The 115,343-nt window shown below is 69.9% G+C and carries 73 protein-coding genes, 2 tRNA genes and 36 pseudogenes (2 of these 111 only partly in view); 27 read left to right on the top strand and 84 right to left on the bottom strand.

The features are described from left to right. Nucleotides 1-155: the end of a multidrug effflux MFS transporter gene (locus H3H54_RS09250; protein WP_262426348.1), read on the top strand. The gene continues 1,516 nt to the left of window position 1, outside the view; only the last 155 of its 1,671 coding nucleotides appear in the window; the start codon falls outside the window, past its left edge; its stop codon occupies nucleotides 153-155. Nucleotides 156-324: 169 nt separating this feature from the next. On the opposite strand, the pseudogene H3H54_RS09245 reads toward H3H54_RS09250, so the two are convergent. Next, nucleotides 325-893 (bottom strand): annotated as a pseudogene (locus tag H3H54_RS09245) (hypothetical protein). A 97-nt stretch (nucleotides 894-990) separates the two neighbouring features. On the opposite strand from H3H54_RS09245, the gene H3H54_RS09240 reads away from it, so the two are divergent. Then, nucleotides 991-1,764: a hypothetical protein gene (locus H3H54_RS09240; RefSeq protein WP_262426346.1), complete on the top strand. Its 774-nt coding sequence runs from the start codon at nucleotides 991-993 to the stop codon at nucleotides 1,762-1,764. On the opposite strand, the gene H3H54_RS09235 is transcribed toward H3H54_RS09240, so the two are convergent. Beyond that, nucleotides 1,748-2,374: an HAD-IA family hydrolase gene (locus H3H54_RS09235; RefSeq protein ID WP_262426345.1), complete on the bottom strand. Its 627-nt coding sequence runs from the start codon at nucleotides 2,372-2,374 to the stop codon at nucleotides 1,748-1,750. The two genes, H3H54_RS09240 and H3H54_RS09235, sit on opposite strands and share 17 nt — an antisense overlap. Before the next feature lie 137 nt (nucleotides 2,375-2,511). Between H3H54_RS09235 and H3H54_RS09230 the strand changes: the two genes are divergently transcribed. Then, nucleotides 2,512-3,735: a PAC2 family protein gene (locus H3H54_RS09230; RefSeq protein ID WP_262426344.1), complete on the top strand. Its 1,224-nt coding sequence runs from the start codon at nucleotides 2,512-2,514 to the stop codon at nucleotides 3,733-3,735. Here H3H54_RS09230 and H3H54_RS09225 read toward each other — a convergent pair. Further along, nucleotides 3,714-4,001, bottom strand: a pseudogene (locus H3H54_RS09225) (transglutaminase family protein); the annotation flags it as partial. The gene H3H54_RS09230 and the pseudogene H3H54_RS09225 sit on opposite strands and share 22 nt — an antisense overlap. Nucleotides 4,002-4,393: 392 nt before the next feature. Between H3H54_RS09225 and H3H54_RS09220 the strand changes: the two are divergent. The 5 genes and pseudogenes from H3H54_RS09220 to H3H54_RS09200 all read left to right on the top strand — a co-directional run bounded on the left by H3H54_RS09220 (nucleotide 4,394) and on the right by H3H54_RS09200 (nucleotide 8,012). After that, entirely contained in the window at nucleotides 4,394-4,969 is a 576-nt protein-coding gene (locus tag H3H54_RS09220; RefSeq protein ID WP_262426343.1) for a sugar phosphate isomerase/epimerase, read from the top strand. Then, complete coding sequence (locus H3H54_RS09215) at nucleotides 4,966-5,181, top strand: hypothetical protein (RefSeq protein ID WP_262426342.1); 216 nt, start codon at nucleotides 4,966-4,968, stop codon at nucleotides 5,179-5,181. The genes H3H54_RS09220 and H3H54_RS09215 overlap by 4 nt, the downstream gene beginning before the upstream one ends. An 80-nt stretch (nucleotides 5,182-5,261) precedes the next feature. Then, nucleotides 5,262-6,355 (top strand): annotated as a pseudogene (locus H3H54_RS09210) (Gfo/Idh/MocA family protein). A gap of 17 nt (nucleotides 6,356-6,372) precedes the next feature. Next, on the top strand, nucleotides 6,373-7,374 hold the full coding sequence (locus tag H3H54_RS09205; protein ID WP_262426341.1) for a sugar phosphate isomerase/epimerase: 1,002 nt from the start codon (nucleotides 6,373-6,375) through the stop codon (nucleotides 7,372-7,374). 416 nt (nucleotides 7,375-7,790) lie between these two features. After that, nucleotides 7,791-8,012: a hypothetical protein gene (locus H3H54_RS09200; protein ID WP_262426340.1), complete on the top strand. Its 222-nt coding sequence runs from the start codon at nucleotides 7,791-7,793 to the stop codon at nucleotides 8,010-8,012. A 9-nt stretch (nucleotides 8,013-8,021) separates the two neighbouring features. Here the strand turns inward: H3H54_RS09200 and H3H54_RS09195 are convergent, their stop codons facing one another. After that, on the bottom strand, nucleotides 8,022-9,041 hold the full coding sequence (locus H3H54_RS09195; RefSeq protein ID WP_262426339.1) for a methyltransferase: 1,020 nt from the start codon (nucleotides 9,039-9,041) through the stop codon (nucleotides 8,022-8,024). Nucleotides 9,042-9,135: 94 nt separating this feature from the next. Here H3H54_RS09195 and H3H54_RS09190 point away from each other — a divergent pair. Beyond that, nucleotides 9,136-9,925 (top strand): annotated as a pseudogene (locus tag H3H54_RS09190) (ParA family protein). Between the two features lie 99 nt (nucleotides 9,926-10,024). Here H3H54_RS09190 and H3H54_RS09185 read toward each other — a convergent pair. The 6 genes from H3H54_RS09185 to H3H54_RS09160 form a co-directional block, all read right to left on the bottom strand. After that, complete coding sequence (locus tag H3H54_RS09185; RefSeq protein WP_316249184.1) at nucleotides 10,025-10,609, bottom strand: MerR family transcriptional regulator; 585 nt, start codon at nucleotides 10,607-10,609, stop codon at nucleotides 10,025-10,027. Nucleotides 10,610-10,738: 129 nt separating this feature from the next. Next, nucleotides 10,739-11,242, bottom strand: coding sequence for a MerR family transcriptional regulator (locus tag H3H54_RS09180; protein ID WP_262426338.1), 504 nt, complete (start codon nucleotides 11,240-11,242; stop codon nucleotides 10,739-10,741). A gap of 192 nt (nucleotides 11,243-11,434) precedes the next feature. Next, nucleotides 11,435-11,878: an FHA domain-containing protein gene (locus H3H54_RS09175; protein ID WP_395963668.1), complete on the bottom strand. Its 444-nt coding sequence runs from the start codon at nucleotides 11,876-11,878 to the stop codon at nucleotides 11,435-11,437. Between the two features lie 126 nt (nucleotides 11,879-12,004). Next, nucleotides 12,005-12,652 carry a DUF881 domain-containing protein gene (locus tag H3H54_RS09170; RefSeq protein ID WP_262426337.1) on the bottom strand — a complete coding sequence of 216 codons (648 nt, stop codon included), beginning with the start codon at nucleotides 12,650-12,652 and terminating at the stop codon, nucleotides 12,005-12,007. 100 nt (nucleotides 12,653-12,752) lie between these two features. Continuing rightward, nucleotides 12,753-13,085, bottom strand: coding sequence for a small basic family protein (locus tag H3H54_RS09165; protein WP_262426336.1), 333 nt, complete (start codon nucleotides 13,083-13,085; stop codon nucleotides 12,753-12,755). Next, on the bottom strand, nucleotides 13,082-14,026 hold the full coding sequence (locus H3H54_RS09160; protein ID WP_262426335.1) for a DUF881 domain-containing protein: 945 nt from the start codon (nucleotides 14,024-14,026) through the stop codon (nucleotides 13,082-13,084). Before H3H54_RS09160 ends, H3H54_RS09165 begins: the two co-directional genes overlap by 4 nt. A 198-nt stretch (nucleotides 14,027-14,224) precedes the next feature. Here H3H54_RS09160 and H3H54_RS09155 point away from each other — a divergent pair. After that, nucleotides 14,225-14,298: transfer RNA gene (locus H3H54_RS09155), tRNA-Pro, on the top strand. Here H3H54_RS09155 and H3H54_RS09150 read toward each other — a convergent pair. The 5 genes and pseudogenes from H3H54_RS09150 to H3H54_RS09130 form a co-directional block, all read right to left on the bottom strand. After that, nucleotides 14,264-15,741, bottom strand: a pseudogene (locus H3H54_RS09150) (NAD-dependent succinate-semialdehyde dehydrogenase). The gene H3H54_RS09155 and the pseudogene H3H54_RS09150 overlap by 35 nt on opposite strands. 19 nt (nucleotides 15,742-15,760) lie before the next feature. Next, nucleotides 15,761-16,431 (bottom strand): annotated as a pseudogene (locus H3H54_RS09145) (M24 family metallopeptidase). After that, nucleotides 16,317-16,949, bottom strand: a complete 633-nt coding sequence (locus H3H54_RS09140) for an aminopeptidase P family N-terminal domain-containing protein (protein ID WP_262426333.1) — start codon at nucleotides 16,947-16,949, stop codon at nucleotides 16,317-16,319. The pseudogene H3H54_RS09145 and the gene H3H54_RS09140 overlap by 115 nt, the downstream one beginning before the upstream one ends. A gap of 17 nt (nucleotides 16,950-16,966) precedes the next feature. After that, nucleotides 16,967-18,226, bottom strand: coding sequence for an aspartate aminotransferase family protein (locus tag H3H54_RS09135; protein WP_262426332.1), 1,260 nt, complete (start codon nucleotides 18,224-18,226; stop codon nucleotides 16,967-16,969). A gap of 211 nt (nucleotides 18,227-18,437) precedes the next feature. Continuing rightward, nucleotides 18,438-18,833 carry a MarR family winged helix-turn-helix transcriptional regulator gene (locus tag H3H54_RS09130; RefSeq protein WP_262426331.1) on the bottom strand — a complete coding sequence of 132 codons (396 nt, stop codon included), beginning with the start codon at nucleotides 18,831-18,833 and terminating at the stop codon, nucleotides 18,438-18,440. Nucleotides 18,834-19,221: 388 nt separating this feature from the next. On the opposite strand from H3H54_RS09130, the pseudogene H3H54_RS09125 reads away from it, so the two are divergent. Continuing rightward, nucleotides 19,222-21,350 (top strand): annotated as a pseudogene (locus tag H3H54_RS09125) (MMPL family transporter). A gap of 56 nt (nucleotides 21,351-21,406) precedes the next feature. Continuing rightward, nucleotides 21,407-22,305 (top strand): annotated as a pseudogene (locus H3H54_RS09120) (formyltetrahydrofolate deformylase). A 24-nt stretch (nucleotides 22,306-22,329) separates the two neighbouring features. Here H3H54_RS09120 and H3H54_RS09115 read toward each other — a convergent pair. The 14 genes and pseudogenes from H3H54_RS09115 to H3H54_RS09050 form a co-directional block, all read right to left on the bottom strand. Continuing rightward, nucleotides 22,330-23,253: pseudogene (locus H3H54_RS09115) on the bottom strand (SDR family oxidoreductase); the annotation flags it as partial. 119 nt (nucleotides 23,254-23,372) lie between these two features. Then, nucleotides 23,373-24,235, bottom strand: a pseudogene (locus H3H54_RS09110) (carbohydrate ABC transporter permease). Then, nucleotides 24,232-25,170: a carbohydrate ABC transporter permease gene (locus tag H3H54_RS09105; protein WP_262426330.1), complete on the bottom strand. Its 939-nt coding sequence runs from the start codon at nucleotides 25,168-25,170 to the stop codon at nucleotides 24,232-24,234. The pseudogene H3H54_RS09110 and the gene H3H54_RS09105 overlap by 4 nt, the downstream one beginning before the upstream one ends. Continuing rightward, the gene (locus H3H54_RS09100; protein ID WP_262426329.1) at nucleotides 25,167-26,561 is read right to left on the bottom strand and encodes an extracellular solute-binding protein; all 1,395 of its coding nucleotides are present in this window, start codon (nucleotides 26,559-26,561) and stop codon (nucleotides 25,167-25,169) included. Before H3H54_RS09100 ends, H3H54_RS09105 begins: the two co-directional genes overlap by 4 nt. Before the next feature lie 265 nt (nucleotides 26,562-26,826). Next, entirely contained in the window at nucleotides 26,827-27,285 is a 459-nt protein-coding gene (locus tag H3H54_RS09095) for a hypothetical protein (RefSeq protein WP_262426328.1), read from the bottom strand. Beyond that, nucleotides 27,282-27,701 (bottom strand): NUDIX domain-containing protein, encoded by a 420-nt coding sequence (locus tag H3H54_RS09090; protein ID WP_316249182.1) that lies wholly within the window; start codon nucleotides 27,699-27,701, stop codon nucleotides 27,282-27,284. The genes H3H54_RS09095 and H3H54_RS09090 overlap by 4 nt, the downstream gene beginning before the upstream one ends. Nucleotides 27,702-27,793: 92 nt before the next feature. Further along, on the bottom strand, nucleotides 27,794-27,952 hold the full coding sequence (locus tag H3H54_RS09085; RefSeq protein WP_262426327.1) for a hypothetical protein: 159 nt from the start codon (nucleotides 27,950-27,952) through the stop codon (nucleotides 27,794-27,796). 169 nt (nucleotides 27,953-28,121) lie between these two features. Continuing rightward, nucleotides 28,122-28,721: a TM2 domain-containing protein gene (locus tag H3H54_RS09080; RefSeq protein WP_262426326.1), complete on the bottom strand. Its 600-nt coding sequence runs from the start codon at nucleotides 28,719-28,721 to the stop codon at nucleotides 28,122-28,124. A 54-nt stretch (nucleotides 28,722-28,775) separates the two neighbouring features. Continuing rightward, nucleotides 28,776-31,025, bottom strand: a complete 2,250-nt coding sequence (gene der / locus H3H54_RS09075) for a bifunctional cytidylate kinase/GTPase Der (RefSeq protein WP_262426325.1) — start codon at nucleotides 31,023-31,025, stop codon at nucleotides 28,776-28,778. A 20-nt stretch (nucleotides 31,026-31,045) separates the two neighbouring features. Further along, on the bottom strand, nucleotides 31,046-32,155 hold the full coding sequence (locus H3H54_RS09070) for a prephenate dehydrogenase (protein ID WP_262426324.1): 1,110 nt from the start codon (nucleotides 32,153-32,155) through the stop codon (nucleotides 31,046-31,048). Continuing rightward, entirely contained in the window at nucleotides 32,155-33,066 is a 912-nt protein-coding gene (locus H3H54_RS09065; protein ID WP_262426323.1) for a pseudouridine synthase, read from the bottom strand. Before H3H54_RS09065 ends, H3H54_RS09070 begins: the two co-directional genes overlap by 1 nt. Then, entirely contained in the window at nucleotides 33,066-33,938 is an 873-nt protein-coding gene (locus H3H54_RS09060; protein WP_262426322.1) for a ParA family protein, read from the bottom strand. Before H3H54_RS09060 ends, H3H54_RS09065 begins: the two co-directional genes overlap by 1 nt. A gap of 180 nt (nucleotides 33,939-34,118) precedes the next feature. Further along, nucleotides 34,119-35,106, bottom strand: a pseudogene (locus H3H54_RS09055) (site-specific tyrosine recombinase XerD). Next, nucleotides 35,103-36,053, bottom strand: a complete 951-nt coding sequence (locus H3H54_RS09050) for a heme o synthase (RefSeq protein WP_262426321.1) — start codon at nucleotides 36,051-36,053, stop codon at nucleotides 35,103-35,105. Before H3H54_RS09050 ends, H3H54_RS09055 begins: the two are co-directional and overlap by 4 nt. Before the next feature lie 337 nt (nucleotides 36,054-36,390). Between H3H54_RS09050 and tkt the strand changes: the two genes are divergently transcribed. The 5 genes and pseudogenes from tkt (at nucleotide 36,391) to pgl (ending at nucleotide 43,087) form a co-directional block, all read left to right on the top strand. Continuing rightward, entirely contained in the window at nucleotides 36,391-38,487 is a 2,097-nt protein-coding gene (gene tkt, locus H3H54_RS09045) for a transketolase (RefSeq protein WP_262426320.1), read from the top strand. Nucleotides 38,488-38,635: 148 nt separating this feature from the next. Next, nucleotides 38,636-39,751 carry a transaldolase gene (gene tal / locus H3H54_RS09040; protein ID WP_262426319.1) on the top strand — a complete coding sequence of 372 codons (1,116 nt, stop codon included), beginning with the start codon at nucleotides 38,636-38,638 and terminating at the stop codon, nucleotides 39,749-39,751. Nucleotides 39,752-39,870: 119 nt separating this feature from the next. Next, nucleotides 39,871-41,374: pseudogene (gene zwf, locus H3H54_RS09035) on the top strand (glucose-6-phosphate dehydrogenase). Next, nucleotides 41,371-41,835 (top strand): glucose-6-phosphate dehydrogenase assembly protein OpcA, encoded by a 465-nt coding sequence (locus tag H3H54_RS09030; protein ID WP_262426318.1) that lies wholly within the window; start codon nucleotides 41,371-41,373, stop codon nucleotides 41,833-41,835. The pseudogene zwf and the gene H3H54_RS09030 overlap by 4 nt, the downstream one beginning before the upstream one ends. Beyond that, nucleotides 41,778-43,087: pseudogene (gene pgl, locus H3H54_RS09025) on the top strand (6-phosphogluconolactonase). Before H3H54_RS09030 ends, pgl begins: the two are co-directional and overlap by 58 nt. A 98-nt stretch (nucleotides 43,088-43,185) precedes the next feature. On the opposite strand, the gene secG reads toward pgl, so the two are convergent. The 9 genes and pseudogenes from secG to uvrA all read right to left on the bottom strand — a co-directional run bounded on the left by secG (nucleotide 43,186) and on the right by uvrA (nucleotide 54,623). Then, nucleotides 43,186-43,428 carry a preprotein translocase subunit SecG gene (gene secG / locus H3H54_RS09015; protein WP_262426441.1) on the bottom strand — a complete coding sequence of 81 codons (243 nt, stop codon included), beginning with the start codon at nucleotides 43,426-43,428 and terminating at the stop codon, nucleotides 43,186-43,188. A gap of 114 nt (nucleotides 43,429-43,542) precedes the next feature. Beyond that, nucleotides 43,543-44,315, bottom strand: a pseudogene (gene tpiA / locus H3H54_RS09010) (triose-phosphate isomerase). Next, nucleotides 44,312-45,510: pseudogene (locus H3H54_RS09005) on the bottom strand (phosphoglycerate kinase). Before H3H54_RS09005 ends, tpiA begins: the two co-directional pseudogenes overlap by 4 nt. 146 nt (nucleotides 45,511-45,656) lie before the next feature. Continuing rightward, nucleotides 45,657-46,662 (bottom strand): annotated as a pseudogene (gap, locus tag H3H54_RS09000) (type I glyceraldehyde-3-phosphate dehydrogenase). Nucleotides 46,663-46,767: 105 nt separating this feature from the next. After that, nucleotides 46,768-47,766 (bottom strand): DNA-binding protein WhiA, encoded by a 999-nt coding sequence (gene whiA, locus H3H54_RS08995; RefSeq protein ID WP_262426316.1) that lies wholly within the window; start codon nucleotides 47,764-47,766, stop codon nucleotides 46,768-46,770. Continuing rightward, nucleotides 47,750-48,873: pseudogene (yvcK, locus tag H3H54_RS08990) on the bottom strand (uridine diphosphate-N-acetylglucosamine-binding protein YvcK). Before yvcK ends, whiA begins: the two are co-directional and overlap by 17 nt. After that, nucleotides 48,870-49,715 (bottom strand): RNase adapter RapZ, encoded by an 846-nt coding sequence (gene rapZ / locus H3H54_RS08985; protein WP_262426315.1) that lies wholly within the window; start codon nucleotides 49,713-49,715, stop codon nucleotides 48,870-48,872. Before rapZ ends, yvcK begins: the two are co-directional and overlap by 4 nt. 94 nt (nucleotides 49,716-49,809) lie before the next feature. Further along, nucleotides 49,810-51,740 (bottom strand): annotated as a pseudogene (gene uvrC, locus H3H54_RS08980) (excinuclease ABC subunit UvrC). Nucleotides 51,741-51,754: 14 nt separating this feature from the next. Beyond that, nucleotides 51,755-54,623, bottom strand: a pseudogene (uvrA, locus tag H3H54_RS08975) (excinuclease ABC subunit UvrA). 72 nt (nucleotides 54,624-54,695) lie between these two features. On the opposite strand from uvrA, the gene H3H54_RS08970 reads away from it, so the two are divergent. Together H3H54_RS08970 and H3H54_RS08965 are read left to right on the top strand one after the other, a co-directional pair. Further along, a complete protein-coding gene (locus tag H3H54_RS08970; RefSeq protein ID WP_262426314.1) occupies nucleotides 54,696-55,373 on the top strand; it encodes an MBL fold metallo-hydrolase in 678 nt (225 codons plus the stop codon). Beyond that, nucleotides 55,370-57,110: pseudogene (locus H3H54_RS08965) on the top strand (bifunctional 3'-5' exonuclease/DNA polymerase). Before H3H54_RS08970 ends, H3H54_RS08965 begins: the two are co-directional and overlap by 4 nt. On the opposite strand, the gene H3H54_RS08960 reads toward H3H54_RS08965, so the two are convergent. Further along, a complete protein-coding gene (locus tag H3H54_RS08960) occupies nucleotides 57,085-57,528 on the bottom strand; it encodes a hypothetical protein (RefSeq protein WP_262426313.1) in 444 nt (147 codons plus the stop codon). The pseudogene H3H54_RS08965 and the gene H3H54_RS08960 sit on opposite strands and share 26 nt — an antisense overlap. Before the next feature lie 510 nt (nucleotides 57,529-58,038). On the opposite strand from H3H54_RS08960, the gene H3H54_RS08955 reads away from it, so the two are divergent. Beyond that, nucleotides 58,039-58,485 carry a pyrimidine dimer DNA glycosylase/endonuclease V gene (locus H3H54_RS08955; RefSeq protein ID WP_262426312.1) on the top strand — a complete coding sequence of 149 codons (447 nt, stop codon included), beginning with the start codon at nucleotides 58,039-58,041 and terminating at the stop codon, nucleotides 58,483-58,485. Nucleotides 58,486-58,540: 55 nt separating this feature from the next. On the opposite strand, the pseudogene uvrB reads toward H3H54_RS08955, so the two are convergent. The 3 genes and pseudogenes from uvrB to H3H54_RS08935 all read right to left on the bottom strand — a co-directional run bounded on the left by uvrB (nucleotide 58,541) and on the right by H3H54_RS08935 (nucleotide 61,328). Then, a pseudogene (gene uvrB, locus H3H54_RS08945) lies at nucleotides 58,541-60,642 on the bottom strand (excinuclease ABC subunit UvrB). Between the two features lie 51 nt (nucleotides 60,643-60,693). Further along, nucleotides 60,694-60,960 (bottom strand): dephospho-CoA kinase, encoded by a 267-nt coding sequence (locus H3H54_RS08940; RefSeq protein ID WP_262426440.1) that lies wholly within the window; start codon nucleotides 60,958-60,960, stop codon nucleotides 60,694-60,696. Then, a complete protein-coding gene (locus H3H54_RS08935) occupies nucleotides 60,882-61,328 on the bottom strand; it encodes a dephospho-CoA kinase (RefSeq protein ID WP_262426310.1) in 447 nt (148 codons plus the stop codon). The genes H3H54_RS08940 and H3H54_RS08935 overlap by 79 nt, the downstream gene beginning before the upstream one ends. 74 nt (nucleotides 61,329-61,402) lie before the next feature. On the opposite strand from H3H54_RS08935, the gene H3H54_RS08930 reads away from it, so the two are divergent. Together H3H54_RS08930 and H3H54_RS08925 are read left to right on the top strand one after the other, a co-directional pair. After that, nucleotides 61,403-62,095, top strand: coding sequence for a trimeric intracellular cation channel family protein (locus H3H54_RS08930; protein WP_262426309.1), 693 nt, complete (start codon nucleotides 61,403-61,405; stop codon nucleotides 62,093-62,095). Next, nucleotides 62,046-62,294: a hypothetical protein gene (locus H3H54_RS08925; protein WP_262426308.1), complete on the top strand. Its 249-nt coding sequence runs from the start codon at nucleotides 62,046-62,048 to the stop codon at nucleotides 62,292-62,294. Before H3H54_RS08930 ends, H3H54_RS08925 begins: the two co-directional genes overlap by 50 nt. 7 nt (nucleotides 62,295-62,301) lie before the next feature. On the opposite strand, the gene aroD is transcribed toward H3H54_RS08925, so the two are convergent. The 7 genes and pseudogenes from aroD to polA all read right to left on the bottom strand — a co-directional run bounded on the left by aroD (nucleotide 62,302) and on the right by polA (nucleotide 71,508). Beyond that, nucleotides 62,302-63,171 carry a type I 3-dehydroquinate dehydratase gene (aroD, locus tag H3H54_RS08920; protein ID WP_262426307.1) on the bottom strand — a complete coding sequence of 290 codons (870 nt, stop codon included), beginning with the start codon at nucleotides 63,169-63,171 and terminating at the stop codon, nucleotides 62,302-62,304. Next, a pseudogene (gene aroB, locus H3H54_RS08915) lies at nucleotides 63,168-64,249 on the bottom strand (3-dehydroquinate synthase). Before aroB ends, aroD begins: the two are co-directional and overlap by 4 nt. Beyond that, complete coding sequence (locus H3H54_RS08910; protein ID WP_262426306.1) at nucleotides 64,246-64,788, bottom strand: shikimate kinase; 543 nt, start codon at nucleotides 64,786-64,788, stop codon at nucleotides 64,246-64,248. The pseudogene aroB and the gene H3H54_RS08910 overlap by 4 nt, the downstream one beginning before the upstream one ends. Continuing rightward, nucleotides 64,785-66,032: a chorismate synthase gene (gene aroC / locus H3H54_RS08905; protein WP_262426305.1), complete on the bottom strand. Its 1,248-nt coding sequence runs from the start codon at nucleotides 66,030-66,032 to the stop codon at nucleotides 64,785-64,787. Before aroC ends, H3H54_RS08910 begins: the two co-directional genes overlap by 4 nt. A gap of 79 nt (nucleotides 66,033-66,111) precedes the next feature. Then, nucleotides 66,112-66,940, bottom strand: a pseudogene (locus H3H54_RS08900) (HAD-IIA family hydrolase). Between the two features lie 101 nt (nucleotides 66,941-67,041). Further along, complete coding sequence (gene rpsA / locus H3H54_RS08895; RefSeq protein ID WP_262426304.1) at nucleotides 67,042-68,484, bottom strand: 30S ribosomal protein S1; 1,443 nt, start codon at nucleotides 68,482-68,484, stop codon at nucleotides 67,042-67,044. Nucleotides 68,485-68,790: 306 nt separating this feature from the next. Then, a complete protein-coding gene (gene polA / locus H3H54_RS08890; protein ID WP_262426303.1) occupies nucleotides 68,791-71,508 on the bottom strand; it encodes a DNA polymerase I in 2,718 nt (905 codons plus the stop codon). A 65-nt stretch (nucleotides 71,509-71,573) separates the two neighbouring features. Between polA and H3H54_RS08885 the strand changes: the two genes are divergently transcribed. Beyond that, the gene (locus tag H3H54_RS08885) at nucleotides 71,574-72,041 is read left to right on the top strand and encodes a PaaI family thioesterase (protein ID WP_262426302.1); all 468 of its coding nucleotides are present in this window, start codon (nucleotides 71,574-71,576) and stop codon (nucleotides 72,039-72,041) included. Between the two features lie 25 nt (nucleotides 72,042-72,066). Here the strand turns inward: H3H54_RS08885 and H3H54_RS08880 are convergent, their stop codons facing one another. Both H3H54_RS08880 and H3H54_RS08875 read right to left on the bottom strand, forming a co-directional pair. Further along, a complete protein-coding gene (locus tag H3H54_RS08880) occupies nucleotides 72,067-73,272 on the bottom strand; it encodes an ABC transporter substrate-binding protein (RefSeq protein WP_262426301.1) in 1,206 nt (401 codons plus the stop codon). A gap of 212 nt (nucleotides 73,273-73,484) precedes the next feature. Beyond that, nucleotides 73,485-74,135, bottom strand: a complete 651-nt coding sequence (locus H3H54_RS08875; RefSeq protein ID WP_262426439.1) for an ANTAR domain-containing response regulator — start codon at nucleotides 74,133-74,135, stop codon at nucleotides 73,485-73,487. A gap of 108 nt (nucleotides 74,136-74,243) precedes the next feature. Between H3H54_RS08875 and H3H54_RS08870 the strand changes: the two genes are divergently transcribed. Next, a tRNA-Leu gene (locus tag H3H54_RS08870) sits at nucleotides 74,244-74,329 on the top strand. Between the two features lie 352 nt (nucleotides 74,330-74,681). Here the strand turns inward: H3H54_RS08870 and pyk are convergent. The 27 genes and pseudogenes from pyk to H3H54_RS08735 all read right to left on the bottom strand — a co-directional run bounded on the left by pyk (nucleotide 74,682) and on the right by H3H54_RS08735 (nucleotide 106,539). Beyond that, nucleotides 74,682-76,151 carry a pyruvate kinase gene (gene pyk / locus H3H54_RS08865; protein WP_262426300.1) on the bottom strand — a complete coding sequence of 490 codons (1,470 nt, stop codon included), beginning with the start codon at nucleotides 76,149-76,151 and terminating at the stop codon, nucleotides 74,682-74,684. 104 nt (nucleotides 76,152-76,255) lie between these two features. Beyond that, nucleotides 76,256-77,733: pseudogene (locus H3H54_RS08860) on the bottom strand (glutamate synthase subunit beta). Continuing rightward, nucleotides 77,726-82,300 (bottom strand): annotated as a pseudogene (gene gltB, locus H3H54_RS08855) (glutamate synthase large subunit). The pseudogenes H3H54_RS08860 and gltB overlap by 8 nt, the downstream one beginning before the upstream one ends. A 115-nt stretch (nucleotides 82,301-82,415) precedes the next feature. Continuing rightward, entirely contained in the window at nucleotides 82,416-83,345 is a 930-nt protein-coding gene (gene lgt / locus H3H54_RS08850) for a prolipoprotein diacylglyceryl transferase (RefSeq protein WP_262426299.1), read from the bottom strand. A 30-nt stretch (nucleotides 83,346-83,375) separates the two neighbouring features. Beyond that, nucleotides 83,376-84,203, bottom strand: coding sequence for a tryptophan synthase subunit alpha (gene trpA, locus H3H54_RS08845; RefSeq protein ID WP_262426298.1), 828 nt, complete (start codon nucleotides 84,201-84,203; stop codon nucleotides 83,376-83,378). Next, a pseudogene (gene trpB / locus H3H54_RS08840) lies at nucleotides 84,200-85,531 on the bottom strand (tryptophan synthase subunit beta). The gene trpA and the pseudogene trpB overlap by 4 nt, the downstream one beginning before the upstream one ends. Continuing rightward, nucleotides 85,528-86,361 (bottom strand): indole-3-glycerol phosphate synthase TrpC, encoded by an 834-nt coding sequence (gene trpC / locus H3H54_RS08835; protein WP_262426297.1) that lies wholly within the window; start codon nucleotides 86,359-86,361, stop codon nucleotides 85,528-85,530. The pseudogene trpB and the gene trpC overlap by 4 nt, the downstream one beginning before the upstream one ends. A 67-nt stretch (nucleotides 86,362-86,428) precedes the next feature. Continuing rightward, a complete protein-coding gene (locus H3H54_RS08830; RefSeq protein WP_262426296.1) occupies nucleotides 86,429-86,860 on the bottom strand; it encodes a DUF2752 domain-containing protein in 432 nt (143 codons plus the stop codon). Nucleotides 86,861-86,892: 32 nt separating this feature from the next. Beyond that, nucleotides 86,893-87,993 (bottom strand): Trp biosynthesis-associated membrane protein, encoded by a 1,101-nt coding sequence (locus H3H54_RS08825; protein ID WP_262426295.1) that lies wholly within the window; start codon nucleotides 87,991-87,993, stop codon nucleotides 86,893-86,895. Beyond that, nucleotides 87,990-89,594 (bottom strand): annotated as a pseudogene (locus tag H3H54_RS08820) (anthranilate synthase component I). The gene H3H54_RS08825 and the pseudogene H3H54_RS08820 overlap by 4 nt, the downstream one beginning before the upstream one ends. Beyond that, a complete protein-coding gene (gene hisI, locus H3H54_RS08815; RefSeq protein ID WP_262426294.1) occupies nucleotides 89,591-89,992 on the bottom strand; it encodes a phosphoribosyl-AMP cyclohydrolase in 402 nt (133 codons plus the stop codon). Before hisI ends, H3H54_RS08820 begins: the two are co-directional and overlap by 4 nt. Then, a pseudogene (gene metK / locus H3H54_RS08810) lies at nucleotides 89,989-91,196 on the bottom strand (methionine adenosyltransferase). The gene hisI and the pseudogene metK overlap by 4 nt, the downstream one beginning before the upstream one ends. Nucleotides 91,197-91,201: 5 nt before the next feature. Further along, a pseudogene (coaBC, locus tag H3H54_RS08805) lies at nucleotides 91,202-92,466 on the bottom strand (bifunctional phosphopantothenoylcysteine decarboxylase/phosphopantothenate--cysteine ligase CoaBC). 25 nt (nucleotides 92,467-92,491) lie between these two features. Further along, a pseudogene (gene rpoZ, locus H3H54_RS08800) lies at nucleotides 92,492-92,853 on the bottom strand (DNA-directed RNA polymerase subunit omega). Nucleotides 92,854-92,936: 83 nt separating this feature from the next. Continuing rightward, the gene (gene gmk, locus H3H54_RS08795) at nucleotides 92,937-93,536 is read right to left on the bottom strand and encodes a guanylate kinase (RefSeq protein ID WP_262426293.1); all 600 of its coding nucleotides are present in this window, start codon (nucleotides 93,534-93,536) and stop codon (nucleotides 92,937-92,939) included. Then, a complete protein-coding gene (mihF, locus tag H3H54_RS08790; RefSeq protein ID WP_262426292.1) occupies nucleotides 93,533-93,859 on the bottom strand; it encodes an integration host factor, actinobacterial type in 327 nt (108 codons plus the stop codon). Before mihF ends, gmk begins: the two co-directional genes overlap by 4 nt. A gap of 183 nt (nucleotides 93,860-94,042) precedes the next feature. Continuing rightward, nucleotides 94,043-94,906 (bottom strand): orotidine-5'-phosphate decarboxylase, encoded by an 864-nt coding sequence (pyrF, locus tag H3H54_RS08785; protein WP_262426291.1) that lies wholly within the window; start codon nucleotides 94,904-94,906, stop codon nucleotides 94,043-94,045. Continuing rightward, nucleotides 94,903-98,255, bottom strand: a pseudogene (carB, locus tag H3H54_RS08780) (carbamoyl-phosphate synthase large subunit). Before carB ends, pyrF begins: the two are co-directional and overlap by 4 nt. Beyond that, nucleotides 98,255-99,453: pseudogene (carA, locus tag H3H54_RS08775) on the bottom strand (glutamine-hydrolyzing carbamoyl-phosphate synthase small subunit). The pseudogenes carB and carA overlap by 1 nt, the downstream one beginning before the upstream one ends. Continuing rightward, complete coding sequence (locus H3H54_RS08770; RefSeq protein ID WP_262426290.1) at nucleotides 99,450-99,944, bottom strand: hypothetical protein; 495 nt, start codon at nucleotides 99,942-99,944, stop codon at nucleotides 99,450-99,452. The pseudogene carA and the gene H3H54_RS08770 overlap by 4 nt, the downstream one beginning before the upstream one ends. Continuing rightward, nucleotides 99,941-101,263: a dihydroorotase gene (locus H3H54_RS08765; RefSeq protein ID WP_262426438.1), complete on the bottom strand. Its 1,323-nt coding sequence runs from the start codon at nucleotides 101,261-101,263 to the stop codon at nucleotides 99,941-99,943. The genes H3H54_RS08770 and H3H54_RS08765 overlap by 4 nt, the downstream gene beginning before the upstream one ends. A gap of 7 nt (nucleotides 101,264-101,270) precedes the next feature. Further along, complete coding sequence (locus H3H54_RS08760; RefSeq protein ID WP_262426289.1) at nucleotides 101,271-102,233, bottom strand: aspartate carbamoyltransferase catalytic subunit; 963 nt, start codon at nucleotides 102,231-102,233, stop codon at nucleotides 101,271-101,273. Nucleotides 102,234-102,258: 25 nt separating this feature from the next. Then, nucleotides 102,259-102,796 (bottom strand): annotated as a pseudogene (gene pyrR / locus H3H54_RS08755) (bifunctional pyr operon transcriptional regulator/uracil phosphoribosyltransferase PyrR); the annotation flags it as partial. 244 nt (nucleotides 102,797-103,040) lie between these two features. Continuing rightward, on the bottom strand, nucleotides 103,041-103,586 hold the full coding sequence (gene nusB / locus H3H54_RS08750; RefSeq protein WP_262426288.1) for a transcription antitermination factor NusB: 546 nt from the start codon (nucleotides 103,584-103,586) through the stop codon (nucleotides 103,041-103,043). Then, nucleotides 103,583-104,143 (bottom strand): elongation factor P, encoded by a 561-nt coding sequence (efp, locus tag H3H54_RS08745; protein ID WP_262426287.1) that lies wholly within the window; start codon nucleotides 104,141-104,143, stop codon nucleotides 103,583-103,585. Before efp ends, nusB begins: the two co-directional genes overlap by 4 nt. Nucleotides 104,144-104,218: 75 nt before the next feature. Beyond that, nucleotides 104,219-104,836, bottom strand: a complete 618-nt coding sequence (locus H3H54_RS08740) for a winged helix-turn-helix domain-containing protein (protein WP_262426286.1) — start codon at nucleotides 104,834-104,836, stop codon at nucleotides 104,219-104,221. 99 nt (nucleotides 104,837-104,935) lie between these two features. After that, nucleotides 104,936-106,539, bottom strand: a pseudogene (locus tag H3H54_RS08735) (ABC-F family ATP-binding cassette domain-containing protein). Between the two features lie 211 nt (nucleotides 106,540-106,750). On the opposite strand from H3H54_RS08735, the pseudogene ald reads away from it, so the two are divergent. Beyond that, nucleotides 106,751-107,865 (top strand): annotated as a pseudogene (gene ald, locus H3H54_RS08730) (alanine dehydrogenase). 116 nt (nucleotides 107,866-107,981) lie between these two features. Here ald and H3H54_RS08725 read toward each other — a convergent pair. The 6 genes and pseudogenes from H3H54_RS08725 to H3H54_RS08700 all read right to left on the bottom strand — a co-directional run bounded on the left by H3H54_RS08725 (nucleotide 107,982) and on the right by H3H54_RS08700 (nucleotide 113,066). After that, nucleotides 107,982-108,314: a metal-sulfur cluster assembly factor gene (locus H3H54_RS08725; RefSeq protein ID WP_262426285.1), complete on the bottom strand. Its 333-nt coding sequence runs from the start codon at nucleotides 108,312-108,314 to the stop codon at nucleotides 107,982-107,984. A 98-nt stretch (nucleotides 108,315-108,412) separates the two neighbouring features. Then, complete coding sequence (gene sufC, locus H3H54_RS08720; protein ID WP_262426284.1) at nucleotides 108,413-109,168, bottom strand: Fe-S cluster assembly ATPase SufC; 756 nt, start codon at nucleotides 109,166-109,168, stop codon at nucleotides 108,413-108,415. 75 nt (nucleotides 109,169-109,243) lie between these two features. Next, on the bottom strand, nucleotides 109,244-109,582 hold the full coding sequence (locus tag H3H54_RS08715; RefSeq protein WP_262426283.1) for a non-heme iron oxygenase ferredoxin subunit: 339 nt from the start codon (nucleotides 109,580-109,582) through the stop codon (nucleotides 109,244-109,246). Beyond that, nucleotides 109,582-110,905, bottom strand: a pseudogene (sufD, locus tag H3H54_RS08710) (Fe-S cluster assembly protein SufD). Before sufD ends, H3H54_RS08715 begins: the two are co-directional and overlap by 1 nt. Continuing rightward, complete coding sequence (sufB, locus tag H3H54_RS08705) at nucleotides 110,905-112,332, bottom strand: Fe-S cluster assembly protein SufB (RefSeq protein WP_316249181.1); 1,428 nt, start codon at nucleotides 112,330-112,332, stop codon at nucleotides 110,905-110,907. The pseudogene sufD and the gene sufB overlap by 1 nt, the downstream one beginning before the upstream one ends. Continuing rightward, a complete protein-coding gene (locus H3H54_RS08700; RefSeq protein WP_262426282.1) occupies nucleotides 112,329-113,066 on the bottom strand; it encodes a metalloregulator ArsR/SmtB family transcription factor in 738 nt (245 codons plus the stop codon). Before H3H54_RS08700 ends, sufB begins: the two co-directional genes overlap by 4 nt. Before the next feature lie 206 nt (nucleotides 113,067-113,272). On the opposite strand from H3H54_RS08700, the gene H3H54_RS08695 reads away from it, so the two are divergent. Both H3H54_RS08695 and H3H54_RS08690 read left to right on the top strand, forming a co-directional pair. Then, complete coding sequence (locus H3H54_RS08695; RefSeq protein ID WP_262426281.1) at nucleotides 113,273-114,340, top strand: glutathione S-transferase family protein; 1,068 nt, start codon at nucleotides 113,273-113,275, stop codon at nucleotides 114,338-114,340. Nucleotides 114,341-114,423: 83 nt separating this feature from the next. Then, nucleotides 114,424-115,343, top strand: partial view of an ABC transporter ATP-binding protein gene (locus tag H3H54_RS08690; RefSeq protein WP_262426280.1) — the 5' portion only. Its footprint extends 10 nt past the window's final position; the window shows 920 of its 930 coding nt (coding positions 1-920); it begins with the start codon at nucleotides 114,424-114,426; its stop codon lies off the right edge, out of view.

Genomic DNA, 115,343 nt, shown 5'->3' with positions numbered 1-115,343 from the left:
AGGCGGCTGCGGAGACGTCGTGTGAGGGCGTTGGTCGAGCTGGCCGACCTGGCCTACGCCCGTCACGTCCTGCCGCGGTGAGGGCGAGATCGTCGGGGCCGGCTTGTCGATGCCTGTGTTGCGGATGCCTGTGTGCGTCGTCTGGTCGCGTGTGAGAACGGCGCTGGGCTCTGTGCGGCGTGCTGGTGGGGCTCGACAGTCCCGACAGTGTCGATCAGGGCCCCAGCTGCGTCTGAACAGCCCTCTCGATACGCCGCCGATAATGTACGTTATGTAAAGTGGGACTGGAGGTCGGCAGGGACTGCTCTACGAGCTGTGCTCCCCTCAGAGTGCTGCCACGACCGCGCTGTCGCCGTCCCAGGTCGCGCGCAGGCGCACCACGCCGTCCAGATCGCCGAGCGTGCGCGCGATGGTGAACGGCGTGCCGTCCAGCAGCTCGTCGCCGGTGGGCGGCTCCTCACCCTCATCGACCTCGAGGCTCAGCGTCACGCTCTTCGGCAGCGTCTCGCTCAGTGCTCCATCCTCGTCATAGATCTCGAGCGCCGCCTGCTGCTGCTCCCCACAGATCGCGCGCCGGAAGCAGTCCAGCGCGGTCTCATCGGCCAGACCGTCGTACACGAAGCGATCGCCGAGCACCGAATGCTGCATGGTGGCCAGCAGATACGCCTCGGCATCCTCGACGGGAGCAGGACGATACGAGAGCGGCAGATGGTAGATCGTCTCCCCACGCGCACCAGATGGCACTCCACACCGACCTCGCCGGCAGGATCATCGAAGCGGTACGCGCCGAGCAGCTCGAGCTCACCGGACTCTCCCCAGGAACGCCCGGACAGGAAGTCACGCAGGATCTCGGTCTTGGAGGGGCTGAGCTCGGCTCGGTAGATGATCGCCATACCTCCCACGGTAGTGCCCTGCTCCCCCGCGACACGCATGAGAGCGTCCACATCGTGGATTCACCTCGATCTCACCGAGTGTTCATAGACTCCGGATATGTCCACCTCGTCGCCCGCACCCGCGGACTTCAGACCGTTGGCCCAGCACCGGGCAGCTCTCAGCCTGATCGTGGTCGCCGTGATGATCATCGTCATCTCGCTGGTGTTCCTGCTGGCGCATCAACGCACCACCGGGCTGCTATCGCAGAACCTGCATACCGTGTTCTGGTACTTCGACGTGGGTCGCGAGTACAACATGGCGACCTGGTACAACTCGGGGCTGTGGCTGCTGATGGGCGTGGTGGCGGCGGTCATCGCGTGCTCTCGTCCGGTCCGGCGCGGAGCATGGTGGCTGGTGGCGGCCATCGCCCTGTTCGCCTCTGTGGACGAATACCTCGAGGTGCATGAGCGGCTCGACCTCCCGGCGGACCGCCTGCTCGAGCACCTGCCCTTCGACCTCGGGTTCTCGTGGGTGCTGTTCGGGGCACCGATCGCACTGGTCATCGGGCTGCTGCTGCTCCGCCTCGTCCTCGACCTGCCGGCACGAGTCCGCAACGGGCTGATCTTCGGCGCGGCGCTCTTCCTGCTCGGCGCGATCGGCGTCGAAAGCGTGAACGGGATGGTCCTCGCCGGCAACGACCACATCGTGAACAACGCCTTCATCTACGGGACGATGCTCGAGGAGCTGCTGGAGATGAGCGGCGTCGCGATCGCCTTCGCTTCCATGCTCGGACTGTTCCAGCGTGACGCGCACCGTGGGGTGCTTCGCCTGGATCCTGCGGTGCTGTCGACTCCCACCGGAGGCTCCCGGCCAGTCACTCACGTCGGCTGAGCCGTGCGCCGAGCGCGGGCAGCGACGTCACCCGCTCTGCGTCCCCGGCTGCCAGTTCGACGCCAGCGGTCTCCAGCAGCACTCCAGGCACTCCGGCGGCGCGGGCTGCGGCGATGTCGGCGGGCCGGTCCCCCACCGCGAGGCAGTCCTCCGGCGCGAGCGAATGCCGCTCGAGGAGAGCCAGCACCATCGCCGGATCGGGTTTGCGCGCGAAGCCATCAGGCGCGCAGACCATGTCGTCGATCGGCAGCTCCAGAACTTCGAGCAGCGCAGCAGCGCTCCCCCGCTCTCGATGAGTCGCCACCAGGTTCAGCCCGCCGGCCCCGTGCACGGCCTCGAGCAGGTCCCGGGCTCCCTCCATCGCCGCCGGCGGATGCTCCTGCCAGTGCAGCTTCGTCGCCTCGTAAGCGGCGCGCAGACGGTGCTCTGCCACCTGGTGCCGCGCGGCAAGGGTGCTGATGGCGCGGGAGCTCGAGATCCGGGTCAGCTGCGCCACCTCGTGCAGCAGCTGCTCATCGGGCTGCGGATCGAGCGCCGAGGCGAGGGCCCGATCCACATCGGGATAGGTGTCGATCAGCGTTCCGCCGAGGTCCCAGATCACTGCGCGCATCGGACCAGTCTGCCAGCGCCGCATTCGTGGCGCTGCTCACGTGAGACCGACAGCCGGGCTGGAATAGGTCCGGGTCCCGCCACGTTGTAGGAGTCGTCACCCGCGCCGCTGTCCCGCGGCCCGTCGCCCTGGAGGTCATGATGGATCCGACGACCCTGTTCAGCTACGAGCGTCACGTCGATTCGCGCGCGTTGCGCGGCCGGACCCTGCTCGTCACCCTCGGCGCCTACAGCGATGCTGGCGATGCCCAGCGGCTGGTCGACGACCAGCTGCTGAACACGCTCGAGAGCCGCGTAGTGGGCCGCCTCGACATGGATCAGGTGTACGACTACGCCGGGCATCGCCCCGAGGTCACCCTGCAGCTGGACCACTTCACCGAGTACGCGAAGCCCGAGATCCTCCTGCACGAGGTGACCGCGCTCGACGGGGACACCTTCTTCCTCCTCACCGGCCCCGAGCCGTCCTTCCAGTGGGAGCGGGTCGCGAACGCCCTGCGGATCGTCGTCGAGCAGCTCGGGATCGAGCGGACCCTGCTGCTGCAGGGCTTCCCCGCACCGGTCCCCCACACCCGCGAGCTGCCGGTGACCCGCTTCGCCGGCGACCCGGAGTCGATCGCGGTGCGCCGCACCATGCCGGGCACCTTCCGGCTGCGCGCCCCCTTCACCGCGCTGCTGACGATGCGTCTGGCCGAGGGCGGGCACGAGGTGGTGGGGCTGACAGTGCACGTCCCCCAGTACCTCCACGAGATGTCCTATCCCGACGCGGCGATCGCCCTGCTCGGAGCGATCACCGAGGAGCGCGGCCCACAGGTGCCTCTCGAGGCCCTCGAGGCGCAGGCCGCGCCGGTGCGCGAAGCGGTCGCAGCGCAGATCGATGCCCAGCCCCAGCTCCAGGAGATGGTCGACGGGCTCGAGAACCGCTTCGACCGGATGATCACCTCCGGCGCAGGAGCGGAGGTCCCCACGGCCGACGCGATCGCCGCCGAGGTCCAGGAGTACCTCGCGAGCTTCGAAGAGGACACCGGGGACGCCGGCGGCTCCGAGGAGCCCCCACGCCGCAGGATCCCGAGGACCCAGAGACCCCGAGCCTCTGAGAGGCCTGCCTCAGCGCAGCGTGACCTGCTCCCCGTGCTCTCGCGGGGCAGCCCCGGATCGACCACTGCGGTGACCTGGATGCCGGTCAGGGTGACGTTCCCGGCCAGGGTGGTCATGAAGGCCGTGTCGGCCGCGTCCTGCCCGGTCGCGATCCGCACCATCGAGGCGCGCGGCGCCAGATGCGTCGCATCGAACACCCGCCAGGTCCCCTCGATCAGCGCCTCGACCACCAGGTGGAAGTCCATCGGGGTGAGCCCCGGCGCGTAGACCGAGGAGCATCGTGCGGGGATGCCGCTCGCCCTCAGCAGCGTCGCGGTGAGGTGCGCGTAGTCGCGGCACACCCCCTGCCGCGCGAGATAGGTGGAGCGGGCCGAGTCGGTGATCGTGCTCGAGCCGGGCACATAGTCCAGGTGACCATCCACCCAGCCGACGACGGCGTCCGCGGCCTCGGCGCCCTCGCGCCCGCCCACGATCTCCGCGGCGATCCTCCCGAACTCATCGACCTCGCAGTAGCGAGAGGGTCGCAGATGCATCACGGCGTCGGACTCCTCGCTGTCCGGAGCCTCGGCAGCGCTGACCCCGGATGCCTCGTAGACGATCTCGACAGGCCCCTCGGGAAGGCCGTGCAGCAGGTGCAGGCGATTGCCGAAGCGATCGCGGGTCTCGGTCACCGGCTGGATGGCACCGTCGGCGAGGACGCTCAGCTCCTCCTGCGCCGCGGGGGCGTCGGAAACCGCGACCAGCAGGGCGATGTCCGTCCCCTCGGCCACCTCGGCCCTCATCCACGCACGCACATGTCTCTCCATGCGTCCAGTCTCCTGCACTCGGCGCCTCATGGCACCTCCAGGCTTTGCTGGGACCTGATCGCCGACATAGGCTTGTGAACAAGCCGACATCAGCGACCCACCGGCCCGAGGAGCAGGCAGTGCAGATCTCCGTACAGCTCTACAGCGTGCGCGACAGCTTCTCCGCCGACCCAGCCGGCACCCTCCGCCGGCTCGCCGAGATCGGATTCACCGCGGTGGAGCCCTACCGCTTGCTGGAGAATGCGCAGATCCTGCGGACGCTGCTGGCCGAGAACGGCCTGGCCGCACCCTCGGCCCACGCCTCCCTGATGACGCAGGAGGATCCCGCCCGGGTCTTCGCCGCCGCCGCGGACCTGGGCGTGCGCACGGTCGTCGAACCCCGCTGGGACGCCGAGAAGTGGACTGACGAACGAGACATCGAGCGCACGGCCGAGCGGCTCGGCGAGCTGGCCTCCATCGCCGCCGAGCACGGGGTGCGCGTGGGCTATCACAACCATGATGTCGAGGCCCGGCCGGTGTTCGACGGCCGGTGCGGGCTCGAGGTGCTGGCCGATCACCTCGACCCCGGGTGGTGCTCGAGCTGGACACCTTCTGGTCGGCCGTCGGCGGCACCGACCCGGCCGCACTGCTGGACCGGCTCGGCCAGCGCGTCCAGCTCGTCCACCTCAAGGACGGCCCGCTGCAGGGTGAGGTGAAGTCCCAGCTCAGCCTCGGAGAAGGGGACATGGACCTGCCCTCGATCCTCGCGGCCGCCCCGTGGCTCGAGATCGGGGCGATCGAGTTCGACGACCACGACGGGGACATCTTCGACGCCGTCGGCCGTTCCTTCACCACCCTCGTCGAACTCCTGCGAGAGGCCCCCGGTACGACACCGGCGGGCGACGTCCACCCGACCACGCCCCTGTGACCACCCCTTCCACGAAGGAGCTCCCCGTGCCGGAACCCTCCCCCCGCCCGCTCGGCGTCGCCCTGATCGGCTACGCCTTCATGGGTCGCGCCCACTCGCAGGCCTGGCGCACCGTCTCCGCCGCGTTCGACGTCCCTGAGTTCGCCCGCCGGGTGATCGTGGGCCGTGATGAGGAGGAGGCCGTCGCCGACGCCGCCCAGCGCCTGGACTGGGAGGAGCACGCCACCGACTGGCGCGAGGTGATCGCGCGCGATGACATCGACATCGTCGACATCTGCACCCCGGGATTCCTGCACGCCGAGATCGCCATCGCCGCGCTCGAAGCGGGCAAGCACGTGCTGTGCGAGAAGCCCCTGGCCAACGACACCGCCGAGGCCGAGGCGATGGTCGAGGCCGCCCGCGCCGCCACCGCCAGGGGCCAGGTAGCGGCCCTCGGCTTCACCTACCGCCGCGTGCCGGCGCTGGCCCTGGCCAAACAGCTCGTCGACGCCGGGCGCCTGGGCAGCATCCGCCAGGCGAAGGCTGCGTATCTGCAGGACTGGCTGGTGGACGCAGAGGCGCCGATGAGCTGGCGACTACGGAAGGAGACGGCCGGCTCCGGAGCTCTGGGCGATATCGGCTCGCACGCGATCGACCAGATCCAGCACCTCACGGGAAAGCGCGTGACCGCAGTACGGGGCAGGCTGGCGACGATGGTCCCCGAGCGCCCCGGCGACGACGGCCCGGAGCCGGTGACCGTGGACGACGCGGCCTGGGCGAGCCTCGAGCTCGACGGCGGCGCGATCGCCTCCGTGGAGGTCTCCCGCATGGCCACCGGCGCGAAGAACAGCCTGAGGATCGAGCTGTTCGGCGCCGACGGAGCGCTGCGCTTCGATCTCGAGAGCCCCAACGAGCTCTGGTTCCTCGACGCCACCGTCCCGATCGCCGAGCAGGGCTACGCCCGGATCCTGGTCACCGAGCCCGAGCACCCCTACCTCGAGGCCTGGTGGCCCCAGGGACACGTGCTGGGCTGGGAGAACGCCTTCACGAACCAGGCACGCGACCTGCTGCTCGCCATCCACGACCGTGACCAGCCACGCTTCTCCCCGACTTCGCCGAGGGCCTCGCGCTGCAGCGTGTGCTCGACGCGATCATCGCCTCCGACGCCGCCGACGGCACGACCATCACCCTCTGAGAAGGAGCATCACCGATATGTCTCACCCGCACACCCTGTTCACCGGCCAGTGGGCCGACCTCACCCTGGACGAAGTCGCCGAACTCGCGGCCGGCTGGGGATACGACGGCCTCGAGATCGCCGTCGCCGGCGAGCACCTGGACGCATCCCGCTGGGACGATGACGAGTACATCGCCGAGCGGCTGGGGATCCTGGAGAAGCACGGTCTGAAGTGCTGGGCCATCTCCAACCACCTCAAGGGCCAGGCGATCTGCGACGACCCGATCGACTTCCGTCATGAGGCGATCGTGGGCTCCGCCGTCTGGGGCGACGGCGACCCGGAGGGTGTGCGCCAGCGCGCCGCGGAGGACATGAAGAACACCGCGCGGCTCGCCCAGAAGCTCGGGGTGAAGACCGTCATCGGCTTCACCGGCTCGAAGATCTGGAAGTACGTCGCGATGTTCCCGCCGGTCCCCCAGTCCGTCATCGACGAGGGCTACCAGGACTTCGCCGACCGCTGGAACCCGATCCTCGACGTCTTCGACGAGTGCGGGGTGCGCTTCGCCCACGAGGTCCATCCCTCGGAGATCGCCTACGACTACTGGACCACCCAGCGCACGCTCGAGGCGATCGGGCACCGCGAGGCCTTCGGCCTGAACTGGGACCCCTCGCACTTCATGTGGCAGGAGATCGATCCGGTCTCCTTCATCACCGACTTCGCCGACCGCATCTACCACGTGGACTGCAAGGACATCCGTGTGCGCGTGACCGGGCGGAACACGCGCCTCGGCTCCCACCTGCCGTGGGGCGACCCCCGCCGCGGCTGGGACTTCGTCTCCTTCGGCCGCGGGGACGTCCCGTGGGACGCGGCGTTCCGCGCACTGCGCTCGATCGGCTACGAGGGCCCGATCTCGATCGAGTGGGAGGACGCCGGCATGGACCGCCTCCACGGGGCGAAGGAGGCGCTGGCGCACCTGAAGACCCTCGACTACCCGATCTCCGAGGTGTCCTTCGACGCCGCGTTCTCCCAGCAGGGCTGAGATGACCGGCAGCCGGAACGAGCACGAAACCGAGCGCGAGGAGTTCGCTGCGACCTTCCTCGCGCTCGGCGCGGAGGCACCGACGATCCTGCCCGGATGGGATGCCGCCGCTCTCCTCGAGCATCTCCATCTGCGGGAGCGGGCCCCTCACCTGATGCTCGCCGCCCGGCTCCCCGGCCGCTGCGGACGCGGGCCCTGGAGGCGCTCGCGAGATACCGGGAGAGCTCCTGGCAGCAGCGGGTCGCCCGCTTCCGTGACGCTCCCGGCCCGCTCTCCCCATCGGCCGGCTCGATGCGCTGAGCGGGCAGGCGGAGCTGCTGATCCACCACGAGGATCTGCGACGCGCGCAGGATCACTGGGAGCCCCGACGGCTCTCGGCCGCGTCCACCGCGGGGGCCTGGCGCGCCGTCGGGCTGATGGCTCCGCTGGCGATGCAGGTGCAGGCCGACGTCACCCTCGTCTCACCGCTCGGCGGGCGCCAGGTGCGTGCCCGCCACTCCGCCGGGGGCCTGCGGGTGTACGGCGATCCGCTCGAGCTGCTGCTGTGGGTCAGCGGCCGTGACGAGGCGGCCAGGGTGAGGGTCCATGGAGAGCCCGCCGCGCTGCGCGCGCTGCAGGACGGCCGACGGGGGCTGTGAGCCCCGGGCTCAGCCGCGCTCGAGGAGGAAGAGCCGCGGGTGGTGGCCCTTCTGGAAGAACCGGTGCTCGCGGAGGAGTCGCCAGCCGGAGGCTGCCTCCTCGAGCACCCGGTGCATCCGGGTGATCTCGTGGGTGAGCACCCCCAGCCGGGCCTCGGGAGCGGCCAGTTCGGCGGCGCGACGGAGCAGATCGGCGAGCAGCTGTTCGTTCGAGTCGTGCTCGCCGTGGAGGGTTCCCCACGGCGGGTTGGTCAGCAGACGGGTGAAGCCCGGCTCGAGCGGTGCCTCGAGCACATCGGCGGCGACCCACTCCACCTGTCCTTTGCGACGGGCCGCACGCTGATGGGCTCGGGCGGCATCGATCGCGGACGGGTCCAGGTCCACTCCCACGGCGCGGGCAGGCGCTTCCACATGCAGCTGCTCCACCAGGAAGGTGCCAGATCCGCAGGTCATGTCGAGCACCGAGTCCTCGGGTCCCACTTCGAGCTGGTCGAGCACGGTCGCGGCGATGGTCGCGTTGACCGCTCCGGGGTAGTCGACCGTGCGCCATGCCCGGGTGGAGAGCGGGCGCGGGGTGGTCCGCAGCAGCACCTGCCAGGTGCCGGGTGGGGCGCCGCGACGCACCCGCACCACCAGGTCGCCCTCCTCATCGACCGGGACACCGGCGAGATCGGCCATGGCTGCGGCGAGCCGACGCATATCGGGGGTGTGGGCGCCTGCGGCCTCGAGGCGCAGCCCATGGAAGCGCAGCCGCGGCCTCTGACGCCGGATGTCCTCGAGCAGCTCGCCGAGGCGCTGCTGCACCGAGGTCTCCAGCAGCTCCCGGGGGCGCCGGGCAGGGACCGTGAGGCTGCTCGATGCCGCGACCACCCGTCGCAGGGAGCGCACTGCGTCGAGATCGGAGCTGTTCAATGTCAGCTCGGTGGGTCCCACCAGCCGGGCGAAGCCGAGCCGGCTCGCCTCCTGCAGAGCGCTCTGGCCGCAGCCGTCGAGCACCTCGAGAACGAGCTCATGCGTGATCTGGCCCATCGTCTCCCCCTTTTCCAGTGTCCTTCGGACGATTCACGCAGGTTACCGCCCGTCGTGCACTCGGAGTGCAGGGTCGGGTCGGTAGACTGTGGGTGTGTTCATCGTGAGTGTGTGTTCCCTGAAGGGCGGCGTCGGCAAGACGTCCGTGACCCTGGGCCTGGCTTCTGCCGCCCTCCATCAGGGGTGAACACCCTCGTGGTCGATCTGGACCCGCAGGGTGACTCGACCCTCGGACTGCTCGGGGAGCCGGCGAGCACCCTGGACATCGCCGAGGTGCTGTCCTCCCCGCGCACCGAGACCATCGATCGGGCGATCATCGAGACGCCCTGGTCGTCGGATGCCACCTCGCACCTCGACATCATCCCGGGCTCCAGCCGCTCCGCGATCATGGACTCCCCGCGCCCACATCCAAGGATGTGCGCCGCCTCCTGCAGGCTCTGGACAAGCGCACCCATCAGTACGACATCGTGCTCATCGACTGCCCGCCCTCGCTCAACGGCCTCACCCAGATGGCGCTGGCCGCCTCGGATCGGGCCCTGGTCGTGGCGGAGCCCGGCTTCTTCGCGGTGACCGCTGCGGACCGTGCGCTCAAGCTCGCCACCGAGATGCACGAGGACGGCATCGCGCCCCGCCTGCAGCCTCTCGGGCTCGTGGTCAACCGCTACCGCCCGCGCTCGGTCGAGCACCAGTACCGGCTCGCGGAGCTGCGCGAGCTCTTCGGCGAGGCTGTGCTCGCGCCCGTCATCGAGGAGCGGGTGGGCCTGCAGCAGGCGCAGGGCGGAGCCGTCCCGCTGCACCGGTACGAGGGAGCGTCCGGCAAGCGCCTCACCGAAGACTTCGACGCCCTGCTCGCGACCGTGATGGATTCGCGCCAGAACTCCTGAACGTCGGGGGCTGCGGCCCTCTCCGACCCTCGCGCTCATACACAAGAACGGCGAGCCCCTTCCCAGGGCTCGCCGTTCTTGGGTGTCTGTGGGTGCCGGTCAGCCGGCCTGGCGGGAGCGCCGGCGCGCGGCCAGCTCGTCCTGCAGCGCGAGGGCGGCGTCATCGGCGGGGTTCACGCCGGGCAGGCTCAGCAGATCGTTCTCGACCTCGCGCCAGACCCGGCCCACCGCGATGCCGAATACGCCCTGGCCGCCCTGGACCAGGTCGAACATGTCCTCGGCAGAGGTGCACTCGTAGACCGAGGCGCCATCGCTCATGAGGGTGATGCCCGCGAGGTCATCGATGCCTCGCTCACGGAGCGCGCTGACGGCGACACGGATCTGCTGGAGGGAGACTCCGGTGTCGAGCAGTCGCTTGACGACCTTCAGCACGAGGATGTCGCGGAATCCGTAGAGGCGCTGGCTGCCGGAGCCGTGCGCCGCGCGCACGCCGGGCTCGACGAGACCGGTGCGGGCCCAGTAGTCCAGCTGCCGGTAGGTGATGCCGGCGGCCTTGCAGGCTGCCGGGCCGCGGTATCCGAGCTCGCCGGGAGTGTCCACGACATCATCGAAGAGCACGCCCTGGGCGGGCTCTGCGGGGACGGTGGTCTGCTCAGTGCGATCATCGCCGCTCGTGGCGTTCACAACTACCTCCGGGTTCCGGCTCTCCGAGGGGAAGGATGAGAGCGCACGCTCAGACTAGCGCGAAGTACCCCTCGGCCGACAGCAACGCGCCGTCCGAAGATCACGGAGAGGTGACGGACGCGCTCCGGCTCAGTGCTCCCGCAGCGACATGCGGAGCACGGCCCCGTGGACGGTGATCATCGATTCGCCCAGGTCACGCGCGAAATCTTGGGCTTCTCCCTGTGCTGCGGAATCCCCGGCGCGGGAGCGCGGACGCGCGACCGAGCGGATCATGTGGGCCTGCCGCTCCGCAGCGGTGCGCAGCATCACCAGGTGGCGCGGGTGCAGGCCCTCCTCGGCGAGCTCGCGTGCGGCGCGGACGAGCTCGAGCTCGGTCGACCCGTAGAACAGGGCACCCTCCTCCAGCAGTCCGTACTGCTCGAGCTCGGCCAGGAAGTCCTCGTCGACGGAGGCCTCGCGGCCCAGGCCCCTGCGGTCCAGCCGGACCGCCTGCAGAGCGGAGCTGGGCCCGGGACGAGAGGCGATCGAGGTGACCTCGGAGTCGATGCCGTGCTCGAGCAGATGCTCCTTGATCACCTTGAGCGGCCAGAACCGATCCCGCTGCGCTCTGAGCACGAACCGGAGCCGGTCCACGTCCTCGCGGCTGTACTTGCGGTATCCCGCCGCGCTGCGCTCGGGGAGATCAGCCCCTCGGACTCGAGGTAGTGAAGCTTCGAATGCGCCAGATCGGGGAACTCGTCCCGCAGCATCTCGAGCACCTGACCGATGCTCAGCCTCGTGGCAACGGAGGAGCTCGGCCGGCGCGCAGCGGAGGCCGGCATCAGATCAGTCCTGCCCGTGGAACGGGTGATAGGTCAGGCGGTACTTGCCGATCTGGACGTCCTGGCCCGCCTGGAGGCGTGCCTCGTCCACCCGGTCCTTGCCGACGTACGTCCCGTTCAGCGAGCCGAGATCCCGGACGAGGAAGCCGTCCCCGTCGCGCACGAACGCGGCGTGCTTGCGGGAGACGGTCACGTCGTCGAGGAAGATCTCGCTCTTGGGGTGACGTCCCGCGACGGTGGTCTCGGAGTCGAGCAGGAAGCGCGCCCCCAGGTTCGGACCCTTCTGGACGATCAGCAGCGCACTGCGCGGAGGCAGGTTCTCGATCGCTCGGCGATCCTGGGACGAGAGACCGGACTCGGTCTCCTCCAGGGGATCGCTGGGCGAGATCGCGCTCAGCTTCGACGTGTGGTCGAGATTATCGTCGTTCCACTCGGTGTTCCCGGACACCGCGCACCCCTTCCTGGCCTGCGACGGACCCTGGGCGATGACCGCACAGGATTCGGCTCGCCCATCTTCGCATGCGATCAGCCCCTCAGGGGACCTTCAGGGCGATGCAGCGTCAAGAATTGACGATCACTTGACCACCCGGGAGTGTTCCGGGGCGGTGAGCTCGACCGTGGCCTCTATGAGGATCATGTCGTCGGCCGTCGCCGCGAGCGTCCCACCGTCCCCGGCGACCGAGTCCGCCGCGCCCCCGGGGATGCGCAGTGCCGGTTCCATCACGGAGGGATCGCCGATCGCCCGCACGACGTACGGCGCTTCGATGGGGGTGCCGTCCACCATGAGGCTCCCGCCGGGGCCGGTCGTGACGGAGGTTGATGCGATCACTCGCACCTGACCGATCTGGATCACCTCGGCGCCGGCGTTCCGCAGCTCCTGGACCACCCCGAGCAGCGTCGAGGCGCGCACCGTGGCCTCCGGATCGGCGATCGAGACCACCACGCCTCGCCCCTGGGCGGGCGCCGTACCAGCGAGGATCTCGAGATCCTCCAGCCGATCCTCGGCCGCATTCTGAGCGGCGACATCTCCCTCCCGCCCCGAGCGCAGCGCCTCGAGCGTGCGATCGAGCTCCGCGTTCTCCACCTCCAGAGCAGAGGCATGCCGCCCCGATTCGTCCAGCAGCCGCACCAGCTCTTGCTGGGTGGCGCCCTCGAGCGCGTCATCGCCCTGCCTGACCTGGGCCACGATCGACAGCCCCAGCAGCAGGCACAGCAGGCCCACGATCGCCTGCGAGAGGGTCGCCTGCGGGCGCAGGGTCTCGCGCAGCCGCCGCCAGACCTGCTTCTGCTGCTCGGGGAGCCGGCGATGCGGGTGCCGTCGCTCATGACCGGAAGAGCAGGCGCCTGATCGCCGCCGCGTTGGAGAAGATACGGATCCCGAGCACGACGATCACCGCGGTCGAGAGCTGGGAGCCCACCCCGAGCTGGTCGCCGAGGAACACCAGGAACGAGGCGATCAGCACGTTGAACAGGAACGAGGTGATGAAAACGTGGGAGTCGAAGGCACCGTTCAGGCTCGCCCGCAGGCCGCCGGCGAGGGTGTCGAGCGAGGCGACCACGGCGATCGGGAGATAGGGCTGCAGCACGGCGGGGACGTCGGGCTGGACGACGACGCCGAGCACGATGCCCAGCGCCAGTCCGATGATGGCGATCATGGGGTCTCCTCCTCGGCGCCGCGTCCGGCGGCCGACGGGTCGGTCGGGTTGATGGTCTGCGGGGTCTCCGGCGTGCTGGTGCTGCCGTCGTCGGGCACCGACGCCTCCCGGAGCGTTCCCACCGCGCGTGCGGGGACGGTGAGCTCCTCCTCGCTCTCCCAGGACATCCGGATGCCGTAGCGGCTCGAGATCTCGTCGAGGTACTCCCCCGCCTCGCCCTCGGACACCGCGGAACGCAGCTGCTCCGGCTCACCCAGCGCGGTGATGCTGTACGGCGGGGAGAGAGGCCGGAAATCGACCAGGATCGCGGAGCCCGCGGTGCGGATCGCGGTGGTGGCGCTGATGCGCTGGCCGTTGATGGAGACCGCCTCCGCCCCTGCGGCCCACAGCCCGTTGACGGCGATCTGCACATCTGCGTCGGTCACGCGGTTCACGCTCCCGGCACCGCCACCGGGGCTCGAGGGCAGCGGTGCGGAATCCTCGAGCACGAGCACCGCGCCCGGACCGCTCAGGGATACACCGCCCCCGGCCTGCTCGTAGGAGGTGAGTCGCTCGGGGGCCCCGTCGCCGGTCCCTTCGAGGACGACGCCCTGCGCCTGGGCGATCTCCCTCTCGAGCTCCTCCTGGCGCTGCGTGAGGAGCTCCGCTTCGCCGCGGGTGTCGAGCACCTCCTGCTCGAGCAGTGCGCGCGGGCTGTCCTCCGCTGCCGCTCCCTGTCGCAGGTCCAGGACGGAGACCGCGACGACGAAGCCGAGCAGCAGGGCCAGCAGCAGGGTGATCGCACGGGTCGCCCCGACATCGGGCGGTGCCGCCTCCGCCGCCGGATGCTCATGCTCACGCAGCGTGTCGACACCGTAGGGGTCGGCGGTGAGGGCGCGCAGCAGCGACGTCGGCGAGTACGGAGTCTCGCCGTGAGGTGTCGAATGGTCTGCCTTGCGCATGTCTGCAGTGTAGGAGCGTGGCTCTGGCCGGGGAGGCAGACCCGCCCGGCGAGGACGCCGCAGTGCTGCGGTCCCCTATCGCATCGTGCGCTCCGGGCCCCACGGCGACTCAGGTGCCGCAGGTCACGCCGGTTCCGGTTCGCCTCGAGGTCGAGGTCGGGGTAATGTGTTCCACGGTCCTCCGGTGACGGAGGGTTTCGGGCTGTGGCGCAGCTTGGTAGCGCACCTGACTGGGGGTCAGGGGGTCGCAGGTTCAAATCCTGTCAGCCCGACCGAAACGCCGAACGGGCGTCTTCCGAGAAGATCGGAAGGCGCCCGTTCGTCATTCCTGCAGTGTCGGACCGGTTCAGCTGCGCACCGGCCCCACCCAGATCTGCTGGGCATTGGTGAATTCGCGGATGCCGTGCGGTCCCAGCTCGCGGCCGTAGCCCGAGCGTTTGATCCCCCGGAGGGCAGCCGTGGATCCGACTTCACGATCCCGTTGACGGAGACCTGTCCCGCCTCGATGCGGCGGGCCATCTCGACCCCGCGCTCGGTCGTGGTCCAGATCGCCGCACCGAGCCCGTACGGGGTGTCGTTCGCGAGCGCCAGTGCATGTTCCGCGTCGTCCGCGGCGATCACCACGGCGATCGGACCGAAGGTCTCCTCCGTGCAGGCCGCCATCCCGGGCTCGACGCCGGTGAGCAGCGTCACCGGGTAGAAGAACCCCTCCCCTCCGGCATCTCGCCTCCCATCACCAGGGTGGCGCCGGCCTCGACGCTGGTGGTCACCTGGCGGTGGAGATTCTCGCGCAGCTCCTCCCGGGCGATCGGCCCGACCTTCGTGGCCTCATCTCGGGGGTCGCCGACCTTCAGGCCGCGCAGCTGCGCGGTGAGCAGCTCGACGAACTCGTCGTGCACGGAGCGCTCGACGATGACCCGCTTCGCCGCGATGCAGGACTGGCCGGCATTGATGATCCGCGACAGCGCCGAGACCTCCGCGGCCTTCTGCAGGTCCGCGTCGGCCAGCACGATGCAGGGATCCGAGCCGCCGAGCTCGAGCACCGCGGGCTTGATCTCGCTCGCCGCGATCGAGGCGACCTTCGCCCCGGCCCGGTCGGAACCGGTGAAGGAGACCGCCTGGATGCGCGGGTCACGGATCGCCTGCTCGACGTCCTCGGTGGCGGCCAGCAGGGTCTGGAAGATCCCCTCGGGGGCGCCGGCGGCCCGGAACACCTCCTCGAGCGCAGCAGCGCATCCCGGCACATGGGGGTCGTGCTTCATCACGCAGGTGTTCCCCGCCATCAGCGCCGGAGCGCAGAAGCGGAACGCGACCCAGAACGGTGCGTTCCCAGGGAGGATCCCCAGCACCGGGCCCAGCGGCAGGTACTGGACGTAGGAAGAGGTCGCATCGGAGTCCAGGTGCTCGTCGGCCAGGTACTTCGCAGCGTGCTCGGCGTAGTGTTCAGCGGCCCACGCGGATTTCGCGACTTCGCCGTGCGCCTCCCCGATGGGCTTGCCCATCTCCTCGGTCATCAGCGGCGCGAGCTCATCGGTGTGCTCGCGCAGATAGGCAGCGACACGGCGCAGCACCTCGGCGCGCTCGGCGACGGTGGTGTCCTTCCAGGTGGTGTAGGCGGCGTGGGAGCGGTCGATGATCGCGGTGATCTCTGCCGGGGTTGCAGCGGGCACCTCGCGGACGACGGCCCCGGTGGTGGGATCAGTGGCGGTCAGCATGGTCATGGTGCAGCTCCTCTCAGAAGCTCGGCGCGACGCCGGCGGCGGTCGGGAACGACCGGGCGGCGCTCGCGTGGATGGTGAAATCCTCGGGCAGCGTGAAGAACGACGCGCAGCCGTCCTCGGTGATGCGGACGGTGTCCGAGATGCCGACGGTCTTGTTCCCGTCCACACCCCACATCCACGGGAGCAGATGGAAGGTCATCCCCTCCTCGAGCGGGCGTTCATCGCCCTCGAGCAGGGACACGATGTAGCCCTCATCCCAGGACGGTGGGAAGGCGATGCCGATCGAGTAGCCCGCCCGGGTGACCAGCTGCGCCCCCACCTCGTTGCTCTCGATGCGGGAGCGGGTGAGGTGGGCGACCTCGGAGATGGTCACCCCGGCTTCATCAGGGTGCGCAGCTCCGCCAGGGTGTCCTTCATCCGCTCCTGCGCGGAGTGCATCGACGCCGACAGAGCGCCGTTGACCGCCGTGCGCATCATGGCGGTGTGGTACCTGCGGTAGCAGCCGCCGACCTCGAGGAACACATGCTCGCCGGGTCTGATCATCCGGCCCTCCCAGGTGGAGTGGCCGATCATCGAACGCGGCCCGGAGGCGACGTACGGCAGCACCGCAGGGAACTCCCCACCAGCACGGAACATCGCGGAGGTGATGGCGGCGGCGACGTCGTTCTCCGTGGCGCCGGCCATCGCCGCATGCAGTCCCGCGGCCATCCCGGCCTCCCCGCGTACGCGGCCAGCTGCATCACCCCGATCTCCTCGGCGGACTTGCGGATCCGTCCGGCTTCGACGATGCCGAAGCAGTCCACCAGCCCCTCGCCGAAAGCGTCGTGGAAGCGATCCTGCTGATAGGCGGGGAAGTAGTAGCTGTTGCGCTCGTACCCCACCCTCGAGTCCCCCAGTCGCAGATCGCGCAGGGTGCTGACCAGCTCGAGGATCGCATCCCCGTCATCGGGATAGGCCCGCGAATGCTCGAGCCAGGTCCGCGAGACCACGTTGGACTCCTCCAGCGCACGGGTGATCATCACCGAGTCCGCCTCGAGCGGGACGACCAGCGCCTGGAAGAAGGAGTACCCGGTGGTCTGGTAGTCGGTGAGATACATGAGGTTCTCGGGGTCGGTGATGATCACCGCATCGAGCTCGCGCTGCGCCATCCGCTCGCGCAGCTCCCTCAGCCGGCGCTCGTACTCCTCGGGAGGAAACGTCATGCTGGACCGGCGGCGCATCAGACGGCCCTCACCGCAGCGGCGATGGCCTGGTCGAGAAGGTCCAGCCCCTCGCTCAGCTCATCCTCGGGGATGGTCAGCGGCGGGATCAGCTTGATCACCCGGCCTCCGCTCCCGCAGGGGCCGATCAGCAGACCGCGCTCGAAGCACTCCTGCTGGACCTGCTTGGCGAAGGCGCCGTCCCCGGTGTCCAGAGCCTGCATCATGCCCTTGCCACGCACCTCCCAGTCACGGTCCGGATGCTTCGCCGCGATCGCCTCGAGCGCCTCGCGCATCGTCTCGCCCTTGGACAGCACGTCGGCGAGGAACGCCTCGTCGGTGAAGTAGTCCAGCGCGACGGTCCCGGCGACGAAGGAGAGCCCCTGCCCGCGGAAGGTGCCGGTGTGGGCGCCGGGCGACCAGTGGGCATCCACCTCGGGCTTGTTGAGGTTCATCGCGATCGGGGTGCCGAAGCCGCCGAGTCCCTTAGCGAGCGTGATGATGTCCGGATCCAGGTCCATGCCGTCGAAGGAGAAGTAGCCGCCGGTGCGGCCCACGCCAGCCTGGATGTCGTCGATGATGAACAGCGCGCCGACCTCCCGGGCCAGGTCCTGGATCTCGTGCAGCCATTCGCGGCTGGCGATGTTGACTCCGCCCTCGGCCTGGACCGGCTCGATGAGGAAGGCCGCGGGGGCGGTCACCCCGCTCGAGGGGTCCTGCAGCGCGGCGGCGTAGTCGGCGATCCCGGTCCGGCCGCCGGGGGCGGTCTCGAAGGGAAGACGCACGACGTCGGTCAGCGGCACCCCTGCCCACTGGCGGAAGGCATGGTTCGCCGTCGCGGCGAGCGACCCGAGGGTCATGCCGTGGAAGCCATGGCTGAAGGCGACGATCTCGCGCCGGCCGGTGACGAGACGGGCGAGCTTGAGCGCCGCCTCCACCGCGTTGGAGCCCGTCGGTCCCATGAACTGCATCCGGTGGTCCATGCCGCGCGGCGCGAGGATCACCTCGTGGAAGCGGGAGATGAAGTCGCGCTTGGTGGTGGTGTAGGTGTCCAGGCTGTGCGCCACGCCGTCCGCCTGGAGGAAGGCGATCATCGCCTCCTTCATCCGCGGGTTGTTGTGCCCGAAGTTCAGCACTCCCGCCCCGGCGAAGAAGTCGAGGTAGCTGGTGCCGTCCTCGGAGACCTGGCGGGCATTGGAAGCGGAGGCGAACACTGTCGGATAGGCACGGCAGTACCCGCGGATCTCGGACTCGTGCTGCTCGAAGATGGTGGTGTCCATGGGGGCCTCCCGTCACGGTGCAGGGCGGCCTCGCTCGTCACGCCCGGCCGCATAGCGAAGACCACCCCGTCTGGCAAGTAGGTGCCGGTGTGCTGACCCTCACCCGGGGTGCTCACCCCGTCAAGCACCCGCTCCCGGGGTCGCACCCCGATTCTCCCCGTGCAGGTCACCGGCCCGACCGCTTGGTAAGGCGTCACGCGAAGAAGCCCTCTCAGTGCAGGTCGTCGGGGGATTCCTCGTGGATCCAGTCCGCGTTCTCCACCGAGATCTCTGCCGCCATGTCGTCGAGGAACCCGATCACGATCTCCCGCCCGGCGGGCGTGAGCCGCTTGGCGGCGTCGACGCGACGAGCGTGCTGCGCCCCGACGGTGCGGATCGCCGAGGCGCGGGTCGCGGGCTCGATGCTGATCACCAGCGCGCGGCGGTCCGAGGGGTGCGGTGCGCGCCGGATATGACCTGCGCGCTCGAGACGGTCCAGCAGCTTCGTGGTCGAGGCGCTGGAGATCTCGAGTGCTTGAGCGATCGCGCCCGGGGTCGCGAGCGTCTCGGTGTTCTCGCAGACGATCAGGAAGTGCAGGGCGCGCATATCGGTCTCGCCGAGCCGCATGTAGCGCAGTGAGGCCTCCGAGAGAGCTCCTGCTCTGCGGCCCGCAGGCGCGAGAGCGCGGCCATCAAGGCATCGATCTGAGCGATGTCACGCGCATCCATGCCCGTGCGGTCGACCAGCTCGTGATGGCGGTCGCTCGAATCGATGGAGAAAAGAGGTGGCAGCGAGGAGGACTGCTCACGGCCGCCCTCGCCGGGGTGGGGCGAGCTCATGATCCCCATCATAGATCGCTCTGCTCGCCGGCAATGTATCTCGCCGAGCTAGCGACGTGTGCCAGACTGTGCTCGGCTCACCTCGACCACCGAAGGATCACCATGGCCTCACCGGCGGACGCCCCCGTCTCCACAGAGAACACGCACCGACGCAAGGTCCCCGGACCGTACGCCCGCTGCGGATCCTGCTCCCGGCCCTCCTGATCCTCGGCTGGGTGATCGCTGCGGCGATCGGGGGACCGTACTTCGGGCGCGTCGACGAGGTCTCCTCCAACGACCGCACCACGTACCTGCCTGATTCAGCGGACGCCACCCAGGTCGCCCAGCGCGCGGCCGACTTCACCGGCTCCGAATCCATCCCCGCGATCATCGTGATCACCTCATCGGATGAGCTGGATGAAGAGGCCGCCGCAGCAGTCGGCGAGACCACCGAGGCGCTCGCCGAGATCGACGCGGTCAACGGCGAGATCTCCCCGGCGATCCCCTCCGAGGACGGCCTCGCGGTCCAGGTGTTCGTCCCGATCGACTCCGACGCCGATCTGGCGCAGACGATCACACAGGTCGAGGAGGAGCTCGCCGCGGATCTCCCGGAGGGGCTCACCTCCTATGTCACCGGACCTGCCGGCTTCTCCGCCGACCTCGCCGCAGGCTTCACCGGCCTGGACGGGCTGCTGCTCGGTGTCGCGCTCGCCGCCGTCTTCGTCATCCTCATCATCGTGTACCGCTCTCTGCTGCTGCCGCTGATCGTGCTGTCCACCAGCGTGTTCGCGCTGTGCGCGGCGCTGCTGACGATCTGGCACCTGGCCGCCGCGGACGTCCTGCTGCTGTCCGGTCAGACCCAGGGCATCCTGTTCATCCTGGCGATCGGTGCGGCCACCGACTACTCCCTGCTGTATGTCGCCAGGTACCGCGACGAGCTGCGAGGCACGAAGGAGCGCTGGCCGGCCACGGTCCAGGCGCTGCGGGGCACCCTCGAGCCGGTGCTCGCCTCCGGCGGCACGGTCATCGCGGGCCTGCTGTGCCTGCTGCTGTCCGATCTGAAGTCCAACAGCACGCTCGGTCCGGTCGCTGCGATCGGGATCGTGTTCGCGATGGCGGGCGCCCTGACGTTCCTGCCTGCGGTGCTGTACGTCACCGGCCGGGTGGCCTTCTGGCCCCGTCGGCCCCACTACGCGCCCGAGGCACCCGATGCCGGTGCTGATCCCTCCGCGCACGGCATCTGGGGCCGGGTCGCAGACGCGGTGCGGCGTCGCCCGCGGCCGCTGTGGATCCTCACCGCGATCGTGCTCGCGGTGGTCTGCCTGGGCGCCACCCAGCTCAAGGCCGACGGCGTGCCGCAGTCCGACCTGGTGCTCGCGCAGTCCTCCGCCCGCGACGGCCAGGTCGCGCTCGGCGAACACTTCCCTGCCGGTGCCGGCTCCCCCGCGCAGGTGATCGTCGCGGAGTCCTCGCTGCAGGCGGCGACCGACCGCCTGCTCACCCAGGACGGCATCGACTCGGTGACCGTCACCGCCGAGGACTCCCCAGCGGCTCCGCGCCTGTGACCGAGGACGGCATCCAGCCCCAGGGCCCGCCCGGCACTCCCGCCGCCGAGCCCACAGTGGTGGACGGGGACGTGCTGCTGCAGGCGACGCTCTCCGACGCCCCGGACTCCTCCGCAGCGGAGCAGACGGTGCGCGACGTCCGCGCGGATTTCGCCTCCGAGGACGTCACCGCCCTGGTGGGCGGGCCCACCGCGACCTCGATCGACACCAACGACGCCTCCGCCCACGACCGGGCCCAGATCATCCCCGTGGTGCTGGTCGTGATCGTGCTGATCCTGATGCTGCTGCTGCGCTCGATCCTCGCCCCGGTGCTGCTGGTCGCCACCACGGTGCTGTCCTTCGGCACCGCGATGGGCGTGGCCGCGCTGGTGTTCAACCATCTGTTCGACTTCCCGGGCGCTGATCCGGCGGTCCCCCTGTACGGGTTCGTCTTCCTGGTGGCGCTCGGCATCGACTACAACATCTTCCTCATGACCCGGGTGCGGGAGGAGTCGCTCCAGCACGGGACCAGGGAAGGTGTGGTGCGCGGACTCGCGGTCACCGGTGGGGTGATCACCTCGGCGGGCCTGGTGCTCGCAGCGACCTTCGCGGCGCTCGGCGTGATCCCGATCCTGTTCCTGGCGCAGATCGCGTTCATCGTCGCCTTCGGCGTGCTGCTGGACACCTTCCTGGTCCGCACCGTGCTGGTGCCCGCGCTCGCGCTGGACCTCGGAAAGGTCATCTGGTGGCCCTCGAAGCTGTGGCGTGAGGGGCGGCCGTGAGCAACCCCGCCCGCCCGGATGCGGCCTCAGCGCGCCGCTCTTCCTAGAATGGCGTCATGAGCAGTGCTATCCCCCTCTCCCAGACCCCGCCCGAGTCGTCGTCGGCGCTGAACGAGTTCGTCCTCACCGTGGTGTGCGCGGACGCTCCCGGCATCGTCCACGCGGTGACCGGAGCGATCGTGGAGATCGGGGGAACATCAGCGAGAGCCGCCAGTTCGAGAGCGGCACGACGCACCGGTTCTACCTGCGGCTGCAGGTCCTCACCCCCGCCACGCTCGAGGAGTTCGAGACGGCGCTCGCCCCCGCGGTGGAGCAGTTCGGCCTCGAGCACAGCATCGATGTGGTGGGCCGCCCCCTGCGCACGCTGGTGCTCGGCTCGACCGCGAAGCACTGCGTGAACGATCTGCTGTTCCAGGTCGATTCGGGGAATCTGCCGATCGAGGTGCCGCTGATCCTCGCCAACCACCCCACCCTGGACCGGCTCGCCGACTTCTACGAGGTGCCCTTCTTCGAGCACCTGCCCACCAAGGGCGAGGGAGCGAAGGCCGCCTTCGAGGACCGGGTCCGGGAAGCTGTGGTCGAGCACGACATCGAGCTGGTGGTCCTGGCCCGCTACATGCAGATCCTCTCCCCAGAGCTGTGCGCCGAGCTCGCCGGGCGCTGCATCAACATCCACCACTCGTTCCTGCCGGGGTTCAAGGGCGCCAATCCCTACCGGCAGGCGTATGCGCGCGGCGTGAAGCAGATCGGCGCCACGGCCCACTTCGTCACCAGCGACCTCGATGAGGGACCCATCATCGAGCAGGACGTGATCCGTGTGGATCACACCCGCTCCCCGAGGGAGCTGATGGCGATCGGTCAGGACGCCGAGGCGCGCACGCTCCGCCAGGCGGTGACCTGGTTCGCGCAGTCGCGGGTGCTGCTGGACGGGACCCGCACCGTCATCTTCCGCTGAGCCGGCCCCACCGCGCTCAGAACACGGGCGCCCGCCTGTCACTCCCAGCACCGTCCCGGAGACGTAGCTCGCTTCCGAGGGGCTGGCGAGGAACACGAACGCCCCGGCCACCTCGGAGGGCTGCCCGGCGCGGCCCAGCGGCGTGTTCGCCCCGAACTCGACGTAGTCATCGCTCACCCGCGTCGCGACGTTCAGCGGGGTCCAGATCGGGCCCGGGGCCACGGCGTTCACGCGGATCCCGCGCGGGCCGAGATCGGCTGCCAGGTTGACTGTGACGTTGTTGATCGCAGCCTTCGTGGCGGCGTAGTCCATCAGCGGCACCGACGGGTCATAGCTCTGGATCGAGGAGCAGTTGATCACGCTGGATCCCTCGCCCAGATGCGGCGCGGCCTCCTGGGTGATCCAGAACAGCGCCTCCAGGTTCGTGGCCAGGGTGCGATGCAGGCGCGCGGACTCGATGCCCTCGAGGCCCTTGGGCTCCGCGCGCCCCCACTGGAAGGCCGCGTTGTTGACCAGGATGTCGAGCCTGCCCAGCTCGGCGACCGTGCGGGCCACCAGCGAGCGTGCCAGCTGCTCGTCGCGGATGTCCCCGGGGAGCAGCAGAGCGCGACGCCCGGCGTCCTGGATCCAGTGCCGGGTCTGTTCGGCGTCCTCCTGCTCCTCGGGCAGGTACGAGATCGCCACATCCGCGCCCTCTCGGGCGTACGCGATCGCGACGGCCCGCCCGATGCCGGAGTCCCCTCCCGTGATGAGAGCGGTGAGGCCCTCGAGGCGGCCGTGGCCCACGTAGGAGCTCTCACCGTGGTCGGGAATCGGCTGCATCGGCCCGGTCAGCCCGGGCGGATCCTGGTCCTGGGAGGGGAACGACGGCTGACCGTCCCGGGTGGAGAGTTCATGGGCGCGGGCGGCGACTTCGGGCGTGAGGGTCCGGTCGGCTTCCTCGGTCATCGTGGCTCCTTCGACAGTGGACGGGGATGATGAACCACGCTAGCTGTCGGTGGTGCCGAGGTCACGGCGCCGGGCGACCGATCGGACGGAGCGGTCCGAATGCCCGGCGCGCCGCGGGCTCAGCCCTTCACCCCGCCGGCGGCCGCGAAGCCCTGGCCGAGGGTCCGGCCGAGGAACAGGTAGAGCACCACCACCGGGATCGAGTAGAAGATCGAGAAGGCGGCGAGCTGGCCGTAGGCGACCTGCCCGTACTGGGAGGAGAAGGTGTACAGCGTCACCGCGGCCGGCAGGTTCTCCGGGCTCAGCAGCAGCATGAAGGGGACGAAGAAGTTCCCCACATGCTCACGAAGGTGAAGATCGTGGCGACCGCCAGTCCAGAGCGCATCAGCGGCAGCACCACGGACCACAGGGCCCGCAGCACCCCCGCGCCCTCGGTCCACGCCGATTCCTCGATCTCCACCGGGACCCCGTCCATGAACCCCTTGGTCAGGAAGATCGCGTAAGGCAACGAGCTGGCACCGAGGAACAGGATCGCTCCGCCCATCGAGTCGATGAGGTTGACCTGCACGAACAGTGAGTACACCGGGATCATGATCGCGGTGATCGGCAGACCGGTCGAGAAGATGATCGTCAGCAGCAGCGGGCGCTTGGCCCGGAAGCGGAAGCGCGACATGGGGTAGGCGCACAGCACCGCTGCCGTCATCGTGACCACTGTCGCCCCGCCGCAGAGGATGAGCGAGTTGGCGAGGGGCCGGAAGGTGGTCTCCGTGTTCCAGATCGCGGAGAAGTTGCCGAGGCTCCAGGAATCCGGCCATGCCACGGACAGCGATGCCTCGACATCGAACGAGGCGAGCACCACCCACAGCAGTGGGACCAGGAATGCCAGGCCGATCACGACCATCGCGGCACTGCTGGCGGTGGCCGCGCTGCGAGCCCTGGAGCTCCGCCTCGTGACCGGGATGTTCTGAGTGCTCGCGCTCATCGCTTGTCCTCCTCGGGCAGCAGACGCAGGTACACCAGCGAAGCAGCGGCACCGATCAGGAGCAGCAGCAGCGCCACGGCGGTGCCGTAGCCGAGCTGGCCGTAGGAGAAGGCCTGCTCGTACATGTACAGCGGCAGGGTCTGGCTCTGGCGAGCGGGACCGCCGCCGGTCATGATGAAGATCAGCCCGAAGACCGACAGGGTCTGCAAGGTGGTCAGCATCAGGTTGGTCGCGATCGCGGGCCGCAGCAGCGGCAGCGTCACGGAGCGGAAGCGGCGCACGGGCCCCGCACCGTCGAGGGCCGCGGATTCGTAGACATCGGCGGGCACAGAGCTCAGCGCCGCCGAGTACACGAGCATCGAGAAGGCCGTGCCGCGCCAGATGTTCGCGAAGGAGACCGCGAGGATCGGGGCGCTGAACAGCAGATCCTGCGCCGGCAGCCCGATCGCGCCGAGGAGCGTGTTCAGACTCCCCTCGTCGGCGAAGAAGGTGTAGAGCAGGTATCCCGCCACCACCTCCGGGAGGATCCAGGCGGCGATCACGAGCGAGGTCACCGCGAAGGAGAGGATCCGGTGGGCACGCTCCATCAGCAGCGCCAGCAGCATCCCCAGCACGTTCTGGCCGATCACCGCGGAGACGATCGTGAAGACCAGCGTCAGCGCCACCGAGTTCCAGAAGTCACTGTCGGTGAAGGCGTCCACGAAGTTGGACACGCCGACGAAGCTGGTGTCCGAGGCGCCGTCACCGCGGATCGCGCTGTCGGTGAAGGCCAGATAGAGGGAGTAGAGGATCGGGCCGAGCATGAAGCCGATCAGCAGCAGGCCGGCCGGGAGCATCGGCAGGGCCCGCGCGGTGGTGAGCCGGTCCCCGAGGTGACTGCGGCCGCGCCGGGGCGGCGCCGTCCGTTCAGGGGCGGTGGGTGCGTCGGTGCTCATACCGCGGCCTCCTGCACGTTCTCGGGTCCGACGATGTCGGTGATGGCGGAGTCGTATGCGGCGGCGGCGGCTTCCGGCGTAGCACCGGTCATCACGGCTTCCATGGCTTCCTGCAGTGCGGAGGAGACCTCCGGATAGGCGGGGAGGGCGGGACGGTAGTAGGCCGTCTCCAGGAGGTCCGTGAAGTACTCCACCGCCGGGGAGTAGGAGAGGTACTCCTCGTTCTCCGCCACATCGGCGCGCACGGTGATGTGGTTGTCAGCCTGCGCGTACCGCACCAGCGTCTCGGTGGAGACGAGCTTCTCCAGGAACTGGAAGGCGATCTCGCGATCGGTGACATGCGCGGGGATCGACAGCCCCCAGCCTCCCGCGAGGGTCACCGTGCCGGGGCCCTCGCCGTCCTGCGTGGGCATGTCGGCGAGCCCGATGACGTCGGGCCATTCCGGCCAGGGTCGGGCGGCGCTCTCGGTCCAGTTCTGCGAGATCCAGGATCCGTCGATGAGAATCCCGAGCTTCCCCTCGGGCAGCAGCGAGGTGTAGATGGTCTCCGAGATGTTCGGATCCAGGTGTTGACCCAGCGATGCGGTGAGCTCCTCTTCGAACAGGGTCTTGAGGAAGGCCAGGGACTCGACGAAGCCCGGGTTCCCGAGGATCCACTTCTCGTTGTCACGGTCGTAGAGGCCGGTGCCGTCCCCGGTGCCGTACAGGAGCATCTCGAAGCCCTGCATCGAGGCCTTCTCCCCCTGCGGGGTGCCGGCGAACATGAAGAAGGGGATCGCCTCGCTGCCGGAGTCGCGGATGGCCCGCGCAGCCTCGAGGATCTCCTCCCAGCTGCCCGGCTGCCAGTCCTCGGGCAGGCCCGCCTCGGCGAAGACTTCCCGGTGGAACCACAGTGCGCGGGTGTCCGTCGTGATCGGGACGCCGTAGATCTCGCCGTCCTCGCCGGTGACCGCTTCCTTCGACGCGTCGGCGATGTCGTCCCAGTGCGGGAATCCCTCGACCAGATCGGTGATCGGCTGGAGGTAGCCGGCGCCCACGTCGGAGAGCAGGATGAACGAATCCTCGTACACGAGGTCGGGACTGGTCCGGGGCGAGCTCATCAGGAGCTCGTTCTTCGTGAAGTAGTCGTTCTCCGAGGCGACGATCGGCACCAGCTCGACCACGAGCTCCGGGTGCTCACTGGAGAACTCCTGCGCAGCGGTGGTGATCCACTCCTGCTTGATGGTGCCGGAGCCGAACTGCTGGAAGGCGATCCGGATCGTGCTGGGATCGCGGGATCCTCCGCTGCACCCGGCGAGGGCGGTGAGCGGGAGCACCGCTGCAGCACCGGCGGTCAGGCGCAGGAAGCTGCGACGATCCGGTGGCCGCGGAAGGGGCGGGGATGGGGGCACGGTGACCTCCTCGTCAACGTTGACTGGCCCCCGAGCCTAGACCGTGTGGGAGGTGCGTCACATGAGATGACGCGGCGCGCCGCCGATCAGTCGGTCGGTCAGCTCCTCCGGGGGCGGGGCCGTGCACGTCCCACCGATTGGGCCCGCTCGGCCTCGGCGTATCGCATACCGGCCGGCACCTGTGCCAGGTCGAACCAGGCGGCGGCCCGCGGCAGCAGCCTCACGTCCTGCCAGGGGATCTCGAAGCCGGGGGCACGCCACAGCGTCAGCCCGACCTCGTCTCGACGCCCCGACGCGACCAGTGCCAGGCGCCGCAGGCGCGACAGCGGATGCGGATCCGCCCGGGCCGCCTCGGGGATCGTGACGGCTCCCCGAGATCCAGCGGCCAAACGGTCTCCCCCCAGTGCAGGGTCGCACGTTCCGGGACGCCGCAGATCACCGCCGGAGGGCGCAGGTCAGCGGCGGTCACCGGGGTGGGGGCGAGCGGCGTGCCGCGTTCGAGCACCTCAGGCTGCACCCAGGCGCCGGGGATCAGGATCCTCTCCCCCACGGACACATCGACCAGGAGCGCCTTTTCGAAGGGCTGCAGCGGTGCGCTGAGCACCCCGCCCCGGGCCATGTCCCGCTGGGGTGCGGCGATCACGCGCACGGTGGCGCTGTCGCCCGGGCGGTCGGTGAGGGCGATCTGCACTCGGGTGCCGGGGAGAGGGTCCAGACGCCTCATCGGCGGAACCGTGCTTCGGGACGATCCTCGCGGGCGAGTGCCAGCTGGGCCGTGAACCGCTCGTTCATCGGAGGTGGCGCGTCGATCGGGAACCAGCGCGCTTCGGAGTTCTCACCGTCTGCAGGGTACGGCTCGGCCTCGTCATCGGCCTCGCACAGGAAGCAGAGGTCCAGGTACTGGGCGTGATCACCGCTCGGGTGGATGACCGGCGGGAGGCTGCGCACCTCGAGCAGGCGCAGGGCCGTGCACCGGATCCCGGCCTCTTCGGCGACCTCACGGGTCGCCGCACGGGCAGGCTCCTCCCCGGATCGATGATCCCCGTGACCGGGGTCCAGGTGCCGTCGTCGGCACGCTTCACGGCGAGCATCCTGCGACGGTCCCGGTCCAGGACCACGGCAGAGACGCCCGGCATCCACAGCAGCTGGTGTCCTATGCGCTCACGGAGCGAGAGGACGAAGTCCGGGGTGGCGATCGGAGCTCCTCGTCGGTCGAACGGGTGGGTGGGACGTCAGCCGCCCATCAGGAACGGCAGGGTGGCCACGCCGAAGATGAGCACCAGGAAGACCACATACACGATGATGAACAGCACGCCCAGGCCGACCATCACCCAGAAGAGGACCCAGCCCACCTTGTTCATCTTCTGCGCCGTGTAGGGATCGGAATCCATCTGGACGAGAGCGATGATGCCGAAGATCCCCGGCAAACCCCGCCGCAGAGGAAGCCGATGACGATCAAGATGATCGCGCTGGTCTGGAGGGAGCCACGGTCCGGCAGAGGGCCCTGGGGGTGATAGCTCATCGCTCGCGGTGTCCTTGTCCCTGGTGCGCGGTGATCGGTCAGTCCTTCAGGGGGCGGCCGTGGGCGTCGTTGAGGAACGCCTCCGACTTCGCAAGAACCATGATCCCCTCGACCAGACCCCAGATCCCGGAGATGAAGCTCAGGAGACCGCAGCTGAGAACTGTGATCGCCACCTGGATGATGCCGATGGTGGTGTAACCCATCAGGAAGCGGTGCACGCCGAAAGCTCCGAGGAAGATCCCCAGCAGCCCGACCAGCACACGGCTCTGCGGCTCACCGGTCGGCGCCGGACCGCTTGCGGCGAACGGCGCCTGGCCGGCGCTGGGCTGCCCGTACGGGGCGCCGCCCTGGGAGTACGGATCGGAGGCCGACGGGCCGGAGCCCGGTGCCGGGGACCAGTTCTGCTGGCCCTGGCCGTACGGGTCCGAGGCGGAGTTCACGGAGGGCTGGCCGTAGGGGTCCTGCTGGCCGTACGGATCCTGCTGGCCGTACGCGTCCTGCGGCGCGGCGGGCTGCTCCGCAGGCGGCTGCGCCCAGGGATCCTGCTGCGGCTGTGCGTAGGGATCCTGTGCACCTTGCTGGGCGTCGAAGTCGTTGCCCTGGGGGTTCCAGGAGCCGTTGTCACCGGGGTTGCTCATGGCCCCCACGATACGTGGCCTCGTGGGGGCGCTGCACCTCTGCCGCTCCTGCGCTCAGCGGCTCCGCTTCTCGCGGATGCGCACGCCGATCACGATCGGCGAGCCGGGGAAGTCGAAATCCTCCCGCAGGCGGCGCTCGATGAACCGGCGGTAGCCGTGCTCGAGGAAGCCGCTGGCGAAGATCACGAAGCGCGGCGGCCGGGTGCGGGCCTGCGTCGCGAACAGGATGCGGGACTGCTTGCCGCCACGGACGGGGTGAGGATGGGAGGCGACCAGCTGGCCCAGGAAGGCGTTGAGCCGGCCCGTGGCGATGCGTCGGTCCCAGGACTCCAGCGCCGTCTCCAGCGCGGGAACCAGCCGGTCGGCATGACGGCCGGTCTCAGCAGAGATGTTCACGCGCGGAGCCCAGGCCACGTGCGAGAGATCACGCTCGATCTCGCGCTCGAGCGCCTTGTGGCGCTCCTCGTCCAGCAGATCCCACTTGTTGAAGGCCAGCACGAGCGCTCGCCCGGACTCGAGGACCATGTCGATGATCTTGAGGTCCTGCGTGGAGATCGGTTCGGAGGCCTCGAGCAGCACCACCGCGACCTCCGCCCGGTCGAGGGCGGCCCGGGTGCGCAGCGAGGCGTAGTAGTCGGCGCCCTGGGACTGGAGCACGCGGCGGCGGATGCCCGCGGTGTCGACGAACGTCCACTCGCGGCCTCCGAGCGTGATCTTCTCGTCGACGGGGTCACGGGTGGTGCCGGCGACGTCGTCCACCACCACGCGCTGTTCCCCGGCGAGCCGGTTGAGCAGCGAGGACTTGCCGACGTTCGGGCGGCCCACCAGAGCCACCCGGCGCGGGCCATGGTCGGCCGGGGTGCCCCGTCCCTCCTCGGGCATCGCCGCGAGCAGCGCGTCCAGGAGGTCGCCGGAACCGCGGCCGTGGAGGGCGGAGACCGCGTACGGCTCCCCCAGTCCGAGGTTCCACAGGGCTGCGGCCTCGAGCTCACCGCGCTGATCGTCCACCTTGTTCGCGACCAGCACGATTGGCACCTTCGACTTGCGCAGCACCTTGAGCAGCTGCTCATCGGTGGTGGTGATGCCCACGTTCGCATCCACCACGAACATGACCACGTCCGCGAGGGAGACGGCCACCTCGGCCTGCTCGGCCACGCGGTAGGCCATGCCCTGGACACGCTCCTCCCAGCCGCCGGTGTCGACCAGCCAGAAGTCCTTGCCGGTCCACTCGGCCTCGTAGAACACCCGGTCCCGGGTCACGCCGGGACGGTCCTCGACGACCGCCTCGCGGCGGCCCAGGATGCGGTTGACCAGAGTGGACTTGCCGACGTTCGGGCGGCCGACCACGGCGACGACGGGGAGATTGCGCTGATTCTCGGGCCGGAGCTGCTCTTCCTCCCCTCCGGTCAGGAGAGCGAGGTCCTCGTCATCGAGCTGATAGTCGGAAAGGCCCGCTCGCAGGGCGGACTCGATGTCCTCGTCGGTGGGGCCGTCGGCGGAGGCATCCGTCCCTGAGGCCGCCACGTGGCCCCTGTCGGTGGCCGGCTCGGCCCTGCCGTACAGCGACTCCTCCTGCGCGCTCTCCGCCGCGGCGACGAGCATCAGGATCTTCTCCACCACATCCTCGATCTCGAGGCCGGTGGTGTCGACGGTCTCGACCCCCTCGGCGGCGGTGAGGAACTCCGAGACGGTGGAATCGTCCCGGTCCCGGCGCAGCACCTGATCGGCCATGCGCTCGCGGGTCTCCTCGGTGTCCTCGAGCTGGAGCTCGACGGCACGGCGGCGCATCCGCTCCTCGTCGGAGGCGAGCAGCAGCACGCGCACCTGGGCGTCGGGAGCGACCACGGTGGTGATGTCGCGGCCCTCGGCCACGCAGAAGCCGCGCTCGGCGGCGGTGGCGTGCAGCAGCTCGCGCTGTCGGCCCTGGAGGATCGTGCGGACCATGGTGTTGGTGGCGACGGTCGAGACCTGCTCGGAGATCCGCTCGGTGCGGATCTCGGCGGTGATGTCCGTGCCTGCGACGGCGACCGTGGCACCGGCGGGGTCCGTGCCGAGGTCGAGATCGAGATCCTGGGCTGCCTGGGCGACCGCTTCACGGTCGGCGAGGTCGATGCCGCGATCCAGGCAGAACCAGGCCACAGCGCGGTACATCGCCCCGGTGTCGAGGATGCCGCCCTCGAGCGCATCGGCGAGCAGACGGGAGACGGTGGACTTGCCCGATCCTGCCGGTCCGTCGATCGCGATGGCGATCCCCGGGCCGGTGCTCGCAGGGGAGGAGGGGTCGTGCGGCGCGCTGGTGTGCATCTGGCAAGGATACGGGGCGTTCAGGCCTCCGCGACGGTCCAACCCCGCGCGGACAGCTCCCGGGTGAGCAGCTCCTCACGGGAGGCGTCCACCGCGAGGTGCCCGAGCCCCACCTGACGCCCGTAGTTGTGCTCGAGTCGGAAGTCTTCGAGGTTCACCCCGATCTCCCCATCTCGGTGAAGAGCCGGCCCAGCTCGCCCGGGCGGTCGGGCACCAGCACGGTGACCGTGGCGAAAGCGTCCGAGGTGCCGCCGTGCTTGCCCGGGATCCGGCGCACCCCGCGGTTGCCGTCGACGATCAGCTCCGCGAGCGCACGTCGCGAGCCGACGGCCGGGTCGGGGTCTCCCGGCATGGTCGCGAGAGCCTCCAGGACGTCGTCGATCCGGTCGCGCACCCCCTCGAGCGAGCACCCCGGTGACGGCCGCGGCGTTGGCACCGAGGATCTCGACCCATAGACGCGGATCCGAATCCGCGATGCGCGTGGTGTCGCGCAGCCCCTGACCGGACAGCGCGAGCGCACGCTCATCCGGATCCAGCAGCGTGGTCGCCAGCAGGCTCGAGAGCACCTGCGGCACGTGGGAGACGTGGGCGACGGCGGTGTCGTGCTCGGCAGCGGGCAGCACCACCGGCACGGCGCCGATCGCGGTGGCGATGCCCTGGAGCAGCCCGACCGCCTCGGGACGCGTCGTCGCATGGGGCACGACCACGAAGGGCCGGCCGCGGAACAGGTCGCCCCGCGCGGAGATCACCCCGGACACCTCACGGCCCGCCATCGGGTGGGCGCCGATGTAGCGCGTGAGCATCGCGGCATCGACGGCCCGGGCCACGCCCTCCAGCACGACCCCCCTCACGCTCGCCACATCGGTGACCAGGGTGCTGGGCCAGGTGCGCAGGGCTTCGGCAATCAGCTGGGCCGCCGCGTCCGGCGGTGCTGCGACGACGACCAGCTCCGGGTCCGGGTCCTCGGGAGTGGCGACGTGGCCCACGCCCAGCTCGACGGCGAGAGCGGTGGTCCCCGGGGAGACGTCCTGGACCTGCACGCTCGCTCCGGCAGCTCCGAGCGCCATCCCGAGCGAACCGCCGATCAGGCCCGTGCCGATGATCCGCACCGAGGAGGGGACCAGTGCCATCACAGACCGACCTCCGCCATCAGGGTGCCGAGCTCGCGGCCGGTGAGCTCGCGCGTGGCGCCCGGGTCGAGGTCTCCCAGCAGCACTGGTCCGATGCGGGTGCGGACCAGAGCCGTCAGCTCGAAGCCCTGGGAGGCGAACATGCGCCGCACGATGCGGTTGCGCCCCTCGTGCAGGGTCACCTCGACTACCGCCTCGCGACCGTCCTGGGCGAGCACCCGGGCACGGTCCGCGCGCGCCGGCCCGTCCTCGAGCTCGACGCCCTCCCGCAGGGTCTTCACCAGGCCGCGGGGCGGTCCGCCGGGCGCATCGAAGCGGCACACGTAGGTCTTCTCGACCTGGAAGCTGGGGTGGGTGAGACGGTGGGCGAGCTCGCCGTCGTTCGTCAGCAGCAGCAGCCCCTCGGTCTCGTAGTCGAGACGCCCCACGTGGTAAAGACGCTGCGAGTAGGGCTCGGTGAACTCGGTGAGGTCCCGCCGGCCCTCGGGGTCGCTCATCGCGGAGACGACGTGGCGCGGCTTGTTCAGCACGACCGTCAGCTTGGTCTCGTCCAGCTGGAGGCGTCGGCCGTCGACGTGGACGATCTGGGTGCTCGGATCGATCCGGATCCCCTGCTCCTGCGCCACCTCGCCGTCGACGCGCACCCGGCCCGAGCTGATCAGGGTTTCGCACGCCCTGCGCGAGCCGAAACCGGCGCGGGCCAATACCTTCTGCAGTCGCTCGCCGTCCGTGCGGTGGAGTTCGGGGCCGACGTCACCCAGCTCCGCTACGGGGGCGACCGGCGTTCCCGACTCATCGCGCAGGCGCACCTGCTTCGGCGGGGTGAAGGCACTGCGCCGGCGCCGGGGCGGGCGGCTGTCACCGGAGCGGCGGGCACCGGAGGTGCCGCTGCCGGATCGGTCCGCGGCCATCACGCCGCGCCGCCGCGGGAGATGAGCTCCCGGGCGAGCTGGCGGTAGGCATCGGCGCCCTTGGTGGAGGAGGCGAAGGAGATGATCGGCTCCGCCGCCACGGATGCGTCGGGGAACTTCACGGTGCGGTTGATGGTGGTGTGGAAGACCTTGTCGGGGAAAGCCCCCACCACGCGCTGGCACACCTCACGGGCGTGCAGCGTGCGCGGATCGAACATGGTGATCAGGATGCCGTCGAGCTCGAGACGGGGATTGATCCGGTCCTGGACCTTCTCGATGGTCTCCACCAGCAGCGCCACGCCGCGCAGCGCGAAGTACTCGGCCTCGAGCGGGATGATCACGCCGTGGCTGGCGGCCAGCGCGTTGACGGTCAGCAGACCGAGCGAGGGCTGGCAGTCGATGAGGATGACGTCGTACTCGTCCGCGACGGGACGCAGCACGCGGGCCAGCGCCATCTCGCGGGCGACCTCGTTGACGAGGGTGACCTCCGCGGCGGAGAGGTCGATGTTGGCGGGGAGGACATCGAGGTTCTCCGTCGGGGTCTGCTGGATGACATCGTGCACGTCATGGCCGCGCTCCATCAGGAGGTTGTAGACCGTGACGTCGAGGTCGTACGGATTCACGCCGGAGCCCGCGCTGAGGGCGCCCTGCGGGTCGAGATCCACGAGCAGCACCTTGCGTCCTAGCTCCGCGAGGGCCGCACCCAGGTTGATGACGCTGGTGGTCTTCCCGACCCCGCCCTTCTGGTTCACCATCGAGATGATCCGTGCCGGGCCGTGGGAGTCGAGCGGTGCCGGCTCCGGGAGCTCCGGCATCGGTCGGCCGGTCGGGCCGAGGTCGATGTCCAGCTGCTGGGAGGAGGTCGGGCTCACGTCGGTGTCCTGTCGTCGGAGTCGTGGTCTGGGTGGGGCGTGGGACGATCCGCGAAGGACCGGAGGTCATCCGGTCCCTGTCCGGGGAACGACGGCCGCACCGCGCCGCCATCATCTCGCACAGGACGTCCCCGGGAGCGGGTCCGTGCGGGGATGTCGCGCCGGACAAGTCTAAGCCCCTCACCGGGCACGGGGGTGGGCACCGGCATGGGTCTCGCGCAGCGTGTCCACAGTGACCTGCGTGTACAGCTGGGTGGTGGTGACCGAGGCGTGCCCGAGCAGCTCCTGCACGCTGCGCACGTCGGCGCCCCGTGCAGCAGATGCGTGGCGTACGAGTGGCGCAGTGTGTGCGGGCTGATCGGCTCGGCGAGCTCGGTCAGCTCGGCGGCCTCTGCGGCGTGCTGCACGACCTGCCAGGCCGCCTGCCGGGTCAGCCGGGTGCCCCGCGACCCCAGGAACACCGCCGGGGTGCCGCTCCCCCGGGCCGCGAGCGTCGGCCGTCCGCGCGTCAGGTAGGCCTCCAGGGCGTCGAGCGCGAAGCGGCCGACGGGCACCACACGGTGCCTGTCCCCCTTGCCGCGCAGCACTGCCGCGCGCTCCTGGGGGTCGATGTCGTCGACGTCGAGGCCGGTCGCCTCCGAGATGCGGGCACCGAGCCCGTACAGGATCTCCAGCAGCGCACGGTCACGCAGGGCCCGCTCGGTCGCATCGCGCCCCGTGCCCGGCTGGCCGGCGGCCTTAATGAGGGCTTCGACCTGCTCGATGCTCAGCGGGTGCGGGAGCCGCTTCGGCAGCGTCGGGGACGGCACCAGGCGCGACGGATCACCGGTGGTGGAGACCCTCTCGGCGTCGAGGAAGGAATGCAGCCCGCGCACTGCCGCGAGAGAGCGTGCGGCGGAGGCGGCCGAGAGCACGCTCCGCCGTCGGCGCCGGTGCGCAGCGCCTGCAACCATCTCCCCAGCTGCTGAGGATCCACTGCGGAGGGATCGATCTCCTGGCGGGCCAGATCAGCGAGATAGCGCTCGAGATCCCGCCGATAGGCGCCGAGGGTGTTGGCGGAGAGCCCGCGCTCGATGCGCAGGTGGCTCAGGTACTGCTCGAGGATCCGTCGGTCACCGGGACGCAGCGTCGACTCCCTGTCGGGTCGCGGAACGCCGCCTCCGGTCACAGGGTGACGAAGGGATCGATCGCGAGGGCGACGAACAGGACGGTCAGGTACGTGATCGAGCCGTGGAACACCGTCATCGGGGCCAGCGCCTTGCCGGTCAGGCCGCGGCGGACGCGCAGTGCGTAGCGCACCACCAGGTAGCCGAACCACAGTCCGGAGCCGACGGCGGCGACGCCGTACACCCAGCCGGTGGACCCGAGCGGGATGATCGCGAGGCTCGAGGCGACCATCAGCGCGGTGTGCATGATCATCTGGCGCGCCACGGTCGTCTTCGAGGCGACGACCGGGAGCATGGGGACGCCGGCCGCGGCGTAGTCATGGGAGAACTTCTCGGCCAGCGGCCAGTAGTGCGGCGGGGTCCAGAAGAAGATCACCAGGAACAGCAGCACTGCGGTCCAGGACACGGTGCCGGTCACGGCCGCCCAACCGATCAGCACCGGCATGCATCCGGCGATGCCGCCCCAGACGATGTTCTGGCTGGTGCGGCGCTTGAGGATCATCGTGTAGAAGACGACGTAGAGCAGGATCGCACCGACCGCGAATCCGGCAGAGGCCCAGTTGACCAGCAGCCCCAGCCACAACGCGGAGATCACCGAGATCGTGATGCCGAAGATGAGTGCGGCGCGCGGTGAGACCGCACCGGAGGGGATCGGACGGTTGCGCGTGCGCTTCATCTTCGCGTCGATGTCACGCTCGAGGTACATGTTGAGCGCGTTCGCACCGCCCGCGGCGAGGTATCCGCCGATCATGGTGTTCAGGATCAGCCACAGCGAGGGGAACCCTCCCGCGGCGAGGAACATCGTGGGGATCGTGGTGATGAGCAGCAGCTCGATGATCCGAGGCTTGGTCAGCGCCACATAGCTGCGGAGCACGGAACGTGCTGACTGCGGGGTCCTCCCGCTGCCCTGGCGTGCATCCTGGATCGAAGCTCCCTGGGTGGCGGTCACCGCCCACCGTCCTTCCTCCTGAGCGCGACACGGCGGTCGCGTGAACCACGCCAGTCTAGGCTGAACCGCTCCCCGGCGGCACCAGGCGCAGAGGTGAGAACCCGCACCGTGTCGCCCGCGGTCTTGCGCGAGGCGATCCATGCGCCATGCGCCATGCGGCGATCGATGCGGCAACAGGTTGGACGGACGAGCGTCCGAGCCCCGACCACGACTAAGGTGGTGCTGTCGCCTCGCGGAGGAACCCGCACGTCACATCGCGTGCCCAGGGTCCGCCCGCCGAGGCCTGTCGATCCAGGCGGCCGCAACGGTCGCACTCCGGTGAAAGGTTGGACTGCATATGACCGAGAACTTCAAGGCCCCCGAAGGCTGGACCGAGCTGGACAAGCGCGCGGTCGACACCGCGCGGGTCCTCGCCGTGGACGCCGTCGAGAAGGTCGGCAACGGCCACCCCGGCACCGCCGTGAGCCTCGCCCCGGCCGCGTACCTGCTCTACCAGGATCTGATGCGCCACGATCCGACCGATCCGACCTGGATCGGCCGCGACCGTTTCGTGCTCTCCGCCGGGCACTCGAGCCTGACCCAGTACATCCAGCTGTTCCTCGCCGGTTTCGGCCTCGAGAAGAAGGACCTCGAGGAGCTGCGCACCTGGGGCTCCAAGACCCCGGGTCACCCCGAGAACTTCGTGACCGATGGTGTCGAGATCACGACCGGCCCCCTCGGCCAGGGCATCTCCTCGGCCGTCGGCTTCGCCATGGCCCAGCGCCGCGAGCGCGGCCTGCTGGACCCCGAGGCCGCTGCGGGCACCAGCCCCTTCGACCACTTCACCTACGTGATCGCCTCCGACGGCGACCTCCAGGAGGGCGTCAGCAGCGAGGCCAGCTCGCTCGCCGGCACCCAGCAGCTCGGCAACCTGATCGTCCTGTGGGACGACAACGAGATCTCCATCGAGGGCGACACCTCGATCGCCTTCACCGAGGACACCGCCGCACGCTACGAGTCCTACGGCTGGGACGTGCGCACCGTTGACTGGACCCAGGGCGGCACTGAATACGTCGAGGACGTCGCAGCGCTGAAGGCCGAGATCCTCGAGGCGCAGAAGGTCACCGACAAGCCGACCTTCATCCGCCTGCGAACCGTGATCGGTTGGCCGATCCCGGAGCTCGCCGGCAGCCACACCGTCCACGGCGCGAAGCTGGGCGCTGAGGGCGTGGCCGGGCTGAAGAAGGCCGTCGGCTTCGATCCCGAGCAGCAGTTCCAGGTCGATGAGGACGTGCTCGCGCACACCCGCGGCCTCGCCGAGCGTGCCGCCTCCGCCAAGGCCGAGTGGGACAAGGGCTACCAGGCATGGCGCTCCGCGAACGCCGACGCCGCGAAGCTCCTGGACCGCCTCAGCGCCCGTGAGCTCCCCGAGGGCTTCGCCGACGCCTTCCCGAGCTTCGAGGCCGATGAGAAGGGTCTCGCCACCCGCGCCGCCTCCGGCAAGGTCCTCGAGGCCCTCGCCCCGGTGATGCCCGAGCTGTGGGGCGGTTCCGCCGACCTCGCCGGCTCGAACAACACCACCATGAAGGGCGAGTCCTCCTTCCTCCCGAAGGAGATCAGCTCCTCCGAGTTCAGCGGCGACCTCTACGGCCGCACGCTGCACTTCGGCATCCGCGAGCACGGCATGGGCGCGATCCTCACCGGGATCTCGCTGCACGGGCTGACCCGCCCCTACGGCGGCACCTTCTTCCAGTTCTCCGACTACATGCGCGGCGCGGTGCGCCTCGCCTCGCTGATGAAGGTCCCCGCGACGTACGTGTGGACCCACGACTCCATCGGCCTGGGTGAGGACGGACCCACGCACCAGCCGGTCGAGCACCTCGCCGCCTACCGTGCGATCCCGAACCTCTCGATCGTGCGCCCGGCGGACGCCAACGAGACCGCGCAGGCCTGGAAGGCGCTGCTGGAGCGCGACAGCGGCCCCGTCGGCCTCATCCTGAGCCGTCAGGCGATGCCCACCTTCGACCGCAGCGAGTACGCCGGGGCCGAGAACCTCGTCAAGGGCGGCTACATCATGAAGGAGGCCTCGGCCGAGCCGCAGGTCATCCTCATCGGCACCGGCTCCGAGGTGCAGTACGCGGCCGAGGCGCAGAAGCAGCTCGAGGCCGCGGGCGTTCCCACCCGACTGGTGTCCATGCCCTCCGTCGAGTGGTTCGACGAGCAGGACGAGGACTACCGCGAGTCGGTCCTGCCCTCCTCGGTGGCCGCGCGCGTCACCGTCGAGGCCGGCATCGCGATGCCGTGGCACCGCTTCCTCGGCACCCATGGCCGTGCGGTCTCGCTCGAGCACTACGGCGCCTCCGCCGATGCGAAGACCCTCTTCGCGGAGTTCGGCTTCACGGCCGAGGCCGTGGTCGAGGCCGCGAAGGAATCCCTCGCCGCCGCTGGAGCCTGACTGATCGCGGGGCGGGGCCTGCGGGCCCTGCCCCGCTCTGCCGCTCCTTCTCCCAGGCATCGAGCACGGGAAGAAGGAGCGGCCCCTTCGCGTTGATCCCGACGACCTCAGTTCGACACAGGGCGCTCGACGCCCGGAAGGAACGGACATGACCCAGAACGCCAACACCCAGGCCCTCTCCGACGCCGGAGTCTCCATCTGGCTCGACGATCTCTCCCGCGGCCGCCTGCAGACCGGCAACCTCGCCGAGCTCATCGCCTCACGCAACATCGTGGGCGTGACCACGAACCCCTCGATCTTCCAGGCCGCCATCTCCGGTTCGGACGAGTACGACTCCGACATCACCCGCCTGGCCGGCGAGGGGAAGACCGTCGACGAGATCATCGAGGTGCTCACCACCGATGACGTGCGCAGCGCCGCAGATCTCTTCGCCGACCTCCACGCCTCCTCCGACGGCTTCGACGGCCGCGTGAGCATCGAGGTCGACCCGCGCCTGGCGCATCAGACCGAGAAGACCATTGAGCAGGCGGGGCACCTCCATGAGGTCGTCGGCCGCGAGAACGTCATGATCAAGATCCCTGCCACGGAGGAGGGCCTGCCGGCCATCACCGCGGTGATCGCCGAGGGCATCAGCGTCAACGTCACCCTGATCTTCTCCGTCGACCGCTACAAGGCTGTGATCGACGCCTACCTCGCCGGGCTCGAGCAGGCCGCCGAAGCCGGCAGAGACCTGGCCACGATCCACTCCGTCGCCTCCTTCTTCGTCTCCCGCGTGGACGCCGAGATCGACGGGCGCCTCGAGAAGCTCGGCGGGGACGATGCGCTGTCGCTGCGCGGCCAGGCCGGTGTGGCCAACGCCCAGGCGGCCTTCGGCACCTACCTCGAGGTCTTCGGCTCCGAGCGCTTCGCAGCGCTCAAGGCCAAGGGCGCGAACGTCCAGCGTGCGCTGTGGGCATCCACCGGGGTGAAGAACCCCGACTACCCGGACACCCTCTACGTCGACAACCTGGTCGCCGACCCGACTGTCAACACCATGCCGGAGAAGACTCTCGACTCCGTCGCGGACCACGCCCAGCTGAAGGCCGGGTTGGACGCCGAGGCCGCAGCTGCGGGCACGGCGGCCCTCGAGCGGGTCGCCGGCGCCGGGGTGGACCTGGTCGAGGTCTTCGCCCTGCTCGAGCGGGAGGGCGTCGAGAAGTTCGAGAAGGCATGGAACGAGCTCATCGCCACCGTGTCGACCTCCGTCGAGGCCGCCCGCGCCTGATTCACCGAGGAGCACGGCCACGCCCACCGCGGCAGGCCGTGCTCCTCCGTTCCGTGTCCGAGAAAGGACGAACGTGACCGACTCCCCACTCCCCCGCCGGGGCCGACGCGCCGAACCCGCTGCGCGATCCCCGCGACCGCCGACTCCCCCTCATCGCCGGCCCCAGCTCCATGGTGATGTTCGGTGTCACCGGCGACCTCGCCCGGAAGAAGCTGCTGCCGGCGATCTACGACCTCACCCATCGCGGGCTGCTCCCACCGAGCTTCGGCCTGGTCGGTTTCGGTCGGCGTGAATGGTCCGACGACGACTTCGCCGACTACGTGCGCAAGTCCGTCTCCGAGCACTCCCGCACCGGCTTCGACGAGAGCGTCTTCGAACAGCTGCGCGGCGGACTCCGCTTCGTCACCGGCACCTTCGACGACACCGCCGCCTTCGAGCGGCTCACCGAGGTCGTCGGAGAGCTCGACCGCACCCGTGGCACCGGCGGCAACCACGCCTTCTACCTCTCGATCCCGCCGGACGCCTTCCCGCAGGTGTGCGGCCAGCTCGCCAACTCCGGGCTGAACACCGCCCGCGACGGCTCCTGGCGCCGCGTGGTCATCGAGAAGCCCTTCGGGCACGACCTCACCTCCGCCCGCGAGCTCAACGCCGTGGTCGAGCAGGTCTTCCGCCCAGAGGACGTCTTCCGCATCGACCACTACCTGGGCAAGGAGACCGTCCAGAACATCCTGGCGCTGCGCTTCTCGAACCAGCTGTTCGAACCGATCTGGAACGCCAACTACGTCGACCACGTGCAGATCACGATGGCGGAGGACATCGGCATCGGTTCCCGTGCCGGGTACTACGACGGCATCGGCACCGCACGCGACGTCATCCAGAACCACCTGCTCCAGCTGCTGGCGCTGACCGCGATGGAGGAGCCGGTCACCTTCCGCGCCTCCGACCTGCGGGCGGAGAAGGAGAAGGTCCTCGCAGCGGTCGAGCTGCCCGAGGATCTGTCCGCGCACACGGCCCGCGGCCAGTACGTGGGCGGATGGCAGGGCGGCGAGGAGGTCCGTCCCTACATCGAAGAGGACGGCATCCCGGCCGACTCCACCACGGAGACCTTCGCCGCGATGCGCCTGGACATCGCCACCCGGCGTTGGGCAGGGGTCCCCTTCTACCTGCGTGCGGGCAAGCGCCTGGGCCGGCGGGTCACCGAGATCGCGGTCGTCTTCAAGCGTGCGCCCTTCCTGCCCTTCCGCTCCACCGACACCGCGGACCTCGGGCAGAACGCGATCGTCATCCGCGTCCAGCCCGATGAGGGCGTCACCATGCGCTTCGGTTCCAAGGTGCCTGGCACGCAGATGGAGGTGAGGGACGTGACCATGGACTTCGCCTATGGCATGAACTTCACCGAGGAGTCGCCCGAGGCCTACGAGCGTCTGATCCTGGACATGCTGCTGGGCGATCCCCCGCTGTTCCCCCGCCAGAAGGAGGTCGAGCTGTCCTGGCAGATCCTCGATCCCATCACCGAGCACTGGGCACAGCACCTGGACCCGGCCCCCTACCGCCCCGGCACCTGGGGCCCCGATACCGCGCACGATGCTCGCCCGTGACGGGCGTACCTGGAGGCGACCTTGATCACCACCCTGACCGACACCACCGCGTCGGCGATCGACAAGCAGATGATCGAGATGCGGGAGACCTTCGGCGCGAACACCATCGGCCGGGTCCTCACGCTGATCATCATCGCCACCGGCGACATCGAGGAGCCGCTCGAGGCGGCGATCGCCGCGAGCCATGAGCACCCGGCGCGGGTGATCGTGGTCGATGCGGACCCGGAGGCGGAGAACTCCGGTCTGGACGCCGAGATCCGTGTGGGCCGCGATGCCGGCGCCGGCGAGATCGTGATCCTCCACGCCCGCGGGGATGTGCTGTGGGCGCTGGACACGCTCGTGATGGCCCTGCTGCTGCCGGACGCCCCGATCGTCACCTGGTGGCCGGAGAACGCACCCGGCTCCCCGTGCACGATGTGCTGGGCTCCATGTCCCAGCGCCGCATCACCGACTCCGCGGCCTGCGCGGATCCGCTGGCGACCCTGAAGCGGCTGCGCCGCGGCTATGCCAGCGGCGACTCCGACTTCGCGTGGGCACGGCTGACTCGCTGGCGGGGGCTGGTCGCCAGCGCGTACGAGGTCCCGCCGATCTCGATGCCCACCAAGGTGCAGGTCGCCGGGACCGTGGACAATCCCTCGGTCGTGCTCATGGCCGGATGGCTCGAGCACGCCCTCGGGGTCGAGGCCGAGGTGCTCCCTCCGCCGAACGAGGAGAGCGACTTCGCGGGCGTCCACAGCGTCCGCCTGGTCCGTGAGGACGGCACCATCGAGCTCACCCGCGTCGATGATGAATCGATCGTCATGAAGCTTCCGGGCGACGACACCGGCCAGCACGTCACGATGCCGCGGCGCACCCTCGCCGAGCTCATCACCGAGGAGCTGCGGCGGCTGGATCCCGACGAGGTGTACGGCGAGGTCCTCGCCACCACCTACAGCAGCATCGACGACACCTCCACCTTCGCCGACGGCAAGCCCGAGCCCACTGATGTGGTGGTGCCCGATGCGGATGCGGTGGCCGCCGCCGCCGCGGAGCGCACGGCGCAGCAGCTCGCCGCCGCTCTCGAGGAGCGGCCCCTGGCCCATCTTGTGCTCACCGGCGGGACGGTCGGCACGAAGACCGCGGCCGCGCTGCCCGCGGCGCTGGACGCGGCAGGGGTCGACGTCACCCGGCTGCACCTGTGGTGGGGCGATGAGCGCTTCGTGGGCCCCGACTCCGAGGAGCGCAACGAGGTCGCGGTGCGGGCTTCACTGCTCGAGCCGCTCCAGGAGCGATCCGGCCTGCCGGCCCGCAACATCCACGTGATGCCCTCTCCTGCCGACGGCATGTCCCTGGACGATGCCGCCGCCTGGTACGGCCAGCAGCTGGACCAGATGGGCGGTGATGAGCCGTTCCGCACCCGCGGTCGGGCGTTCTTCGACGTCCTGATGCTGGGGTGGGACCGGATGGTCACATCGCCTCGCTGTTCCCGAAGCACCGTGATCAGCGCCAGGTCACCGCGAGCGCGACTGCGGTCACCGAGTCGCCCAAGCCGCCCTCGGAGCGGATCTCGCTGACCTGGCCGGTGCTCAACTCCGCCCGCCATGTGGCGCTGCTGGTCGCCGGCGCGGAGAAGGCCGGCGCGGTGCGCGACGGTCATGAGGGCATCAGCCCGTGGGAGGTCCCTGCCTCCGCCGTGCGCGGACTGGAGTCGACCACCTGGTTCCTCGACGCCGCTGCCGCAGGCGAGCAGCCGGGCTGATCGCTCCGCCTGGGAGCTGAGACAGCGGAAGACAACAGAAGGGCCGGTCACCGAAATGGTGACCGGCCCTTCTATGCGCGCTCAGAGCACGCGAGGTCTCAGAGGAACTTCTCGACGATGCCGAGGCCCACGGCGCACATCCCCCAGCCCACCGCCGCTCCGACGGTGATCCGGTTCAGGTTGCGCTCCGCTACACCGGAGGCGCTGGCCGAGGACGAGACGCCGCCGCCGAACATGTCGGACAGGCCGCCGCCGCGCCCCTTGTGCAGCAGGACGAGCATGATCGTGAGCAGGCCGAGGACGGCCAGCATGATCTGAAGGACGAGCTTCAGCAGGGGCAGATCCACGAGGGCAGACACCTTCCACGGAGACAGGACGACCGATACAGCATACGCCACGGGCCGGATCCTTTCCGGACCCGGCCCGCGTGGTGAGGCTCTCGCCGCAGTCTTATGTCAGCCCTGGTAGCCCGCGATCTTCGCGAACTCCTCGGCCTTGAGCGAGGCGCCGCCGACGAGTGCGCCGTCGACGTCGGCCTTGCCCATCAGCTCGACCACGTTCGAGGACTTGACGCTGCCGCCGTACAGGACGCGGACGGCGTCGGCGACCTCGTCGCCATGAGCGGTGCGCAGCGCCTCACGGATCGCGGCGCACACCTCCTGTGCGTCATCCGCGCTGGCGACCTCGCCGGTGCCGATCGCCCAGACCGGCTCGTAGGCGATGACGATCTGCTTCGCCTGTGCGGCGTCGAGACCGTCGATGCCGCCCTGGAGCTGCGCGAGCGTGTAGGCGACGTGGGTGCCGGCCTGACGCTCCTCGAGCGGCTCGCCGACGCAGAGGATCGGGGTGAGATCCGCTGCGAAGGCAGCGCGGACCTTGGCGTTGGTGACCTGCTCGTCCTCGCCGTGGTACTGGCGACGCTCCGAGTGGCCGACCGCGACGTAGCTGCAGCCCAGGGTCTTCAGCATCTGGCCCGACACCTCACCGGTGTACGCGCCGGACTCGTGGGCGGAGATGTCCTGCGCGCCGTAGGCGATGGGCAGCTTGCCCGAGTCGACAGCGACCTGCACGGTGCGCAGATCGACGTAGGGGGCAGCACGACGGTCTCGACCAGCGAGGTGTCGACGTCCTTGAGCTGCTCTCCGAGCTCCTCGACCAGGGCCAGGCCCTGCTTCCAGTCGAGATTCATCTTCCAGTTGCCCGCCATCAGCGGGGTACGGGTGGTCACTTGGCGTCCTCCTCGAGGATCGAGATTCCCGGCAGTTCCTTGCCCTCGATGAGTTCGAGGCTCGCACCACCGCCGGTCGAGATGTGCGAGAACAGTGTTTCATCGAAGCCCAGGATGCGCACCGCAGCGGCGGAGTCGCCACCGCCGACGACGGTGTACCCGTCGGTCTTCGACAGCACCTCGGCGACGGACGTGGTGCCCTTGGCGAAGCTGTCGAACTCGAACACGCCCATCGGGCCGTTCCAGAAGACGGTCGCGGCATCAGCGATCTTCGACGCGAAGAGCTTCGCGGTCTCCGGACCGATGTCCATGCCCTCCTGATCGGCGGGCATCTGATCGACCGTCACCACGGTGGCCGGGGCGTCGGCGGAGAACTCGGGAGCGACCACGGTGTCGACCGGCAGCACCAGCTCGACCCCGTTGCTCTCGGCGCGCTGCATGTACTCGCGCACCACGTCGAGCTTGCTCTCGTCCAGCAGCGACTGGCCGACCTCGAGGCCCTTCGCCTTCTGGGAGGTGTAGGCCATGCCGCCGCCGATCAGGATGCGATCGGCCTTGCCCAGCAGGCTGTCGATGACGCCGAGCTTGTCGGCGATCTTCGCCCCGCCCAGGACCACCACGAAGGGGCGCTTGGGGGAGTCGGTAACCTTGCGCAGCGACTCGACCTCGCCGAGGACCAGCTCGCCCGCTGCCGACGGCAGGAGAGTCGCGAGCTCGTACACGGAGGCCTGCTTGCGGTGCACGACCCCGAAGCCGTCGGAGACGAAGGCGTCTCCCAGAGCGGCGAGCTCGCGGGCGAACGAGAGGCGCTCCTCGTCCTGCTTCGCGGTCTCCCCGGGTTGAAGCGGAGGTTCTCGAGCACGGCGACCTGGCCGTCCTGCAGACCGGCGACGACCTCCTGGGCGGAGGTCCCGACGGTGTCGGTCGCGAAGGCGACGTCCTGGCCCAGCAGCTTGCCGAGGCGGCCGACGACGGGCTTCAGGGAGTACTTGTCCTCGGGGGCGCCCTTGGGGCGGCCGAGGTGGGAGATCACGGCGACCCGTGCGCCCGCCTCGACCAGGCGGGTGAGGGTGGGCAGGGCGGCACGGATGCGGCCGTCGTCGGTGATCGTGGTCCCGTCCAGCGGGACGTTCAGATCAGCGCGGACGAGCACGCGCTTGCCGCGCAGCTCTCCGAGCGAGTCGATGGTCTTCAGCACTGTGGTGCTCCTTCATGGTCTGGTGGTCGCACCGCATGCGGCGCTGACTCTCTGGACGACCGGAGCCCACCGGCACCGACCCCTCGGGGTGGTGACCGGCGGGCTCCGGGGCGATCCTGGCCGTCAGCTCGACGGCCCGGGGATCAGAGGGACTTGCCGACGAGCTGCGAGAGCTCGACGAGGCGGTTGGAGAAGCCCCACTCGTTGTCGTACCAGGTGAACACCTTCACCATGTTGCCGTTGACCTTGGTCAGCTGCCCGTCGACGATCGAGGAGTGCGGATCGCCCTCGATGTCCTTGGACACGATCGGGTCCTCGGTGTAGCGCAGAACGCCCTTGAGCGGGCCCTCGGCGGCCTTCTTCAGCGCGGCGTTGATCTCCTCTGCGGAGACCTCGCGGGACGCCTCGAAGACGAGGTCGGTGATCGAGCCGGTGGGGACCGGGACGCGCAGCGAGTAGCCGTCGAGCTTGCCCTTGAGCTCCGGGAGCACCAGCGCCACGGCCTTGGCCGCACCGGTGGTGGTCGGGATGATGTTCAGCGCGGCGGCGCGTGCACGGCGCGGGTCGCTGTGGGGGCCATCCTGCAGCACCTGGTCGGAGGTGTAGGCGTGGATGGTGGTCATCAGGCCCTTGACGATGCCGAACTCGTCGTTCAGCACCTTCGCCACGGGGGCGAGGCTGTTGGTGGTGCAGGAGGCGTTCGAGATGATGTGGTGAGCGGCGGGATCGTAATCGCCCTCGTTGACACCGATCACGAAGGTCGCGTCCTCGTTCTTCGCCGGAGCGGAGATGATGACCTTCTTGGCGCCGGCCTCGGATGTGGGCCTTGGCCTTCTCGGCATCGGTGAAGATGCCGGTGGACTCGATGACGACGTCCGCGCCGATCTCGCCCCACGGGATGTTCTTCGGGTCGCGCTCGGCGTACGCCTTGAAGGTGGTCTCGCCGACGGTGATCGAGTCGTCGTCGTGCGAGACCTCGACGGGCAGGACGCCGCCGATCGAGTCGTACTTGATCAGGTTCGCGAGCGTGGCGTTGTCGGTGAGGTCATTCACACCGACGATCTGGATATCAGCCTTCTGCTCGAGCGCGGCGCGCAGAAAGTTGCGGCCGATGCGACCGAATCCGTTGATTCCGACCTTAATGGTCACGGTTTCCTCCTAGATTCACAGGGGATCTGCGAAATATGGACTTGGCGCGCACGCCCTCGTACGCTCGGACGGCGCCGGAAGTGACCGACGACCGTGACGATCCTATCAACGTCCTGGGTCGGGCGACGGTGGCAACCGGTCCTCGTCCACTCCGTGGTCGGTCCCGGGCATGCCGAGCTCCTCCGCGCGTTTGTCGGCGGTCGCGAGCAGGCGGCGGATCCGACCGGCCACGGCGTCCTTCGTCAGCGGCGGGTCCGCGAGCCGTCCGAGCTCCTCGAGGCTCGCCTGCCGATGCTCGAGACGCAGCTGACCCGCGGCCTGGAGGTGCTCGGGGATCTCATCGCCCAGGATCTCCAGCGCGCGCTGCACCCGCTGGCCCGCGGCGACCGCGGCTCGGGCGGAGCGGCGCAGGTTCGCATCGTCGAAGTTCGCCAGCCGGTGAGCGGTCGCCTTGACCTCGCGCTTGGTGCGGCGCTCCTCCCAGATCTTGACGGTCTCGTGGGCGCCCATGCGGGACAGCAGCATCGAGATGGCGTCCCCGTCGCGGAGCACCACGCGATCGGTGCCGCGCGCCTCCCGCGCCTTCGAGGCGACGCCCAGTCTGCGTGCAGAACCCACCATCGCGAGCGCGACCTCGGGGCCCGGGCAGGACAGCTCGAGCGCCGAGGAGCGGCCGGGCTCCGTCAGCATCCCCCGTGCGAGGAAGGCGCCGCGCCAGGCGGCCTCCGCGTCGATGGTCGCGCCCCCGACCACGAACGGCGGCATCCCCCGCACCGGACGCCCGCGGGCGTCGAGCAGGCCCGTCTGTCGCGCGAGCATCCCGCCCTCGCGCTCGACGCGCACGATGTACCGCGTCGTGCGGCGGATGCCGGACGGGGCGAGGACGGCAAGGTCCGCCCGATGCCCGTACATGTCCGCGATGATCCCGTGGAGCCGACGTGCCACCGCGGCGGAATCCAGCTCCGCCTCGACCACGACCCGTCCCGCCACCAGGTGGAGGCCTCCTGCGAAGCGCAGGATCGCCGCCGCCTCGGCCTTGCGTGCGGAGGGCCTGCTCACCTCGAGGTGGCTCAGCTCCTCCTTCGCCTCACCCGTCAGAGCCATGCAAGTCCTCCTCGGTGGTGGGAGCAGACGCTCCCGACGTTCGGTGCGGGGTGCCCTCATGCTCGGCATGTGCGGGCTCGACATCGCCGTAGGCGTCGTCGAAGAGATCACGGTACGCGGCGGCGAGCCGGACAGGGTCGTGATGCGGTGTACCGTCCCCCACGCTCACCTGCCGCAGCAGGGTGCGGATCCCGCGGGCCTGCGCCGCCTCGGCGAGCTCGAGAGCATCGTCCAGGGTGGTCGGATCTGCGAGCAGGGCGTCGAAGCGGCAGTCCGGCGCCCGTTCGAGGAGCACGTCGAGCATGTCCAGGCTGGTCATCCCCTCCGCCTCCTGCGCACCGACTGACAGGTTCGTGGTGATGCAGCGCCGGGCGGGGCTGTTGCGGATCGCCTCGGCGATCTCCGGGATCATCAGATGGGGCAGCACGGAGGTGTACCAGGAGCCGGGGCCGACGATGATCCAGTCGGCACGGCCCAGCGCATCGATCACGTCCTGCGCGACCCGCGGCCTCTCGGGGATCAGGCGCACGCTCTCGACACGGCCCTCCGCGGTCGCGACCTGCCACTGCCCGGAGACGGTGCGGATCTCGTCGTCGAGGCCGCGCACCTGAGCCTCGATGTCCAGCGGTTCCAGCGCCATGGGCAGCACCCGGCCTCGGGCCCCGAGCAGCTCGGCCATCTGGTCGAGTCCTTCGATGGGGTCATCGAGGATCTGCCAGAGGGCGACGATGAGGAGGTTGCCGAGGGCATGGCCGTCGAGCTCGCCGTCCGTCGAGAACCGGTGCTGGATGACATCGCCCCAGATCGATCCCCAGTCGGAGTCCTCGCACAGCGCCGCGAGCGCCATCCGCAGGTCCCCGGGGGAAGCACTGGCATCTCGGTGCGGATCCTCCCGGAGGAGCCGCCGTTGTCGGCGACCGTCACCACAGCGGTGATGTCGTCGGCGAGCAGCCTCAGCGCGCGCAGGTTGGCGGCCAGCCCGTGCCCGCCTCCGAGGGCGACCACGCGCAGCGGGCGCTGGGGATCGCCCCGCCGGCCCCGTCGCGCTCTTGCGGAGAGGTCGGCACCGCGCAGACGGTGGCCCCGGGAGCGGGGCGCGATGCTCATTCGCGCCCCAGGTCGCGGTGGCGGATCCGCACCGGGTGCCCGATGCGGCGCAGCTCGTCGCCGATCTTCTCCGAGACGGCCACCGAGCGGTGCTTGCCGCCGGTGCAGCCGATGGCGAGCGTGGTGAAGTGCTTGTTCTCGGCGCTGTACCCGCGCAGCACCGGAGCGATCATCTCCAGGTAGCGGTCCACGAACTCGCCCGCGTTGGCGTCCCCGAGGACGAATTCCGCGACCTCGGGATCCGTGCCTCGTTTCGGTTTCAGCTCGGGGACCCAGTACGGGTTGGGGATGAACCTCACGTCGCTGACGTGGTCGGCCTCGAGCGGGATCCCGTACTTGAAGCCGAAGGAGAGCATCGTCACGGTCAGGCGCTGCTCCTCGTCCGTCCCGAAGACGGTGCGCATCTTCATCGTCAGCTGGTGCACGTTCAGCGGAGAGGTGTCGACGACCAGGTCGGCCATCCGTCGGTACGGCGCGAGCATCTCGCGTTCCCGTCGGATCCCCTCGAGCACGCCCTCCTCCCCCTGGAGCGGGTGGGGGCGACGCACCGAGTCGAAGCGTCGCACCAGCGTCGGTTCGTCCGCGGTGAGGAACAGCAGACGCAGCCGCAGATCCGCCTTGCGCAGATCTGCCACCACGTCGGAGAGCTCGCTGAAGAACGGCCCCGAGCGCGGATCGACCACCACGGCGAAGCGGTTCTGGCGGCCGACGGCCGAGGCGCGCAGCTCGTAGAGCGTCCAGATCAGCTGCGGGGCGATGTTGTAGACGACGTACCAGCCCATGTCCTCCAGGGCATGGGCTGCGGTTTCTCGGCCGGCACCGGCGAGGCCCGTGATGATCACGACATCGCCCCTGGTGTCGGTGGTGGGGGCAGTGAGGGCTCCTCGGTCACGAGCGCTCCTTCCGGGTCGGCGGGCAGGGGGCAGAGGAGACCGGTCAGCGGTCGAGGATCTCGCCGGTCGCCATGTCCACGGTGACTGCGAGCTCGCCGTCCTCGAGGACCGCCTGCGTCTCGTCCCCCTGGTCGGATCGTAGCGCGGCGGCGATCTGCGCGGCCAACGCGGGCCCGATCCCCTCGACGTCCACCAGCTCCTCCTCGGCTGCCGCACGGATCGCCGAGACCGTCACGAAGCGGTCCAGGAGTGCACGCCTCCGCGCCGGTCCGAGCCCGGGGATACCGTCGAGGGCGCTGGCCTGCATGGCGCGGCCGCGCTTCGAACGGTGATACGCGATCGCGAAGCGGTGCGCCTCATCCCGCAGCCTCTGGACCAGGAACAGCGCCTCGCTGGTGCGGGGCAGGATCACCGGGTAGTCGTCTCCGGGCAGCCAGATCTCCTCGAGCCGCTTGGCAATGCCGGCCAGGGCGATGTCGGTGATGCCGAGATCGTCGAAGGCTCGCTGCGCCGCAGCGACCTGCGGCGGGCCTCCGTCGACCAGGATCAGCGAGGGGGCGGGTAGGCGAACCGGCGCCTGTCCTCCTCCGACTTCTCCGGGGGATCGAGATGGTGCTTGAGGCGGCGCGAGATCACGTCGTACATCGAGGCGGTGTCGTCCCGGGCGGCCGCGCCGCTGACGGAGTAGCGACGGTATTCGCTCTTCTTGGGCAGGCCGTCCTCGAAGACGACCTGGGAGCCGACGACGTTGGTGCCGTGGGAGTGGGAGATGTCGAAGCATTCGATCCGCAGCGGCGGCTCGGCCAGGTCCAGTGCCGCTCCGAGATCCTCGAGCGCCTTGGTGCGGGCGGTGAGATCGCCGGTGCGCTTGAGACGGTGCAGTCGCAGCGCCTCGGTCGCATTCTCACCCACCGTCGCCAGCAGGTCTTTCTTCTCCCCGCGCTGCGGGACGCGCAGGTTCACCGTACGGCCCATCAGCTCCTGGATCTGCTCGCGGTTCGTGGGCAGGATCGGGACCAGCACCTCCTTGGGCGCCGCGCCCTCGGAGTACAGGGTGGTCAGCGCACGTTCGATGAGGTCCGGCGCGGTCGAGTCGTCGAGGATCTCCGCGGTCCATCCGCGCTGGCCGCGGATCCTCCCACCGCGGACGTGGAAGACCTGCACCGAGGCTTCGAGCTGGTCCTGCGCCAGTCCCACGAGGTCCGCATCGGTGGCGTCGGAGAGCACCACCGAGCTCTTCTCCATGATCTTGTTCAGGGTCTGCAGGTCATCGCGCAGGCTCGCGGCGGTCTCGTAGTCCATCGCGGCGGCGGCTGCCTGCATCTGCCGTTCGATGCGGCGGGTGTAGGTGGCGGTGTTGCCGGCCATGAAGTCCGCGAACTGCTCGGCGAGCCGCCGGTGCTCGTCCTCGGAGATGTCACCCACGCAGGGTGCGGCGCATTTGCCGATGAAGCCCAGCAGACAGGGACGGCCCGACCGCTCCGCTCGGCGGTAGACGCCCGCGGTGCAGGAGCGGATCGGGAACACCCGCAGCATCAGATCGAGCGTCTCGCGGATCGCTCCGACCTGCGGATAGGGGCCGAAGGTGCGGTCCCCTTTCGCGCGAGGCCGACGGGTGATGTGCACCCGCGGCACCTTCTCCCCCATCGTCAGCACCAGGTAGGGGTAGGACTTGTCATCGCGGAACTTGACGTTGAACCGCGGGTCGAACTCCTTGATCCAGGTGTACTCGAGGATCAGTGCCTCAACCTCGGTGCCCACCACGGTCCACTCCACGCCGGCGGCGGTGGTCACCATCCGCCGGGTGCGCTCATGCAGCGCGGCGAGGTCCTGGAAGTAGTTGGACAGGCGCTGGCGGAGGTTCTTCGCCTTGCCCACGTAGATGACGCGGCCGTGCTCGTCCCGGAACCGGTACACCCCCGGTCTGGTGGGGATGCTGCCGGCCGCGGGACGGTACGTGGTGGGATCAGCCATCAGGAGAGCTCCGCTCAGCGCTTCCTGGGCAGACCCGACCGTCGGCCCGCGAGCATCGGGGCGAGGAAATGCCCGGTGTAGGAGCCGGGGTCTCGGCGACCTGCTCGGGCGTGCCGGCGGCGACGATCCGGCCTCCGCCCGCACCGCCCTCGGGGCCGAGGTCGATGACGTGATCGGCGGTCTTGATGACGTCGAGGTTGTGCTCGATGACGATCACCGAGTTGCCCTTGTCGACCAGCCCGCCCAGCACCTCGAGGAGCTTGCGGACATCCTCGAAGTGCAGGCCGGTGGTCGGCTCGTCCAGGACGTAGATGGTGCGTCCGTTGGAGCGCTTGTGCAGCTCGGAGGAGAGCTTGACGCGCTGCGCCTCACCGCCGGAGAGGGTGGTCGCCGACTGGCCGAGCTTGACGTACCCGAGCCCCACATCGACCAGGGTCTGCATCTGGCGGCGGATCGCGGGGACCGCGTCGAAGAACTCGAGGGCCTCGGCGATCGGCATGCTCAGCACCTCGGCGACGTTCTTGTCCTTGAACTTCACCTCGAGGGTCTCGCGGTTGTAGCGCTGGCCCTTGCAGACCTCGCACTGGACGTAGACGTCCGGCAGGAAGTTCATCTCGATCTTCAGGGTGCCGTCGCCGGAGCAGGCCTCGCAGCGCCCGCCCTTGACGTTGAAGGAGAAGCGCCCGGCGGTGTAGCCGCGGATCTTCGCCTCGTTGGTCTGCGCGAACAGGGTGCGCACCCGGTCCCAGACCCCGGTGTAGGTGGCGGGGTTGGAACGCGGGGTGCGGCCGATCGGCGACTGGTCGACGTGGACCACCTTGTCCAGGTGCTCGAGGCCGGTGACCCGCTTGTGGCGCCCCGGGACGATGCGGGCGCGGTTGAGCTCCCTCGCGAGCACGGAGTAGAGGATGTCGTTGACCAGGGTCGATTTCCCGGAGCCGGAGACACCGGTGACCGCGGTCAGCACACCCAGCGGGAAGGCGGCGTCCTGCCCGGCGAGGTTGTTGGCACGTGGGGCGACGACCTTCAGCATCCGCTCAGGATCGATCTCGCGGCGCTTCTCCGGAAGCGGGATCTCCAGCTCTCCGGAGAGGTATCGGCCGGTGAGGCTGTCAGGGTTCTGCTTGAGCCCCTCTACCTCGCCGGAGTACACCACGCGCCCGCCGTGCTCGCCGGCGAGGGGGCCGATGTCCACCACCCAGTCCGCGGCGTTGAGCGTGTCCTCGTCGTGTTCGACGACGATCAGCGTGTTGCCGAGGTCGCGAAGCCGTTCGAGGGTGCCGATGAGCCGTTCGTTGTCCCGCTGGTGCAGCCCGATCGAGGGCTCGTCGAGGACGTACAGCACGCCCACCAGTCCCGAGCCGATCTGGGTGGCCAGGCGGATGCGCTGGGCCTCGCCGCCGGAGAGGGTGCCTGCGGCCCGTGCAAGGGAGAGGTAGTCCAGGCCCACGTCGAGCAGGAATCCGAGGCGGGAGCGGATCTCGCGCAGCACCTCGTCGGCGATCGCCGCCTCGCGCACGCCGAGCTCGAGGCCCTGGTGGAACTCGAGGGCGTCGCGCAGGGACATCTCGCAGACCTCGGCGATGATGGATCGCCGCCGACGGTGACCGCGAGCACCTCGGGGCGCAGCCTCGCGCCCTTGCAGGTGGGGCACGGGACCTCGCGCATGAACTGTTCGTAACGATCCTTGGCCCAGTTCGACTCGGTGTCGTTGTGGCGGCGCTCGAGGAAGTGCATGACGCCCTCGAAGCCGGTGGAGTAGGTGCGCTCCCTGCCGAAACGGTTGCGGTACTTCACATGGACCTTGTGGTCCTTGCCGTGCAGCAGCGCCTCGCGGGCGCGCTCGGGCAGCGCCCGCCACGGGGCATCCATCGAGAAGCTGAGCTCCTCGGCGAGCCCGGCCATGACCTCCAGATGGCGGTCCACGGATCCCATCGCCCAGGGGGCGATGGCGCCCTCGGCGAGGGAGAGGTCCTCGTCGGGGATCACCAGTTCGGGATCCACCTCGAGGCGCTGCCCGAGGCCCGTGCACTCGGGGCATGCGCCGTAGGGGGCGTTGAAGGAGAAGGTGCGCGGCTCGATGTCGTCGATCGCGAGCGGATGGTCGTTGGGGCAGGCGCGCTTCTCGGAGAAGCGGCGGATGCGCCCCGGATCGTCCTCCTCGAGATCCACGAAGTCGACCACCAGGATCCCCTCGGCCAGGCGCAGCGCCGTCTCGACAGAGTCGGTGAGGCGGCGGCGGGAGTCGGGCTTCGCGGCGAGCCGGTCGACGACCACCTCGATGGTGTGCTTGAACTTCTTGTCGAGCGTGATCTCCTCGTCGAGCCGGCGGTTCTTGCCATCGATGCGTGCGCGGGCGTAGCCCTGGGAGCGCAACGAGCTGAGGAGGTCGACGTGCTCGCCCTTGCGGCCCTGGACCACCGGCGCGAGCAGCTGGAAGCGGGTGCCGGCGGGCTCCTCGAGCAGGGTGTCGACGATCTGCTCGGCGGAGGACGAGGAGACCTTCTCACCACACACCGGGCAGTGCTGCTCACCGGTGCGCGAGAAGAGCAGGCGCAGGTAGTCGTAGATCTCGGTGATCGTGCCCACCGTCGAGCGCGGGTTGCGGTTGGTCGACTTCTGGTCGATGGACACCGCGGGCGAGAGGCCCTCGATGAGGTCGACGGACGGCTTGTCCATCTGCCCCAGGAACTGCCGCGCATAGGCGGACAGCGACTCCACGTAGCGCCGCTGCCCCTCGGCGAAGATGGTGTCGAACGCCAGGGAGCTCTTCCCGGAGCCGGACAGCCCGGAGAACACCACCAGCTTGTCGCGGGGGATGTCGATGTCGATGTTCTTGAGGTTGTGCTCGCGCGCACCACGGACGACCAAGGAATCACTCACCGTGCCATCTTAGAGGCGGAACCCGAGCTTCGAACAGTTGTTCGGAGGAGAGGTGAGCGACATACTGGGTCCATGAGCGATCATGAGTACACCGGACACGTCGAACCCGGAGGCGAGCCGATGGTGCGCGACCTCCACCACCTGCAGATCCGCAAGCTCTCCGTGGGGCCCATGGACAACAACGCCTACCTGCTGACCTGTCGGTCGACGGGGGCGCAGCTGCTGATCGATGCCGCAGCGGACACCGACTCGCTGCGACGCATGGTCGCCGCGGGCGGGGAGCACAACGGGTTGGACCTCATCGTCACCACCCACAGCCACCACGACCACGTGGGAGCGCTCGCGGAGATGATGGAGGCCACGGGAGCCCGCACCGCCGCGGGCGAAGCGGACGCCAAGGAGATCACGGAACGGATCGATCTTCCCCTCGTGCACGGAGACGTGCTCGAGTTCGGCCAGCAGCAGGTCGAGATCATCCATCTGCGCGGTCACACCCCTGGCTCGATCGCGGTGCTGTGGCGCGGCGGCGACGAGGGCGATCACCTCTTCACCGGCGACTCCCTGTTCCCGGGCGGCGTGGGCAACACGAACCAGGACCCGCAGCGCTTCGCGCAGCTCATCGACGATGTCGAGCAGCGGATCTTCGACCAGCTGGGCGACGACACCTGGGTGTACCCCGGTCACGGGGACGACACCACTCTCGGGACCGAGCGAGCCTCGCTGCCGACGTGGCGCGAGCGGGGCTGGTGACCTCACCTGCCTCGCCCGCATGGTGTGTCCTCGGCCGCGGGGAGGGCGGGCGCACGCTCCTCCTCGCGCTGGATCCGAACGGCTCCCCGTCAGGCTCCGAGGAGGCCGAGCCCGAGCACCTCGCCGCTCTCGTCTCGCGGTGGGAGGCGGAGCACTCCCCCGCTGGGTCTGGAGCGATGCGGCAGCTTGGTACCCGCGGCTGCTCGCAGCCGGCGTCACTCTCGAGCGCTGCCACGACCTGCGGCTGATCCACCGGATCCTGCGCCACTCGGAGCTGGTGCGGGACGCCGGACCGCTGCGGGACGCTAGCGACTGGGACACGCCGCTGGATCCGCAGGAGCCGGAGCGGGACCCGGGGGCGACGCTCTTCGAGCTCGATGCGACCGCCCGACGCTCCGGCGCCGTTCCCTCGGACCTGGAGGAGACGCTCGCCGAGTTCACGCGGCAGCGCACCGCGATCGACGCCGCGCACGACTCGGCACGCCTGCGCCTGCTGGTGGCAGCGGAGTCCGCCGGAGCGCTGATCGCCGCAGAGCTGCAGACGGCCGGGATCCCCTGGGACATCACCGAGCACGATCGGATCCTCACCGCAGCGCTCGGTCCGCGCCCCCCCCCGGCTCCCCACCCGCGCGCATGGTGGAGGCCGGCGCCGAGGTGCGCACGGCCCTCGGCGACCCGCTGGTGCCGCTCGACTCCCACCAGAGGCTGCTGCGCGCCCTGCACCGGGCGGGGATCGACGTCCCCTCCACCTCCCAGTGGGAGCTGCAGGGACACGATCATCCGGCGATCGAGCCGCTGCTGCGGTACAAGAAGATGTCCCGGCTGCTCACCGCGAACGGCTGGGCCTGGCTCGACGAGTGGGTGCACGAGGGCCGCTATCGCCCGGTGTACGTGCCGGGCGGGGTGGTCACCGGGCGCTGGGCCAGCAGCGGCGGCGGGGCGCTGCAGATCCCGCGGCAGCTGCGCCCGGCTCTGCGGGCGGATCCCGGCTGGTGCCTGGTCAGCGCCGACGTCTCCCAGCTCGAGCCCCGCGTGCTCGCGGCGATGTCCGGGGACCCGGCGATGATCGCCGCAGGGGCCGGGAAAGACCTCTATTCCGGAATCGTCGAGGCCGGCATCGTCGCCTCCCGGCAGGAGGCGAAGATCGGGGTGCTCGGAGCGCTCTACGGCGGCACCACGGGCGACAGCGGCCGGGTGGTGCCACGGCTGCGGCAGAACTTCCCGGCCGCCATGGCGCTCGTCGACGGCGCGGCCGCGACTGGTGAACGGGGCGGCACCGTGACCACCTGGCTGGGTCGCTCCTCCCCCGCTGTCGAAGAATCGTGGACGCTGGCTCAGCGCAGCGCGAATCAGCCCGAGGCCCCGGCCGGCTCGTCGGAGGCCGCCCGGCGCTCCGCCCGGGATCGCGGCCGCTTCACCCGGAACTTCGTGGTCCAGGGCACCGCGGCGGAGTGGGCGCTGTCCTGGATGGCGGCGCTGAGACTGCGGCTGTCACGATTCGGCGCGGTGCCCGAGGCCCATGCGGCGGTGCCCTCCGGGCCGGTCTTCTCGCGCCGTGCCCACCTGGCGTTCTTCCTCCACGACGAGGTGATCGTCCATGCCCCGGCCGAGCAGGCCGAGGCCGCGGCGACTGCGATCCGCGAATCCGCCGACGCGTCGGGCCGGCTGCTGTTCCCGGGCAGTCCGATCGACTTCCCGCTGGACCTCGAGATCAGCGAGCGCTCGGCGGAGAAGTGAGCGCGGTAAGCGCCGCGGCCAGAGCTGTGACGCGCTCCTGCCCGAGCAGCGGGGCGAGAGGCTCGTCGAACCATTGCTCCCACACGTCTTCTAGCTGTGCGGTGGTGATGCCGCCGTCGATGTGGAGGATCTCTGCGATGGCCTCGGCCTCCGGTCGGTACTCATCGGCCGGGGTCCCCTCGGGGCTCCCGGGCGCCAGCGCCATGGGGTCCGCTTCGATGAGCAGCTCGAGCACGCCCTCCTCGAGATCGTCGACCTCGGACGGCTCAGGTGCCCGTTCGTCGAGGACGGTCACCATCAGGGTCAGCGCTCCGGAGGCGAGCCCCATCCATACGCGGGGCGCGCGCACTCCGCGCCGGCGCAGCAGATCCTCGATCCCGCGGTCCAGACGGATGCCCGCCACGGCGGACCCGGCCACGATTCCGCCGAGGGCAAGGCTGAAAGCACCCTCGCGGAGGGACGGGGCCCTCCAGCCGGGTGCCGCCGTCGGCCTCTCGGCGGCGGCGCCCGGAGTTCCTCGCTGCAGCGCGATGAGTACGATCCCCGCCGTGAAAGCTGCCGGGAGCACGATGTAGCCGGTCCGCACCGCGTGCGGCAGGCGATGAAGGGGATCATCCCGACGCCGGTCGACGCAGCAAGGCCGACGGTGTGGGAAAGGATCCGGGAAGCGGTGGTCTGGGGCACGGGGCTCTCCTCGCTCGAATGCGGCTGCGCACGGGATGCTCACCCGGGTCCCCCGATCGAGCTGTCGACGCCGTCATGACGCTATCGGGCGGGAGCGCTGCGGCAGAGCGACGATCGTCGGGGCCACAGCTGACCTTCGCAGGAATACCTCTTCCGCTTCGGTGCCGGCTTCCGGTGATCCGTCTTGGTTCATCGCCCGCACACTGCCGTGCTGAGGGCGGGGATCGTGCGGCAGGATGGGTGCATGCGCCTGTGGTCACTGCACCCCCGCCACCTCGATCGTCAGGGCCTCACGGGGTGCTGGCGCGAATCGCTGCTCGCCCAGGCTGTGCTCGCGGGGCGCACGGCGGGATACCGCTCCCACCCGCAGCTGGAACGATTCCGGGCGCAGGGCGATCCGCTCGCCGCGGTCGGCGCCTATCTGGAGGTGCTGGCCGTGGAGGCTACCTCGCGGGGCTACCGCTTCGACCGGACACGGATCGACTCCTCACCGGGCGACGGGGCGGCACCGGATCGCATCCCGGTCACCGACGGGCAGCTCGCCCTCGAGTGGAAGCATCTGCTGGCGAAGCTCGAGCACCGCAGTCCCGAGCGCTGGCAACGCGAGCGCCTCCTCCCAGCCGCTGAACCGCATCCGCTGTTCACCGTGGTGCCCGGTGCCGTCGAATCGTGGGAGCGCGCGACCGGCTGAGCCGGGATCGGGCGTGCCGCGCTGGCGGCGCTTCAGCTGCTGGGCTGATCCCAGCTCAGGAGCGCTGCACCGCCCGCAGCTCCTTCTTCAGCTCCTGCACCTCATCGCGCAGCCTCGCCGCGACCTCGAAGTTCAGGGTCTCGGCGGCCTGGTGCATCTGCTGGGTCATCTCGTCGATCATCCCGGTCAGTGCTCCCACCGGATCATCACCGAGGTCCACGCTGCGACCCTTGACCGCGTCGACGGCGTTCGCGCGGGCCCTGTCCCGGCCACCCGCTCCTTGCCGGAGCGGTAGTCGGTGGACATCAGGGTCTCGGTGTCGATGTCCTCGCGGGCGAGCATGTCGGTGACGTCCGCGATGCGCTTGCGCAGCGGGGTCGGGTCGATGCCGTGCTCGGTGTTGTAGGCGATCTGCTTCTCGCGGCGGCGGTTGGTCTCCTCGATCGCGGACTCCATGGAGTCGGTGATCCGGTCGGCGTACATGTGCACCTGGCCGGAGACGTTGCGGGCCGCACGCCCGATCGTCTGGATCAGGGAGGTGCGCGAGCGCAGGAAGCCCTCCTTGTCCGCGTCGAGGATCGCGACCAGCGACACCTCCGGCAGGTCCAGGCCCTCACGCAGCAGGTTGATGCCCACCAGCACGTCGAACTCGCCCATGCGCAGGGAGCGCAGCAGCTCCACTCGGCGCAGGGTGTCCACATCGGAGTGGAGGTACTGGACCCTCACCCCGTTCTCCAGCAGGAAGTCGGTGAGGTCCTCGGCCATGCGCTTGGTGAGCGTGGTGACGAGCACCCGCTCGTCGCGCTGGACCCGCTTCTCGATCTCCTCGCGGAGGTCGTCGATCTGTCCCTTGACAGGTTTGACGATCACCTCGGGGTCGATCAGGCCCGTCGGGCGGATGATCTGCTCGACGTAGCCGTCGGACTTCCCCAGCTCGTAGGCGGCTGGGGTGGCGGAGAGGTAGACCGTCTGGCCGGTGCGCTCGGTGAACTCGGAGAAGGTCAGCGGCCGGTTGTCCAGCGCCGAGGGCAGGCGGAAGCCGAAGTCCACCAGGGTGCGCTTGCGGGAGCGGTCCCCCTCGTACATCGCGCCGATCTGCGGGACGGTCGCATGCGATTCGTCGATGACCAGCAGGAAGTCTTCAGGGAAGTAGTCCATGAGGGTGTTCGGGGCCGTGCCCGACTCGCGCCCGTCGAGGTGGCGGGAGTAGTTCTCCACACCATTGGTGGAGCCCATCTGTCGCAGCATCTCGAGGTCGTGGGTGGTGCGCATCCGCAGCCGCTGCGCCTCGAGCAGCTTGTTCTGCGCCTCGAGCTCCTCGAGCCGCTCGGCGAGTTCGACCTCGATCGTCCCGATCGCGCGCGTGAGCCGTTCGGGGCCGGCGACGTAGTGGGAGGCGGGGAAGATGTGGATGTGCTCCTCCTGCCGGATGACCTCGCCGGTCATCGGGTGCAGGGTGTAGAGCTCGTCGATCTCGTCGCCGAAGAACTCGATGCGGATCGCGAGCTCCTCGTACATCGGGATGATCTCGACGGTGTCCCCGCGCACACGGAACGTACCGCGCTCGAAGGCGATGTCATTGCGGTCGTACTGCATGTCCACGAAGCGGGTGAGCAGCTCATCGCGGTCCATCTGCTGACCGCGGGAGAGCTGGACCATCCGGTCCACATACTCCTGCGGGGTGCCCAGGCCGTAGATGCAGGAGACCGAGGAGACCACCACCACGTCCCGGCGGGTCAGCAGCGAGTTGGTGGCGCTGTGCCGCAGCCGCTCGACCTCGGCGTTGATCGAGGAGTCCTTCTCGATGTAGGTGTCCGACTGCGGGACGTACGCCTCGGGCTGGTAGTAGTCGTAGTAGGAGACGAAGTACTCCACCGCGTTGTTCGGCAGCAGGTCCCGGAACTCGCTCGCGAGCTGGGCCGCGAGGGTCTTGTTGTGCGCCATGATCAGCGTGGGGCGCTGCACCTGCTCGATCAGCCAGGCGGTCGTGGCTGACTTGCCGGTGCCGGTCGCGCCCAGCAGCACCACGTCCTGCTCGCCGTCGTTGATGCGGCGGGTGAGGTCGGCGATCGCCGTCGGCTGGTCCCCCGAGGGCGAGTAGTCGGAGACGACCTCGAAGGGATGCTCGGCGCGGACCAGATCAGTGACGGGACGCATGCCTCGAGCCTACGACTCGGGGGCGACGGACGACATGGTCGCCCGCTGCCGTCAGCGCAGGGCGGAATCCTCGAGCTGGTCGAGGACCTCGTCGAGGGCGTGCAGGGCACGTGCGGTGAGGGCCTGTCGGTCCGAGGTGTTGAGCACCAGGCGATCGGCGCGCCGGATCCGCTCGAGGTCGCTGACCTGCGCGGCCATCACCGACTCGACGTAGGCGCGATCCTTGCCGCGGTCGCGCATCACGCGGGCGATGCGGTCCTCCCGGCGGGCGAGCACCACCACGACCGCGCGGTAATCAGGGTCACTGCCCTTCTCCAGCAGCAGCGGGCTGTCGTGGACGATGAGCCGCTCCCCGCTCTCGCGGCCTCCCGCTCCTCGCGTGCGACGGCCTCGTCCACCCGGGACAGGACGATCCGTTCGAGATCCGCGCGGGCGGCGGCGTCGGTAAACACCAGGCGTGCCATCGCGGCGCGGTCGATGGTGCCTCCCGCCGCGCGGAACTCCTCCCCGAAGCGGGCCACGGCCTCCTCGACCCCGTCCCCGGGGACGTCGAGCACAGCCCGTGAATGGGCATCGAGATCGATCACCCGGTGCCCGGCCTCGCGCCAGATCGCCGCGACGGTGGACTTCCCGGAACCGATGCCGCCGGTGAGGCCGAGACGGAGCGGGACGGTGAGATCAGGCATGCTCCGATGGTACGGCCGTAAGAGCGGTCACGAGTAGGTCCCCGCAGGTGGCGCGCAGGACGTACGGTTCTGGGGTGGACCCTCTCGAGCTGCTGATCACGAACGACGTGCTGCGCGCCATGGATCTGCTGGGCGTGTTCGTGATGGGCGTCGCGGCGGGTGCGCTGGCCTCCCGTCTGAACTTCGACGCCGTCGGCTTCGCGATCATCGGCATCGCCGCCGGTCTCGGCGGCGGCATCGTCCGCGACCTGATCCTCGACTACGGCGTCCCCGCCGCGTTCTCCGGGCCCTGGTACCTCGCCTGCGCGCTCGGCGGCGCAGCGTTCTCCTTCACCATCTCGACAGACGGTCCCTGGTGGCGCCGCCTGGTCACGGTGCTGGACATCGCGGCGATGGGGCTCTGGGCGGCGACCGGGACCGCGAAGTCCCTCGGCTACGGCCTGGACGTGCTGCCGGCGATCCTGCTGGGGGTGGCCAGCGCTGTGGGTGGAGGGGTGATCCGCGACGTGCTGGTGGGAAGGATCCCCGCGGTCTTCGGAGGCGGTCCGCTGTATGCCACCGGCGCGCTGGTCACCGCGGTGCTCACCTGGCTGGTGGTCGCCCTCGGCCTGCCCTCCCCCGCTGGTGCTCATCGCCGTCGCCGTCGGCTCGCTGCTGGCCGGTGTCGCGGCCTGGCGGCGGTGGACCCTGCCGGCCCACAGCGAATGGCAGGTGACGATGTCCGCCGCGCAGCTGAAGAGCCTGGTGCGCCGCACCCGCAAGGATGAGCGCGAGCGCGTCGCGCTGGAGACCGGTGCGATCCCGGTGGTCGATGGGAGCTCCGACGCCTTCGCCGACGACTCCGCTGCGGAGGACCGCGACGCCGCCGGATACGAGGACCGGATCTTCCACGAGACGGATCCCGCGGAGCTTCCCGGCACCGCCGAGCACGAGGATCGCGAGGGTCCCGCGGACCAGGGCCGCTGACCCGCGGTCAGGGGCGCAGGAGCTCCAGCATCTGCGCCACGTCCTCAGCGGCGAGCTGCCCGGGTGCGGAGCCGGCCCCGGCGGTCGCGAAGGTCGCGGCGCTGCCGAAGGTCTCGGCCGCGACCCGGCTGCTCACGCCGAGCGTGCCCATGCTGATCGCGATGTGCGGGCCGCTGAGCTCCTCGGCGACGGTGAGGCTCGCCGAGAGCAGCGTGAGCACGTCCCTCGGGCTGTGCGGGGTCACTGCGATCTTCGGGACATCGACGCCGAGCCGACGCTGCGAGCGCAGGATCTCGATCAGGCGCTCCTCGGACGGAGTGGACTCCATGTCATGGAAGGAGCCCACCACCACCGTTCCGTGGCGATGCGCGGCCGCGATCACCCGGGCGACCGTCGCGGGGTCGCGGGAGGTCTCGATGTCGACCAGGTCGACCGCGGCTTGAGTGCCTGCCCGGCGCCCGCTGATCAGGCTCTCGAGCAGGATGCCCAGCTCCCGGTCCGCGATCGCACGGGCCCCTCCCTCGTGCGCGGTGCGGAAGGTGGCCAGCAGGGCACGGTCCGGCCCCAGCGCGCCGCGCAGCGCGGGCAGCGCGCCGAGCACGGCATCGCGATGTTCGGAGACGTCCTCGAGGTCCGGTCGGAAGCGGTCCAGCCGCCACTCCAGGATCCGGGCACGGGTCCTCGCCGCCCTCGCTGCCTGCTCCAGGAGCTCCTCCTGGTCGGATTCGACGAGGGGGACGATGATCTCCGGACGGCCACGGCCCAGCTCGATGCCGCGCACCGTGGCGGTGCGGCGGCGCACGTCGGTCTCCGGCGTTGCGCCCGCCATGGCGGGCTCGTCCTCAGGCGTGATCTCGTCGTCCATATCGGTGCTCACTCCTCGGTGATCGCGGCGTAGGCGGACAGCAGCAGCGCCGGGTCCGGTCCCTCGATCCTGGACACGGTACCGATGCGGTCCAGGACCACGAAGCGCAGCAGCCCGGCCCGGGTCTTCTTGTCCCGCTTCATGGCGTCCTCGAGCTTCGGCCACTGCCGGTCACGGTAGGTGGTGGGAAGCCCCAACGAGGTGAGGATCGAGCGGTGGCGGTCCACCCCGGCCTCGGAGAGCTTCCCGGAGAGGTGGGACAGCTCGGCGACGAACATCATGCCCACGCTCACCGCGGCGCCATGCCGCCACAGATAGCGCTCGTTGCGCTCGATCGCGTGAGCGAGGGTGTGACCGTAGTTGAGGATCTCACGGTTCCCCTGCTCGGTGAGGTCCCCGGAGACCACCTCGGCCTTCAGCCGGATCTTGCGTTCGACGAGCTCACGGAACGCGTCGCTGGAGACATCGAGCGCTGCGCCCGGGTCCTCCTCGATGATCTCGAGAATACGCTCGTCGGCGATGAAGCCTCCCTGACGACCTCCGCCATGCCGGCGGCGACATCGTTCGCACCCAGACCGGCGAGCACGTCGAGATCGGCGATCACCGCGATCGGCGGGTGGAAGGCACCGACGAGGTTCTTGCCCTCGGAGGTGTTGATGCCGGTCTTCCCACCCACTGCGGCGTCGACCATCGCGGCGACCGTGGTGGGCACCTGCAGCACGTCCACGCCCCGCAGCCAGGAGGCGGCGACGAAGCCTGCCAGGTCCGTGGCGGCGCCGCCGCCCAGCCCGATCACCAGGTCGTTGCGGCCGATCTCGGCCTGCCCGCACACGCCCCACAGGAAGCCGGCGACCTGGGCGGTCTTCGCCTCCTCGCCGTCAGGAATCTCGGCGGCGAAGGCCTTGCGTCCCGTGTCCGCGATCGACTCCCGGATCTGCTCGGCCACCTCGCGCAGGCTCGGCTGGTGGATGATCACCACTCGGCGGGCGCGCTCCGGCAGCAGGGCGGGGAGGTCCGCGAGCAGGCCGCGGCCGACGTGGACGTCATAGCCTCCGGTCGGGGTGGTCACAGGGATCACGGTGGTGCTCATGCGGTCTCCTTCTCGGGGCCGGTCGGCAGATCGAGCTGCAGGGACCGGATGATGGTGCGGGCCACGTGCGCGGCGCTGCCGTGCCCGGAATCGATGCGGTGCGCCGCCAGGTCCCGGTATCGGGGCCCGCGTTCGTCGGCGAGCTCGCGCCAGCGCGCCATGGGGTCCTGGCCCTCGAGCATCGGCCGTCCCACGCCGTGGGCCAGTCGGCGGGCGGCGATGGATTCCTCGACCTCGAGGAGCACGACGGGCCTGCCTCGCAGCTGCTCGGCGGAGGCCGGGTGCATGGGTGCTCCGCCGCCGAGCGACAGCACACCGCTGCGCTCGTTCAGGGCTCGGGCGAGGATGTCGGCCTCGATCTCGCGGAAGGCAGTCTCCCCCTCCTCGGCGAAGAGTCGGGGGATGCTGCGACCCGCCGCCCGCACGATCAGAGCGTCGAGGTCGGCGAAGTCCACGCCGAGCTGGGAGGCGAGCGATCGCCCCACGCTGGTCTTCCCCGCAGCCATCGGGCCGATCAGGATGGCCAGAGGGCCCGTCACGGGGTCGAGTCCGGCCGGCGGTCGGTCAGTGCCGACTGCAGAGCGTTCGTCCCCTCCAGGTGGGCGCGGATCTCAGCGACGGAGTCCCCACCGGTCTTCTCCAGCAGCGCATCAGCCAGCGTCAGCGCGACGACCGCCTCGGCGATCACCGCAGCCGGTGCGACGGCGCAGGTGTCGGAGCGCTGGTGGTTGGCGGTGGTCTGCTCGCCCGTGGAGACGTCGACGGTGCGCAGGGCCCGCGGAACGGTCGAGATGGGCTTCAGGGCACCGCGCACGCGGATCACCTGCCCATTGGTGATGCCGCCCTCGAGCCCGCCGGCGCGGTTGCTGACGCGCGGGAAGGTGCCCTCGGAATCCGCCTCGGGGATGAGGATCTCGTCGTGCGCCTGAGAGCCTCGGCGCCCGGCGGTGGCGAAGCCGTCACCGATCTCGACGCCCTTCATCGCCTGGATGGACATGATCGCCTGTGCCAGCCGGCCGTCGAGACGTCGATCCCACTGGATGTGAGATCCCAGGCCCACCGGAGCGCCGTAGGCGAGGACCTCGACCACACCGCCGAGGGTGTCGCCGTCGGCCTTGGCACCATCGACCTCGGCGACCATCGCCGCGGAGGTCTCCTGGTGGAAGCAGCGCAGCGGGTCCTCGTCGAGTGCCGCCAGATCATCCGGGGTGGGCAGGTCCGCGCCCTCCGGCACTCGCACGGAGCCGACCTGGAGGGTGTGGGAGACGAGACGGATGCCGGCCGCCTGCTCGAGCAGCGCCGCGGCGACGCGCCCGGCCACCACGCGGGCGGCGGTCTCACGTGCACTCGCACGCTCGAGGATCGGGCGGGCCTCGTCGAAGCCGTACTTCAGCATCCCGGAGAGATCCGCATGGCCGGGGCGGGGGCGGGAGAGCGGGCGATTGCGGGCGATCTCGCGCTCGTCCCCGGTGCCGGCATCGATCAGGAGGTCCTCACGGTCCACGGGATCGGCGCTCATCACCTTCTCCCACTTCGGCCACTCCGAGTTGGCGACCTCGATCGCCAGCGGAGAGCCGAGGGTGAGGCCGTGGCGCAGCCCGCCGTGGATGGTGAGCGCATCCTGCTCGAACTTCTGACGGCTCCCGCGGCCGTGCCCGAGCCGACGGCGCGCGAGCGCATCCTTCAGATCGTCACTGGTCAGCTCGATACCGGCCGGGACGCCATCGAGCAGGGAGATGAGAGAGGGGCCGTGGGATTCCCCGGCCGTGAGCCAGCGCAACATGGCCGTCATTCTGTCATGATCCCCCGCTGGCCCGGACAGGCGTCCGGGCCGTGGGAGGCGATGCCAACCCTCGTCCCGGTCAGTCCTCGTCCAGCTCCACGGATTCGATCGGGGTGAGCCTGCCCACCAGCGGCACCACATCCGCTATGCCGTCCAGCACCACCGTGGGGCGGTACGGGTACAGGGCGATCTCCTCCTCCCGAGTGGAGCCGGAGAGCACCAGCACCGAGCGCATCCCGGCCTCGAGGCCGGACTTCACGTCGGTGTCCATGCGGTCACCGATCATGATCGAGGTCTCCGAATGGGCGCCGATCCGGTTCAGCGCCGTGCGCATCATCAGGGGTTGGGCTTGCCGATGTAGTACGGCTGGGTCCCGGTCGCGGCAGTGATCATCGCGGCCACCGAACCGGTCGCGGGCATCGGTCCCTCCGCGCTCGGTCCGGTGACATCGGGGTTGGTGGCGATGAACTTCGCCCCGCCCTTGATCAGGCGGATCGCGCGGGTGATCGCCTCGAATGAGTAGGTGCGGGTCTCCCCAGCACGACGAACTCGACGTCCGAATCGGCGAGGATGAAGCCCTCCTCGTGCATGGCGCTGGTCAGGCCGGCCTCCCCGATCACATAGGCGGCGGCGCCGGGCTGCTGCTCCGCGAGGAAGCGGGCGGTCGCCAGGGCGCTGGTCCAGATCGCGTCCTCGGGGATGTCGATGCCGCTGCGCCAGAGCCTCGCCCGCAGATCTCGCGGGGTGAAGATCGAGTTGTTGGTCAGCACCAGGAAGGGGCGACCGTACTGCTGCAGTGCGGCGATGAAGTCAGCTGCCCCGGGCAGCGCGGCGTCCTCGTGGACGAGCACGCCGTCCATATCGGTGAGCCAGGAGTGGATCGGGTGGTCATCGAGCGCGTTGGTCATGGCACCAGTCTGCCGTAAGACCGCCACCGGACGCGAAGACGGGCGCCACCCGAAGGTGACGCCCGTCGTGATCGATCGCTGATCAGTCGATCAGCATCGGATCAGTTGCCGGTGAGCTTGGCGCGCAGGGCCGCCAGTGCCTCGTCGGAGGCCAGGGTGCCCTCGTCCGAGGAGCTCGACTGGTAGGAGGCCTGTGCAGCCGGGGCTGCGGACTCCGAGGAGGAGGACGAGGACGACGAGCTGGTGGACGCGGCGGCCGGAGCGTTCGCGGACTCCTCGTCGGCCTTGATGGCCTCGATGACCTGAGCCTTGTGAGCGGTCCAGCGCTCGTAGGCGGCCGCGTACTGGCCCTCCCACTCCTCGCGCTGGCTGTCGTAGCCCTCGAGCCACTCGTTGGTCTCCGGGTCGAAGCCCTCGGGGTACTTGTACTCGCCGGCGGCGTCGTACTCCGCGGCCATTCCGTACAGAGCCGGATCGAAGGTCGAGTCGTCGCCCTCGGGATCGACGCCCTCGTTGGCCTGCTTGAGGGACAGCGAGATGCGGCGACGCTCGAGGTCGATGTCGATGACCTTGACGAAGACGTCCTGGTCGACGGTGACGACCTGCTCGGGCAGATCCACGTGGCGCTGGGCCAGCTCGGAGATGTGCACCAGGCCCTCGATGCCGTCCTCGACGCGCACGAACGCACCGAACGGAACCAGCTTGGTGACCTTGCCCGGGACGACCTCGCCGATGGCGTGGGTGCGAGCGAAGAGCTGCCACGGGTCCTCCTGGGTCGCCTTCAGCGACAGGGAGACGCGCTCGCGGTCCATGTCCACGTCGAGCACCTCGACGGAGACCTTCTGACCGACCTCGACAACCTCGGAGGGGTGGTCGATGTGCTTCCAGGACAGCTCGGAGACGTGCACCAGGCCATCGACACCGCCGAGATCGACGAAGGCGCCGAAGTTGACGATGGAGGACACAGCGCCCTCGCGGACCTGGCCCTTCTGCAGGGTCTGCAGGAAGTCGGAGCGGACCGCGGACTGGGTCTCCTCCAGGTAGGCACGGCGCGACAGGACCACGTTGTTGCGGTTCTTGTCGAGCTCGATGATCTTCGCCTCGATCTCCTGGCCGACGTAGGGCTGCAGGTCGCGGACGCGACGCATCTCGACGAGAGAGGCGGGAAGGAAGCCGCGCAGGCCGATGTCGACGATGAGGCCGCCCTTGACGACCTCGATGACGCGGCCGGTGACGACGCCCTCGTCTTCCTTGATCTGCTCGATCGTGCCCCAGGCGCGCTCGTACTGAGCACGCTTCTTGGACAGGATCAGACGGCCTTCCTTGTCCTCCTTCTGGAGAACAAGCGCCTCGATCTCGTCGCCGACCTCGACGACCTCGCCGGGGTCGACGTCGTGCTTGATGGACAGCTCGCGCGAGGGGATGACGCCCTCGGTCTTGTAGCCGATGTCCAGGAGGACCTCGTCGTGATCGACCTTCACCACAGTGCCCTCGACGATGTCACCATCGTTGAAGTACTTGATGGTGGCATCGATGGCGGCCATGAGTTCGTCGGCGCCGCCGATGTCATTGATGGCGATCTGGGGGTCGTGGTGTCGGTCATGTAGGTAAGGACTCCGTCGGGACAGGGAATGAGTAGGGTCGATGGACCTGCAGGCACTCCGGAGAGGGCCAGTCGATGCTCGGGCCGCTGCCGACGTGGGGACCACGACGGTGATGGCTCGCGCAGAGACCTTCAAAAGCCTAACAGCCCGGCCGAGGTTCCGCGAGAGCGGGGAGCCCTGCGGAGCGATCCGGCGATGTGAGATCCGTCCTGGTCCTCCGGCCGTCGGTTCCTGCGGCGGGGTGCGTCAGTGCGCGGCCTCGCGCCAGGTGCGACCGATCCCGATCCCGACCTCGAGCGGCACCGAGAGCTCGTAGGCCGAGTCCATGCCGTCCTCGACGATCTCGCGGACCTGGTCCAGCTCGCCGGGAGCCACCTCGATCACGAGCTCGTCATGCACCTGGAGCAGCATCCGAGAGGTCAGCTGCGCTTCCCGCATGCGCCGCTCGACAGCCAGCATCGCGAGCTTGATGATGTCCGCCGCGCTGCCCTGGATCGGCGAGTTCAGGGCCACCCGCTCTGCGTTCTCCCGACGCTGACGGTTGTCGGAGGTGAGATCGGGCAGGTAGCGGCGGCGGCCGAGGATCGTCTCGGTGTATCCGGTGGTGCGAGCGGTCTCCACGCTCTCGCGCAGGTAGTCGCGCACGCCGCCGAAGCGTTCGAAGTAGCCGTCGCGCAGAGCGGTCGCCTCGGCGCGCGAGATGCGCAGCTGACGGGAGAGGCCGAAGGCGGAGAGGCCGTACGCGAGGCCGTAGCTGACCGCTTTCGTCTTCGATCGCATCGCCGGGTCGACCGCGTCGGGGCTCACCCCGAAGACCCTGGAGGCGACGAAGTTGTGCAGGTCCTCTCCGGAGTTGAACGCCTCGATCAGGCCCTCGTCCTCGGACAGGTGCGCCATGATGCGCATCTCGATCTGCGAGTAGTCCGCGGTCAGCAGGGTCTCGAAGCCCTCGCCGGCGACGAAGACGTCCCGGATGCGCTGCCCCTCGGCCGTGCGGACGGGGATGTTCTGGAGGTTCGGCTCCGTCGAGGCGAGGCGCCCCGTGGCCGCAGCCGTCTGCTGGAAGGTCGTGTGCACGCGCGAACCGCTGTCCACGACCTTGTCCAGGCCCACCAGGTACCCGGTCAGCTTGCTCATCTCGCGGAAGCGCAGCAACCAGGACAGGAAGCGGTGACCTGCGGACTCCGGGTCGAGCGCCTCCGAGAGGTCGGTGAGGGACTCGGCATCCGTCGAGTGGCCCGAGGAGATCTTGCGCGTGGTGGGCAGGGCGAGAGTCTCGAACAGCACCACCTGGAGCTGCTTCGGCGAGGAGAGGTTGACCTCCTCCCCCACGATCTCTCCGGCCTCGCGCTTGGCCTGTGCGACGAAGCCCTCGAACTCGTCACGCAGCGTGGCCACGGCCCCGCCGTCGAGCGCGATCCCGCGCTCGTGCATCGTCTCCAGGATCTCCTGCAGGGGCCGCTCGATGTCCTCGAGGATGGTCCGGGCCCAGGCGGCCTCCTCGAGACGCGAGGTGAGCTCAGCGGCGGCCGGGTGCAGCGCCGCGGCGGCACCGGCGAGGCGGGCACCCGCCCGGGCGACGTGCTCGGCGCGAGCCTCGGGCGTCTCCTTCTTCAATGTCGACGGGGCGGGCTTACGGGGGCGAGGCTCGAAGCTCGCCCCGGCCAGATCGGCGCCCAGGGACTCGGCGTCATAGCTGCGGGCACCGGGGCGCAGCACGAAGGACTCGAGCGCGAGGTCCCGCATCCGTGCACTGGGGTGGTACCCGTTCTCCGCGAGCCAGGAACGGACCGCCGGCGCATCGGCGACGCGGATCTCGGCGGCTCCTTCGAGAGCGGCCGCCAGAGCGGAGGATCCTTCGGAGTCAAGCTCGGTCAGCTGGATCGCGCCACGGGCCGTGACCGTGGCCAGGCCCAGCAGCGCACCGCCGCGCACATCCTCGACCACATCGAGGGCCAGGACGTCGCCATCAGCCCCCAGCAGCTCCTGCAGAGTGCCCGCATCAGCGATCGCGAGCACCTCGGAGGCCTGCTGCTCCTCCTCAGCGGCCGCCACGGCGACTGTCTCGCCCAGCAGCGCCGCCGGCAGATCACGCCGGATGGTGTCCCCGAACGCGAGGTCGTCGAACACCTCGAGGACCCGTGCACGGTCCCCGCCGCCGAGCGCGTAGTGGTCCAGGCCCCGGGGCACGTCCAGGGTGGTGAAGGCGGCGTTCATCAGCCGGTTGCGCTCGACCGCCTCGAGGTGATCGCGCAGGGACTGTCCCGCCTTGCCCTTGATCTCGCCGGCATGGGCGATCACTCCGGGCAGGTCGCCGTACTGGACGATCCACTTCGCGGCGGTCTTCGGGCCGACGCCCGGCACCCCGGGGAGGTTGTCCGCCGCCTCGCCCACCAGCGCGGCGAGATCGGGGTAGCGCTCCGGGGTGACGCCGTACTTCTCCTCGACGGCGGCAGGGGTCATGCGCCGCATCTCGGTCACGCCCTTGATCGGCTGCAGCAGGGTGACCTTCTCCCCCACCAGCTGGATCGCGTCACGGTCGCTCGAGACGATCAGCGCTTCATCGCCTGCCTCCTCGGCCCGGGTGGCGAGGGTGGCGATGATGTCATCGGCCTCGTAGTCCTCGTAGGTCAGCCACCGCACGCCGAGCGCGTCCAGCACCTGCATGATCAGGGCGATCTGGCCGTGGAAGGCGGGCGGGGTCTCGTCGCGGCCGCCCTTGTACTGGTCGTAGATGCGGTCGCGGAAGGTGCCGCCGGGGAGATCGAAGGCGACTGCGATGTGGGTCGGCTTCTCCGAGGCGACCACGTTGATGATCATGCGGGTGAAGCCGTAGACCGCATTGGTGGCTTGGCCCCTGCCGTCGCTGAACCCGTCGGCGGGCAGCGCGAAGAAGGCCCGGAAGGCCATCGCGTGCCCATCGATGAGGAGGATGCGCTGGTCGTCGGTTTCACTCGCATTCATGGGGAGCAGTCTCCCATGTCGTACCGACGCCTGCTCACCTCCTCCAGCTGTGGCACCCTCGTGCCATGACCGCACGCCGCACCGCCTCCGAGACCGCCGCCGTTCCTCCGCCGATCAGCGAGGAGCTGCGAGCGCATTTCGCGCCGCTCCTGCGCGGCACCCTGATGGAGCGCTGCGGGATCGAGCTGCTGACGCTGGATGCGCGCGGCGGCACCGCGAGCATGCCGGTGGAGGGCAACGTGCAGCCGGCCGGGCTCCTGCACGGCGGAGCCACGATCGCGCTGGCCGAGACCATCGCCTCCTTCGCGGCGATAGTGCAGGCTCGCGAGGTCCACGGTGAAGGGGCGCAGGCTGTGGGCACCTCGGTCTCCGCTCTGCACCACCGTTCAGCGCGGGAGGGGTCGGTCACCGCGACCTGCAGCGCCCGTCACCTAGGGCGTCAGATGGCGAGCTATCTCGTGGATGTCCATGATGAGGCGGGCACGCTGCTGAGCACCGTGACGGTCGCGACCCAGCTGCTGCCGCCGCGCTGACCCGCGCAGCGGCCAGGACCGCTCACTACGCGGCTTCGAAGCCTGTCGGGTTGCCGAGCTCCATCACGTTCGCGTCCGACCAGGTGTATTCGCGCATCTGCCCGGTGCGGGCATCGGAGTGCGGTCCCAGCTCGAGCGGGCCCATCCGGCCGGTGTATGCCACCGTGGCGCGACCCCCGGCCTCGAGCGCCGTCTTCATCACCCGGCGGCATTCCTCGTAGTCCGTGCAGTCCTCGGAGCCGGTGAGGACCGCGGGGAGCCCCGCCGCGAGCGCCGTCCCTTCGACGGATAGGGCGTGCTGCGCCGCGAGGCAGAGCATCGTGAACGCGTCGTACCCATGCTGCGAGTAGGCGTATCCGGTGCGCAGGAACTCCGTGCTGCGGTTGAGCATCATGTTCTCGTGCGGGACCGTGAGCGCGTCCCCGGGCTCGAATCCGGTCGCCGAGGCCAGGCAGCCGGGGACGAGATCCTCCGCCACCGGTTCCTGCGAATAGTCGATCGTCGCCGCAGGCGCGAGCCGCTTCGGGAACTCGACCTCCGGACGCTGTCCGCCGTCGAGGGTCGCCGAATGCAGCGCCGACAGGAACGGTGCCGCTTCCTCGCCGCCGTTGAAGACCAGCAGCGCCGGAGGATCGGCGAGCACCTTCTTCACCCGGGCGCCGATGTCCCCGAAGTCCCCCACGGCATAGAACTGCTCCGAGACGATGCTCCCGCCCTGTGGATGGAGCACCTGCTGCAGCTCGTAGAGCAGGCTCCTTCCCTGGAGGGTGTCCTCGGAGAGGTACGCCACAGTCCCGGTCGGGCCTGCCTTGTCCGAGGTGCTGCCCAGGGAGACCTCGGCGTACTGCGCTGCGATGGTCGCGTCGTTCGGGCAGAGGCGCACCAGGAGGTTCGCCGTCTGCACCTCGGTGGTGCGCAGATCTCGCCCGGAGGTGAAGACGTCGATCACCGCCATCCCGGCTTCGACCAGCGCCGGCATCGCCGCGATCAGCGATTCCTCATCGATCGAGGTGATCACACAGGTGACACCGGAGCCGGCCATCTCCTGGATGACGGTCGTCAGGTCCTCGCCCGGCTCCTGCATGACGTAGCGCTCGGCGAGCTCCACCTCATGGCCGAACAGGCCGTCCCAGCGAGCGTTCACGTCGAGCCGGGCGCAGGCGATCGCGACCTCGATCGCCTTCTCGAACTTGGCCATCCGGCCGTAGTTCGCCCCGATCTGCCCGATCACCAGGGGGACATCGGGCTCCGAGAGGGCCTCGGCCGTGGGTGCGGTGGTCGTCGGTCGGCGTCGACCCCGGCTAGGCATGCCGCTCTCTCCGCAGGCGGTCAGCGCACCCGCACCGAGGACTCCTGCTCCGAGTCCTCGCACGAGAGTGCGTCGTGAGATCGCCATCGCTCAACCGCCCCTTCTCGCCCCGGCACGCCCCCGTTCCGGTGGACTCAGTCCTTGCTCTGGCCGCCCAGCTGATCGATGACTGCGTCGGCGACCTCGCGCATCGTCAGACGACGGTCCATCGACGTCTTCTGGATCCAGCGGAACGCCTCCGGCTCGGAGAGGCCCATGTTCGTCTGCAGCAGCCCCTTGGCGCGGTCCACGCGCTTGCGGGTCTCGAACCGCTCCCCCAGGTCAGCGATCTCGGACTCGAGCTGGGTGATCTGCTGGAAACGAGAGATCGCGATCTCGATCGCCGGCAGCAGGTCCGCGGGGGTGAAGGGCTTGACCACGTAGGCCATCGCACCGGCGTCGCGGGCACGCTCGACGAGCTCCGCCTGCGAGAACGCGGTCAGCATGACCACGGGGGCAAGGCTCTCCTCGCCGATCCGCTCCGCGGCGGTGACGCCATCGACCTGCGGCATCTTGACGTCCATCACCACGATGTCGGGACGCAGCTCGCGAGCCTTCGCGACGGCGCTCTCCCCGTCGCCCACAGCCGCGACCACCTCGTAGCCGGCCTCGGTGAGGGTTTCGACGATGTCCATGCGGATGAGGCTCTCGTCCTCAGCCACCACGGCCGTGCGGCGTCGAGCGCCGTCGTCGGCCAGGGTCTCGTCCTGGGCGTCGTCGGGAAGGGAAGTCGTTTCGTCAGTCATGTCGCCCTGTGTCTCGAAGTGGGCCTGCGCGGAGGTGGCCAGCACCCACGCGGTCAAGGCCGGTGGTCATCAGCGGTATCCTAATCCAGCCCTCCCCTGTGGGGGCCAGCCGGGTTGGCGGAATGGTAGACGCGGCGCACTCAAAATGCGCTGTCCGTGAGGGCGTGCGGGTTCGAGTCCCGCACCCGGCACCACAGTTATATGGTTATGGCCTGCAATGATGCGCCGACGATGCCGCCAGTCGGCCGGTTTCGGGTGCGAAATGCACAGATCCTGACATGCACCGCAGCCCCGTGGCCGCATGGAGATTATCCGAGGTCACAGAGGTCAGCGGTGACTCACCACACCGCATGGCCGCCTCATGCGAATGCCTCGGCCCGAGAACGCCGACCCCACGGAGCACGGCCCTCTTCGGCTGGGCTTCCGCGCCTGCGTGCTGTGCGTCGAAAGAACGGCGCCCGACGGCCAGATGGCCGCGGGCGCCGCTCTCGTCACAGCAGGCGGATCAGCTCTACGGGCGTGGCCGATCCCCTGCCTTCTGGTGTGTCAGCCCTGCGGGCCGGCGGCGATGCGGTCCGCCTCGATGCGTGCCGACTCGGTGCCGTCGAGGTCGCCGATGCGGTGAACGCGCAGGGTGTTGGTCGAGCCGTGCACGCCGGGAGGCGAACCGGCCGCGACAACGACGAGGTCGTTCTTCTGCAGGCCCTTCTGCTCGCGCAGGAGCTCGTCGACCTCGCCCACCATCGCGTCGGAATCCTTCTGCATGGGCACCAGGTGCGCCTCGACGCCCCAGGTGAGGGACAGCTGGCGGGCGACCTCCGGGTACGGGGTCATCGCCAGCAGGGGGATCGTCGGGCGCAGCCGGGACAGACGGCGGGCCGTGTCACCGGACTCGGTGAAGGTCACCAGATACTGCGCAGAGAGCTGATCGCCGATCTCCGCGGCCGCGCGGGTGATCGCACCTCCGCGGGTGTGCGGGATGGTTCCCAACGGGAGGATGCGGTCCGCGCCGTTCTCCTCCGTGTTGGTGATGATGCGGGCCATCGTGCGCACGGCCTCGAAGGGGTACTTGCCCACGCTGGTCTCGCCCGAGAGCATGACCGCGTCGGCACCGTCGAGGATCGCGTTGGCGCAGTCCGACGCCTCAGCGCGGGTGGGACGCGGGCTCTCGATCATCGACTCGAGCACCTGGGTGGCGACGATCACGGGCTTGGCGTTGCGGCGGGCGAGCTCGATCGCGCGCTTCTGCACCAGCGGGACCTGCTCGAGCGGCATCTCGACACCGAGGTCGCCGCGGGCGACCATGATGCCGTCGAAGGCGCCGACGATCGAGCGCAGTGCCCGAACCGCCTGCGGCTTCTCGATCTTCGCGATCACGGGGACCCGGCGGCCCTCCTCCTGCATGATCCGCAGGACGTCGTCCATGTCATGCGCGTCGCGCACGAAGGACAGGGCGACGAGATCCGCACCGAGGCCGAGACCGAAGCGGAGATCCGCCACGTCCTTCTCGCTCATGGCGGGGACGGACACGGCGACACCGGGCAGGTTGATGCCCTTGTTGTTGGACACCGGTCCGGGGACCTCGACGACGGTGATGACCTCGGTCTCGGTGACCTCGGTGACGCGCACCGAGACCTTGCCGTCATCGATCAGCAGGACGTCGCCGGGGCGGCAGTCGCCCGGCAGGCCCTTGAACGTGGTCGAGACCCGCTCCCGGGTGCCGTCGATCTCGTCGGTGGTGATGGTGAGGCTGTCACCCACCTCGAGCTTGTGCGGGCCGTCGGTGAACTTGCCGAGGCGGATCTTGGGACCCTGCAGGTCGACCAGCACGGCGACGTTCTTGCCGAGGTCCTCCGCGGCACGACGGATGTTCGCGTACACCTTCGCGTGATCATCGTGCGTGCCATGGCTGAAGTTCATCCGGGCGACATTCATCCCGGCTTCGATCAGCGTCCGGACCTGCTCGTAGGAATCGGTCGCCGGCCCGAGTGTGCAGACGATCTTCGCTTTGCGCATGTCAACCCATCTGTAGTTCGTGTGTAGGGCCGCGGCCCTCTCAGCGGGCCCGCGCGCGTGCGCTGCCCGAGGGCCGCAGCATCGCGTGTTCGGACCCTAGTCTTTCATACTGTGACAGGCTTCTCGCCGGGACGCACAGGCCGTGGCAGGGACGTCACCCCCATCAGGTGCTCATCCACCGACGCCGCGCACGAGCGACCCTCCGCGATCGCCCACACGATGAGGCTCTGACCGCGAGCGCAGTCGCCCGCGGTGAACACCCCGTCCACGGTCGTCGCCCAGTCAGCATCGTGCACGATGTTGCCGCGTGAGGTGATGTCCACTCCGAGCGAGGTGAGCAGCCCCTCCTCACGGGCGCCGGTGAAACCCATCGCGATCAGCACGAGCGTGGCGGGCAGCACCGTCGCGGTGTCGGGGGTGGGCATTCGCGCACCGTCGAGGAAGCGGGTGCGTGCGACCTCGAGCCCGCTGACCGCTCCTCGGCGTCGACCTCGAATCCGGTGGTCGAGGCGAGATAGGAACGGTCTCCGCCCTCCTCATGTGCGGTGGACACCTCGAAGAGGATCGGGTGGGTGGGCCAGGGCTGGCGCTCGTCCCGCGCGAGGGGCGGCTGGGTGCCGATCGCGAGGGTCGTCACCGAGCGGGCGCCCTGGCGCAGGGCAGTGCCCAGGCAGTCGGCACCGGTGTCGCCGCCGCCGATGATCACGACGTCCTTGCCCTCGGCCGAGAGCGGATCCTCGATCCAGTCCCCCTCCACCAGACGGTTGGCCTGGGTGAGGTACTCCATCGCCGGGTGGATGCCGGTGGCCTCGCGGCCGGGGACGGCGAGCTCGCGCGGGGCGCTCGCGCCGGTGGCGAGCACGACCGCGTCGAAGCGGGAGCGCAGCTCCTCGACGCTCAACGCCCCCTCCCCGGTGCCGCCCACGTCGATTCCGGCGCGGAAGCGGGTGCCCTCGGCGCGCATCTGCTGGAGGCGTCTGTCCACGAAGCGCTTCTCGAGCTTGAACTCGGGGATGCCGTAGCGCATGAGGCCGCCGAGGCGGTCGTCGCGTTCGAGCACCACCACGGAGTGGCCGGCACGGGTGAGCTGCTGCGCGGCGGCCAGGCCCGCGGGGCCCGAGCCGACGACGGCGACCGAGCGGCCGGTCTGGCGGGTGGGCTCGACCGGGTCGAGCCAGCCCTCCTCGAAGGCCCGCTCGACGATCGAGAGCTCGATGTTCTTGATCGTCACCGGTGGCTGGTTGATGCCCAGGACGCAGCTGGACTCGCACGGCGCCGGGCAGGCGCGGCCGGTGAACTCCGGGAAGTTGTTGGTGGCGTGCAGGCGTTCGCTCGCCTCCCGCCAGTCCTCCCGGTAGACCAGGTCGTTCCACTCGGGGATCAGGTTGCCCAGCGGGCAGCCCTGGTGGCAGAAGGGGATGCCGCAGTTCATGCAGCGTCCGGCCTGGCGGGAGACGACGTCGAGCGTGCCCTGCTCACGGGCCTCGTACACCTCGCGCCAGTCCATCAGTCGCAGCGGCACGGGCCGGCGGGCCGGCAGCTCGCGGTCGCGGTAGCGCAGGAATCCGCGGGGATCAGCCATGGGTGGCCTCCAAGATCTCGTTCCAGACATCGTTCGCATCGGGGTCGTTGCCCCGGGCCACCGCGCCCTCCCGGAGCGCGGTGATGGTGAGGAAGGCGCGCGGCGCGATCTCGGTGAGCCGTCCGCACAGCTCCTCCTCGTCCGCGAGCAGCGCGACCGCCCGGTCGGAGCCGGTGCGGGCGGCGTGATCGCGCACTGCCTCGAGCACGAACTCGCGGTGCTCGTCCTTGACGGGGCTGAGCTCGAAGCCGGCGGCGTCGGCCGGATTCAGGCGGCTGGGGTCCAGGTCCAGCACGAACAGCGTGCCGCCGCTCATGCCGGCGCCGAGGTTGCGACCGGTCGGGCCGAGCACGAGCACCGCGCCGCCGGTCATGTACTCGGCGCCGTGATCGCCGATGCCCTCGACGACCAGGGTGGCCCCGGAGTTCCTCACACCGAACCGCTCGCCCGCGGACCCTGCCAGCAGCAGGCGACCGCTGGTCGCGCCGTAGGCACAGGTGTTGCCCGCGATCGGGGCGGAGGTCAGCGACGGGGCGGTGCCCGCGCCGTGCCCGACCGCGATGATGCCGCCTGAGAGGCCCTTGCCGACGTAGTCGTTGGCGTCGCCCGTGAGGTGCATGCTGATGCCCCGCGGGAGGAAGGCGCCGAAGGACTGCCCGCCCGTGCCCTCGAGGTCCAGCACGATCGCGTCGTCCTCGAGGCCGTCGCCGCCGGTGCGGCGCGTGACCTCGTGGCCGAGCAGGGTGCCCGCGCTGCGCTGCACGTTGCGCAGGGTATCCCGCAGGTGCACCGACTCCGCCGCGCCGCTGAGCACCGCGTCGGCCTGCGCGATCCAGGGATGGTCGGGGGCACGGTCCAGGTGGTGGTCCTGGCCGCGCCGGCGACGGGGGAAGTCTCCCTCATGGACGGTCGGCGCGGCGAGGATCGCCGCGAGGTCCAGACCCTCCCGCTTCGCGGCGCCGAGCGCGGTGCCGGCATGGCCATCCTCGGCCAGGGCGAGCAGGTCGCTGCGACCGATCGCCTCGTCGAGGGCGCAGCCCAAGCGCCGCGAGGTGCTCGCGCACCTGCTCGGCGATGAAGCGGAAGAAGGTCACCACGTGCTCGGCCTTCCCCGTGAAGCGAGCGCGCAGCTCGGGGTTCTGGGTGGCGACGCCCACGGGACAGGTGTCCAAGTGGCACACGCGCATCATCACGCAGCCGGAGACGACCAGTGGGGCGGAGGCGAAGCCGTACTCCTCGGCGCCCAGCAGTGCGGCGATCACGACGTCGCGCCCGGTCTTCAGCTGCCCGTCGACCTGCACCGTGATCCGGTCCCGCAGGCCGTTCAGCAGCAGGGTCTGCTGCGTCTCCGCCAGGCCCAGCTCCCATGGGGTGCCTGCGTGCTTGAGGGAGTTCAGCGGGCTCGCGCCGGTGCCGCCGTCATGGCCGGAGATCAGCACGACATCCGCATGCGCTTTGGAGACGCCCGAGGCGACGGTGCCCACGCCGAAGCGGGAGACCAGCTTGACGTGCACGCGCGCTGCGGGGTTCGCGGACTTCGCGTCGTGGATCAGCTGGGCCAGGTCCTCGATCGAGTAGATGTCATGGTGCGGCGGCGGGGAGATGAGCCCGATGCCGGGAGTGGAGTGCCGGGTGCGGGCGATCCACGGGTACACCTTCTCCGGCGGCAGCTGACCGCCCTCGCCGGGCTTTGCGCCCTGAGCGATCTTGATCTGGATGTCCTTGGCGAAGGTGAGGTACTCGCTGGTGACGCCGAATCGGCCGGAGGCGATCTGCTTGATCGCGCTGCGGCGCTCCGGGTCACGCAGGCGCTCGGGGTCCTCGCCGCCCTCACCGCTGTTGGACATGCCGCCGAGCTGGTTCATCGCGATCGCGAGCGTCTCATGGGCCTCCTGGGAGATCGAGCCGTAGCTCATCGCGCCGGTCATGAAGCGACGGGTGATCGCGTCGATCCCCTCCACCTCCGTCAGCGGCACCGGGTCCAGGGCCCCGGTGCGCAGGCGCAGCAGGCCGCGGATCGTCATCAGGCGCTCGTGCTGGTCATCGACCTCGTCGGTGTAGCGGCGGAACTCCTCGTACTGGCGCGTCCGGGTGGAGTGCTGGAGGCGGAATACCGCCTCGGGGGTGAACAGGTGCGGCTCACCCTCGCGGCGCCACTGGTACTCGCCGCCCACGGGGAGGCTGCGGTGCGCGGGGCGCTGGCCGTCCACCGGGTAGGCGAGTGCGTGGCGGGCCGCGTTCTCCTTCGCGATCACGTCCAGAGTGATGCCGCCGATCCGGCTGATGGTGCCGGGGAACCACTCCTCCACGAGGTCCTGGGCGAGACCGACGGTCTCGAAGATCTGCGCGCCGCGATACGAGGCGACGGTCGCGATGCCCATCTTGGACATGATCTTCAGGACGCCCTTGCCGAGCGCCCTGTTGAGGTTCGCGACCGCCTTCGCGGGGGTCACGTCGCTGATCACGCCGCGCTCGACGAGCTCCTCGACGCTCTCCATCGCGAGATAGGGGTTGATCGCGCTCGCGCCGTAGCCGATCAGCAGCGCCGCGTGGTGGACCTCGCGCACGTCGCCCGCCTCGACCAGCAGCGCCGCAGAGGTGCGCCGCCCGGTGCGCACCAGGTGGTGCTGCACCGCGCTGGTCAGCAGGAGGGACGGGATCGGGGCGAGGGCCTGATTCGCGTCACGATCCGAGAGCACCAGGAAGGTGGCGCCCTCGTCGATCGCGCGCCCCGCCTCCTCGCAGATCTCGTGCAGGCGCAGCTCGAGCGCCGCAGTGCCGCCGCCCACGGGGTACAGGCCCCGCAGGCGCACCGTGTGGAAGTCGGCGGTGGCCGGGTTCGCGTCGATCGCGATGATCTTCGCGAGCTCGTCGTTGTCGAGGATCGGGAAGTCCAGCGACAGCTGGCGGGCGTGCTGCGGGGTGGCGTCCAGCAGGTTGCGCGAGCGACCGAGCGCCACGGCCAGCGAGGTCACGATCTCCTCGCGCAGGGAGTCCAGGGGCGGGTTCGTCACCTGCGCGAACATCTGCGTGAAGTAGTCGAACAGCAGACGCGGACGTTCCGAGAGCACCGCGATGGGGGTGTCTGTACCCATCGCCCCGAGCGGCTCGGCGCCCATGGACGCCATTGGTGCGAGCAGGATGCGCAGCTCCTCCTCGGTGTAGCCGAAGGTCTGCTGTCGCCGCACGACGGAGGCGCGGGAGTGGGTGATGTGCTCGCGCTCGGGCAGCTCGGAGAGGGCCACCTTCTGCTCTCGCACCCAGGTGCGGTAGGGGTGCGCGGTGGCGACGGCGCGGGTGATCTCCTCGCTGGGGACGATCTCGCCCCGCTCGAGGTCGAGCAGGAAGATCTCCCCGGCGCGACGCGGCCGGTGCGCACCACGCCGCTGCGCGGCAGGTCCACCAGGCCCGTCTCCGAGCCGAGCACCACCAGGTCGTCCTCCATCACCCAGTAGCGCAGGGGTCGCAGCCCATTGCGGTCCAGGCGCGCACCCACCCGGGTGCCGTCGGTGAAGACGACCGCGGCCGGGCCGTCCCACGGCTCCTGGAGCGCTGCATGGAACTCGTAGAACGCCCGCAGGTCCGGGTCCATCGAGCGGTCGTTCTCCCACGGCTCGGGGATCAGCATCATGAGCGAGTGGACGAGGGAGCGGCCGCTGAGGTGGAGCAGCTCGAGCGCCTCGTCGAGGCTCGCCGAGTCCGAGGCGCCGGGGGTGTTCACCGGCAGCAGGCGGGCGAAGTCCTCCCCGAATACGTCGGTGGACATCGTCCCCTCGGCCGCGCGCAGGCGGTTGCGGTTGCCGATCACGGTGTTGATCTCGCCGTTGTGCGCGAGAGTCCGGAAGGGTTGGGCGAGCGGCCAGGCCGGGAAGGTGTTCGTGGAGAACCTCGAGTGCACGACCGCGATCCGGGTGGCCAGGCGCGGATCGCGAAGGTCCGGGTAGAACTCGTCGAGCTGGAACGGCGTGAGCATGCCCTTGTAGACCATCACCCGAGTGGAGAGCGAGGGGAAGTACCCGGCGGTGGCGTGCTCGACCTGGCGGCGCACCGCGAAGGCCGCGCGCTCGAGGTCCAGCCCGCTGCGCACACCGGCTTCGTCGGCGAGGAAGACCTGCACCATGTCCGGTCGCACGGCCTCCGCCGAGGGGCCGACGAGCCCGTCGGTGGTGGGAACCTCGCGGGTCCCCAGGAGGCGCAGCCCCTCCTCCTCGGCGATGCGCTCGAGCGCCTCGAGCACCTCGGCTCGGCCGGCCTCGTCGCGGGGCACGAAGGCGGTGCCTGCGGCGTAGGAGCCGGCGGGCGGGAGGTCGAGGCCGCTGACCTCGCGCAGGAAGGCGTCGGGCAGCTGGAGGATGATGCCGGTGCCATCGCCGGTGTTCTCCTCGGCGCCGACCGCGCCGCGGTGGTCGAGGTTCCGCAGCGCCGTGAGCGCGTGCTCGACGATGTGGTGTCCGGGCTCGCGGAGGGTGGCGATCATCGCCACGCCGCACGAGTCGACCTCGGAGTCGGGGTGGTAGAGGCCCTGCGGGCCGGGGAGGGACGAGAAACGGGAGGTGAGCGGGAGCATGACGCAGAGAGCCCTTCCGGTGGGCGGCCAGTGACGGGTTCGTCGTATTCGACGAGCACCCGGTGCCGGGGCTCGCCACCCGTCCTAGCGATCTGCGTCGCTCGGGGTGCGGTGCCTACGGTCCGGGTGAGGGATCCGTGGCAGGGGAAGGAGGCGTGCCGGACTTCTCGGTCTCGTCCTCGTCGGGCCCGTTGCCCGCGGTCTGCGCAGCAAGCTCGAAGGAGCCGTCGGCAGCGACGACCTCTCCCCCGCGCTGCTGCTTGCGGATCGTGAGCAGAACGAACACCAGGACGCCGACGAGCGCCATGACGAGGGCGACCAGAGTATGGATGCGCATCGACCCGATCATCAGCACCGGCTCGCTGCGGATCGCATCGATCCAGGCGCGACCAGTCGAATAGATCGCCACATAGGCCCAGAACACACGACCGCCGGCCCACTGGAAGCGGCGGCTGAGCAGTAGCAGCACGGCCAGGCCGGCGAGGAGCCACAGCTGCTCATACAGGAAGGTGGGGTGGTAGGTGCCGGGCACGCAGCCGCCGATGGTCTGCCCGTTGGTCACGCAGGTGACGTCCCAGGCCCACCAGGTGTCCAGCGGCGGCCCGTAGAGCTCCTGGTTGAACCAGTTCCCGGTGCGTCCCAGCGCCTGGGCGATCATCAGGGTGGGACCGATGGTGTCCGCCAGCGCGGTGAAGGAGACGCCCTTGATCCGCGCCATGATCCATACCGCGATCGCGCCCCCGGCCACTCCGCCGTAGATCGCGAGGCCGCCCTGCCAGATGTACAGCACCGCGAGCGGGTCCCCGTCCGGGCCGAAGAAGGGCTCGGGCGAGGTGAGCACGTGCCAGATCCTGGAACCGACGATCCCTGCGACGACCGCCGCGAAGACGATGTCGAACAGGGTGTCGCCGTCACCGCCGCGCTTCTCCCAGCGCTTGGTGGCCCACCACATCGCCACTGCGATCCCGGCGAGGATGCACAGCGCGTAGAAGTGGATCGTCAGCGGCCCCAGGGACAGCGCGGAGATCGGCGAGCTGGGAATCATCGCAGCGTCTCCTGTTCTCGGGTCATCGGCTCAGGCGCGAGCGCGCTCGACGCCGGCACGGAGGTCATCGGCCACTGCTGCCAGAGCAGTGCGGGCGGCACGGTCATCACCCTGGTTCTCGAGCAGCGCGCGCACGAAGGCGGAGCCGACGATCACTCCATCAGCGTACGCCCCGACCTCCGAGGCCTGTTCACCGTTCGAGACGCCGAGCCCCACGCAGACATTCTTTGCACCTGCGGCGCGCGTTCGCTCCACCAGGCCCTCGGTGGCCGCGGAGACGCTCGCCCGGGTTCCGGTGACGCCCATGGTGCTCGCCGCGTAGACGAAGCCCCGCGTGTGGGAGACGACATGCTCGAGCCGGTCGCGCGGGGAGCTCGGTGCGACCAGGAAGATGCGGTCCACCTCGTGCTCCTCACTCGCCGCGATCCAGTCCGCGCCCTCATCGGGGATGAGATCCGGGGTGATCACGCCGGCGCCGCCGGCGGCCGCGAGATCGCGGGCGAAGGAGTTGGGCCCGTAGGCGAGGATCGGGTTCCAGTAGCTCATCACCAGGATCGCGGCGCCGCGGCCGGACAGGGCCTCGACGGCCTGGAGCACATGCCGGGTGCGGGTGCCTCCGAGCAGTGCGGCCTTGGCGGCCTCCTGGATCACGGCACCGTCCATGACAGGGTCCGAGTACGGCAGTCCGAGCTCGATCATGTCGGCGCCGTGGTCGATGAGGATCCGTGCGGCCTCGATCGAGCGCTCCAGATCCGGGAACCCGGCGGGGAGGTAGCCGATGAGCGCGGACCGATTCTCCGCCCGGGCACGCTCCAGGGCGTCGTCGGCGCGCAGCCGGTGGGTGTCGGCGATGGTCATCGGGACTCCTCTGCCTGATCGGTGGTGGTCGCGCGGGCAGCATCCCGCAGCGCGGTCAGATCGGCGCGGGCGGGTTCGTCGCCCACCAGGCCGAACCACTTCGAGGCGGTGTCGACGTCCTTGTCCCCGCGGCCGGAGAGGCTCACCAGGATCACGGCGTCCTCGCCGAGCTCACGGCCCAGCTGGAGGGCGCCGGCCAGGGCATGGGCGGACTCGATCGCGGGCATGATCCCCTCGGTCATGGACAGCAGAGCGAAGGCCTCCATCGCGGGGGCGTCGTCGACGACCCGGTACTCGGCGCGGCCGATATCCGCCAGCCAGGCGTGCTCGGGGCCGACGCTGGGGTAGTCCAGGCCCGCGGAGATGGAGTGGGACTCGATGGTCTGCCCGTCCTCGTCCTGCATCACGAAGCTACGGGCGCCGTGGAGCACGCCGGCGGAGCCCCGTTGAGGGTCGCAGAATGGCGGCCGGAGGAGATCCCATCTCCGCCGGCCTCGCAGCCGATCAGCCGCACCAGCGGGTCGGTGTCGTCGAGGAAGGCGTGGAAGATCCCCATGGCGTTGGATCCGCCGCCCACGCAGGCGACGACCGCATCCGGCAGGCGGCCCACCCGCTCGAGCGTCTGGGCGCGGGCCTCTTCGCCGATGATGCGGTGGAAGTCGCGCACCATCGCCGGGAAGGGGTGGGGTCCGGCGACGGTGCCCAGCAGGTAGTGCGTGGTCTCGACGTTCGCGACCCAGTCGCGGAACGCCTCGTTGATCGCGTCCTTGAGGGTCCGAGAGCCCTGCTCGACGGCGATCACGTCGGCGCCGAGCAGCCGCATGCGGGCGACGTTCAGCGCCTGGCGCTCGGTGTCCTCCCCGCCCATGTAGATCGTGCAGTCCAGTCCGAACAGCGCGGCGGCGGTCGCGGTCGCGACGCCGTGCTGGCCGGCGCCGGTCTCTGCGATCACGCGCGTCTTGCCCATGCGCTTGGTCAGCAGCGCCTGGCCGAGGACGTTGTTGATCTTGTGGCTGCCGGTGTGGTTCAGATCCTCCCGCTTGAGCAGGATGCGGGCGCCTCCGGCGAGCTGCGAGAAGCGCGGGGCCTCGGACAGCAGGGACGGTCGCCCGGTGTATTCGGCGGCGAGTCGGCGGCAGCTCTACGGTGAACTCCGGATCGATGATCGCCTTCTCGTACACCTCGGTGAGCTCGTCGAGTGCGGGCACGAGGGCCTCGGGCAGGAAGCGCCCGCCGAAGTCACCGAAGTAGGGGCCCGCCTCTGAGCGCAGCTCGGAGGTCGGCCGGGTCAGATCTGGCAGGACGGGTTCGTGCTCGGGGCTGCTCATGCCTGAGCTCCTTCCGTGACGGGTCGGCCGCGGCGGGCGACCTGGCGGTACGAGGCTGCTTCGGCGGCGGGGTCGCCGGAGGTGACCAGCGCTTCGCCCACCAGCACGGCGTCGGCGCCGGCGGCGGCGTACTCCTCGACGTCGGCGCGCGTGACCACGGCGGATTCCCCGATCGCGAGCGGGCCTGCGGGGATCCGGCGCAGCAGATCGGTGGCACGCCCGAGATCGACGGTGAGGTCCTTCAGATTGCGGGCGTTGACGCCGATGATGTCCGCCTCGAGGGCGAGCGCGCGTTCGAGCTCGTCCTCGGTGTGGGTCTCCACCAGCGCCTGCATGCCGAGTTCGGTGGTGAGGTCGTGGAGGTCGCGCAGCTGGGCGTCATCGAGGGCGGCGACGATCAGCAGCACGAGGTCGGCGCCGTGCGCGCGTGCCTCGAGCACCTGGTACGGCTCGACCACGAAGTCCTTGCGCAGCACGGGGATGTCGACCCGAGCCCGCACCGCGTCGAGGTCGGCGAGGGTGCCGCGGAACCGGCGCTGCTCGGTGAGCACGCTGATCGCGGATGCGCCGGCGCTCGCGTAGGTCGCGGCGAGCTCGGCGGGCTCGGGGATCTCGGCCAGCGCGCCCTTGGAGGGGCTGGAGCGCTTGACCTCGGAGATCAGGCCCATCGTGGTGCCGTCACCGACGAGGCTGGCCCGTGCGTCCAGGGCAGGTGCCGCGGCACGGGCGCGCCGCTCGATCTCGGCGTCGGGCACCGCGGCGCGGCGCGGCGCGAGATCTTCACGCACTCCGACGATGATCTCGTCGAGGACGGTTCCGGTGGTGGTCACGCATGCCTCCTGCAGCAGGTCGGAGCGGGGGCGGCACGACGGGCCGCCGGGAGCGTCGGGGCGGTGCTCAGCCGCCGACGTAGGAGATCGGGGCGAGGAACCAGAAGGCCGGCAGGTTCCTCAGCACGGCGTACAGCGCCGCGAAGCCGACCAGGACCAGCAGCACGGTGCGGGAGGGCATCAGGTCCGTGCGCAGGCCTCGGGCACGGCGCGCGGCCCATGTCACGAGCCCGATCCCGACCAGCGGGATCGCGATGGTGATCAGGGCGTTGTTCCGCAGCGCGAGCAGCACGTCACCTGCCAGCAGCGCATGGACCGAACGGATCGCTCCGCAGCCGGGGCATTCCAGACCCGTGAGGTGGTTGAGCACGCACAGCGGTATGTGGGTGCGGAACGGGTCGAAGACCAGCTGCACCCCGATGGCGACGGCGAGCCCTGCGGCACCGATCGCGAGCGGCAGGAGGGCCCGGTGCGGGCCGCGGCCGGGAGCATCGGGCACGGCTCCGCCGTGCCGCTCCCGCGCCGCCGCTGTCACCTGGCGTCGGCCTCGGCGGGACGGTCGGAACGCGCATTGTGATCGTCGCTGTCTGCGGCGGTCTGTGCGGCGTGGACCATCCCGTAGCCACGGGGCTGGCCGAGTCCTGCCAGCGAGAGCGCCACGCCGACCACGATCGCCAGCGCGATGATCCCCGCACCGATCCAGATCAGGATCTCCATGTCCGACAGGATCATGCCTGCGGCGATGGGGACTGAGCCTGCGACGATGCCGAGGTTCATGGCCCAGGCCGCGATGGTCTTGCCCTCGTTGTGATGAGGGGGCGGCGGCACAGCGTAGGTCTTAGGCATGATCCTTCTCCAGTCAGGGTCCCTGTCGAGGCCATTGTGCCACGTCATCACCGCACCAAGGGCTGAGGTCCGCCGCGTGGCGGCAGCGTCTTCGCGCACCGCGTGAGCAGCATCACCGCGGGGTGCGACGATCTCCCTCGGCAGGCGGCTCGGCGGTGTCTTCGTTGTCGTCTTCGTTGTCTTCGTCATCTTCCGGCAGGCTCGGGTCCTCCCCCGGGTGAGGGCGTCCCATGCCGCCGCAGGGTCTTGCCCGGGATCCGCGGTGGCGACGACCGCGGCGCTGCGATACCGGGTGCCCACCGGCCAGCCCCTGCCGACGACCAGCACCAGCACGCCGATCCCCGCGACCACCAGAGCGGGCACGAGGGTGAGCAGCGGCCAGGCTGTCGGCTCGGCCTGGACTGCGGATCCGAGCACGCCGGTGGCGGACCCGACGGCGGAGCGCGCGGCCTCCTGGGGCGCCTGCACCGCCCCCAGCGCGGCGATCACGGAGCCTGCCCCGGTGGCGATCAGCACCGGCCCGGTGACGAAGCGCAGCCAGTGGGACGAGAGAGCTGTGGCGAGCGAGGCCGCGATCGCGACCAGGGCCAGGGCGAGCACGGCCGGGGCCGCATCGGAGCCGGTCACCGTGACCTGCTGCGCCGTCCCGGCCAGGTCGGGGGCCGTGGCGTTGATCCAGGTGGTGCTGGTGGCGCCAGCCAGCAGCGCAGCTGCCGCGGTCCCCGCGAGCACCGTGGCGCGGCGAGTGGGCCGGGCACGGCGGAGGGCGGGCGTCTCCTCGCTCATGCCGGACGCAGGGTGTCGGCAGCTGCTGCGGCCCGCAGCGCGGCAGCGGCCTTCGACTGGGTCTCGCGGTGCTCCATGGTGGCATCGGAATCGGCGACCACTCCCCGCCGGCCTGGACGTGTGCGGTGCCGTCCTTGATGACGGCGGTGCGGATGGCGATCGCCATGTCCATGTCGCCGGCGAAGTCGATGTAGCCGACCGTGCCCCCGTAGACCCCGCGCCGCACCGGCTCGAGCTGATCGATGATCCGCATCGCCGAGGGCTTCGGCGCACCGGAGAGCGTCCCGGCCGGGAACGTCGCCCGCAGCGCGTCGTAGGCCAGAGCTCCTTCGCGGAGGTGACCGGTCACGTGGAGACGATGTGCTGGATGTGGGAGAACCGCTCGATGTGCATGAAGTCCCGCACCACGACGGTGCCAGGGGCACAGAACTTCTGCAGGTCGTTGCGCGCGAGATCCACGAGCATCAGGTGCTCGGAGCGTTCCTTGGGATCGGCGAGCAGCTCGCTGCCGAGGCGCTCGTCCTCCTCGGGGTCGCTCCGCGGGGCCGCGATCCCGCGATCGGGTGGGTGGTCGCGGTGGTGCCGCGCACCGTCACCAGCGATTCCGGGCTCGCCCCGACCACATCGATCGGCTCGCCGTCGGCGTCGACGGTCCGCAGCAGATACATATAGGGGCTGGGGTTCATCCGCCGCAGCACGCGATAGACGTCCAGCGGGTCCGCCGCGACCGGCAGCGAGAACCTCTGCGAGGGCACGACCTGGAAGATCTCACCGTCGATGATGTCCTGCACGGCGGAGCGGACGGAGCGCTCGTACTCGAGCTGGGAGGTGCGGGCCTTGGGCTCGAGATCCCGTGTCGTGTCGTACACGACCGGTCCGGTGCTCACGGGGGTGCGCAGTCGTTCACGCATCTGCTCCAGCCGTGCCAGGGCGTCGTCGTAGGCCGCGTCGACGCCGTCGGCCGTCGCGTTGAGGTTCAGCGCGTTGGCGACCAGCACGACGGTGGAGTCGTGGGCGTCGTGGACCACGACATCCTGGGCCAGCAGCATCGAGAGGTCCGGCAGACCGATCTCGTCGGGCGGGGAGGCGTCGAGCTTCTCCCAGTGACGCACGGCGTCGTAGGCGACGAAGCCCACCAGCCCACCGGAGAACGGCGGCAGATGGGGCTGTCGCGCCGCCCGGAAGGCGCTGGTGACCTCGCGCAGAGCCTCCACGGGGCTGCCGGAGGTGGGGACTCCGGCGGGGACGTCGCCGCGCCAGTGCGCCTCGCCGTCACGCTCGGTGAGCACGGCGCGGGCGCGGGTGCCGATGATGGAGAAGCGCGAGGCTTCGCCCTCCCCGGCGGATTCGAGCAGGAAGGTCCCGCGGGTCTCGCCGTCCGCGGTGAGCCTGCGGTAGAGGGAGACCGGGGTGTCCTCATCGGCCAGCAGGCGCACGCTGAGCGGCACCACCCGCTGGCGTGCCGCGAGCTCGCGGAACGTCGCACGGTCGGGGACGATCACGCCGAGCGCGTCGCCCTCGCGCCCGCCGACCTGTTCCGGATAGGCCTCGCCGGGGGCAGCGCCCGAGGCGTCGGGGTCGGTCGCGGTGTTCTCGTTCATGCTGTGCGCTCCGTGGGGTCGAGGACGAGGGCGTCGAGGTCGCCGTCGTCGAAGCAGGTGTCGGTGCCGCGGTGGCAGGCTGCGCCGACCTGGTCGACCCGCACCAGCAGGGTGTCGGCATCGCAGTCGAGCGCGACCGAGCGCACCCACTGGACGTGGCCGCTGGTGTCTCCCTTGCGCCAGTACTCTCCGCGGGAGCGGGACCAGTAGGTGGCCCGTCCGCTGGTCAGCGTGCGGTGCAGCGCCTCGTCATCCATCCAGCCCACCATCAGCACCCGGTGGTCGGTGGCGTCCTGCACCACGGCGGTGATCAGGCCGTCGGGGTCCCGCTTCAGGCGGGCGGCGAGCTGCGGGTCCAGATCCGTGTGCGGGGCGCCAGAGCGATCGGGGGTTCTCACAGGGCGCGCCCCAGCTCCTCGGCGCGGTCCGTGCGCTCCCAGGTGAACTCCGGCAGTTCGCGGCCGAAGTGGCCGTGCACGGAGGTGAGTGCGTAGATGGGGCGCAGCAGGTCGAGGGCGTCGATCAGCGCGGCCGGGCGCAGGTCGAAGACTCTGCGCACCGCCGCGGCGATCTGGTGAGAGGGCGCATGGCCGGTGCCGAAGGTCTCGACGTACAGCCCGACGGGCTCGGCGACGCCGATCGCGTACGCCACCTGGACCTCGCAGCGGTCGGCGAGTCCGGCGGCGACGATGTTCTTCGCGATCCACCGCATGGCGTAGGCGCCGGAGCGGTCGACCTTCGAGGGGTCCTTGCCGGAGAATGCGCCGCCGCCGTGGCGGGCCATCCCGCCGTAGGTGTCCACGATGATCTTGCGGCCGGTCAGGCCCGCATCGCCCTTGGGACCGCCGAGCACGAAACGTCCGGAGGGGTTGATGTGGATGGTGACGTCCGAGGTGTCCAGGCCCGCATTCTCGAGGTCCTCGAGGACCGGCGCGATGACGACCTTCGAGATCGCCGGTGCCAGCTGGCTGAGGAGGTCGACCTCCTCGCTGTGCTGGGTCGAGACGACGATCGCGTCGACGCTGCGGGCCACGCCGTCCTCGTCGTAGCCGATCGAGACCTGGGTCTTCCCGTCGGGACGCAGGTACGGAAGCACCCCGTCGCGGCGGGCCGAGGAGAGGTTCCGGGTCAGGCGGTGCGCGGCGTGGATCGGCAGCGGCATCAGCTCGGGGTGTCCCGGCAGGCGTAGCCGAACATCAGGCCCTGGTCCCCGGCGCCGAGCCGCGCGAAGGCCTCGGCCGCGACGTCGCCCCGGGTCTCCAGGGAGTTGTCCACGCCCTGGGCGATGTCCGGCGACTGTGCGCCGATCGAGACCTGGACGCCGCAGGAGTCGGCGTCGAAGCCCTTCTCCGAGGAGTCGTACCCGATCTCCCGGATGACGTCGCGCACGATCGTCGCGACGTCGCTGTACCCGGAGGTGCGGACCTCGCCGGCGACATGCACGAGCCCGGTGGTCACCAGGGTCTCGACCGCGACGCGGGCATCGCGATCCTGGGCAAGCAGATCATCGAGGATCGCGTCGGAGATCTGGTCGCAGATCTTGTCGGGGTGCCCTTCGGTGACCGATTCGGACGTGAAGGTGCGCAGCTCGCTGGAGGTCATGGGGATCAGGATACTTCCGGGAGGAGCGCGATGAGCTCATCGAGCACGGCGTGAGCGACAGCGGTCTTGCTGCCCTCCGCACTGGCCACTTCCTCCCCCTCGCGGTCGAGGACGCGCACGGAGTTGTCCGCCGCACCGAACACTCCTGCGCTGATGTCGTTGAAGACCAGCAGGTCGGCTCCCTTGCGGCGGGCCTTGGCCCGTGCGAGGTCGATGGCGGAGGCGCCCTCTCCCCGGTCTCCGCGGCGAAGCCGACGATCGCGGGCCGTGCGGCATCTGCGCGGTCGAGCACACTGTGACGCAGGATGTCCTCGGTGCGTCGCAGCGCGATGGCCGGCACGGAGTCGTCGTCGCCGTCGTCCTTCTTGATCTTGGAGCCCGCACGCTCGGCGGCGGTGAAGTCCGCGACGGCCGCCGCCATCACCAGGGCGTCCACCTGGCCTCGCTGCTCAGCCACGAGAGAGGCGAGCTCTGCGGCGCTGCCCACATCGGAGCGCTCGGCGCCGGGCGGGGTCTCGAGCTCGACATTCGCCGCGGCCAGGCGCACTCGCGCACCCCGCACGAGCGCGGCGTGCGCGAGGGCCCAGCCCTGCTTGCCCGAGGAGTGGTTGGCCAAGAAGCGCACCGGGTCGAGATCCTCACGGGTGCCGCCCGCGGTGATCAGCAGCTCGCGGCCCAGGAGGTCGCGCCGGATCGCTCCGTGCTCGCCCCGGGGCGCGGAGATCGCGGCGCGGGCCGCGTCCAGAAGGGCAGCCGGCTCGGGCAGCCGGCCGGGGCCGGAGTCCGGGCCGGTGAGGCGCCCGACGGCCGGTTCGAGCACGGTGATGCCGCGCCGGCGCAGCACGTCCACGTTCTCGCGGACGGAGGCGTGCTCCCACATCTCGGTGTGCATCGCGGGAGCGACCACGATCGGGGCGCGGGCCACCAGCAGAGAGGCGCTGAGGAGGTCGTCGGCGCGGCCGATGCGCATCCGTGCCAGCAGGTCCGCAGTGGCGGGGGCGATCACCACCAGATCGGCCTCCTGGCCGAAGCGCACGTGCGCGACCTCGTCGACATCCTCGAAGACGGACGTGAGGACCGGGTGGTGACTGAGTGCCTCCCAGGTCGCGGCGCCGACGAACTCGAGCGAAGCGGTCGTGGGCACGACGCGGACATCTGCCCCTTCACCGACAAGACCGCGCACCAGGTGCGCGGTCTTGTATGCGGCGATCCCTCCGCCGATGCCGACCAGGACGCGGGCCCCCTCGAAGGAGCGCGGCAGGCTCTGCATTCAGATCATCCGGCGTGAGCCGGGATCAGAGCGGGAAATCGGTCGACGGGATCTCGGGAGCGTCGTCGCCGAGGAGCAGCGGGGCCGGAGCGTTCGGATCCGGCTCGTTCTGCGCGGCGTACTCCTCCTCGTCGATCTCGCGGACGGTCAGGAGACCCTCGTCGATCTCGCGGAGCGCGATCGAGAGCGACTTCTCCTGGTTGTCGACATCCACCAGCGGGCCGACGAACTCGAGCAGTCCTTCGGAGAGCTGCGAGTAGTACGCGTTGATCTGGCGTGCGCGCTGGGAGGAGTAGAGCACCAGGGCGTACTTGGAATCGACGGTCTCGAGGAGACGGTCGATCGGGGGTTCGTGATGCCTTCGGGCTGAGCGACTGTTCCGGCCACGGATGTCCCTTCATGAGTTTCGGCGTGCGACGCTTCAGGATACGCCCTTCTCCTGTGCGGGGAGAGGGCGGGAGCGTGCAAGGTCAGGTGAGGTCGCGCACGCCGAGCAGGCGGGCGAGCTCGTCCGCGGCGCGATCCACGGTGTCGTTGACGATGGTGACGTCGAACTCGCTCTCTGCGGCGAGCTCGATCTTCGCGGTCGCCAGGCGGCGCTCGCGCTCCTCGGCGTCCTCGGTGCCGCGGCCCACGAGCCGGTCCACCAGGGTGTCCCAGTCCGGCGGGGCGAGGAACACGAAGCGCGCCTCGGGCATCGATTCACGGACCTGGCGCGCGCCGGCCAGATCGATCTCGAGCAGCACCGGTCGCCCCTCGGCGACCTTCGCCTCGACGGGGCCGCGCGGCGTGCCGTACTTGTTACGGCCGTGGACCACGGCCCACTCGAGCATCTGCCCGTTATCGATCAGCGAGGAGAACTCAGGCTCGCTCACGAAGCTGTAGTGGACTCCATCGATCTCGCCGGGACGCGGGGCCCGGGTGGTGGCGGAGACGGAGAGCCAGATCTGCGGATAGCGGGCGCGGATCGCTGCGGAGACGGTGCCCTTGCCGACCGCGGTCGGGCCGGCGAGCACAGTCACCGGGGCCGGCGCCCTGTCGGCGTCGGCCCCGGTGAGGTGATCAGTCACTCGGAGAAGTGGGCGACGAGCTTCTGCGCCTGATGGGAGCCCAGGCCGCGGATCTTGCGAGACGGGGAGATGCCGATCTCCTCCATGATCTGCTGGGCCTTGACCTTGCCGACACCCGGGAGGGCCTCCAGCAGCGCGGAGACTCGCAGGCGACCGACGACCTCGTTGGTCTCGGCCTCCGTGAGGACCTTCTGGATCTCTTCGCCGCGGTGACCGGCGCTGTCCTTGAGCCGCGCCTTGATGGCCGCGCGCTCGCGACGAGCCTCGGCGGCCTTCTTCAGGGCGTCGGCCCGCTGCTCAGGGGTGAGGGGAGGGAGAGCCACTGTTCTTACCTCTTGTTCTCTTGCTGGTGACGTGGAGATCCGGGAGGACCTCGGTGTGGGAAGAGCGTAACCCCATATTCGTGGCGGAGCGCACTTTCGACACGCTTCGCCGCTGGTCCGGTGCAGATCGGTGGCCGATGAGGGGTGTCGGAACACCTCCCGCCGGACGTTGCCGGACTTGGGTCAGGCGGTGGTGACGACGCCGCCGTACTCGGAGCGCAGCTCCTCGGCGCGGCGGCTCAGGGACTCCGCGGCAGGCCCGGCCCCGAGAAGACCTCGAGACAGCGAAACCAGCACGTGACCTGCGTTGTCGCCGAAAACCTCTGCCATCTGCGCCGGTCCTGCACCCTGCGCGCCGAAGCCTGGTGCGAGCAGCGGCACCGAGGGCGCCGCCTGGTCCAGGCCCAGTCGTCGGTAGGCGTCCCCGACGGTCGCGCCGACCACGAGACCTACGCTCGACCAGCGGTTCGGATCTCCTCCCCCGATCTTCTCGGCGTGTCGCGCGATCTCGCGCGCCACCGGCGTGTCCGCTGCCGAGCGGGCGTGCTGGACCTGGGGTCCGTCCGGGTTCGAGGTGAGCGCGAGCAGGAACATCCCCTTGCCGTGCTCGGCCGCGAGCTGCGCCGCGGGGTCCAGCGAACCGGTGCCCAGGAACGGGCTGACGGTGATCGCGTCGGCCTCCAGCGGAGCCCCCGGGAGCAGGTGCGCCTCGGCGTAGGCGGCCATGGTCGAACCGATGTCGCCCCGCTTGACGTCCAGGATGGTGAGCACCCCGCGTGCCCGGGCGTCGGACAGGAGCTCCTCCAGCACCGCCACCCCGGCGGAGCCGTGGCGCTCGTAGAAGGCCGATTGCGGCTTGATCGCAGCGACCCGGCCGCTGACGGCCTCCAGGGCACGCAGCGAGAACTCCCGCAGGCCCTCCGGAGTGTCCGGCAGCGACCAGTCCGCGAGCAGCGAGGCGTGCGGATCGATGCCGGCCACGATCCGCCCCCGTTCGGCGACCGCCTGCTGGAGGCGATCGCCGAAGTTGCGGCTGCCGGTGCTCATGCGTGCGCCACGCGGGCCCGCGACGCGGCCAGCCGCGCGGTGTGCGCCTGCAGGCTCAGCACCTCGAAGGGCTCGACGGGCCGTGCCTCGATCGCCTGCACCGCCGCCTGGAACTCCTGGAGGGTGGTGATCATCGGGACGTCCATGCTGGTCGCGGCGGCGCGGATCGCGTAGCCGTCCACCCGCGCGTTGGAGCCGGAGGGGTGTTCATCACCAGGTCCACCTGGCCGTTCTCGATCAGCTCGATGACGCTGGCCTCGTCCCCGGGCTCCGAGGCCTTTCGCAGCACGCGGCACGGGATGCCGTAGCGGCTGAGCACGCGGCCGGTCCCCGCCGTGGTGAGGATCTCGAAGCCGAGCGCCGCCAGCCGTGCCACCGGCAGCGGCAGCGAGCGCTTGTCGCGGTCGGCGACCGAGACGAAGGCGGTGCCGGAGATGGGCAGCCCCTGCCCGGCGATCGCGAGCTGCGACTTCGCGAAGGCCAGCGGGAAGGTGGAGTCCAGCCCCATCACCTCGCCGGTCGAACGCATCTCCGGTCCGAGCACGGAGTCGACGGCGCGGCCCTCGCGGGTGCGGAAGCGCTTGAAGGGGAGCACCGCCTCCTTCACCGCGATCGGGGAATCGTCGGGCAGATCCGTGCCGTCGCCCTCGGCGGGCAGCACGCCGCCGCGGCGCAGGTCCGCGATCGAGGTGCCGGCCATGAGCAGGGCTGCGGCCTGCGCCAGCGCGACGCCGGTGGCCTTGGCGACGAAGGGCACGGTGCGGGAGGCGCGCGGGTTGGCCTCGAGCACGTAGAGCACCCCGTGGGAGAGGGCGAACTGGATGTTGAGCAGTCCGCGCACGCCCACGCCCTCGGCGATCGCCAGGGTCGAGGTGCGGATGCGGTCCATGACCGCGTCGCTGAGGGTGATCGGCGGGAGGGTGCAGGCCGAGTCGCCGGAGTGGATGCCGGCTTCCTCGATGTGCTCCATCACGCCGCCGATGTAGAGGTCGGTGCCGTCGTAGAGGGCGTCGACGTCGATCTCGATGGCGGTGTCGAGGAAGCTGTCGATGAGGATCGGGGCCTCGGCCCGTCCCCCGTCGGGCAGGTTGCGAGCGACGTAGTCCACGAGGCCGGCCTCGTCGAACACGATCTCCATGCCGCGCCCGCCGAGCACATAGCTCGGGCGCACCAGCACCGGGTAGCCCACCTTCGCGGCGACCTCGGTCGCATCGCTGAGCCCCCAGGCGGTCCCGTAGGGCGGTGCAGGCAGGTTCGCCTCGGCGAGGACGGCGCCGAAGTGGCCGCGGTCCTCGGCGTTGTCGATCGCTGCGGGGCTGGTGCCGATGATCGGCAGGCCCTCGGCTTCGAGCCGGCGCGCGAGCGAGAGCGGGGTCTGACCGCCGAGCTGGACGATCACACCTGCCACGGGACCGGCAGCCTTCTCCGCCTCGTACACCTCGACCACGTCCTCGAAGGTGAGGGGCTCGAAGTAGAGCCGGTCGGCGATGTCGTAGTCGGTCGAGACGGTCTCGGGGTTGCAGTTGATCATGACGGTCTCGTAGCCGCCGCCGGGCAGATCCCGGTTGCCGAGCGCCATCGCGGCGTGCACGCACGAGTAGTCGAACTCGATGCCCTGGCCGATGCGGTTGGGGCCCGAGCCGAGGATGAGGATCGCGGGACGCTCCCGGGTCTCGACCTCGGTCTCCTGGTCGTAGGTGGAGTAGTGGTACGGCGTGCTGGAGGCGAACTCCGCGGCGCAGGTGTCGACCGTCTTGTAGACGGGGTTGATGCCCAGCGCCTCGCGCACGCCCTTGACCACGTCACCGCTGCGGCCGCAGAGCGCGCCGATCTGGTCATCGGAGAGACCGTGGCGCTTGGCCAGCGAGAGCAGGTCCGCGTCGAGCACCTCCGTGCCGCGGATCTCGGCGGCGATCTCGGCGACCATCAGCATCTGGTCGAGGAACCAGCGGTCGATCGCGGTGGCCTCCACCAGCCGGTCGAGGGTCTCGGCGGGGTCGAGGATCCCCTCCGCGGCGGACCACAGGATGCGGGAGATCGTCACCAGTCGCTCCGCGGTGGGTGTGCGCACCTGGTCCAGCAGCTCCGTGACCTCGGCGGCCGAGGGCGGCGCGTCGCGATAGCTGAGGCTGGCGTCCTTGACGTCGATGGAGCGCTGCGCCTTGCCGAGGGCTTCGGTGAAGTTGCGGCCGAGCGCCATCGCCTCGCCGACGCTCTTCATCGTGGTGGTGAGCGTCGGGTCCGCGGCGGGGAACTTCTCGAAGGCGAAGCGCGGCACCTTCACGACCACGTAGTCCAGAGCCGGCTCGAAGCTCGCCGGGGTGGTGCCGGTGATGTCGTTGCGGATCTCGTCGAGGGTGTAGCCGATCGCCACCCGGGCCGCGATCTTCGCGATCGGGAAGCCGGTGGCCTTCGAGGCCAGCGCCGAGGAGCGGGAGACGCGGGGGTTCATCTCGATGACCACCACGCGGCCGGTCTCGGGATGGGTCGCGAACTGCACGTTGCAGCCGCCGGTGTCGACGCCGACCTCGCGGATGATCGCGATGCCGAGGTCGCGCAGCTTCTGCATCTCGACATCGGTGAGCGTGAGGGCGGGGGCCACGGTGACCGAGTCGCCGGTGTGCACGCCGACGGGGTCGACGTTCTCGATCGAGCAGACCACGACGCAGTTGTCCGCGCTGTCGCGCATCAGCTCGAGCTCGAACTCCTTCCAGCCCAGGATCGATTCCTCGAGCAGCACCTCGGTCGTCGGCGAGTAGTGCAGGCCGTCGCCGCCGATGCGGCGCAGGTCCGCCTCGTCGTAGGCCATGCCGGAGCCGAGACCGCCCATGGTGAAGCTGGGGCGCACCACCATCGGGTACCCGAGGTCCTCGGCGGCCTCGAGCAGATCGTCGATCGAGTGGCAGATCCGCGAGCGCGCGGATTCACCGCCGACCCGCTCGACGACCTCCTTGAACAGCTGACGGTCCTCGGCCTTGTTGATCGCGTCCAGGCTCGCGCCGATCATCTCGACGCCGAACTCCTCGAGCGTGCCATCGCCGGCGAGGGCGATGGCGGCGTTCAGCGCGGTCTGGCCGCCGAGAGTGGGCAGCAGGGCGTCCGGCCGCTCCTTCTCGATGATCGTGCGAATGATCTGGGGATCGATCGGCTCGATGTAGGTGGCGTCGGCGATCTCCGGATCGGTCATGATCGTGGCCGGGTTGGAATTGACGAGGATGACACGCAGGCCCTCCTCGCGCAGCACCCGGCAGGCCTGGGTGCCGGAGTAGTCGAACTCGGCGGCTTGTCCGATGACGATCGGGCCGGAGCCGATGACCAGGACGGACTTGATATCGGGACGACGGGGCATCAGGACTCCTTGGACGCAGAGGCGGCGCGGTGGGCGACGGCGAGCTCTGCCAGACGATCGAAGAGGGGCGAGGCGTCGTGCGGGCCGCCGGCCGCCTCGGGGTGGTACTGGACCGAGTACGCGGGACGGTCGAGGCATCGCAGGCCTTCGACCACACCGTCGTTGAGTCCGACGTGGGAGACCACGACACGGCCGTAGCGCCCGTCGTCGTGGGGAGCGATGTGCTCGCCTTCGATCGGGAGGTCGACGGCGAAGCCGTGGTTGTGCGCGGTGATCGCCACTGCGCCGGTCTCGCGATCCTGCACGGGCTGGTTGATGCCGCGGTGGCCGAACTTCAGCTTGTAGGTGCCGAAGCCAAGGGCGCGTCCCAGCAGCTGGTTGCCGAAGCAGATGCCGAAGAACGGGATCCCGGCGTCGAGGACGCCGCGCAGCAGGTCGATCTGAGCGGTCGCGGCGGCGGGGTCGCCCGGTCCGTTGGAGAAGAACACGGCATCCGGGGAGAGTGCGAGGAGGTCCTCGAGCGAGGTGCTGGCCGGCAGCAGGTGCACGCGCAGTCCACGTGCGAGCATGCTGCGCGGCGAGGCCCCTTGATGCCGAGGTCGACGGCGGCGACGGTCGCGACCGCTTCGCCCTCTGGCTCGAGGACCACCGGCTGGGCGATGGTGACCTCGTCGAGGAAGCTCGCGCCGGTCATGGACGGCTGTTCGCGCACCTGGGCGAGCAGCTCCTGCTCGGGCGTGGAGAGCGCGTCGCCGGAGAAGATCCCGCCGCGCAGGGAGCCGGCATCGCGCAGCAGCCGGGTGAGCATGCGGGTGTCGATGTCGCTGATGCCGACGACGTCGCTGCTGATCAGCAGATCGTCGAGGGTCTGCTCCGCGCGGTAGGAGGAGGCGATGCGGCTGGCATCGCGCACGGCGTAGCCGCGCACCCACACCTTGCGGGACTCCATGTCCTGGGCGTTCGCGCCGGTGTTGCCGATGTGCGGGGAGGTCTGGACCACGATCTGGCCGGCGTAGGAGGGATCCGAGAGGGTCTCCTGGTAGCCGGTCATCCCCGTGGTGAAGACGACCTCACCGAAACGGGTGCCGCGGGCGCCGTAGGCGGAACCGCGCAGCACGGTGCCGTCCTCGAGGATCAGCAGGGCCTTCTCGCGGCGGGCGCGAGAGGCCGGGGGCCTGGTGGAAGCGGTGGAAGTCATGCGTGCTCCTTCCGGGAGAGCAGGAGGTCGTGGTCGGCGCGCCGGGCGAGGCGCAGTCCGGTGTCGAGGAGCTGGTCGCCCAAGCGCCAGCGGATGATCAGGAGGCCGTCGCCTCCGATGAACTTGCCGGCCATGCCGGGCCCGGAGGTGATCTCCGAGACGGCCGAGCCGGGGATGGTGAGATCTGCGGGGCCCTCGCGTTCAAGGCGCCAGGAGCCGCCGTCGCCGAGGGTCACGGCCGCGTTCGCGCGCTGACCGAGGCTGTGGGCGACGATCCGTTCGAGGGGCTGCTCGGCGAGCACGGTGTCGACGTAGACGGCGTCCACGGGCCCGTGGTCGATGCCCTCGCCGAGCTCCTCGAGAGAGGAGTCCAGCGGCGCTGGCAGGTGCTGCTGGGAGCGGCCTCGGCGACGCCACCCCCAGGCCATGGCGGCCAGGATCAGCACGAACAGCGCGGCCAGCAACAGGACGGGGATCAGCTGTCCGCTCATCGCTCCACCACCTGGCCCTCGCGCACCGTCGGTCGTCCGCCCAGCACGGTGAGGCGATTGCTGCCGGGCAGCTCGAGCCCGGCGAACGGGGAGTTGCGGCTGAGGGAGGCGTGCTCGGCGGGGTCGGCCACCCGCACCGGATGAGGGTCCCAGACCAGGAGGTGGGCGGGGGAACCGGGCTCGAGCGGTCGGCCCTGGTCCTCGTCACGGCCGATCTCCGCTGGCTTCTCGGAGAGCACCCGGGCGACGTCACGCCAGCTGAGGCGTCCCTCGTCGACCATGGTCAGCTGCACCAGCGACAGTGCCGTCTCCAGTCCGGTCATGCCCATCGCGGCCTGGTCCCATTCGCGATCCTTGGCGTCCCGCGGATGCGGCGCGTGGTCGGTCGCGACGATGTCGATGGTGCCGTCGGCGAGGCCTTCCCGGACTGCGTCGACGTCCGCGGCCGTCCGCAGCGGCGGGTTGACCTTGAAGACCGCGTCGAACTGGCGCACGTTCTCATCGGTCAGCAGCAGGTGGTGGGGCGTCACCTCGGCGGTCACGGCGATACCTCGCTGCTTCGCCCAGCGGATGATGTCGACGCTGCCGGCGGTGGACAGGTGGCACACGTGCAGGCGCGATCCGACGTGCTGGGCCAGCAGCACATCACGCGCGATGATCGATTCCTCGGCGACGGCCGGCCAGCCGGTCAGGCCCAGCTCCGCGGAGACGACGCCCTCGTGCATCTGGGCGCCTTCGGTGAGCCGCGGGTCCTGCGCGTGCTGAGCGATGACGCCGTCGAAGGACTTCACGTACTCGAGCGCGCGACGCATCAGCACCGGATCGTCGACGCATTTTCCGTCGTCGCTGAACACTCGGACCTTCGCGCGCGAATTGGCCATGGCGTCGAGCTCGGCGAGCCGCTCCCCCGCCAGGCCCACGGTCACGGCGCCCACCGGCCTGACCGCGCACCAGCCGGCGCTGTCCCCGCGCCGCGCGACCTGCTCGACGACGCCGGCGGTGTCGGCGACGGGGGTGGTGTTGGCCATGGCGTGCACGGCGGTGAATCCGCCGCGGGCGGCGGCCCGGGTCCCGGACTCGACGGTCTCGGCCTCCTCACCGCCGGGCTCGCGCAGGTGGGTGTGGAGGTCCACCAGGCCGGGCAGCACGATGCAGCCCTCCGCCTCGATGATCTCCACGCCGTCGGGCGCCTCGAGGTCGGTGCCGACGGCCTCGATGCGTCCGTCGGCCAGGAGGATGTCCTGGACCTCTTCGCCGTAGGGGCGACCGCCCCGGATCAGCAGGGGCGCGTGGTTCACGCCGGCGGTGCCGGTCGTCATGCCGTTCTCAATGGTCACGGGGTGCCTCCCAGGCGTCGGTGGCGAGCAGGTGGTAGAGGACGGCCATGCGGACGAACACGCCGGAGGCGACCTGTTCGACGATCACGCTGCGCGGGGAGTCGGCGACCGCCCCGGCGATCTCGAATCCGCGGTTCATCGGGCCGGGGTGCAGCACGATCGCGTGCTCGGGCAGCGTGGCTGCCCGGGCGGTGGTCAGGCCGTAGCGGCGGGAGTACTCGCCGGCGGTGGGGAAGAACCCGCCGCCGACCATCCGCTCGCTCTGGACCCGCAGCATCATCACGGCGTCCGGCCCGGTCGCCAGGGCCGCGTCGAGGTCGTAGCTGATCTCGCAGGGCCAGGCGGTGGCGCCGACAGGCACCAGGGCGGGCGGGGCCACGAGGGTGACGCGGGCACCGAGCAGGCTCAGCAGCAGCACGTTCGAGCGCGCCACCCGCGAATGCAGCACGTCGCCCACGATCACCACGTGCAGCCCGGCGAGGTCCGCGGTCGGGTCACCGGGTCGCAGGTGCCGTCGCATGGTGAAGGCGTCGAGCATCGCCTGAGTGGGGTGCTCGTGCGCGCCGTCCCCGGCGTTGACGATCGGCTGGTCGATCCAGCCGGAGTGCGCCAGCAGATGCGCCGCGCCGGAGGAGCTCGAGCGCACCACGACTGCGTCGGCACCCATCGCCTGGAGGGTCAGGGCGGTGTCCTTGAGCGACTCCCCCTTGGAGATGCTGGAGCCCTTGGCGGAGAAGTTGATGACGTCCGCGGAGAGCCGCTTCGCAGCGGCCTCGAAGCTGATCCGGGTGCGGGTGGAGTCCTCGAAGAAGAGGTTCACCACGGTGGTGCCGACGAGGGTGGGCAACTTGCGGATCGATCGGGACTGGGTCTGCGCCATGTGCTCGGCGGTGGCGAGCACGGCGAGGGCGTCCTCGCGGGTGAGATCCGCGATCGAGATGAAATGCCTCATGACCGCTCCCCTCGGTCCCGGCCCCGCTGGGTCGCACGATGTCGACCGCGTCGCTCCCGTCCGTCTCGCTGAGCTGGACGTGCACCCGCTCGCTGCGCGAGGTGGGGGAGGTTCTTGCCGACGTGGTCGGCGCGGATCGGGAGCTGCCGGTGTCCGCGGTCCACCAGCACCGCGAGCCGGACTGCGGCGGGGCGACCGATCGCGCTGAGCGCGTCGAGCGCGGCGCGGATCGTGCGCCCGGAGTAGAGGACGTCATCGACCAGCACCACGAGGCGGCCGTCGATGCCGGAGGGCGGGATCCGCGTGGGGCTCGGGGCGCGGGTGGGGTTGCTGCGGAGGTCATCGCGGTACATGGTGATGTCCAGCGCGCCGTACAGCTCGCTGAGGTCATCGCCGTCGGGGCGGCCCTCAGCACGGGCGATCTGCTCCGCGAGGCGGCGGGCGAGCGGCACACCCCGGTGGGGGATGCCGAGCAGGACCAGGTCCTCGGCGCCGTGTCCGCTCTCGAGGATCTCGTGGGCGATGCGGGTCAGCGCACGCCGGATCTCCTCGGGCCCGAGCACACGGGAGGTCTCCGCGGCCGGTGCTGGGTGGTTCGTCGCGGGCCGGGGCCTGCGGTGGGGTCGTCATTCATCTGTGGTCTCCCTTCCACGCCTCTCAGGACGTGTCGTTAAAGGGCGGGGGTGCTCGAGCGAGCGATGCCGAGTCTAGGGTGCCGATCCCGGGCAGCGGCCGGGTGACCGCCCCTCGGACCATGCGGGGGCAGGAGCGCCGCGTCCTGCCCGCAGCAGGTCACGGCGCGAGCTCTCAGGAGAGCAGGCCGCGCATGTCGACCAGGCGCTGCAGCAGGCCGTTGACGAACCGCGGCGAGTCGTCGGTGGAGAGCACCTCGGCGATCTTCGTGTATTCGCCGATGATCGCTCCGCGCCCGGTCTCGTCCGCACCGTGGAGCGCCTCTGCGCTGCCCAGGCGCAGGATCGCGCGATCCACCGCGGGCATCCGGTGCAGCGGCCAGTCCCGGGAATGGGTGGCGAGGTCCTCGTCGATGTCGATCGCATGCGGCGCGTACAGCTCGACCAGCTCGCGGGCGCGCAGCGGCAGCGGGGTCTGCGCAGCAGTGCGCTTCAGACGCTGTGCGAGCACGTCGAGCACGTCGGCCTGCTTGGCATCGGCCTCGAACAGCACGTCGATCGCACGGATCCGGTCGCGCGAGCGTCCGTGGAGCCGGTCGGCAGGGGCCGGGATGGTGCGCTCGAACTCGACCTCCGCACCCTCGCGGGTGGGGTGAGGCAGCCCGGGGGCCCGGCGTCCTGCCGGGCCCCCGGAGCTTCCCTGCGCAGAGCCTGAGGTCACTTGACGCGCTCGATGTAGTCGCCGCTGCGCGTGTCGACCTTGACCTTGTCGCCCTGGTTCAGGAACAGCGGGACCTGGATCTCGCGACCGGTCTCGAGGCGTGCGGGCTTGGTGCCACCGCTGGAGCGATCACCCTGGAGACCCGGCTCGGTGAACTCGATCTCGAGCGTCACAGAGGCCGGCATCTCGACGAAGAGCGCCTCGCCCTCGTGGAACGCGATGACCACGTCCTGGCCCTCGAGCATGAAGCCCTTGGCGTCCCCGACGATCTGCTCGGTGAGGCTGGTCTGCTCCCAGTTCGAGGTGTCCATGAACACGTACATGTCGCCGTCGAGATACGAGAACTGCATGTCACGGCGGTCGACCGTCGCGGTCTCGACCTTGAGGCCGGCGTTGAAGGTCTTGTCGACGCCCTTGCCGGACATGATGTTCTTCAGCTTGGTGCGCACGAAGGCGGGGCCCTTGCCGGGCTTGACGTGCTGGAACTCGACCACGCTCCAGAGCTGCTGGTCCAGCACCAGGACCATCCCGTTCTTCAGATCATTCGTCGTCGCCATGGGTCTCCTCGGTAGTCGTCTGGGCGTGCCCAGGATAGCGCGCAGGCACGCCCGCGCCAGGCCGGGGACGGGGTCTCAGCGGACCGACGTGAGGTCGATCATGCTGAGCAGGCGCACGGCCAGCGGGTGCGCGGCGCTCTCCTCGCGCCAGCCGCTGGTCTTCATCGCGCGCGAGACCGTCTGCTGGGTCACCCCGAGCTGCTGCGCGAGCTGGGTCTGTGTGGCGCCGGGGTCCTGCCGCAATGCCCTGACCGTCTCCCACTGCCCGCGGTTGCGGCGACGGACCATCCAGCCCACCAGGCGGAGCACAGCCTCCGCATCGGCGGCGGTGTCGCGGTGGCGTTCGTCGGCGGCACGCACGGCCAGCGGGACCTGGGAGGTCGTCGCGGCGGCTCGCTGGGCCGCGGCGGCGGCCTCCACCGCGGGTCCGGAGATCTCGCGGACGACACCGGGGAGAGGCCGGGTCACAGCGCCGACGCCGAGCCCCACGGCCAGGTCACCGATCTCTGCCGCACGCAGCAGCACCTCGAGCGCGACCTCGGCGCGGCCGGCCAGCACGAGGGCCTCCGGCCCCATGGTGCGCTCAGGCGGCAGCAGCAGGTCCAGGCCCTCCAGGGCGGAGAGCAGTGCGGGGACGGGATCGCTCCCGTCGCGACCATGGCCGGGACGGCCGGACAGGGAAAGGACGAACACTGAGAACTCCTCACAGCTTGTTCAGTATGTGCTGGAGAGTACAGCGGATTCCCGCTGGATGTGCGGAGCCCTGACGCGGTCCGGCGCGTCGTGCCCAGCTCAGGCCAGCTCGATGAGCTCCTGGTACTCGGCGTTCCACAGGTCCTCGACCGCGTCGGGCATCATCAGCACCCGCTCGGGGTTCAGCGCCGCCACGGCGCCGGGATCGTGCGAGACCAGCACGACGGCGCCCTCGAAGGCGGCGAGGGCCCCGAGGATCTCCTCGCGGCTGGCGGGGTCGAGGTTGTTCGTCGGCTCGTCCAGCAGCAGCACGTTCGCGCTGGAGACGACGAGGGTCGCGAGCGCGAGACGGGTCTTCTCACCGCCGGAGAGCACCCGAGTCGGCTTGTGGACATCGTCCCCGGTGAAGAGGAAGGAGCCGAGGATCTTGCGGGCCTCGACCTCGGCCAGCTCATAGGCAGCGGTCATCATGTTCTGGAGCACCGTGCGGTCCAGATCGAGAGTCTCGTGCTCCTGCGCGTAGTAGCCGATCCGCAGACCATGCCCGGGGAGCAGCCCGCCGGTGTCCGGCTCATCGACTCCGGCGAGGATCCGCAGCAGAGTGGTCTTACCGGCACCGTTGAGCCCGATGATGACGACCTTCGAGCCGCGATCGATCGCGAGATCCACGCTGGTGAAGATCTCGAGGCTGCCATAGGACTTCGAGAGATCCTCCGCCATCAGCGGTGTCTTGCCGCACGGGGCGGGCTTGGGGAAGCGCAGCGAGGCGACGCGGTCCTGCTGCCGCTCCCCTCGACCCCGTCGAGCATCCGCTCGGCACGCTTGAGCATGTTCTGCGCGGCGACTGCCTTGGTGGCCTTGGCACGCATCTTCTCGGCCTGGGCGGTGAGCTGGGTGGCCTTCTTCTCGGCGTTCGACCACTCGCGCTTGCGACGCTTCTCGTCATCCTCGCGCTGGCGCTGATACAGCTTCCAGCCCATGTTGTACATGTCGATCGAGGCTCGGTTGGCATCGAGGTAGAACACCTTGTTCACGACGTGCTCGACCAGCTCCACGTCGTGGCTGATGATGATCAGCCCGCCGCGGTAGGTCATGAGGTAATCGCGCAGCCAGACGATCGAGTCATGGTCGAGGTGGTTCGTGGGCTCGTCCAGGATCATCGTGGACGCCTGGGAGAACAGGATGCGCGCCAGCTCCACGCGGCGACGCTGGCCTCCCGAGAGGGTGCCCAGCTCCTGCTCGAGCAGACGGTTGGGCAGGCCCAGGTTCGCGGACATCCGCTTGGCCTCGGCCTCGGCCGCATAGCCGCCCGCCGCATCGAGCTCGGCCTCGATCCGCGGGTAGCGGTTCATGGCCTTCTCACGGCGCGCCTCGGTGAGGCTCATGTCCCCCATCTCCTCCTCGGCGCGGCGCAGCTTCTTGAAGATCCCGTCGAGCCCGCGGGCGGAGAGGATGCGGGAGAGCACCGGTTCGGTGTCCTCGCCGCTGTGGGTGTCCTGGGGCAGGTAGCCGAGCTCGCCGGTGACCTCGACGCTGCCCTCGGAGGGGTCCAGCGTTCCCGAGAGCACCTTGGTGAGGGTCGTCTTGCCGGCACCGTTGCGGCCCACCAGCCCCACCCTGTCGCCGGCAGTGATCTGGAAGGAGACGTCGCTCATGAGCAGCCGGGCGCCGACGCGGATGGCGAGGTCGTGCACGGTGATCACGGGATGATGCTCCTGTTCGAGAGGGGTCGCTCGGTGCGCGGCGGTCAAACGAGGTCGCACAGAGCCGGGTCGAGTCTAGGGCCGTGGCGCTCCGACGGGCTCGTGAATACCGCCCACGGTGCCGTGTTCCACAGCGCCTCCGCCCGCGGAGGTGACATGCTGGCCCGAGCGGCCCGGATCGAGGCCGAGGAACGCAGCAGAGAGGCGCGACATGCGGATCGGGGTACCCCGGGAGATCAAGAACAACGAGAACCGCGTGGGGCTCGGCGCAGCCGGCGTCCACGAGCTGGTGGCGCGTGGCCACGAGGTCGTGGTCGAGGCCGGTGCCGGTATCGGCTCGCGCGTCAGCGATGAAGATTACCTCGCAGCCGGCGCGACGATCCTGGAGACAGCCGACGAGGTCTGGGAGCAGGCCGAGATGATCATCAAGGTGAAGGAGCCGCTCCCGGAAGAGCACGGCCGCCTGCGCAAGGGCCAGGTGCTGTTCACCTATCTCCATCTCGCAGCCGACAAGGACCTCACCGAGGCGCTGCTGGCCTCGGGCGCCACCTCGATCGCCTATGAGACGGTGCAGCGCGCGGACCGCTCCCTGCCCCTGCTCGCTCCCATGAGCATGATCGCCGGTCGGCTCGCGGCGCAGGTCGGCGCCTATCACCTGATGGCCCCGCTCGGGGCTCGGGTGTGCTGATGGGCGGGATCCCCGGCACCACCGAGGCCAACGTGCTGGTCGTCGGCGGCGGCATGGTCGGTGAGCAGGCTGCGGTGATGGCGCTGGGGATGCATGCCGACGTCACTGTCATGGATCTCGACGTGGACCGCCTCGGGCAGATCGCTGCGATGCACCACGGCGACATCCGCACCCGCTACTCGACCTCGCTGGACCTCGCGGAGCAGGTCGCCCGAGCCGACGTTGTCGTCGGCTCCGTGCTGATCCCGGGAAAGAAGGCGCCGAAGCTCGTGACGGACGAGATGGTGGCGGCGATGAAGCCCGGTTCCGTGCTGGTGGACGTGGCGATCGACCAAGGCGGGTGCTTCGAGCATTCCCGCCCCACCACGCACGACGACCCGATCTTCCGGGTCCACGACACCATCTACTACTGCGTGGCGAACATGCCGGGCTCCGTGCCGGTCACCGCGACCGCCGCCCTGAACAACTCCACCCTGCCCTACATCCTGAAGATCGCCGGGGCGGGCTGGCGTGAGGCGCTTCGCTCCGACTCCGCGCTCGCCAAGGGGCTGCACACCCACGCGGGGATGCTGACCCACGACGGCACCGGCGAAGCCCATGGTCTCGAGGTCACCGCCGTCGAGACCGCCCTGCGCTGACGGTTCCGTCTCGGGCCCCCACTGACGAAGAAGGTCCCCGCAGGCCCGATGCAGTCACTCGCATCGGTCCCGCGGGGACCTTCTTCGTGAGGCGCGGTGCGCGCCTGGAGCTCAGCTCACAGGTTGAAGCCGATCGCGCGCAGCTGCTCGCGGCCGTCCTCGGTGATCTTCTCCATGCCCCACGGCGGCATCCACACCCAGTTGATGCGGTGGGATTCGGTGATGGCGTCCAGCGCCGCGAACGTCTGCTCCTCGAGCACGTCCGTCAGCGGGCAGGCGGCGGAGGTGAGGGTCATATCGACCACGGCGTTGCCGTCCTCGATGTTGACGCCGTAGACGAGGCCGAGATCGACGACGTTGATCCCCAGCTCGGGGTCGATCACGTCCTTCATCGCCTCGATGACGTCCTCGGAGCTCACGGTCGACGAGGGAGTCGTCTGTTCGGTCATGGCATCCTCCCGAAGGGGAAATGGGTCGCATCCGCGACCCCTGATGGGTGCTGCCGGACCGGCCCGGGATCACTCCCGAGCCGATCCGACGGGTGAGGTCAGGCGCCGACGAGGAAGCGGTCGTAGCCCTCGGCCTCGAGGCGCTCGGCCAGCTCCGGGCCGCCCTGCTCAGCGATCCGGCCGTCCACGAAGACGTGGACGAAGTCCGGCTTCACGTACTGGAGGATGCGGGTGTAGTGAGTGATCAGCATGACACCCACCTCGGTCTCCTCCTTGGCGCGGTTGATGCCCTCGGAGACCACGCGCAGCGCATCGACGTCGAGGCCGGAGTCGGTCTCGTCGAGGATGGCGATGCCGGGCTTGAGGAGCTGCATCTGGAGGATCTCGTGGCGCTTCTTCTCGCCGCCGGAGAAGCCCTCGTTGACGTTGCGCTCGGCGAAGACGGGATCCATCTTCAGGCCCTCCATGGAGCCCTTGACGTCCTTGACCCAGGTGCGCAGCGAGGGAGCCTCGCCGTCGATCGCGGTCTTGGCGGTGCGCAGGAAGTTCGAGACGGTGACGCCGGGGACCTCGACCGGGTACTGCATGGCGAGGAAGAGACCGGCGCGGGCGCGCTCGTCGACGCTCATCTCGAGCACGTCCTCACCGTCGAGGGTGACCTCGCCGGCGGTGATCTCGTACTTGGGGTGACCGGCGACCGCGTAGGCCAGGGTGGACTTGCCCGAGCCGTTGGGGCCCATGATCGCGTGGGTCTCGCCCGACTTGATGGTGAGGTCGACGCCCTTGAGAATCTCCTTGGTGCCCTCAGGGGTCTCGACGTTGGCGTGGAGGTTCTTGATCTCCAGAATCGACATGTGTGGCTCTCCTTGACCAGGGGTGCTGGTGGAATCGTAATGACGGATGGGCGCCGCAGGCGGAGCCCGAAAGGTTCAGGTGGCGGGGGCCGCGGTCGGATCCACGAGGATCTCGCCGCTGCTCTCGTCGATGCGCACGGGGAACACCCGCACGGGAAGGACGGCCGGCAGCTGCAGTGGACGACCTGTGACCAGGTCGAACTGGCTGCCGTGCTTCCAGCATTCGATGGTGCACCCCTCGACGTCCCCATCGCTCAGCGCGATCTCATCGTGCGAGCAGAGGTCCTCGAGGGCGTGGACGCCGCCGTCCTCGTCGCGCACCAGGGCGATCTCGAGGTCGCCGATGGCGACATCGATCGCCTCGCCGGGGGCGAGGTCAGCCAGGGCGGCGACGGGGACGAAGGCGTCCGACATCAGTTCATGCTCCGTGAGAGCTCGTCCTCGATCGAGGCCGAGAGGCGCTCGCGGATCTCGGGCACATCGATCTGCTGGATGATCTCGGCGAAGAAGCCGCGCACCACCAGACGACGGGCCTCGAGCTCGGGGATGCCGCGGGCACGCAGGTAGAACAGCTGCTCGTCGTCGAAACGACCCGTCGCAGCGGCGTGTCCGGCGCCCTCGATCTCACCGGTCTCGATCTCGAGGTTCGGCACCGAGTCGGCGCGCGCACCCTCGGTGAGCAGCAGGTTGCGGTTGAGCTCGTAGGTGTTGGTGCCCTCGGCCTCCTTGCGGATCAGCACGTCGCCGACCCACACCGAGCGGGCCCTCTTGCCCTGCAGCGCGCCCTTGTAGGCGACGTTGGAGGTGCACTGCGGGGCGCTGTGGTCGATGAAGAGGCGGTTCTCGAAGAACTGGTCCTCGTCGGCGAAGTACAGGCCGAGCTTCTCGATCTCGCCGCCGGGGGCGGCGTACTCACCGATCGAGTTGAGGCGCACTGCGCTGCCACCGAGGGTGACGGCGACGTGCTTGAGCTTGGCGTCGCGGCCCACGCGGGCGTGGTGCGTGGCGATGTGCAGTGCGTCATCGTCCCAGTCGTGCAGGGTGATGACGGTCATCTGCGAGTTGTCACCCGCGATCATCTCGACGTTCTGCGCGTACTGCGCGCTGCCGGAATGATTGAGGATGAACGTCGCCGAGGAGGACTCCTCGGTCTCCAGCACGATGTGCGCGCGTTGGCACGACGGTCCGCGCCACGGCCGGTCACATCCACCCGGAACGGCTCGTCATAGGCGACGTTCTTCGCGGCGACCAGGTGCAGCGCCTGCTCGCAGCGAGCGGAGGCCACCGCAGTCGGCAGGTCCTCGGGCACCAGCACGGTGCCACGGGGGCCTCGCCGGGAGCCAGGCAGGGGGTATCCGGCGCCCCTTCAGGAACCGTGACCTGGTAGTCGACGGCGGGGTCGCCCTCGCGGTCGTCGGTCGCGACGTCCTCGAACAGCGGCGCGAAGCGGCGCAGCGGGGTGAAGCGCCACTCCTCGATGTCGCTCTTGGGCACTTCGTGGTCGGAGACCTCGAAGGACCGTTTGCGTCCGCCGCGGTTCAGTGCGGCCTGGGCCGGTGAGGACTGCTGCCCCGGCAGGGTCAGGCTCTCCTCCTCCAGCTCCGGTGCGGCGGTGGTCTCGACATCGTCGAGGGCCGTCTGGGCGGCGACCGGGGCGGCCCCTGCGGCGTGGCCCACGGCCTCGTTCGCCGCGGGGTCCCCCGCGTTCTCGGCACCCTTCAGATCAGTGGTCGTCATCAGCCGACTGCTCCTTCCATCTGCAGCTCGATCAGGCGGTTCAGCTCCAGGGCGTATTCCATCGGGAGCTCACGGGCGATGGGCTCGATGAAGCCCCGCACGATCATGGCCATCGCCTCGGCCTCATCCATGCCGCGGCTCATCAGGTAGAAGAGCTGCTCCTCGGAGACCTTGGAGACGGTGGCCTCGTGGCCCATCTGGACATCGTCGACACGGACGTCGACGTAGGGGTAGGTATCGGTGCGGGACATGGTGTCCACCAGCAGCGCGTCGCACAGCACGGTCGAGGCGGAGTGCTCTGCACCCGGCATCACCTGCACCAGGCCGCGATACGAGCTGCGCCCACCACCGCGGGAGACCGACTTCGAGACGATCGAGCTCGAGGTGTGCGGTGCCATGTGCACCATCTTCGAGCCGGTGTCCTGCTGCTGGCCCTCGCCGGCGAACGCGACCGAGAGGGTCTCGCCGCGGGCGTGCTCACCCATCAGCCACACGGCCGGGTACTTCATGGTGATCTTGGAGCCGATGTTGCCATCGACCCACTCCATGACGCCGCCCTGCTCGACCGTGGTGCGCTTGGTGACGAGGTTGTACACGTTGTTCGACCAGTTCTGGATGGTCGTGTAGCGGACGCGGGCGTCCTTCTTCACGACGATCTCCACGACTGCGCTGTGGAGCGAGTCGGACTGGTAGATCGGGGCGGTGCAGCCCTCGACGTAGTGCACGTAGGAGCCCTCGTCGGCGATGATCAGCGTGCGCTCGAACTGGCCCATGTTCTCGGTGTTGATCCGGAAGTAGGCCTGCAGCGGGATCTCGACGTGGACGCCCTTGGGGACGTACACGAAGGAGCCGCCGGACCACACCGCGGTGTTCAGTGCGGAGAACTTGTTGTCACCCGAGGGGATGACGGTGCCGAAGTACTCCTTGAACATCTCGGGATGTTCCTTGAGCGCGGTATCGGTGTCGAGGAAGATGACGCCCTGCTCCTCCAGATCCTCGCGGATCTGGTGGTAGACGACCTCAGACTCGTACTGTGCGGCGACGCCGGAGACGAGGCGCTGCTTCTCCGCCTCGGGGATCCCCAGGCGGTCGTACGTCTCCTTGATGTCCGCGGGCAGGTCCTCCCAGGAGGTCACCTGCTTCTCGGTGGAGCGGACGAAGTACTTGATCTGCTCGAAGGCGATCCCCGAGAGGTCGGGGCCCCAGGTGGGCATCGGCTTCTTGTAGAACAGCTTCAACGCCTTCAGACGGCGCTCGAGCATCCACTCGGGCTCGTCCTTGCGGGCCGAGATGTCGCGCACGACCTCCTCGGACAGTCCGCGGCGCGCGCTGGCCCCGGCGGAGTCCTCGTCGTGCCATCCATAGGCGTACTGGCCCATGGAATCGATGATCTCATCCTGTGAGAGCTTTTCTGGTGCGCTCGTCATGATGTCCTTCCCTCGGTGAGCGGAATGTGTGTCGTGCAGGCATGCGCCCCCTGCGCCAGAGTGGCCAGGCGTTGGACGGGGGCGCCGATGATTCGGGAGATGACTCGGGACTCTGCTTCGCACAGCTCCGGGTGGTCTGCGGCGATGTCGAGGACGGGGCAGTGCCCATGGCACAGCTGCGCCGTGACGAGCGTACGCGGGTTCGTCCCGGGCTGCGCGCTCGTGGCGGGCAGCGGAACATGCAGCGGCCGTACCGTGGAGGCGTACCCCCGCTGCGTGAGCATCTCGGAGAGCAGCTCGAGCCTGCGGGCGACGGTGACCGTCTCCCCCGCCGCCTCGAGCTCGGCGACACGCTGGTCATGGGTGCTCTCCCAGTCGGCGATGCGGCGCTCCGCGAGGGCTGTCACCGCCTCGTCCCCGCCCAGCCGGGCGAGCTCCTCCACTGCCATCACGGCCAGTTCGTCGTACCCGCCGGGCAGGTCCTCATGGGCTGACGGCGAGAGCACGAACGACTTGCTGGGGCGGCCCCGGCCGCGCTGGGCGACGAGGACCTCGTGCTCGGCGATGACTCCCTCCGACTCGAGGGCTGCGAGGTGCCGGCGCACGGCGGCGCTGGTGAGGCCGAAGCTCTCCGCCAGGCGGCGTGCCGTGATGGGCCCATGGGTCGATATCGCCTCCACGAGGCGGTCCCGGGTGGTCTGTGGGGCACCCGTCTCGAGCTCCGGTGCGGTCATCGTGGCCTCCTCCCGTCGATCGCTGTTTTTATTTTACAACACAACCCTTGCCTAATACCTACCGAACGACTGTGCCGCACAGCACGAAGGGTCCCCTAACCTGCGCGATCGCCCCGTCGGCACGCATGCGCGGCCGCCCCCTTTCTTTTATTATCAGTTTCAACTACTCTGATCTCGACGCCTCCCCGACCCGAAGGGACAACCCTATGTCCACCGAGAACTCCGCCCCCGAGGACCACTCGACCCGCGGCGCCTATGTCGCCGTAGGCGAAGAAGCCTTCGACCGCGACATGAACTACATCGATGACCGCATCACCCGTGACAGCCGGGACGGCTGGCCCGTCGAGGCCGGAAGGTACCGCCTGGTCGCCGCCCGGGCCTGCCCCTGGGCGAACCGGACGTTGATCTCCCGCCGGCTCCTCGGGCTGGAAGACGTGATCTCCGTCGGGATGCCCGGCCCCACGCACGACAAGCGCTCGTGGACCTTCGACCTCGACGAGGGCGGTGTGGACCCGGTGCTGGGCTACGAGCGGCTCCAGGAAGCATATTTCGCCCGATTCCCGGACTACCCGCGCGGCATCACGGTCCCGGCGGTCGTCGATGTGCCCAGCAAGGCGGTCGTGACCAACGACTTCCAGCAGATCACCCTCGACTTCGCCACCGAGTGGACCGAGCACCACCGCGAGGGTGCCCCGGACCTGTACCCGCAGGCGCAGCGCGAAGAGATCGATGCGCTGAACCGATGGCTGCTCCACCACGTCAACAACGGCGTGTACAAGACCGGCTTCGCCGGCTCCCAGGAGACCTACGAGCAGGAGCACCGCTCCCTGTGGGCAGCACTGGACGAGCTCGAGGAGCGGCTCGGGCGCAGCCGCTACCTGATGGGCCCTTCGATCACCGAGGCCGATGTGCGCCTGTTCCCGACCCTCATCCGCTTCGACCCCGTCTACCACGGCCATTTCAAGGCCAACCGTCAGACCCTCGCGAGCATGCCGAACCTCTGGGACTACACCCGGGACCTGTTCACCACTCCCGGCTTCGGTGACACCGTCGACTTCGAGCAGATCAAGCGGCATTACTACTTCGTGCACGAGGACATCAACCCCACCCAGATCGTGCCTGTCGGTCCCGACCTGAACCCTCTGCTCGAGCCGCACGACCGCGACCGCTTCGAGACCGACACCTGGGGCCCCGGGGGCACTGCGCCCTCCGCACCGCTCGCCGCCGAGGTCGTCGATCCTGCGCACACCCCGCTGCAGGTCACCGGCCGCTGAGCCCACCGGGCCGCTCCGCGGATGACCGGTCGCTCACGTCCTGTGCCCGGTCCTGCGCGGCGCGGCCTACGATGGTGCGCGCCATGGACGACCACTCCCCTGCCCTTGTCGCCGACGACCTCACGCTCAGCTACGGCTCCGTGCGTGCGCTCGACGGTCTGAGCCTGACCGCAGAGCGCGGCGCGGTGACCGCGCTGGTGGGCTCCAACGGCGCTGGCAAGACCACCGCGATCTCCTGTGCCACCGGCCTGCTGCAGCCCGATGACGGCACCGTGCGGGTGCTCGGCGCGGATCCCTGGCGCTCGAGCCCTAAGCACCGTGCGCGGGTGGGGGTGATGATCCAGGACGGCGGTCTGGCCTCCGGCGCGTCGGCGATGCAGCTGCTGCGGTACGGGGCGAGCCTCCACGCGGCCCCGCTGGACGTCGACGAGGTCGCCGAGCACCTGGGCATCGATGCCTTCGCCCGCACCCTGGTGCGGCGGCTGTCCGGCGGGCAGCGTCAGCGCCTGGCCCTCGCACTTGCGATCATCGGTCGCCCGGACCTGGTCTTCCTCGATGAGCCGACGGCCGGGATGGACCCGTCCATCCGCCGACGGGTGCGCGAGCTGATCCGGGGCCTGGCGCACACCGGCACCGCCGTCGTCCTCACCACCCACCTGATGGACGATGTCGTGGGGCTCGCCGACGCGGTGCGGGTGATCTCCCGCGGCCGCGTGCTCGCCTCAGGGTCGGTGCAGGACGTGATCAGCAGCCATCGCTCAGTCGACGGCGCGCTGGTCGTCCAGGCCACCGCCACGGGCGTGGACCCCCGTGTTGCCCCCGCGCTCGAAGCTGATCTGCAAGCAGCTGCCGCACGGCACGGCGCCCATCTCGAGATCACCTCGGGTGGCGCGGCCGACCTCGAGTCCGTGCTGCTGGACCTGATGGATGAGGAGCATGACGAGCCGGAGACCGTCTCCTCCAGCGGCTCCGCCCCTCGCAGTGCATCCCCGAGCGGACAGGA

Origin of the sequence: Brachybacterium sp. Z12 (assembly GCF_014400405.1) — a bacterium.
Lineage (GTDB): Bacteria > Actinomycetota > Actinomycetes > Actinomycetales > Dermabacteraceae > Brachybacterium.
This window is presented reverse-complemented; position numbering and strand designations above follow the sequence as displayed.

Excerpts from the sequence above, each read along its gene's own strand:
- H3H54_RS09230 (WP_262426344.1), top strand. The coding sequence starts at position 2,512 with ATGATGGATCCGACGACCCTGTTCAGCTACGAGCGTCACGTCGATTCG.
- H3H54_RS08765 (WP_262426438.1), bottom strand. The coding sequence starts at position 101,263 with ATGACGACCGGCACCGCCGGCGTGAACCACGCGCCCCTGCTGATCCGG.
- whiA (WP_262426316.1), bottom strand. The coding sequence starts at position 47,766 with ATGGCTCTGACGGGTGAGGCGAAGGAGGAGCTGAGCCACCTCGAGGTG.
- H3H54_RS08925 (WP_262426308.1), top strand. The coding sequence starts at position 62,046 with ATGTCCGCCGCGCAGCTGAAGAGCCTGGTGCGCCGCACCCGCAAGGAT.
- H3H54_RS08695 (WP_262426281.1), top strand. The coding sequence starts at position 113,273 with ATGTCCACCGAGAACTCCGCCCCCGAGGACCACTCGACCCGCGGCGCC.
- H3H54_RS08970 (WP_262426314.1), top strand. The coding sequence starts at position 54,696 with ATGAGCGATCATGAGTACACCGGACACGTCGAACCCGGAGGCGAGCCG.
- H3H54_RS09070 (WP_262426324.1), bottom strand. The coding sequence starts at position 32,155 with ATGGCACTGGTCCCCTCCTCGGTGCGGATCATCGGCACGGGCCTGATC.
- polA (WP_262426303.1), bottom strand. The coding sequence starts at position 71,508 with ATGAATGCGAGTGAAACCGACGACCAGCGCATCCTCCTCATCGATGGG.
- rpsA (WP_262426304.1), bottom strand. The coding sequence starts at position 68,484 with ATGGCCGCCATCGATGCCACCATCAAGTACTTCAACGATGGTGACATC.
- H3H54_RS09205 (WP_262426341.1), top strand. The coding sequence starts at position 6,373 with ATGTCTCACCCGCACACCCTGTTCACCGGCCAGTGGGCCGACCTCACC.
- sufC (WP_262426284.1), bottom strand. The coding sequence starts at position 109,168 with ATGTCGATTCTGGAGATCAAGAACCTCCACGCCAACGTCGAGACCCCT.
- tkt (WP_262426320.1), top strand. The coding sequence starts at position 36,391 with ATGACCGAGAACTTCAAGGCCCCCGAAGGCTGGACCGAGCTGGACAAG.
- H3H54_RS08875 (WP_262426439.1), bottom strand. The coding sequence starts at position 74,135 with ATGACTGACGAAACGACTTCCCTTCCCGACGACGCCCAGGACGAGACC.
- H3H54_RS08825 (WP_262426295.1), bottom strand. The coding sequence starts at position 87,993 with ATGAGCGAGGAGACGCCCGCCCTCCGCCGTGCCCGGCCCACTCGCCGC.
- pyrF (WP_262426291.1), bottom strand. The coding sequence starts at position 94,906 with ATGAGCACCGGCAGCCGCAACTTCGGCGATCGCCTCCAGCAGGCGGTC.
- H3H54_RS09105 (WP_262426330.1), bottom strand. The coding sequence starts at position 25,170 with ATGAGCACCGACGCACCCACCGCCCCTGAACGGACGGCGCCGCCCCGG.
- H3H54_RS09080 (WP_262426326.1), bottom strand. The coding sequence starts at position 28,721 with ATGAGCAACCCCGGTGACAACGGCTCCTGGAACCCCCAGGGCAACGAC.
- efp (WP_262426287.1), bottom strand. The coding sequence starts at position 104,143 with ATGGCGACGACGAATGATCTGAAGAACGGGATGGTCCTGGTGCTGGAC.
- H3H54_RS08955 (WP_262426312.1), top strand. The coding sequence starts at position 58,039 with ATGCGCCTGTGGTCACTGCACCCCCGCCACCTCGATCGTCAGGGCCTC.
- pyk (WP_262426300.1), bottom strand. The coding sequence starts at position 76,151 with ATGCGCAAAGCGAAGATCGTCTGCACACTCGGGCCGGCGACCGATTCC.
- H3H54_RS08725 (WP_262426285.1), bottom strand. The coding sequence starts at position 108,314 with ATGACCGAACAGACGACTCCCTCGTCGACCGTGAGCTCCGAGGACGTC.
- H3H54_RS08885 (WP_262426302.1), top strand. The coding sequence starts at position 71,574 with ATGACCGCACGCCGCACCGCCTCCGAGACCGCCGCCGTTCCTCCGCCG.
- H3H54_RS09085 (WP_262426327.1), bottom strand. The coding sequence starts at position 27,952 with ATGGATTCCGATCCCTACACGGCGCAGAAGATGAACAAGGTGGGCTGG.
- H3H54_RS08770 (WP_262426290.1), bottom strand. The coding sequence starts at position 99,944 with ATGAGCGGACAGCTGATCCCCGTCCTGTTGCTGGCCGCGCTGTTCGTG.
- H3H54_RS09065 (WP_262426323.1), bottom strand. The coding sequence starts at position 33,066 with ATGGCCGCGGACCGATCCGGCAGCGGCACCTCCGGTGCCCGCCGCTCC.
- H3H54_RS09160 (WP_262426335.1), bottom strand. The coding sequence starts at position 14,026 with ATGCGCAAGGCAGACCATTCGACACCTCACGGCGAGACTCCGTACTCG.
- lgt (WP_262426299.1), bottom strand. The coding sequence starts at position 83,345 with ATGATTCCCAGCTCGCCGATCTCCGCGCTGTCCCTGGGGCCGCTGACG.
- H3H54_RS09130 (WP_262426331.1), bottom strand. The coding sequence starts at position 18,833 with ATGCGGCTCGGCGAGACCGATATGCGCGCCCTGCACTTCCTGATCGTC.
- H3H54_RS08760 (WP_262426289.1), bottom strand. The coding sequence starts at position 102,233 with ATGAGGCATTTCATCTCGATCGCGGATCTCACCCGCGAGGACGCCCTC.
- H3H54_RS09135 (WP_262426332.1), bottom strand. The coding sequence starts at position 18,226 with ATGGACACCACCATCTTCGAGCAGCACGAGTCCGAGATCCGCGGGTAC.
- tal (WP_262426319.1), top strand. The coding sequence starts at position 38,636 with ATGACCCAGAACGCCAACACCCAGGCCCTCTCCGACGCCGGAGTCTCC.
- H3H54_RS09200 (WP_262426340.1), top strand. The coding sequence starts at position 7,791 with ATGGCTCCGCTGGCGATGCAGGTGCAGGCCGACGTCACCCTCGTCTCA.
- H3H54_RS09240 (WP_262426346.1), top strand. The coding sequence starts at position 991 with ATGTCCACCTCGTCGCCCGCACCCGCGGACTTCAGACCGTTGGCCCAG.
- trpA (WP_262426298.1), bottom strand. The coding sequence starts at position 84,203 with ATGACCATCGCCGACACCCACCGGCTGCGCGCCGACGACGCCCTGGAG.
- H3H54_RS09140 (WP_262426333.1), bottom strand. The coding sequence starts at position 16,949 with ATGACGTTTCCTCCCGAGGAGTACGAGCGCCGGCTGAGGGAGCTGCGC.
- H3H54_RS09195 (WP_262426339.1), bottom strand. The coding sequence starts at position 9,041 with ATGGGCCAGATCACGCATGAGCTCGTTCTCGAGGTGCTCGACGGCTGC.
- H3H54_RS09095 (WP_262426328.1), bottom strand. The coding sequence starts at position 27,285 with ATGAGGCGTCTGGACCCTCTCCCCGGCACCCGAGTGCAGATCGCCCTC.
- H3H54_RS08715 (WP_262426283.1), bottom strand. The coding sequence starts at position 109,582 with ATGTCGGACGCCTTCGTCCCCGTCGCCGCCCTGGCTGACCTCGCCCCC.
- H3H54_RS09235 (WP_262426345.1), bottom strand. The coding sequence starts at position 2,374 with ATGCGCGCAGTGATCTGGGACCTCGGCGGAACGCTGATCGACACCTAT.
- der (WP_262426325.1), bottom strand. The coding sequence starts at position 31,025 with ATGCACACCAGCGCGCCGCACGACCCCTCCTCCCCTGCGAGCACCGGC.
- H3H54_RS09165 (WP_262426336.1), bottom strand. The coding sequence starts at position 13,085 with ATGATCGCCATCATCGGACTGGCGCTGGGCATCGTGCTCGGCGTCGTC.
- aroC (WP_262426305.1), bottom strand. The coding sequence starts at position 66,032 with ATGTTGCGCTGGCTCACGGCCGGGGAATCCCACGGCCCCTCTCTCATC.
- sufB (WP_316249181.1), bottom strand. The coding sequence starts at position 112,332 with ATGACGAGCGCACCAGAAAAGCTCTCACAGGATGAGATCATCGATTCC.
- H3H54_RS08700 (WP_262426282.1), bottom strand. The coding sequence starts at position 113,066 with ATGACCGCACCGGAGCTCGAGACGGGTGCCCCACAGACCACCCGGGAC.
- H3H54_RS08935 (WP_262426310.1), bottom strand. The coding sequence starts at position 61,328 with ATGCCTGATCTCACCGTCCCGCTCCGTCTCGGCCTCACCGGCGGCATC.